98 protein-coding genes are annotated in these 97,929 nt (G+C 69.9%); 49 read left to right on the plus strand and 49 right to left on the minus strand.

Annotation, left to right across the window (positions count from 1 at the left end; all coding sequences use genetic code 11):
- The first annotated feature begins 176 nt into the window (after nucleotides 1-176).
- The 3 genes from ABD346_RS00250 (at nucleotide 177) to ABD346_RS00260 (ending at nucleotide 2,274) form a co-directional block, all read left to right on the plus strand.
- Nucleotides 177-1,229, plus strand: coding sequence for a DUF2599 domain-containing protein (locus tag ABD346_RS00250; RefSeq protein WP_344370388.1), 1,053 nt, complete (start codon nucleotides 177-179; stop codon nucleotides 1,227-1,229).
- 326 nt (nucleotides 1,230-1,555) lie between these two features.
- Entirely contained in the window at nucleotides 1,556-2,071 is a 516-nt protein-coding gene (locus tag ABD346_RS00255; protein ID WP_344370389.1) for a hypothetical protein, read from the plus strand.
- A 17-nt stretch (nucleotides 2,072-2,088) separates the two neighbouring features.
- On the plus strand, nucleotides 2,089-2,274 hold the full coding sequence (locus ABD346_RS00260) for a hypothetical protein (protein ID WP_344370390.1): 186 nt from the start codon (nucleotides 2,089-2,091) through the stop codon (nucleotides 2,272-2,274).
- Between the two features lie 59 nt (nucleotides 2,275-2,333).
- Here the strand turns inward: ABD346_RS00260 and ABD346_RS00265 are convergent, their stop codons facing one another.
- Together ABD346_RS00265 and ABD346_RS00270 are read right to left on the minus strand one after the other, a co-directional pair.
- A complete protein-coding gene (locus tag ABD346_RS00265; RefSeq protein ID WP_344370556.1) occupies nucleotides 2,334-2,999 on the minus strand; it encodes a hypothetical protein in 666 nt (221 codons plus the stop codon).
- Between the two features lie 262 nt (nucleotides 3,000-3,261).
- Complete coding sequence (locus ABD346_RS00270) at nucleotides 3,262-3,495, minus strand: hypothetical protein (RefSeq protein WP_344370391.1); 234 nt, start codon at nucleotides 3,493-3,495, stop codon at nucleotides 3,262-3,264.
- Nucleotides 3,496-4,303: 808 nt separating this feature from the next.
- Between ABD346_RS00270 and ABD346_RS00275 the strand changes: the two genes are divergently transcribed.
- Nucleotides 4,304-5,755, plus strand: a complete 1,452-nt coding sequence (locus ABD346_RS00275) for a helix-turn-helix domain-containing protein (protein ID WP_344370393.1) — start codon at nucleotides 4,304-4,306, stop codon at nucleotides 5,753-5,755.
- 151 nt (nucleotides 5,756-5,906) lie between these two features.
- Here ABD346_RS00275 and ABD346_RS00280 read toward each other — a convergent pair whose 3' ends face one another.
- The 5 genes from ABD346_RS00280 to tpg form a co-directional block, all read right to left on the minus strand.
- On the minus strand, nucleotides 5,907-7,097 hold the full coding sequence (locus ABD346_RS00280) for a hypothetical protein (protein ID WP_344370394.1): 1,191 nt from the start codon (nucleotides 7,095-7,097) through the stop codon (nucleotides 5,907-5,909).
- Between the two features lie 165 nt (nucleotides 7,098-7,262).
- A complete protein-coding gene (locus tag ABD346_RS00285) occupies nucleotides 7,263-8,144 on the minus strand; it encodes an ETEC_3214 domain-containing protein (protein WP_344370396.1) in 882 nt (293 codons plus the stop codon).
- Between the two features lie 63 nt (nucleotides 8,145-8,207).
- On the minus strand, nucleotides 8,208-9,461 hold the full coding sequence (locus ABD346_RS00290; RefSeq protein ID WP_344370398.1) for a hypothetical protein: 1,254 nt from the start codon (nucleotides 9,459-9,461) through the stop codon (nucleotides 8,208-8,210).
- The gene (locus ABD346_RS00295) at nucleotides 9,461-10,711 is read right to left on the minus strand and encodes a hypothetical protein (RefSeq protein ID WP_344370399.1); all 1,251 of its coding nucleotides are present in this window, start codon (nucleotides 10,709-10,711) and stop codon (nucleotides 9,461-9,463) included. Before ABD346_RS00295 ends, ABD346_RS00290 begins: the two co-directional genes overlap by 1 nt.
- A 256-nt stretch (nucleotides 10,712-10,967) precedes the next feature.
- Entirely contained in the window at nucleotides 10,968-11,525 is a 558-nt protein-coding gene (gene tpg, locus ABD346_RS00300; RefSeq protein WP_344370400.1) for a telomere-protecting terminal protein Tpg, read from the minus strand.
- Nucleotides 11,526-11,901: 376 nt separating this feature from the next.
- Here tpg and ABD346_RS00305 point away from each other — a divergent pair, with 376 nt between their 5' ends.
- The gene (locus ABD346_RS00305; RefSeq protein ID WP_344370402.1) at nucleotides 11,902-12,465 is read left to right on the plus strand and encodes a hypothetical protein; all 564 of its coding nucleotides are present in this window, start codon (nucleotides 11,902-11,904) and stop codon (nucleotides 12,463-12,465) included.
- Nucleotides 12,466-12,883: 418 nt separating this feature from the next.
- The gene (locus ABD346_RS00310; protein WP_344370404.1) at nucleotides 12,884-13,207 is read left to right on the plus strand and encodes a hypothetical protein; all 324 of its coding nucleotides are present in this window, start codon (nucleotides 12,884-12,886) and stop codon (nucleotides 13,205-13,207) included.
- Between the two features lie 982 nt (nucleotides 13,208-14,189).
- Here the strand turns inward: ABD346_RS00310 and ABD346_RS00315 are convergent.
- From ABD346_RS00315 to ABD346_RS00330, 4 genes are all read right to left on the minus strand, one after another.
- Nucleotides 14,190-15,101, minus strand: coding sequence for an FAD-dependent oxidoreductase (locus ABD346_RS00315; protein WP_344370405.1), 912 nt, complete (start codon nucleotides 15,099-15,101; stop codon nucleotides 14,190-14,192).
- Nucleotides 15,098-15,637, minus strand: a complete 540-nt coding sequence (locus ABD346_RS00320; protein ID WP_344370407.1) for a cysteine hydrolase family protein — start codon at nucleotides 15,635-15,637, stop codon at nucleotides 15,098-15,100. The genes ABD346_RS00315 and ABD346_RS00320 overlap by 4 nt, the downstream gene beginning before the upstream one ends.
- Nucleotides 15,638-15,684: 47 nt before the next feature.
- Nucleotides 15,685-16,854 carry a helix-turn-helix domain-containing protein gene (locus tag ABD346_RS00325; protein ID WP_344370409.1) on the minus strand — a complete coding sequence of 390 codons (1,170 nt, stop codon included), beginning with the start codon at nucleotides 16,852-16,854 and terminating at the stop codon, nucleotides 15,685-15,687.
- 226 nt (nucleotides 16,855-17,080) lie between these two features.
- Nucleotides 17,081-17,416 (minus strand): GntR family transcriptional regulator, encoded by a 336-nt coding sequence (locus tag ABD346_RS00330; RefSeq protein ID WP_344370411.1) that lies wholly within the window; start codon nucleotides 17,414-17,416, stop codon nucleotides 17,081-17,083.
- A gap of 337 nt (nucleotides 17,417-17,753) precedes the next feature.
- Here ABD346_RS00330 and ABD346_RS00335 point away from each other — a divergent pair, with 337 nt between their 5' ends.
- The 17 genes from ABD346_RS00335 to ABD346_RS00415 all read left to right on the plus strand — a co-directional run bounded on the left by ABD346_RS00335 (nucleotide 17,754) and on the right by ABD346_RS00415 (nucleotide 31,491).
- Nucleotides 17,754-18,362 carry a hypothetical protein gene (locus ABD346_RS00335; protein ID WP_344370413.1) on the plus strand — a complete coding sequence of 203 codons (609 nt, stop codon included), beginning with the start codon at nucleotides 17,754-17,756 and terminating at the stop codon, nucleotides 18,360-18,362.
- Nucleotides 18,363-18,759: 397 nt separating this feature from the next.
- Complete coding sequence (locus tag ABD346_RS00340) at nucleotides 18,760-19,089, plus strand: hypothetical protein (RefSeq protein ID WP_344370414.1); 330 nt, start codon at nucleotides 18,760-18,762, stop codon at nucleotides 19,087-19,089.
- A 197-nt stretch (nucleotides 19,090-19,286) separates the two neighbouring features.
- On the plus strand, nucleotides 19,287-19,478 hold the full coding sequence (locus ABD346_RS00345; RefSeq protein ID WP_344370417.1) for a hypothetical protein: 192 nt from the start codon (nucleotides 19,287-19,289) through the stop codon (nucleotides 19,476-19,478).
- Between the two features lie 155 nt (nucleotides 19,479-19,633).
- Nucleotides 19,634-19,939 carry a WhiB family transcriptional regulator gene (locus ABD346_RS00350; RefSeq protein ID WP_344370421.1) on the plus strand — a complete coding sequence of 102 codons (306 nt, stop codon included), beginning with the start codon at nucleotides 19,634-19,636 and terminating at the stop codon, nucleotides 19,937-19,939.
- A gap of 145 nt (nucleotides 19,940-20,084) precedes the next feature.
- A complete protein-coding gene (locus ABD346_RS00355; protein ID WP_344370422.1) occupies nucleotides 20,085-20,327 on the plus strand; it encodes a DUF5999 family protein in 243 nt (80 codons plus the stop codon).
- 113 nt (nucleotides 20,328-20,440) lie between these two features.
- Complete coding sequence (locus ABD346_RS00360) at nucleotides 20,441-20,656, plus strand: hypothetical protein (RefSeq protein WP_344370424.1); 216 nt, start codon at nucleotides 20,441-20,443, stop codon at nucleotides 20,654-20,656.
- Nucleotides 20,657-20,714: 58 nt separating this feature from the next.
- On the plus strand, nucleotides 20,715-22,889 hold the full coding sequence (locus tag ABD346_RS00365) for a hypothetical protein (RefSeq protein WP_344370425.1): 2,175 nt from the start codon (nucleotides 20,715-20,717) through the stop codon (nucleotides 22,887-22,889).
- A gap of 246 nt (nucleotides 22,890-23,135) precedes the next feature.
- A complete protein-coding gene (locus tag ABD346_RS00370; protein ID WP_344370427.1) occupies nucleotides 23,136-23,606 on the plus strand; it encodes a hypothetical protein in 471 nt (156 codons plus the stop codon).
- Nucleotides 23,606-23,809, plus strand: a complete 204-nt coding sequence (locus tag ABD346_RS00375) for a hypothetical protein (RefSeq protein WP_344370428.1) — start codon at nucleotides 23,606-23,608, stop codon at nucleotides 23,807-23,809. The genes ABD346_RS00370 and ABD346_RS00375 overlap by 1 nt, the downstream gene beginning before the upstream one ends.
- Nucleotides 23,810-23,939: 130 nt before the next feature.
- Nucleotides 23,940-25,922: a hypothetical protein gene (locus ABD346_RS00380; protein WP_344370429.1), complete on the plus strand. Its 1,983-nt coding sequence runs from the start codon at nucleotides 23,940-23,942 to the stop codon at nucleotides 25,920-25,922.
- Between the two features lie 2 nt (nucleotides 25,923-25,924).
- Nucleotides 25,925-26,452 carry a hypothetical protein gene (locus ABD346_RS00385; protein ID WP_344370431.1) on the plus strand — a complete coding sequence of 176 codons (528 nt, stop codon included), beginning with the start codon at nucleotides 25,925-25,927 and terminating at the stop codon, nucleotides 26,450-26,452.
- 81 nt (nucleotides 26,453-26,533) lie between these two features.
- Nucleotides 26,534-27,397, plus strand: a complete 864-nt coding sequence (locus tag ABD346_RS00390) for a hypothetical protein (RefSeq protein ID WP_344370433.1) — start codon at nucleotides 26,534-26,536, stop codon at nucleotides 27,395-27,397.
- On the plus strand, nucleotides 27,394-28,836 hold the full coding sequence (locus ABD346_RS00395) for a DNA/RNA helicase domain-containing protein (RefSeq protein WP_344370434.1): 1,443 nt from the start codon (nucleotides 27,394-27,396) through the stop codon (nucleotides 28,834-28,836). Before ABD346_RS00390 ends, ABD346_RS00395 begins: the two co-directional genes overlap by 4 nt.
- Nucleotides 28,837-28,901: 65 nt before the next feature.
- Entirely contained in the window at nucleotides 28,902-29,417 is a 516-nt protein-coding gene (locus ABD346_RS00400) for a hypothetical protein (protein ID WP_344370436.1), read from the plus strand.
- Between the two features lie 344 nt (nucleotides 29,418-29,761).
- Entirely contained in the window at nucleotides 29,762-30,004 is a 243-nt protein-coding gene (locus ABD346_RS00405; RefSeq protein WP_344370437.1) for a hypothetical protein, read from the plus strand.
- A gap of 129 nt (nucleotides 30,005-30,133) precedes the next feature.
- Nucleotides 30,134-31,072 (plus strand): DUF6919 domain-containing protein, encoded by a 939-nt coding sequence (locus tag ABD346_RS00410; protein WP_344370440.1) that lies wholly within the window; start codon nucleotides 30,134-30,136, stop codon nucleotides 31,070-31,072.
- Between the two features lie 89 nt (nucleotides 31,073-31,161).
- Nucleotides 31,162-31,491, plus strand: coding sequence for a hypothetical protein (locus tag ABD346_RS00415; protein ID WP_344370441.1), 330 nt, complete (start codon nucleotides 31,162-31,164; stop codon nucleotides 31,489-31,491).
- A 488-nt stretch (nucleotides 31,492-31,979) separates the two neighbouring features.
- On the opposite strand, the gene ABD346_RS38565 is transcribed toward ABD346_RS00415, so the two are convergent.
- Complete coding sequence (locus tag ABD346_RS38565; protein ID WP_381225474.1) at nucleotides 31,980-32,747, minus strand: SAVMC3_10250 family protein; 768 nt, start codon at nucleotides 32,745-32,747, stop codon at nucleotides 31,980-31,982.
- A gap of 368 nt (nucleotides 32,748-33,115) precedes the next feature.
- On the opposite strand from ABD346_RS38565, the gene ABD346_RS00420 reads away from it, so the two are divergent.
- The 11 genes from ABD346_RS00420 (at nucleotide 33,116) to ABD346_RS00470 (ending at nucleotide 41,564) form a co-directional block, all read left to right on the plus strand.
- Nucleotides 33,116-34,114, plus strand: coding sequence for an AAA family ATPase (locus ABD346_RS00420; RefSeq protein ID WP_344370443.1), 999 nt, complete (start codon nucleotides 33,116-33,118; stop codon nucleotides 34,112-34,114).
- 83 nt (nucleotides 34,115-34,197) lie between these two features.
- Nucleotides 34,198-35,040, plus strand: coding sequence for a hypothetical protein (locus ABD346_RS00425; protein ID WP_344370444.1), 843 nt, complete (start codon nucleotides 34,198-34,200; stop codon nucleotides 35,038-35,040).
- A 110-nt stretch (nucleotides 35,041-35,150) separates the two neighbouring features.
- Nucleotides 35,151-35,291: a hypothetical protein gene (locus tag ABD346_RS00430; RefSeq protein WP_344370446.1), complete on the plus strand. Its 141-nt coding sequence runs from the start codon at nucleotides 35,151-35,153 to the stop codon at nucleotides 35,289-35,291.
- 35 nt (nucleotides 35,292-35,326) lie between these two features.
- Complete coding sequence (locus ABD346_RS00435; protein ID WP_344370448.1) at nucleotides 35,327-35,500, plus strand: hypothetical protein; 174 nt, start codon at nucleotides 35,327-35,329, stop codon at nucleotides 35,498-35,500.
- A 186-nt stretch (nucleotides 35,501-35,686) separates the two neighbouring features.
- Nucleotides 35,687-36,058, plus strand: coding sequence for a hypothetical protein (locus ABD346_RS00440; RefSeq protein WP_344370450.1), 372 nt, complete (start codon nucleotides 35,687-35,689; stop codon nucleotides 36,056-36,058).
- Nucleotides 36,055-36,600 carry a WhiB family transcriptional regulator gene (locus ABD346_RS00445; RefSeq protein ID WP_344370452.1) on the plus strand — a complete coding sequence of 182 codons (546 nt, stop codon included), beginning with the start codon at nucleotides 36,055-36,057 and terminating at the stop codon, nucleotides 36,598-36,600. Before ABD346_RS00440 ends, ABD346_RS00445 begins: the two co-directional genes overlap by 4 nt.
- Before the next feature lie 245 nt (nucleotides 36,601-36,845).
- On the plus strand, nucleotides 36,846-37,571 hold the full coding sequence (locus tag ABD346_RS00450; RefSeq protein ID WP_344370454.1) for a hypothetical protein: 726 nt from the start codon (nucleotides 36,846-36,848) through the stop codon (nucleotides 37,569-37,571).
- Between the two features lie 27 nt (nucleotides 37,572-37,598).
- Nucleotides 37,599-37,862 (plus strand): hypothetical protein, encoded by a 264-nt coding sequence (locus tag ABD346_RS00455; RefSeq protein WP_344370456.1) that lies wholly within the window; start codon nucleotides 37,599-37,601, stop codon nucleotides 37,860-37,862.
- On the plus strand, nucleotides 37,859-39,115 hold the full coding sequence (locus tag ABD346_RS00460; RefSeq protein ID WP_344370458.1) for an N-6 DNA methylase: 1,257 nt from the start codon (nucleotides 37,859-37,861) through the stop codon (nucleotides 39,113-39,115). Before ABD346_RS00455 ends, ABD346_RS00460 begins: the two co-directional genes overlap by 4 nt.
- A gap of 506 nt (nucleotides 39,116-39,621) precedes the next feature.
- Nucleotides 39,622-40,572: a hypothetical protein gene (locus tag ABD346_RS00465; RefSeq protein ID WP_344370461.1), complete on the plus strand. Its 951-nt coding sequence runs from the start codon at nucleotides 39,622-39,624 to the stop codon at nucleotides 40,570-40,572.
- On the plus strand, nucleotides 40,572-41,564 hold the full coding sequence (locus ABD346_RS00470; protein ID WP_344370463.1) for a restriction endonuclease: 993 nt from the start codon (nucleotides 40,572-40,574) through the stop codon (nucleotides 41,562-41,564). The genes ABD346_RS00465 and ABD346_RS00470 overlap by 1 nt, the downstream gene beginning before the upstream one ends.
- A gap of 831 nt (nucleotides 41,565-42,395) precedes the next feature.
- Here the strand turns inward: ABD346_RS00470 and ABD346_RS00475 are convergent.
- On the minus strand, nucleotides 42,396-43,592 hold the full coding sequence (locus ABD346_RS00475) for a ParB/RepB/Spo0J family partition protein (protein WP_344370464.1): 1,197 nt from the start codon (nucleotides 43,590-43,592) through the stop codon (nucleotides 42,396-42,398).
- Nucleotides 43,589-44,746, minus strand: coding sequence for a ParA family protein (locus tag ABD346_RS00480; protein ID WP_344370466.1), 1,158 nt, complete (start codon nucleotides 44,744-44,746; stop codon nucleotides 43,589-43,591). Before ABD346_RS00480 ends, ABD346_RS00475 begins: the two co-directional genes overlap by 4 nt.
- A gap of 213 nt (nucleotides 44,747-44,959) precedes the next feature.
- On the opposite strand from ABD346_RS00480, the gene ABD346_RS00485 reads away from it, so the two are divergent.
- A complete protein-coding gene (locus ABD346_RS00485) occupies nucleotides 44,960-46,708 on the plus strand; it encodes a DUF2637 domain-containing protein (protein ID WP_344370468.1) in 1,749 nt (582 codons plus the stop codon).
- Between the two features lie 219 nt (nucleotides 46,709-46,927).
- Complete coding sequence (locus ABD346_RS00490; RefSeq protein ID WP_344370469.1) at nucleotides 46,928-47,383, plus strand: hypothetical protein; 456 nt, start codon at nucleotides 46,928-46,930, stop codon at nucleotides 47,381-47,383.
- Nucleotides 47,384-47,647: 264 nt separating this feature from the next.
- On the opposite strand, the gene ABD346_RS00495 is transcribed toward ABD346_RS00490, so the two are convergent.
- From ABD346_RS00495 to ABD346_RS00555, 13 genes are all read right to left on the minus strand, one after another.
- Nucleotides 47,648-48,379: a prepilin peptidase gene (locus tag ABD346_RS00495; protein WP_344370559.1), complete on the minus strand. Its 732-nt coding sequence runs from the start codon at nucleotides 48,377-48,379 to the stop codon at nucleotides 47,648-47,650.
- Nucleotides 48,380-48,604: 225 nt separating this feature from the next.
- Complete coding sequence (locus tag ABD346_RS00500; RefSeq protein ID WP_344370471.1) at nucleotides 48,605-51,973, minus strand: LysM peptidoglycan-binding domain-containing protein; 3,369 nt, start codon at nucleotides 51,971-51,973, stop codon at nucleotides 48,605-48,607.
- Nucleotides 51,974-51,984: 11 nt separating this feature from the next.
- The gene (locus tag ABD346_RS00505; RefSeq protein ID WP_344370474.1) at nucleotides 51,985-52,434 is read right to left on the minus strand and encodes a hypothetical protein; all 450 of its coding nucleotides are present in this window, start codon (nucleotides 52,432-52,434) and stop codon (nucleotides 51,985-51,987) included.
- Complete coding sequence (locus ABD346_RS00510) at nucleotides 52,431-52,877, minus strand: TadE/TadG family type IV pilus assembly protein (protein ID WP_344370475.1); 447 nt, start codon at nucleotides 52,875-52,877, stop codon at nucleotides 52,431-52,433. The genes ABD346_RS00505 and ABD346_RS00510 overlap by 4 nt, the downstream gene beginning before the upstream one ends.
- Nucleotides 52,877-53,284, minus strand: a complete 408-nt coding sequence (locus ABD346_RS00515; protein ID WP_344370479.1) for a pilus assembly protein — start codon at nucleotides 53,282-53,284, stop codon at nucleotides 52,877-52,879. The genes ABD346_RS00510 and ABD346_RS00515 overlap by 1 nt, the downstream gene beginning before the upstream one ends.
- The gene (locus ABD346_RS00520) at nucleotides 53,281-53,523 is read right to left on the minus strand and encodes a hypothetical protein (RefSeq protein WP_344370480.1); all 243 of its coding nucleotides are present in this window, start codon (nucleotides 53,521-53,523) and stop codon (nucleotides 53,281-53,283) included. Before ABD346_RS00520 ends, ABD346_RS00515 begins: the two co-directional genes overlap by 4 nt.
- Before the next feature lie 50 nt (nucleotides 53,524-53,573).
- Nucleotides 53,574-54,458 carry a hypothetical protein gene (locus ABD346_RS00525; RefSeq protein WP_344370482.1) on the minus strand — a complete coding sequence of 295 codons (885 nt, stop codon included), beginning with the start codon at nucleotides 54,456-54,458 and terminating at the stop codon, nucleotides 53,574-53,576.
- Nucleotides 54,455-55,366: a type II secretion system F family protein gene (locus ABD346_RS00530; RefSeq protein WP_344370483.1), complete on the minus strand. Its 912-nt coding sequence runs from the start codon at nucleotides 55,364-55,366 to the stop codon at nucleotides 54,455-54,457. Before ABD346_RS00530 ends, ABD346_RS00525 begins: the two co-directional genes overlap by 4 nt.
- Nucleotides 55,363-56,844: a TadA family conjugal transfer-associated ATPase gene (locus ABD346_RS00535; RefSeq protein WP_344370485.1), complete on the minus strand. Its 1,482-nt coding sequence runs from the start codon at nucleotides 56,842-56,844 to the stop codon at nucleotides 55,363-55,365. Before ABD346_RS00535 ends, ABD346_RS00530 begins: the two co-directional genes overlap by 4 nt.
- Nucleotides 56,834-57,679, minus strand: coding sequence for a CpaE/TadZ family protein (locus tag ABD346_RS00540; protein ID WP_344370486.1), 846 nt, complete (start codon nucleotides 57,677-57,679; stop codon nucleotides 56,834-56,836). Before ABD346_RS00540 ends, ABD346_RS00535 begins: the two co-directional genes overlap by 11 nt.
- Nucleotides 57,679-58,386, minus strand: a complete 708-nt coding sequence (locus ABD346_RS00545; protein WP_344370488.1) for an SAF domain-containing protein — start codon at nucleotides 58,384-58,386, stop codon at nucleotides 57,679-57,681. Before ABD346_RS00545 ends, ABD346_RS00540 begins: the two co-directional genes overlap by 1 nt.
- Before the next feature lie 25 nt (nucleotides 58,387-58,411).
- Nucleotides 58,412-59,287, minus strand: coding sequence for an ATP/GTP-binding protein (locus ABD346_RS00550; RefSeq protein ID WP_344370490.1), 876 nt, complete (start codon nucleotides 59,285-59,287; stop codon nucleotides 58,412-58,414).
- The gene (locus ABD346_RS00555; RefSeq protein ID WP_344370491.1) at nucleotides 59,281-59,820 is read right to left on the minus strand and encodes a hypothetical protein; all 540 of its coding nucleotides are present in this window, start codon (nucleotides 59,818-59,820) and stop codon (nucleotides 59,281-59,283) included. The genes ABD346_RS00550 and ABD346_RS00555 overlap by 7 nt, the downstream gene beginning before the upstream one ends.
- Nucleotides 59,821-60,324: 504 nt before the next feature.
- On the opposite strand from ABD346_RS00555, the gene ABD346_RS00560 reads away from it, so the two are divergent.
- Nucleotides 60,325-61,602: a serine/threonine-protein kinase gene (locus ABD346_RS00560; RefSeq protein ID WP_344370493.1), complete on the plus strand. Its 1,278-nt coding sequence runs from the start codon at nucleotides 60,325-60,327 to the stop codon at nucleotides 61,600-61,602.
- 53 nt (nucleotides 61,603-61,655) lie between these two features.
- On the opposite strand, the gene ABD346_RS00565 is transcribed toward ABD346_RS00560, so the two are convergent.
- From ABD346_RS00565 to ABD346_RS00615, 11 genes are all read right to left on the minus strand, one after another.
- Nucleotides 61,656-62,534: a replication-relaxation family protein gene (locus ABD346_RS00565; RefSeq protein ID WP_344370560.1), complete on the minus strand. Its 879-nt coding sequence runs from the start codon at nucleotides 62,532-62,534 to the stop codon at nucleotides 61,656-61,658.
- 44 nt (nucleotides 62,535-62,578) lie between these two features.
- Complete coding sequence (locus tag ABD346_RS00570; protein WP_344370494.1) at nucleotides 62,579-65,209, minus strand: ATP/GTP-binding protein; 2,631 nt, start codon at nucleotides 65,207-65,209, stop codon at nucleotides 62,579-62,581.
- A complete protein-coding gene (locus tag ABD346_RS00575) occupies nucleotides 65,185-65,460 on the minus strand; it encodes a hypothetical protein (protein WP_344370496.1) in 276 nt (91 codons plus the stop codon). Before ABD346_RS00575 ends, ABD346_RS00570 begins: the two co-directional genes overlap by 25 nt.
- 398 nt (nucleotides 65,461-65,858) lie before the next feature.
- On the minus strand, nucleotides 65,859-67,028 hold the full coding sequence (locus ABD346_RS00580; protein ID WP_344370499.1) for a C40 family peptidase: 1,170 nt from the start codon (nucleotides 67,026-67,028) through the stop codon (nucleotides 65,859-65,861).
- A complete protein-coding gene (locus ABD346_RS00585) occupies nucleotides 67,025-69,673 on the minus strand; it encodes a hypothetical protein (RefSeq protein WP_344370501.1) in 2,649 nt (882 codons plus the stop codon). The genes ABD346_RS00580 and ABD346_RS00585 overlap by 4 nt, the downstream gene beginning before the upstream one ends.
- Nucleotides 69,673-70,032, minus strand: coding sequence for a hypothetical protein (locus tag ABD346_RS00590; protein ID WP_344370502.1), 360 nt, complete (start codon nucleotides 70,030-70,032; stop codon nucleotides 69,673-69,675). Before ABD346_RS00590 ends, ABD346_RS00585 begins: the two co-directional genes overlap by 1 nt.
- A complete protein-coding gene (locus ABD346_RS00595) occupies nucleotides 70,029-72,710 on the minus strand; it encodes an ATP-binding protein (RefSeq protein ID WP_344370504.1) in 2,682 nt (893 codons plus the stop codon). Before ABD346_RS00595 ends, ABD346_RS00590 begins: the two co-directional genes overlap by 4 nt.
- Nucleotides 72,707-73,321, minus strand: coding sequence for a hypothetical protein (locus tag ABD346_RS00600; protein ID WP_344370507.1), 615 nt, complete (start codon nucleotides 73,319-73,321; stop codon nucleotides 72,707-72,709). The genes ABD346_RS00595 and ABD346_RS00600 overlap by 4 nt, the downstream gene beginning before the upstream one ends.
- Nucleotides 73,318-73,644: a hypothetical protein gene (locus ABD346_RS00605; RefSeq protein WP_344370509.1), complete on the minus strand. Its 327-nt coding sequence runs from the start codon at nucleotides 73,642-73,644 to the stop codon at nucleotides 73,318-73,320. The genes ABD346_RS00600 and ABD346_RS00605 overlap by 4 nt, the downstream gene beginning before the upstream one ends.
- 2 nt (nucleotides 73,645-73,646) lie before the next feature.
- The gene (locus tag ABD346_RS00610; RefSeq protein WP_344370510.1) at nucleotides 73,647-74,579 is read right to left on the minus strand and encodes a conjugal transfer protein; all 933 of its coding nucleotides are present in this window, start codon (nucleotides 74,577-74,579) and stop codon (nucleotides 73,647-73,649) included.
- Between the two features lie 485 nt (nucleotides 74,580-75,064).
- Complete coding sequence (locus tag ABD346_RS00615) at nucleotides 75,065-75,928, minus strand: protein-L-isoaspartate O-methyltransferase family protein (RefSeq protein WP_344370513.1); 864 nt, start codon at nucleotides 75,926-75,928, stop codon at nucleotides 75,065-75,067.
- 460 nt (nucleotides 75,929-76,388) lie between these two features.
- Here ABD346_RS00615 and ABD346_RS00620 point away from each other — a divergent pair, with 460 nt between their 5' ends.
- The 3 genes from ABD346_RS00620 to ABD346_RS00630 are packed head-to-tail and all read left to right on the plus strand — an operon-like array spanning nucleotide 76,389 to nucleotide 79,543.
- Nucleotides 76,389-77,474, plus strand: coding sequence for a hypothetical protein (locus ABD346_RS00620; RefSeq protein WP_344370515.1), 1,086 nt, complete (start codon nucleotides 76,389-76,391; stop codon nucleotides 77,472-77,474).
- Between the two features lie 45 nt (nucleotides 77,475-77,519).
- Nucleotides 77,520-78,578, plus strand: a complete 1,059-nt coding sequence (locus ABD346_RS00625) for a hypothetical protein (RefSeq protein WP_344370516.1) — start codon at nucleotides 77,520-77,522, stop codon at nucleotides 78,576-78,578.
- Nucleotides 78,575-79,543 (plus strand): hypothetical protein, encoded by a 969-nt coding sequence (locus tag ABD346_RS00630; protein ID WP_344370518.1) that lies wholly within the window; start codon nucleotides 78,575-78,577, stop codon nucleotides 79,541-79,543. The genes ABD346_RS00625 and ABD346_RS00630 overlap by 4 nt, the downstream gene beginning before the upstream one ends.
- Nucleotides 79,544-79,868: 325 nt before the next feature.
- On the opposite strand, the gene ABD346_RS00635 is transcribed toward ABD346_RS00630, so the two are convergent.
- The 4 genes from ABD346_RS00635 to ABD346_RS00650 form a co-directional block, all read right to left on the minus strand.
- The gene (locus tag ABD346_RS00635) at nucleotides 79,869-80,081 is read right to left on the minus strand and encodes a hypothetical protein (protein ID WP_344370521.1); all 213 of its coding nucleotides are present in this window, start codon (nucleotides 80,079-80,081) and stop codon (nucleotides 79,869-79,871) included.
- A complete protein-coding gene (locus ABD346_RS00640; RefSeq protein ID WP_344370524.1) occupies nucleotides 80,078-80,770 on the minus strand; it encodes a hypothetical protein in 693 nt (230 codons plus the stop codon). Before ABD346_RS00640 ends, ABD346_RS00635 begins: the two co-directional genes overlap by 4 nt.
- Nucleotides 80,707-81,372 (minus strand): hypothetical protein, encoded by a 666-nt coding sequence (locus ABD346_RS00645; protein WP_344370525.1) that lies wholly within the window; start codon nucleotides 81,370-81,372, stop codon nucleotides 80,707-80,709. The genes ABD346_RS00640 and ABD346_RS00645 overlap by 64 nt, the downstream gene beginning before the upstream one ends.
- Before the next feature lie 93 nt (nucleotides 81,373-81,465).
- Entirely contained in the window at nucleotides 81,466-84,156 is a 2,691-nt protein-coding gene (locus ABD346_RS00650; protein WP_344370527.1) for an ATP/GTP-binding protein, read from the minus strand.
- A gap of 152 nt (nucleotides 84,157-84,308) precedes the next feature.
- Between ABD346_RS00650 and ABD346_RS00655 the strand changes: the two genes are divergently transcribed.
- Nucleotides 84,309-84,554 carry a hypothetical protein gene (locus ABD346_RS00655; RefSeq protein ID WP_344370530.1) on the plus strand — a complete coding sequence of 82 codons (246 nt, stop codon included), beginning with the start codon at nucleotides 84,309-84,311 and terminating at the stop codon, nucleotides 84,552-84,554.
- Here ABD346_RS00655 and ABD346_RS00660 read toward each other — a convergent pair.
- Nucleotides 84,518-86,377: a zeta toxin family protein gene (locus ABD346_RS00660; RefSeq protein ID WP_344370531.1), complete on the minus strand. Its 1,860-nt coding sequence runs from the start codon at nucleotides 86,375-86,377 to the stop codon at nucleotides 84,518-84,520. The two genes, ABD346_RS00655 and ABD346_RS00660, sit on opposite strands and share 37 nt — an antisense overlap.
- A 286-nt stretch (nucleotides 86,378-86,663) precedes the next feature.
- Between ABD346_RS00660 and ABD346_RS00665 the strand changes: the two genes are divergently transcribed.
- Both ABD346_RS00665 and ABD346_RS00670 read left to right on the plus strand, forming a co-directional pair.
- Nucleotides 86,664-87,080 carry a DUF4357 domain-containing protein gene (locus ABD346_RS00665; RefSeq protein WP_344370532.1) on the plus strand — a complete coding sequence of 139 codons (417 nt, stop codon included), beginning with the start codon at nucleotides 86,664-86,666 and terminating at the stop codon, nucleotides 87,078-87,080.
- A gap of 99 nt (nucleotides 87,081-87,179) precedes the next feature.
- Nucleotides 87,180-87,749 carry a Uma2 family endonuclease gene (locus ABD346_RS00670; protein ID WP_344370534.1) on the plus strand — a complete coding sequence of 190 codons (570 nt, stop codon included), beginning with the start codon at nucleotides 87,180-87,182 and terminating at the stop codon, nucleotides 87,747-87,749.
- A gap of 159 nt (nucleotides 87,750-87,908) precedes the next feature.
- Here the strand turns inward: ABD346_RS00670 and ABD346_RS00675 are convergent, their stop codons facing one another.
- Nucleotides 87,909-88,679, minus strand: coding sequence for a GntR family transcriptional regulator (locus ABD346_RS00675; RefSeq protein ID WP_344370535.1), 771 nt, complete (start codon nucleotides 88,677-88,679; stop codon nucleotides 87,909-87,911).
- 174 nt (nucleotides 88,680-88,853) lie between these two features.
- Between ABD346_RS00675 and ABD346_RS00680 the strand changes: the two genes are divergently transcribed.
- The 3 genes from ABD346_RS00680 (at nucleotide 88,854) to ABD346_RS00690 (ending at nucleotide 90,147) form a co-directional block, all read left to right on the plus strand.
- Nucleotides 88,854-89,069 (plus strand): hypothetical protein, encoded by a 216-nt coding sequence (locus ABD346_RS00680; protein WP_344370537.1) that lies wholly within the window; start codon nucleotides 88,854-88,856, stop codon nucleotides 89,067-89,069.
- Nucleotides 89,066-89,479, plus strand: coding sequence for a DUF6415 family natural product biosynthesis protein (locus tag ABD346_RS00685; RefSeq protein WP_344370539.1), 414 nt, complete (start codon nucleotides 89,066-89,068; stop codon nucleotides 89,477-89,479). Before ABD346_RS00680 ends, ABD346_RS00685 begins: the two co-directional genes overlap by 4 nt.
- A 278-nt stretch (nucleotides 89,480-89,757) precedes the next feature.
- Nucleotides 89,758-90,147, plus strand: a complete 390-nt coding sequence (locus ABD346_RS00690; RefSeq protein ID WP_344370540.1) for a hypothetical protein — start codon at nucleotides 89,758-89,760, stop codon at nucleotides 90,145-90,147.
- A gap of 158 nt (nucleotides 90,148-90,305) precedes the next feature.
- Here ABD346_RS00690 and ABD346_RS00695 read toward each other — a convergent pair whose 3' ends face one another.
- Both ABD346_RS00695 and ABD346_RS00700 read right to left on the minus strand, forming a co-directional pair.
- Nucleotides 90,306-90,866, minus strand: a complete 561-nt coding sequence (locus ABD346_RS00695; RefSeq protein ID WP_344370542.1) for a hypothetical protein — start codon at nucleotides 90,864-90,866, stop codon at nucleotides 90,306-90,308.
- A gap of 300 nt (nucleotides 90,867-91,166) precedes the next feature.
- The gene (locus ABD346_RS00700) at nucleotides 91,167-92,477 is read right to left on the minus strand and encodes a helix-turn-helix domain-containing protein (protein WP_344370544.1); all 1,311 of its coding nucleotides are present in this window, start codon (nucleotides 92,475-92,477) and stop codon (nucleotides 91,167-91,169) included.
- A 194-nt stretch (nucleotides 92,478-92,671) separates the two neighbouring features.
- Between ABD346_RS00700 and ABD346_RS00705 the strand changes: the two genes are divergently transcribed.
- Nucleotides 92,672-93,730: an NAD-dependent epimerase/dehydratase family protein gene (locus ABD346_RS00705; protein WP_344370545.1), complete on the plus strand. Its 1,059-nt coding sequence runs from the start codon at nucleotides 92,672-92,674 to the stop codon at nucleotides 93,728-93,730.
- A 5-nt stretch (nucleotides 93,731-93,735) separates the two neighbouring features.
- Here ABD346_RS00705 and ABD346_RS00710 read toward each other — a convergent pair whose 3' ends face one another.
- Entirely contained in the window at nucleotides 93,736-94,608 is an 873-nt protein-coding gene (locus ABD346_RS00710; protein WP_344370546.1) for a glycosyltransferase family 2 protein, read from the minus strand.
- A gap of 20 nt (nucleotides 94,609-94,628) precedes the next feature.
- Here ABD346_RS00710 and ABD346_RS00715 point away from each other — a divergent pair, with 20 nt between their 5' ends.
- Nucleotides 94,629-95,390, plus strand: a complete 762-nt coding sequence (locus ABD346_RS00715) for a hypothetical protein (RefSeq protein WP_344370548.1) — start codon at nucleotides 94,629-94,631, stop codon at nucleotides 95,388-95,390.
- Between the two features lie 11 nt (nucleotides 95,391-95,401).
- Nucleotides 95,402-96,745, plus strand: a complete 1,344-nt coding sequence (locus ABD346_RS00720; protein WP_344370550.1) for a hypothetical protein — start codon at nucleotides 95,402-95,404, stop codon at nucleotides 96,743-96,745.
- Between the two features lie 46 nt (nucleotides 96,746-96,791).
- On the opposite strand, the gene ABD346_RS00725 is transcribed toward ABD346_RS00720, so the two are convergent.
- On the minus strand, nucleotides 96,792-96,917 hold the full coding sequence (locus ABD346_RS00725; RefSeq protein WP_344370551.1) for a hypothetical protein: 126 nt from the start codon (nucleotides 96,915-96,917) through the stop codon (nucleotides 96,792-96,794).
- A gap of 57 nt (nucleotides 96,918-96,974) precedes the next feature.
- The gene (locus ABD346_RS00730) at nucleotides 96,975-97,628 is read right to left on the minus strand and encodes a DUF7691 family protein (RefSeq protein ID WP_344370553.1); all 654 of its coding nucleotides are present in this window, start codon (nucleotides 97,626-97,628) and stop codon (nucleotides 96,975-96,977) included.
- Nucleotides 97,629-97,929: the final 301 nt, after the last annotated feature.

Raw genomic sequence — 97,929 nt, forward strand, 5'->3', positions numbered from 1 at the left:
TTCCCGGCTCCCTCCTCCACGCCCTGCGGGACCCCGGACCCCGCCACCGGCGTACCCCCGCTTCCGTGTCGCCCAGTCGACGGAGCCTGGTTCTCCTACGACGCCCGGTTCACCGCGGCGGAGTTCTCCAGCGGCGCCTGGTTCGACGAAGCCCAGTCCCGGAAATACTGTTTGTCATGGACAAACCAAAGGCTTCGCGGCTCCTCGCCGCACTCGCCGCATGTGCGGCCGGCGCCTCCCTGCTGGTGGGCGTCCAGGCCACTCCCGCGTCCGCAGAAACCTTCTGCGGTACCCACTCGGTCGATGGCGCCATCTGGACCGAGTACACCCAGACACCCGGTGTGCAGCAGGCCCTCGGCTGTCCCACCAGCGATGAACTCGGCCTTCCCGACGGGGTCGGCCGCCGCCAGGTCTTCGACAACGGCTCGATCTACTGGAGCCCGAGCACCGGCGCGCACGCCGTGTGGGGCCTCATCGGCCAGGAATGGGGGCAGCACGGCTGGGAGGGCGGCTACATGGGCTACCCGCTCACCGACGAGCTGAGGAACCCCGATGACATTGGCGTCCGCCAGCAGTTCCAGAACGCCACGGTCTACTTCTCCCCCAGCACTGGAGCGCACGCGGTGCACGGCAACATCGGCTGGTGGTGGGGACAGTACGGGTACGAAGGGGGACAGTACGGCTACCCCACGAGCGACGAGTACAACGCCGGACACGTCGGCGGCAACGTCGATGACAACAACGGCATCCGCCAGGACTTCCAGTCCGGCAAGTACCTTCTGTGGAGCGGTGGCCAGGCCGACGCCTTCGAGGCCTGCCAGAGTGCGTGCATCGGCTACGGCGGCATCACCAACACGAAGTGGGTGAACAAGACCGAGGTCTACATCAACTGGACCGACAGCCGCTTCACGTCCGTCCACGTCACCCCGACAGCCGCCGCGTTCAAGACCGTCACAGGGACCGATGACGCCGCCAGCGACCTCAATGACGACTGGAGGCAGGTGTGGTCCAACACCCGCATGTTCCCCGGCGCCACGCCGACCGAGCAGAATTCGACCTTCCAACAGCTGATGTGCCACGCGGAGTTCTCCTACCCCAACCCCAGCGGTGGCCACTTCGGCGGTCCGACCTGGGATCTGGAAACCTGGCGCCCACAGCTCACCGGGGACAGTGACACGATCCTCAAGAAGATGCTCGCCTCCAAGTGCAACTGGGACACGGACTCCTAGCACTCGCCTCCCCGAGCCCCTCGTCAGCCTCCGGGCCGGCGAGGGGCTTCTTGTGGATCCCAGGATCGCGGCGTGCTGCCGTCCTCTGCTGCCACGAACCCGTCCGCCTCACCGTCGAGGCCATCGCCCAGTACCCCGAAGGTCCCAGGACGGCGGTACGTGACTGGCCCACCGCATAAGGGCGAGCGGTGGGCGCTTTCAGGCCATTCACCGGTTGTGGGGTGGTTGAGGGACTTTGGTCCCTGGAGAGTCAAGATCAAGTAAATGGATCATCAAGTGACCCGGCGCTGATGCGTCGTCACTGAACCGACCCATTGGGGGGACTTGTGTCCGTCATCGACTCGCGCACCTTCAAGACCGCCTGCGCCGGCCTGGTCGCCGCAGCACTGCTCGCGACCGTCGCGCCCGCGGCGAACGCCGCCGAACACACCACGACCGGCGAGCCGGGCGCCAGCGGTGAAGGCTTCGCCGTCAACCTGGCCGAGTGGGGCTACACCTATGACGAGGCCGTCGAGGCGTTCAAGGACTCCGACGTCGTCCAGGTCGTGTGGGGCGAGCTGCCGCCCGCGGGTGACGGGCGGATCCAGAAGCGCGGGGTGAGCTTCGGCTGGTACGTCTACGTCACGCTCAGCCAGAGCCAGGCCCGCGCCATCCTGTTCGGCAGCGCGGCCACGGCCGCGGGCATCATCGGGGTCATCACCGGCGGCATCGGCGGAGCGGTCGCCGCGGGCGTCTACTCCTACATAGCCAGCCTCGGCAGCGACAGCCTGAATAAGTGCAAGAAGGTCGAGATCCGCTTCACCTACGCGGGCAGGCTCGCCGGAGGGAAGTGCATCAAGTGAACCAAGGAGCCAACGGCATGAGGACTCGCCCGGCGGTCATCGGCATGCTGACCGCCATCATCGTCTTCTTCCTCGGCATGCTCATCCACGCCCAACTCCGCTCCGGCAGCGGTGAGCTGGGGACGTCGCTGCTCACCTTCGCTGCGGTCGCCGTTCCCGGTGGACTGCTCGCCTGGTGGCTCGCGGGACGCCCCCGCCGCTGAACCGTGCCGGGCCCGGCCACCATCGACCGGGCCCGGTGGCCTCGGCAGGCGCCGGTCTCCTACTTGACGCCGAGTTTGGCCAGTGCAGTGGTCCAGTCGGTGGTGATGGCTTCCTGCGCGGCGGCGAGCGTGATCTTCCCGGAGCAGATCGCCGCGTGGCCCTTCGCTTCGACGAGGTCCTTCGGGTTGTTGGGGCCGGCGCCGGACTTGTGGTCGGGGCTCGGCGGCTCGACCCACAGGTTTCGGGCGTCATCAGGGTCTCCGCCCCAGCTCAGGGGCAGATAGTGGTCGTACTCGGCGTCGTTCATCGGTCCTGTGTAGTCGTACGACTTGGCGTTAGCCGTCTTCTCGGCCCCTGTGATCGAGGCGGGCGGGCGGATCTTCGACGTGTAGCCAGGCACGCAGATCGTCGACTTCAGGTTCGCCTGCGTCACCTTGGGGTTGAGCGCGCCGGGGGTGCACTTCGGGTCCGGCAGCGGCTGCTTGTCGCTCGTGAAGCGGTAGTGGCAGGCGCCCGGCGCGGGCTGAGCCTGCACCGTGTACTTCGCCTGCGGGCCCGGCCCGGACTGCAAGGCCGCCGGAGCACCCCCCGCCGGCGCGGTCCCGGACGTACTCGCACCCGGCGAACCAGGATGCTTCCCGCCCTCGGCAGACTTGCCGCCCGAGCAGCCCACCACCGAAACGGCCACCACCAGCGAGACAGCAGCAACAGCGATACGCCTCATGGACATGACGAACCCCCTGCAGGACGGCGACCGAGAGAGAACCTACCGCCCCAGCCCAACTGCCAGGCGGCCGGGGAGAACAGTCCCCCCGATCGAAGGACTCCGCGGCCCGATGCCTCTGGAGGTGTCGCACACCGTGGCGACCACGGCCGGCGCGGATGCGCCCGGCTTCGCGGCGTCCGCCTCGATCACCACCACGTGCGCTTGATACCCCGGGGCGTGGTCGCACTCCACACCCGACTGAGGATCGGCGGCGTCGAGGTCAGCGCTCACCGCCGACAGCCGCATCGAGGGAGTCGAGCGCGAGCTCCTGGAGGTCGTCGAACTCGGGAGTGCGGGACCGCTGCCAGGCCGCGAGGCGGTCAGCGGCGTCGCGTACAGCCTGGCCCCGGAGAGCCTTCGCGGTGTAGGCGGAGACATTTCCGCCCGCCTCCATCCGGACCGCGGCAAGGATGTCGGCAGGCAGGGCCACCGCGATGTGCTCAGTTGCGGACATGCTCATGAAAATACCGAGCTGCACCAGGTGGCGACCGGTTAAAACGGTGCGTTCGACCGAGGTGGTGCCGATGCGATGATCTCGCGGGAAGGGTGCGGACTATCATCCCGGCGCACTCTTCCGGTGGTGAGAGCCTTATGCCGTAGTGCGGGGTGGTCGGGTGAGCCGGTGCAGGGTTCGGCACGGTATGTCTTCCTCCACGCCGATGCGTGGCCGAGCCAGCCCCCAGATCAGAGCGGCCGCAGCCGGCACGGGTGGCTGGGTTTCACATCAGCGCGACGCGGTGCTCGGCGACCTGCGTGACGACTTGGTCGCGCACGGCGAGGGTGGACGCCAAGGCCCCCGCATTGCAGTGGCAGGCCGAACTCCTCGTATCAGGCGTCACATTGGATGCGCGACAGCCCTGCTTCATCCGCCTGGCGGGAGGTCGTCCCCACACCTCGTCCACCACCTGGAGCGCTTGCCTCCTCCTGGGTCGACGGCTCCCGTGGGGCGGGAAAGCCTCTGTCGCCCCTGCGCCCGCCGCGCCAGGCTGGGGCGCGTGATCCAGTTGCCGCGCCTGGCCGGGCCGTATCCGTGACCTCCCGCGCGACGAGCGCGGGTATGGCATCCACGCCGGAGTCCCCTGGAAGCAGAGCGAGCCGGAGCTCGCCGGCCAGGACATGCGCCGCTGCGTCAGCCCTCTTCTTCAGCCAGTGCTTGCGCTATCTGCGGACTGCCCGTAGCCGAGGGCGACCGTTCCGCCAACTAGGTATGCCGAAGTGGTATGTTGAGTTGGCGAGTTGGTATGTCTAGGGAGGAGTTCACGATGGCACGGTTCCCTGATCCCGACGTTGCAGTGACAGCACGCGATCTGTTGAAGCAGGCACGCGGAGGCCTGAGCCAAGCAGAGCTCGGCGGACGCGCGGGGCTGACGCAGGCAGCCCTGAGCCGCTACCTGGGCGGACAGCGTGAGCCCACGTTCACCGAGCTGCAGAGGATCATCGGAGGCACCGACTACCGGCTCCACGTGAGCCTGCGCCCCGAGAAGCACGAAGAGGACGCCGTCTCGTCCCTGATGCGGCAGAACTCAACGACCTATCGGGCCCGTGATCTGGCGCTGATCAAGCGTCTTCCCCGCGCGCTGAACCCGGACAGCGGACGCCTGCCCGCCTCCGAGCCAGAAGGGCCACGCGTCGACGAGGCGCTGCTGTTCCTGTACGAACTGAACGACTTGCGGAGTGCTGCCCGGACCCCTTGGGACCGGCTTCAGAAGAACTGGGACCGCTACCGCAGCCAACGCGACCGGGACCTGGTCCACAACATCGGAGCGGTAGGCGACGGAGTCGGCCAGGCAGCCGCGATCATGGCCCGCTATATCGACGGGCACGCCCCGCTCAAGCAGGCGAAGCAACGCCGCCGCAAGACTGATGAGGACCTCCCGCGGTTCGAACGGCTGGTGTGGGCACACATCGTGTGCTGCCTTCGCGCGGAAGCCGCGATCTGCCGCCAACGAGCGGCCTGGATGCACCAGGCGATGACCGCCGCCGCCGACCGCCGCCGAGCCCAGGACGACCTGGAACGCGCCGAGTGGACCGCACGCGACTGCGACAGAGCCAAGGACTGGGAGGCCGTCGCCGCAGCCAAGGCGCAGCTGGAACGGGCGGAGAAAGCATGCGCCGCATGCTGCCAGTACGCAGCCGCTCGCGATGTCGGCACGGCCGGAGAGGGCTGCCTCGCCGTCGACCTGGAACAGTTCGCACAACGGGCACAGCTGCTCTACGAGCAGCTGGCCGCTGAACCGGCCTTCGCCGCCTGGCGCACCGAGCACGCTCCGGCAGACCCGCTGTACGACTGCTGGCTCGACGGGCCGCTTCGTGACGCCTTCACCCCGCCCGAACAGTTCCCCGATCCCCAGAAGTTCGCCGACATGCAGTTCCTGCTGGGCCGGGCGTGGCAGGACCGACTGGCAGAAGAAGCATGGAAGGAGCGGGTGGAACAGGGAGGGGCTATGGCGCTCTTCAGTACCACCGAAGCGCGTGTCGTCGACCAGTTCCAACAGCACTGGGACATCGCGCTGATCGCTCCAGACCCGGGAATCAACGCCCGCGCTCGGCGCGAGGACGACGTACTCGTGGCAGCAGTCCAGGCCGGCGAAAGCGGTCCGGGGACGGTCTACCTGCTGGCCGAGAACGCACGCGGCTTTGAGGCGGCCGAAGCGATCGCCGCAGCGCCCAAGACACTGCCCTCGATCGCGGCAGCACTGCTGCACAGGATGTGACCTTCCTCCCGCGGGCAGTCATGCGCGGCCCATGCCTGCCCCAAGGGCTCCCGGAGCCGACGGCCTGACGGAGAGACACCACACTAAGCGCTGGGACGTCCGCGGCCCCCGGGCCTCGGACGGTGCCGGCCGGGCCGTTTCGTCCCGGGGTTCAGTCGCCCGCTTCCCCCTGAGGGTTCATCCAGTCGGGGCCAGGTACGTCGTCCGTGCGTTGCCCGATCGTCAGTATCTCGATGATGTCGGCGAAGCGGGCGTCGTCCAGCTGCTGAAGGTGCACGGGCATGCCCGACCCGGGGAGCAGCACCGGGTCGTCAGCACTCTGGCAGTTGAGGGTCCAGGAGCCGGTCGGCATCGGCAGCGTGGGAGGGCTGACCGTGACCACGGAGGCGGTGGCCAGCGGCCAGGCGGCGAGTGTGTCCACGAGCTGGGCGGTGGCGCTGTGCGGGGTGGGGCTGAGGACGACGTAGCTGCACCAGTTGGACCCGTCGTCGTGAGGCCGCGCGGCGCGCGGGCTGTCGGCTTCAAGGATGTGCAGGAGGGAGCGCAAGTCCGCGCCGCGGCTGCGTAGTTCGGCAACGGCCACATCGGCGGTGGTGACGTGGATGTCGTCCAGCACGGTGGTGAGTTCCGCGCAGGCCTGCCCGACGAGCGCGACGGGCAGGTACAGGGTGAACAAGGCTGCGGCCAGTTCGGTGGCGATGGCCTGGGCAAGACGGCGGGCGCAGTCCAGGTCCCCGGTGAGATTGAGGACGCCAACCTGTTCCAGGTCGATGAGGACGGTGCGGCCCTGCTGGTCCCAGCCCACCGAGACCAGGGCGGGGTATGGGGAGCACGGCGGGTCGAGCCTGTCGCCGGGACGCAGAGCCGGGCTGTCGGCCCAGCACACCCAGACGTGCGGCCGGCTGGGGTCGGTCGTGAAGGGGGCGACAGGCGGCCGCGGACCGGGCAGGTGCAGTTCGACGTACTGCTCCGTGAGTACTACTGCGTCGAGGTCGGGCAGCGGTCCCCCCTCGGCTTCCAACGTGACGATAAGTACGGCAAAAGTACGGTTCATCAGCTGGATTGCGCGCGGGAACTGGGTGCCTCGCAGGGACCGTTCGGTGGCGTGGGCGCTGCTGGCGGGATCGGGCATGGCAATCATGCGTCCGTGTCGGCGGCGGCGCTGCTGGATGGTGCGCAGCCGGTCCAGTTTGCGCAGCACGGCCGACGACAGGACGCCCGTGGTCGGGCAGTGCTTCCACGGTTCGCTCAGCGCGTCGATTTCCCAGTCCTCAAGTGCGTCGAGTCCGTCGTCGGCGAGGCCATCGCCGTCCCAGGTATGGCCGGTGATGTCGTTGTTCATCTGCCCCCTCCTCGCGAACGCACGCCCATGGCCGGGTTGTACGCGCTGTGTTGACCGGTCGCCCCGCCCGGGCTGATCTTCACGCAGCCTAGCCCCGCACGTTCTGGCAGCGTCAGGAACGGGACAGTGGTGCAGTCCCTCGACCGGCCGGGCTCCGTGGAGAGGTCATGTCTCGGGCTGACCATCGAGCGCGCCGGCATGGTCCAGCGCCTTCTGGCCGCGCCGGTAGTTCCATTCCCACATCCACGCCGACAAGCGGTCACGGGTGCGACCGAAGCGCCGGTCGACGAAGAGATAGGGCGGCTGGGTGAGCCGCACAGTGTCCATGGCAGGGCCGAACTCGAAGACGTTGAAGAGCTCCGCGGGGTCGAGCCCCACACCTGGCCCTTCAACGACCACGGTGTTGATCGTGGCCTGCCTGCGGTACTGGGCCAGGCGCTCGGGCCCGGAGTCGCCGCTCACACCGGTGGGAGCAAGAGCGCTGTGTCCGTTGTCGTTGACGCCGATGTACCAGGTCCGGTATCCGCCGGGATTCCCGAAGTAGTAGGACTCCCAGTACACGTAGCGCCGTGCGCCGACCTGGGCGTGAGTCTGGAGCGGTTGTGCCTGCCGCTTGTGCATGGCGGACAGCCGGTCTCTGCCGAGCCGGATGCGGTACCGGTAGAGCACCACGCGAGGGCGGAACCAGCGGCTGGTCGTGGTGAGCGAGTACAGCGCGACGCTGCCGTCACGGTCGCACCAGGTGACGAGGTAGCCCATCCGGTGCAGCGGCCATGTCCGCACAGTCAAGGGGACCTTCGAGCCTACACAGTCTTTGAACTCCCGGGTGCGTTCCCAGGTCGGTTCGCCGAAGAGCGACGTGACGTAGGCGTGACGCACACCGGGAGCGATCTTGCGGAGCCGGTTGAGCAGGTGCCGGCGGCGACCGACGCTCCAACGCCAGCCCGCCGTCAGGGACTTCATGAGGGCCCAGGTCACCGCCAGGGTGGCCGGCAGCGTCCACAGGTTCAGCGTGTGGCTGTACCAGGGCTCAGCGACTCCATTCATCCGATAAGGATCACCCAGCCGACTCTTCCAGAGAAAGTCCGAGCAGCTTTTGCCGGTACGACGCTACTCGGCGGGGCGCGCTTCGTGCGCGAGCTTGGGGGTGGCGCGCTCAGCCTGTACGGCGGACCGGTCGGGGATGGTTGGCGCGGCCCGGCGGAAGTCCAGGTCGTCGAATTCTCCGATTGCGTCGGCGAGCTGGTCGCCGACGATGTCGCGCAGCACCTTGATGGCCGTCACCAAGAGGTATCTGTGTTCAGGGGTGAACAGATGGTCGAAGGCGGCCTCGGTGTATGCGTGGTCGCCGCAGCGTGCGTCGAAGCAAGCCAGTTCGGTGGTCTGGACGAGGTCCCGCGCGATCGCGGGGTTTGCTCTCAGCTTGTTCACGAGGTCGATGTAGCGGTCAAGCCACTCGGGTGGTTCGGCGACGATGGATTTGAGGCTGGCTACGGCTATGTCCTGCCGGGTGGCGCCGACCTTGGTGTACCTGTCATGGATACGCCGGACTTGGTGTTGGACCAGTTCGTCTGCCTGGCTGAGGATTGCCAGGATCTGACTGTTGTCGGGATCGCCGAGGGTGACTGCGCGGGCGACCCGTTCCCTAAGGTCGCTGGCGGGTACGACATCCAGGCGGGAGGCGTCGCGGATCGCGGCTAGCAGCAGCGCGATCAGGGCGTGGCTGGCCAGGATCTGTGAGGTCGGATTCGGGACGACGCCCTGGCGTGTGGCGGAGTTCAGCGCGACCAGCGCGTTAAGACATTCGGGCGAGTCGGCCAGCAGGCTGTCGGCACGCAGAAACGCCACCAGTCCACCGGGGATGTGTTTGAGGCCCTTGAGCTGGGTGTCAGTGCGACGTTCCGCCTGTTCGCAGCCCATGCCCTGGATGTGGGCGAATCGTTCGGGTACCCAGGCGTGGCCCTCTTCCCTGGCGGCGAGGGTCTGCATGTCCATGATCTGCAGATCCAGCGCCTGGGCGATGGCCCTGCCCCGGCGGGTGATGGTTTGGCGAACGAGGACCGCTCGTTGGGTGCCGGTCAGGCGCTGCAGCCCGGAGAGCCACAACAGCCGGTCCGGCTCGCCTGACTGTCCCTTGGTGGTCTTGCATTCCAAAACCGACAGGCTCGTGCGCAGCCGGCCGTCGATGTCGATGGCAAGCACGTCAAGGTCGGTCAGGATGTCGCGCCCCCGGTCGGCGGCTACCCGCAACGGGACCCGCAGGCGAGCTAGGGCGCCCTCAGCGAACTCGAGGCGTCCCACCCGCCGCTCCAGGTCCGCGCCTGGGTCTTCGGGACGGGTGCGGTTCGACTGGGCGGCCGCCACTAGAAGTTCCTCCGGGCCGTCGTGTCGCGCAGTGCTGACACGAACCGCCGCGAGTCGGCGTCGTCCAATACGACCGCGGTGGCGACCTGGGCACGCTCGCGTTCCAGGTGGTTGTACGAGCGTTGCTCGCCGATCCCGGCAAACGTCGTGTTCTCTCCGCCAGCGGTGTTCCCGCGTGCGTCGAGGATCGCGAGCGCTTGCTCCGCGACCTCGGCCTGCAGCAGGCGCATCCGAGCATGGCGGCCGTCGCCTACGACTTCGATGGTTCCAGCGGTTTCGAGCATCGCGTAGTCCTCCGCGATGCGCTCGTGGTTGCCGGCTTCGCCGTCGCGGATGAGGACGTGCAGGAACGCGCCTGGGCTAGTGAGCTTCCAGGATGCGAACGTCGATGCGTAGATCATGCTGCCGACGAGCTGCCGGATGTGGCCGGATGGGTCGCGGGGGTCGGTACCGAACGGGTCTCGATGCAGGTGTGGTGTAAAGAGGAGTTTCTTGTCGCTGGTGGCGACGACCTGGGACCGCTCGACCAACCCGGCACTGACGGCGAAGTCGATCCACCGTTGTTCGGTGCTTTTGACGTGCTCCTCCGGAATGCCGGGCGAGGCCATGACCTCCTCGATCAGCGCACCGACCTCTCGCTGCACGCGCGCGTCCTCAGTGCGCAGAGCGGCCGTCACCACCTCGGCGTCACCGACCCAGATGTTCGGATTGAAGACCACCGCGCGGCCGTCCTCACTCTGCACCTCGCGCACAAGGTTGACGGTGATCAAGCAGCCCAACGCCCGCTCGGCAGACTCATCCCCGTGCCCAGAGCCTGCCTGCAGAGCCGCATGGCGCTCCAGCGGCTGGATTGAGGTCGCCCGCATGATCTTCAGCGCGGCGTGCTGCGTCGGTGTGACAAGCAGAATGCCCAGCAGTCGATCCGTGGCATCCAACAGTTCGACATTCGGCGGAACGAATGCCGCCACACTGACCAGCCCCCCGTCGGGGCGCCGGTCGCACTGAACCCAGCCCAACTGTTCCATCGTAGGTAGCACAAACCGGTCAAGTTCCAAGGGGCCGATCTTGGCTTCGATACCGATGGCCCGTACTCGCTCGACCGAGGAAACTTGGGCGTTACGCAGCCGCCAGGCCATCTCGTAGACCTGCCCGGCAAACCGCAACGTCTCCAGTTCAGCGTGCACAGGCGACACCGAGTAAGCGGTCAAGTGCCGAGAAAATCCCAGGATGAGCTGAGCATCGCTGATCAAGAATCCCCCTGGACGTGATCCGTGAAGGCTGAGCCCACGAGCCTAGCGGATAGCAACGTCCGCGCTCATATAAACCGACTACGGCTTCCGTCTGGCCCTGGGCGACGGCGGTCACAGCCCCAACCACGATGGCGTCCTGTGGGCCCTCCTCTGCGACGGACGACGCTACAACCTCTCACCACCCAACGAGCTCGCGGCTTGACAGACAGAATTGGGAATCAGTCATGTGAAGAGGCCAAACTCCTCCCGCCTGGCATCACTTCAAGTCCAGTTCGACGTAGTCGACGTCGGTGAAATCCACGGCCAGGCCCTGGGCGCGGCGGCCGTGGTCTTTGAAGTAGGTCTCCTGGATGCCTTCGGCGGCGATGTCCTGGAGCTGTTGTTCGCTGGCGCCGATAGCCTGGGCGGTGAGGAGCTGGGCGGCGTAGGTGGCGGGCAGGTGCTGGGTGATGCGCCGGATGCGTCCGTCGTCGGTGGAGCCTGCGGCCGCGGTGAACCCGAACCGGGCCCGCGTCTCTATGACAATCCCGCCCGAAGTGGCGGCCTGCTTCTGCGCCCTGACCCGCACCCGGGGCTGCCACCGACGCCGCACTTCACCGGCGAGGCGCTCGGCGAGCTCGGCCCGCGGCTTCTTCAGCTGACCCTTCACATACCGCTCCACGGTGCGCTGCGAGATCCCGAGCAGCCGCGCGGCCGCCCAAGTGCTCTTGGTCTGCTGGACCAGGTACTTCATCCGCGCCTGCGCCGTCTTCGGGATCGGCCGCGTGAACACTGCGGCGGCCGCCCGCTCCAGGCTGTCGCTGAACATCCCCATCGCCTGCCCCCTGCTTTCTGTCGTTCATCGTCGTCGTGCGTGTTGCGCGGCTCGCCGGACCGTTCGCGGCCTCGTAGCTGTGCGACCGGCTGGCCTGCTGCGCCACCAGCCCGCGCCAGTCGACCCGCTGTACCGGCTGTAGAACCGTCGTCGGAGCCGCGCCGGTATCGGCCGGGCTGGGGCCCGGTGCGGTCTGGTCCTGCCAGCACGTGTCGCACCGGCCCTCGATCACAATCCGCACCTCGCGCGGAATGACCTGGCGGCAGCTGCAGCAAATCCGCTCACCGCGCGGACGCGGCACCCCCGGCAACTCTGGCGCGGGAGTGCAGGTCGGCGCGCAGCTGGGGCAGCTTCCGGACGCATCGAGGCGCTGGCTGTGTTCGGGGCACAGGCCCTGCTCGCTACGGCGGTCTCGCTGGCGGGCGGCGAACGTGTCGGCGGTGACGTCGGCGCACACGTCGCAGCGATGGCCAGTCGACCACATGGTGCCGGCCTCGCAGTCGAAGTGCCCGCAGCCCCAGCGTGGGAGGGCGATGCCGAGAAGCCACCGGCCCGGGTCACGGATCTCGTCGGGCATGACCTGGGCGAAGCGGGCGGTCAGGCGGTGGCGCAACCGGTCCGGCTCCATCCCGGCCTGAAGCTGGCGGCCGACCTCGCGGGCGATCTGGCGGACCACGAACGGGTTGTTCACCCGCGCCAGCAGCCAGTTCACCGGTTCGAGGACCGCGTAGACCTGCGGGCTCATCGACAACGCAGGTCCCGTGTACGACGGCCGCACCGATCCCCTGCCGCTGGGGCGCTTTGCGTGCTTCGGGTTCGGGGAGACGGGTTTGCTGTTCTCACCCGCGCGCAGCGCGAGACCACCCCGGCCATTCATCTGCGCACGCGTGGCAGCCGGGTTTTCCACAGCTACTACCCGTACCTCGCCTACGGCGGATGACAAAAGCGCTCGCTCGTCATCAGGTGAGTCAGTCCTAGGTGATTCCCTATTCGCGAGGGATCCCTCACCAGCCGACAGACCCGATCCCTCACCAACCAATGAACTCGCCGGAGCGTTGTCCACCGGCCCCTGCGAGCACGATTGCACCGCCTCGGACGTCCCCGACACAGCGTCCGGGACCGGCCGGACGAGCTCCTCCATGGGGACCGGAGCGAAGTCGTGCGCGATGAACTGGTGACGGCCCCGAAGCCCCGCACGCCGCTGCACCGTCACCCAGCGCGCCGCCTCCAGCTCGTCGACGACCGCTCCGGCCGCCGCCACCGTGATCGGCTGGCCGGCCCTTGGACCCGAGTGGTGTCGCAGATGGCCCGCCAACTCCCCCTCGGTCAGCGCGATACCCCTGCGCTGCGTGTACGTGATGACCGCGAACGCACGCAGCTGGCGGGGCGTAAGGTCCTCCGCGGCCGCCACCGGCAGCCACACGAACCCTTCGGCCCGCCGTACCGGACGGGTGCGCCGCACCGCCGACAGGCCCCGGCCCCCCGGCAGCGTGCGCCGTATCGACCTCAACTCGACCACCCCGTCCGGCGCCGGACAGGACAACAGCGACAGACCGCGCTCCGCCGAGGCCTTCGACAGTCCGAGGTACGCGGCGATCGTGGCTGCCTTCGCCTCACAGCCCTCCGGACGCGCCGCGAGAGCCTTCACCTTCACGTACACCGAAAGCGCGACATCCGCGTAGAACGGCGACGACACCAACCGCATCGGTACCTTCACCCGCTGCGTACGCACTCGAGCCCCTGCATGCGCAGGGACCCCCGACGGCTCGCTGGCCTCACCTGTCGAACGCGGGGACGGGATGACCACCGCGGCGGTCGACGCGGTGGTCATCACCGCACCCCCCGACGGTGCCCGGCAACGCGGCAAGCCCTCGACGGACCAATGTCACAGATGGGGCTTTTCGGATGGGCGATGTGTGTCACGTAGGGCGAGGTGGACGGGCAAATCTGGCCCAACCGGGCGTATGTGCGCTGGAAAAGGGCGCAACTGTGCTGCACAATGGCTCCTGTCGTGGAGGCATCGCCAAAACGGCACGACGAAACCCCCTAGCGGTGCTTCGTGGTTCGGGGAGAACCAAGTACGAGCGTCTGACCGGCTGCTAACCGGAAGGACGACCCCTTCGGGAGGGCTGCTAACCCACCCGGTGTCAGAAGGGGGACGCTCAGCCGAGGTGCGCTAACACTTCGGAGACTGGGCGTCCCGGCGGCTGGGCCCAATACAGGCGGCCGCCTCAGTCAGCTACTCCGTCGCAACCTCCACAGGAGAGATGTGCCTGCGCTGCCCTCCAGCGCAGAAGCCCAGACGGACCGGTCGGCACGCTGCCGGAGTCGAGGAAAAGACGGAGTCACGGAAACGCGGGCACCCCGACGGAGCGACGCTCACACGTCGCTGCCACGGCGGGGTGGTGTGTGTCCACGTGCGGGTACGGGTACCCTGCATCGTGCGTCCGCCTTTCTGGTTCAAAGGTCGTGCGCCGGGCCGGGAGTTTCTCCCGGTCGAGAGCCCCCTGCGGACTTGCCTAAGGTCCCGGGGGCTTTTTCTTGTCCTGCAACGGATCAAGTCCGAGGCCACCCTACTCCCCTGACGCCTCATAGAGTGACTGCGGGTGACACCGTGTCGGGCCTATGGTTGACACCGCGTCACCCTCCCCCGGATCTCCCCGGTCAAGCCTGTTGAAGGGCTGTGGCGTAGTAGTAGGCGAGTACCGCCTCGGCTCCCGAGCCCTGGGCGGTCGCGATTCGTTGGTACCGGCTTGACCTCAAGTCTCCGGCGATTCGGACCCGTTGATGTTGCAGCTCGGGCGGGCAGTACCCGTCCGCACCCATGGTGAGCCCTTCCAGAGCGGTGGGCTTGTTGCCGAGGTTGTTCAGTACCGCTGCGGCCACGTAGGTCTTACGTTCCCCCCGCCGATCCTTCACATCAATCGACCAGCCACCTCCGAAGTCCGGCTGGGACAGGGCAGCGTGGGAGACGGGCATCAGGTGGACGCCGGGGTTTCCAGCGATCTCGGCGACCTTGTAGTCATCTGCCGGGGGATACAGGATGTGCAGCTTCACGGATGTCTCGGAGTGCGCGCGCAGCCAGGTTCCAAGCGGCCTGTCGCCGCCGAGCACATAGGCCGGCGCAGAGAGGTCTTTCGGATTCGTTCGCCACAACAGAGGAGCAGGGGCCTCGGGCGGGGCGCTGACCCAGCCAGCATCTGACGGTGTCAACGCGGCTACACCGGTGGCGACCACGATTGCCTGCGCCGTGAGGATCCGTCCGTCAGTAAGGGCAACTTCAGCTCGATCGTCGTGACCGTTCACTGCTACGGCGCGAGCTTGCACCACGGAGCACCGGTTTGTCTGCTGCAGACGTAGGAGATCGGACGCCAGTGCCTCGGCCAACTGCGGTCCGGTCGACCAGCCGCCGGACACGTTCTCCAAGGCCTTGACGGCGTGAAGCTTGCCGCCCACAAGGCCGGGCTCCACAACCACAGTTCGCAGGCCGAGGCTGGCAGCCATCACGGCGGCTGCCACGCCGGCAGGGCCAGCTCCGACCACCACAAGGTCTGTCTCAAACGGTGGTGCACTCATGCGTGCGCTCCCTGGGCTCCATTGAGGTGGGACAGAGCGGCCTCGCTGGTGATGAGCTGAGCCGCGCCGATGTTCCGGGCCGCCAGCAGCAATGCCGCGTCGTGATACCGGTTTCCCCCGGTGGAGGCGCAGGCGTCGGTGACGATCCACGGCCGGTAGCCTGTCCGGTAGGCCTCCACTGCGGAGTCGTACACGCATGCGTCCGTGTCGATGCCGCAGAGCACCAGGTCGGTCCAACCGGCATCCCGGATGAGTCGTGCTCCGTTGAGTGTGAAGATCGATGCCTGTGGCTTGTCGATGACCGCGGCGGCATCCGGGATGTATGGGGTGAGGTCGTCCACGAGAGCCTGTTCCTCGGGTGTCCGCAGCTTCGTCCAGCCGGTGATCGTCTCGTACGGGGAGCCCGGCTCGTTGTGGAATCGGGTCAGCACTACGGGAGCCCCGGCTGTCTGCCAGCCCTCCACGAGTCGTGCGACCGCGGGCAGGATGCCGCGGGTGTGCTGGTTGACGAATCCCTGCTGCACGTCGATGACCATCAATGCTGTCGATCGAGGGTCCACCCAGTCCGCCTTCCACATGGCCGTCACGGATTGCTGTCACGCAGTGCGTCCTGAGCGGCACGCAACCGGTCAGGAAGTTCACTGGTCGCCAGGATCGCCTCGCGCATCACGCGGTGCTGGGCGGTCTCGGTCGGACGGGCGGTCGTGAGGCGGAAGTACGCACTGCGCAGGAAGCGCCAGCCGTAGTCCGGCGGCATCACGGGATCTTGGCCGTCCTCGATCATGTGCAGAACGTGGGACGAAAGGGCCCAGAGAGCTTGCACATCAAGCTCCAGGTCCACGATCTGGCTCATGGTCAGGGCGCGTTCGTCTGCCTGCGGGTGATAGGCCACCCCTGACCAGCTGGCGAGCCCTCGGGAGACCCCTCCGCCGAAAGTCACTACCTCGGGCTGCTCCCAGCCGCTGCTGAACTTGTCCTCTTCTACGCCGGGCCCCAGCGGTACGACGTGCGCAGGGTCCTGGCGGTTGACGAGCACGGATGGCGTAGTGAGCAGCTGCAGAGCGGTGCCTAGGCTGGCCCCTGACCACGAGTTGTCACGAAGTTCGTAGACGGAGAGTACGTATTGCGGGACGGGCGACGGTTCTACGGGACCCTCCCCGGCCGTGTGCTGGTCCAGCAGGCTTGTCAGCCGCTCGCCCGCCCAGGCTGGCTCCCGCAGGTAGGTGCGGTAGCGCCACTGTGCCAGTGCGGTGAGGGATTCGACCCGCTGGTGCTCTTCGATGTGGACCACGGCAACGCCGCACGCATAGATGTGGGCGGCTGCCGATTGAGCAGAGCAGTGCCGGACCGGCAAGACCGTTTGCTGCAGGCCGCCAGGCCCTGTTGGCCGTTGCTCGCCGGCACCATAGAGCGGCGCGCTCTGCTCACCCAGGTAGACCGGTAAGAACTTGTGCGATACGACGACGCACGGAGCCGGACGAGCGACACCGCTCGCCGCCGCAGGCGCCGACACTCCCCGAAGCGCGGACAGTCGAATTCGGAACGCCTCCTGCTCCTCCGGGCTGCACTGGCTCAGTGCCGTGTCCAGGATCTGTGCCATCTGCGGACGACAGACGCTGCTCTTGTTCTTCTGCCAGTGCGAGACCGTCCGGGGGCTGATGCCAAGGTTGTCCGCGAATTCGCGCACCGACACACGCATTACTGACCGCAACAGCAGTGCCTCCTTGCCCGTCCACTGCTCAACTGCGATCACTACACACCCCCTCGACACTCACTTGCCAGGCGGGAACGGCCCTATTTCCACGCTGCGTCCACACCACGTCCACGCCGGGACATCTCGCTCCGTCCCTGGTGCGCGGAAGCTAGGTGACGTTGACCCGAATCCAGGAATCCGCTTGGAGAGCGCCATGCTGAACGCTCCACCATTGCAAGGCAGGGCCCCATCGCCTGGTGTCGCTCGAAGGCGGCGGGCCAGTTCATCAGCCGCTCGTCTGACTCTGCTCGATGCGCTCCAGACGCGCAGCCAGATCTGCTACCTGCTCCTCCAGCCGCTTGATGGCCTGGGTGTTCGGGTCGGCGACTTCATCAGCGGCCGACTCGCGGATGAAACTCCCGCGGCCCTGGTGGGAGTAGATGATGCCGCCCTTGCGGAGCTCAGCCAGGGCGCGCTGCACGGTGCCAGGAGCGACCGCGTATCGGGCTGCCAACTCCCGTGTGCTGGGCAGCTTGTCGGATCCCTTCAGGCGGCCGAGCCGGATCTGATCGCGCACGTCTTGCGCGATCCGCTGGTAGGGCTGCATGGACTCGTCCGTCATGGGCCACATCGTAGGGCCACCTCACTCGAATAAATAGGTTCCCCAACTTGGTTGACACAGTTAGGACTGTATCAGCTAACCTATCCATGTCGGCAAGGTTGATGTCGGCGGAACTTGCACCACCGCAGTAGTCGTCCGCCTCTCGGGGCGGCCGGGGTCCTCGGGCAACCGAGAACGAGAGCTCCATCAAACTCCCCCGGGCCTAACCGCACGACGACCGCGTGCACGACGCAGCGCTGTGCGCTGTCCGTCCTGCGGGACGCCGGCCTCGTGCCGCGCGGCCCGCCGGGCGGAGAGCACAGCGAGCCCTTGTCACTCCGCCCGTGAGGAGTACCTCATGTCCGCTCCGAACCCCGACGGCACCGCCCGCTCCCGCAGGAGCCGCACCCGCTCCCGGAACACCAGCGGCCGCCCAGCCCTCGCCGTCTCCACCCTCCGGCCGCACCAGTACGACCTGCGTCCGTCCTGCGCCTCGCTGATCTGCCCCGACTGCTCCACCTGGGTGCCGATCACTGGCATCCAGCACAGGCAGAGCAAGCTGGTCCCGCACGACACCGGCGTCGCCCGGAAGGACAAGGCGGCCCGCTGCCAGGGCAGTAACCGCCGGATCAGCGTCGACGTCAAGTTCGAGAATTGGCAGGAGTGCCTGGAGGACGGCGTCGCGGAGACCGCTTACCGCCGCCCGACCACCGTGCTCCGTAAGCCGAAGGTCGCTCCCGCCCCCGCCGTCAGCCACATCGCCGCGCAGAAGCAGACGACGCCGACGGATGACGAGCCCGGCAACGGCCGGCCCCTGTGGCTGCTGCGCGAGATGAAGTGGGCGTCGACCGAATCGGCGGTCCGCGACACCGACACCCGCCGCACACAACTGCCCGCCGGCGATGCGCCGCTGGACGCGCCGACGGTCCCGCTCAGGACACAGCGCCCCGAGCGCCGCGCGAGCTGACCAGCTCTGCACGAACGGCCCCGGCCACTCACTCCATGAGAGGGGCGGCCGGGGCCGAGGCTGCTCGTACGAGTAGTCGGAACAACGACAGCACCGGCCACCAGAAAGGACACGCGCGATGACCGACGAGACCGAGCTGGACGCGATGCACGCGGCGTATGAGGCGATGGACCAGGCCGAGTACGAGGAGTTCATGGCCGAGCTGGACGCCCGCGACGCCGAACGGGACTGAGACCGTACGAACTACCACGGCCCCGGCCACCCCGCGGACCAGCGGAGTGGCCGGGGCCGTGGCTGCTCGCAGCCAGTCACAGAAACGCAGCAGCCCCAGGGGGCCATCCCTGGGGCCGTTTCTTACGCCACCGGACCTGAATGAGAGGCCCAGATGTCCGCCAGCATGACACAACCGCCCCCCGCGCCACCGGCCGCCGTACCTGACCCGACCATCCTCGACGCGCTCCGGCGCGTCATTGACACGCAGATCGGTCCGCGCCACAAGGGCGCGGTCTACCAGAACATCGACGGGGCCTTCGAGGTCCTGGCCGTGGTCCGGGACCCGGCAAAGGCCCGCGCCTTGCTCAATCGCCGCTGCTCGCAGTGGGCGCTGGGCGTTCGCGATGTCCTGCGCGCGGACGGACAGCCGTTCGTGGTCGGCTCGGTGTGGACCGACTCCGACCGCCTCGTCCGCGAGGGCAAGGCGCTCGCTGGCACGGGGGTGACCCGATGACCACTCGCCTGACTGACGAAGAGCGGGCCGAGCTGTCGAAAAGGGTGGCTGAGGCGAACCGGCGTAGCGAATCGCGGCCGCGATGAGCGCGCCGTTGCCGATCCGGCCCACTCCGCACGAGCGGGACGGCCGCGACGGCACCACCACCACGAGTACCGCGCGGCCGCACCCCGCCAGGATGAACGGTGGTGAGCGCCATGACGAAGGTTCTTGACGGCTCGTACGCCCGCTATCTGCGCGCGCTGCAGACCGTCACCAGCCACAAGTCCCGCTGTAGCGGATGCCGAACCGGCCAGCGGTGCGTGACCGGCGCGCAACTGGAAGCCCAGGCCATCCGGAACCACGGCATCTACCACAGGGAACTGCAGCGTCTGAAGTGCTGCCACTGAGTGGGCATTGCCCCGTCGTCCCCGTGCCTGTCCGTGCGGGGTCGGCGGAGAGTGCCGCACATTCACGCACCCGACCACCGAGCCGCAGACGTGCGATCAGCCCCAGGGGTTCGCACCACTGGGGCTGTCTCGTACGGACCCATTGGGAGGTCCTGATGTACCAGTCCATCGTCAGTGCGCGGCGCCAACGCGCCCCCTACTACGGCGCCGTTTCGCCCGCCATCGTGGAACGGCCTCGCCCGGCTTGCGCTGGTGAGGATCCCGAGCTGTTCTTTGCGCACGGTGCGTCGTCGCCGCGGATCGCGCGGGCCCAGGCGATCTGCCGCCGTTGCCCGCTGCTGGTGAGCTGCCACCAAGGCGCGCTGGAGCGGGACGAGGAGTACGGCGTGTGGGGCGGCCTCACCGAGGACGAACGCCGAAGCCTCAAGCGCGGTGCGCGCCGGTCGGCGCGGGCCGCCTGACCGGGCTCCCGCCTCACGGCGCACGGTCAACTCGCTGCCCGCCCGCATGACGCTCCCTGCCCGGCTGCCCGCCCACGGGCCGCCGGATATTCGCATGCCTCAGCCCGGGAACGACCCGGGCCTCGCCCCCCGGCAGGAGATCCCTATGGACCGCAGTACCCCGCTCGACAACGGCACCACCCGGCAGCCGGACTCGCAGTGCCCGCACACGCCGACGTGCCCGACTGCCTTCAGCGCGGACCGCGAGGCCGCGCACAGCGTCGCCAGCCACTCGGAGCAGGGCTGGAACCTGCTGTGCAACGGCGTCCTGCTCTTCGAGGACACCGGCGAGCTGCTCCCCGATGGCCAGGTCATCGCCCCGCACAGGCCCGTTGCACCCCTGGCCTGACGGCTGCCCGATCCGCCTGCACCGACCGCCGAATCCTGGCGTCCGGGTCGGGCGGTGACAGGGAGCCGGACAGTCCGACGGCCCAATTCACGCCCTCAGAAGAGGAGATCAGCATGCCGCTCCCAGCATGGCTCACCAGCCAGATCACCACTGCCCAGGCCGAAACCGCCGGCGACGGTACGGCGTGGTCCGCGTACGCCACCACCGATGACGGCCTCGTCCAGATCGCTGGTGCTCACGACCGCGACCACGCTCAGCGCTGGCTCGACGAGTCCGGGCGCACCGGTCTCGTCGCGCCCAGCCGACGAGCTCCCGCCCCGCGCACCTGATCGAAAACCCGTGAATGCCGCCCCGCCCTGGGGTGGCACCCACCTGGAAGGAGGCGGCGTGGCCGCCGCACGAACCCGTAAGAGGCCCACCGCCCGGAAGAAGCCGACAGCGACCCACACGACTTCGCAGCCCGCCGCCTCCCCCAGTACTCCCGCTACCCCCACTCCCTCGGCCCTGGCGGAGACGGCGGACACGGGAGCGAAGGTGCTGGCCCGCGTTGCGGATGCCCGGGACCGGGCTGCCGACATCATCGACAGCGCGCGTGAGCAGGCCAACGCCTCCCAGACGGAAGCCGAGACGACCGCCGCGCGCACCGTCACCGACGCCCACGCGCAGATCGCTGTGCTGCTGACCGATGCGCAGGCCCGCGCCGTGGGCATCACCGCCGACGCCGACCAGGAGGCCACCGCTCAGCGCGAGGCGGCCAAGAACGAGCTGGAGGCGGCGCGCGGCGCAGCCAACCGGCTCCTGGCCGACGCACACGAGCGTGCCGAGACCCTGGTAGCCGAGGCCCGCGCGCAGGTCGCTGATCTGACGGAGCTGGCCGCAGCCGACCGCGCGGCCACAGCCACCGCGGTTGCCGAGCTTCGGCGTCTGGCCGAAGCCGACCTCTGCGAGATCAGCAAGCTGGTCGATGAGCGCCGTACCAAAGCCAGCGCGATCCTCTCCCGCGCCCAGGAGCAGGCCGACGCCCTGGTGTCCGCGGCGCAGAGGGAGGTCGAGCAGGCCCGGGAGCGGGTCGGCCAGCTCACGGCGACGGCGGCCAAGCATTACGACGCACGCCGCCAGGAGGCGGAGCAGTTGTACGCGGACGCGGTCACAGCCGGCGCCGCCCGGCGTCGCGACGCCGACCGGCACGTCGCCGCTGCACACACTGAGGCGGAACAGGCCCGCACGGACCTGCGCGAGAAACTGCGCGAGCTCACCGACCAGTTCGGCGCGGAGGCTGCCACCCGGCGCAAGGCTCTGACCGACGAACTCGCCGGGCTCCAGGCAGCCTGTGACCAACAGCGCGAGCGGCTGCGGAGCGAGGCCAAGACCGTCGCGGCGCAGTTGCGGGAGGCCGCCCAGAAGGAGGCCGACCGCGTCACGACGGAGGCGGAGAAGAAGGCCCGCGGCATCACCGAGCGGGCGCAGGCCGACGAAGCCCGTGCCCGTCGGCTGCTGGATGAGGCCCGCGAGGCGAAGCGGGCCAACTCCCGCTGGCGCGGCTGGCACCACAAGATCAGCCGCACGGCATGGAAGACGGCCCCCTGGATCGCGCTCGCCGCCGGCGTCGGGCTCGCCGCCTCCGGCGAGTACGAGCTGGCCCGCCTGGTCGGCATCCACCCCTACGTCGCCCCGCTGCTGCCCGTCAGCATCGACATTTACTGCGTCACCGCGTTCCGCACCCAGCGGGACATTGCACAGGCGCTGCTGCTGATGGCGTCGGCGAACGTGGTCTTCCACCTCTCAGAGCAGGCGCACCTGGTGCCCGCGGGGCAGTCCGCTCCGTGGTGGCTGACGACGTTCGTCGTGCTGATCTTCGTGGCCGTCATCTGGCGCGTCCACTCGCTCATGCACGACGACGCCAGTACGGATGGACACGGCGGTACGGACACGGCGACCGGTACGCAGCGCCGTACCAGTACGGCCGCTCGTACAGACGCCTCGGCTGGAACCCAGCACGCCCGTACCAGCCCGTCCGGTACGGACCTGTACGGCACGGCAGTTGGTACACAGCGCGCCGGTACGCTCCACGGCGCGGCTGGTACAGACCCTGCATACGGCACCCCGTACGAAGGCGCGACGGCGGCGGCGAATGCGGGCGTGACCGGGGCGTACAGCGACCGTACAAGCGGCGTACAGGCCGCCCCGCACGCCGCACCGTGTACTGGTACGGAGCAGTCGGGCCGCACGCAGACGGCAACCATCGCGCGCGACTCGCGTACTAGTACAAGCACCGCGCACCCCGCTCTGGTCGGCGGGGCGGCAACGTCCCGTACCAGTACAGCAGGTGCCCCCTCGCGTACCGCCCCGACGGCTGCCGACGGGCGTACCGGTACAGCCATGCCCGCTCGTACGGACGAGGAACTGCTCCCCGCCGTACGGGTTCTGCCGCGCGAGGACGACGGCTTCGTCAACGTCAGCCGCGTCCGGACCGAACTCAGCGTCAACCAGCCCCGCGCGATCCGGCTGTTGGCGCAGGCAGGCCTGCTGCGTCCCGAGGACGCGGACAAGTACCTGACCTGACCGGCCGTCCGCGCCGATGACCTGGTCCATGCCCGCACGGTCCACGACCACAACCCCGGCTGCTGGTCCAGGACCGTGCGCCTCAGCCGCGTAAGCGGCTCTGACCTGCGTGAACCGCTGTTTCGGCGGTTTCCACCGGCCCCCGGGACGGCGCCACGTCCCGGGGGCCGCGGTGAAGGCACCGAAGCCGTCCACAACCCCCGCTCCCGATCCGGACCGCACCACCTGCAGAGGAGTACAACCCTGATGAGCGACGAGAAGAAGCCGCGCAAGGGCGTTTGGACGCCCGATGTGCTTGCCCAAGGCCCCGAGAAGCGCCGCGTGTTCATCGAGCAGCGCCGGCAGTACCTCGCCCCGTTGCTCGCCGAGACCAAGGCTCTGCTCGCTGAGATCGAGGCCGATCTGAACGAGGTCGACAAGCTGCCCGGTGACCTGCCGTTCCAGGCGAAGCTGCGGGTTCAGCACACGATCCGGCCGCTGGCGAAGGTCGTTTCCGACCTTGAAGATGTGATCGTTCAGCTCACCACGTACAGCGCGCGGTACCGCCGCTCGTATGAGGAACTGCCCGAGAAGCGGGCCGAGAAGGAAGCCAACCGGCAGCATCTCAAGGAGCTGAAGGCCGGCCGCGGGCAGCAGCAGATCGAGCCGCCCCAGCCGAAAGCGGAATCCCGCGAGGACCCGAACCCGTTCTTCGCGCACCTCAACAAGGGCGCGTGATGCCGGGCAAGGACCCTGCGCGGTCGAAGCGCCTGACCGCCGAGCTGTGGGCGCCCCGGATCAACGGGGCGACCAGCCCGCGCGAGCGCGTCGTCGTCCTGGTCGACATGGCCCGGGCCCACCTCGCCGAGGACGATCCGATGTGGTCCTCGCTCGCCGATCAGCTCGGGAAGTACATCGAGGCGGCGACGTCCCTGCGGTAACTGTCCGCGTTCAAAAATCAACGCTCAATCCAGGAAACCGGCATGCCGCCTGGCCTCCACACGCGCGCGTGACGCGCGCGGGTACGCGAGGCCCAGACGCTACGTCAAGTAGTTGTGAAGAGAGGACCCGATGACCGACGACGATCGGGGCGGCGACGTCATCACGCTCCCCGTGCTCAACCTGTCGCCCCCCGGCGGCGATGCCCCCGACGACGGTGTTCCACCGCCCCCGGAAGCGGGCGACCTTGCTCCGCCGCCCGACTTCTTCCTGCCGTTCCCGACCCCCGGCGACGGCGACGATGAGGACACGACCGACCCGGACGACATCGCCCCGCAGATGATCGCCAGCGCATCAAGCGGAACCGGAACACCGGCCCGCGCGACGGCCTCGATGGCGATGGTCACGATGGCGGCGATCGCCGTCGCGGCGCTGCGCGGCACGTGGTCGGCGGCGAACTATCTGCGCGCGCGGCGCGAGCACCATGACGCGGTCGCCGACAAGGCGCGCGAGGCGGCCGACAAGCAGAAGGTGGCCAACGCGGCCAAGAAGGCCGGTGTGCAGTCCTCGGCCGAGTTCGGGCGCGGCGCTGCGGGCAAAGGTGGCGGCCGCGGAGGGGCGTCCGGCGGGTCCGGCGGAGGGTCGGGCCGGGGCGCCTTCGGCCAGCAGAAACCGGCATCGAAGGGCGGTGGCCGGGGCAGTTCGGCGAACGGTTCGCCCGGGGCAGGTGGCCGTGGTGCAGGACCGAAGGGCGCACCTGCCGGTGGCCGCAAGGGTGCCGATGGCGCGATTACCTCGGGGTCGGGCAAGAGCCCGAAGGGGGCGTCCGGCGGTACCGGATCGCCGGGGTCGGGCAAAGGCTCGGCGAGCGGGGCGCAGAAGTCCCCCGGGACGCTGGGCAAGTTGGCGACCGGCCGGCAGCAGCGCAAGAACGATCAGGCGAAGGCCGACCGGCAGGCTGCGGCCGACCACCGCAAGGCCGACCTCGCTGACCGTGCGGCAGCCCGGAAGGAAGCGGCCGCCGTGGCGGCCGACCGGCGCAAGCGCAAGGCCGAGAAACGCAAAGCCAAGCGCGAGCGGGAAAAGGCGGGCGGCGGCGACCCGAAGAATCCGAAGAAGACCGGGTCCGGCAAGGACGACCCGAAGAAGGACGACGGCTCGAAGGCGAAGGACCCGAAGAAGGACGAGCCGGAGACCGACAAGGGCAAGCCCGGCGAGAAGGTCGACCTCACGAAGACGCCGAAGTCGAAGCCGAAGGCTGGTGACGGCAGCGAAGCGAAGAAGGGCGACGGCGAGAAGGTCGACCTCACCAAGAAACCGAGATCGGCGTCCGGTGGCCCGAAGGACGGGGCGCGGAAGGAGCCGAAGGCCCCGCGGAAGAAGAGGCTCCGCGGCTGGCGGCGGAAGCGGAAGGGGAACGCGACGGGACCGAAACCGCCCCGCGGCCGACGGAGCAGGAAGGGCCGCGGCCCGAGCGATACCGGGGCGATGCCCGGCGGCGATGGGGAGTGGCTCAAGCCTCCGCCCGGCTGGGATGTCGCGTACTCGGTGACCATCGAGCGCGAGCCGGCCCGTCCGCAGCGCCGTCAGCCAGCCGGTATCACCACGGGCCAAAAGGGCCTGCCCGCCGGCACGTCCGGCCCGGTCACGCCGACCCGGTCCGTACCGAAGGAGAGCCCGATCGTCATGGGGACAGCACTAGCGGTCGGCGAGGTTGGCGACACGCAGTTCGTCGACGCCGACCTGACCGTGTACGACCTGATCGAGTCCGATGAAGAGATGGGCGAGCAGATCCTTCTGGGCGTTGATCACATGAAACTCGTCGCCAGCAAGTGCGAGGGCCTGGCCTCCGGGCTTGAATCCCTCTACGCGACGTGCCTGAAGAAGAAGGTCCCCGGTGTCCTGACGCAATGGTGCATCCGCCTGATGGAGCGCGCCGGCAGCGTGCAAGACAAGGCCGAGGCACTCGAAGTGTCCCTGCCGCGCGCATCCGAAGCGATCCTCACCGCGCGGGACACGGCGGTCGAGGCCGACAAGCTGCGCGCCGACCGGGTGAAGGAACACGGTCACGTTGCACCGGCCGAGCGTGAATACCACGACCGAAGCGGGGCCTGATCATGAGTACGGAAGTTGAGCCCACCTCCGTACAGACCGGTGCCGAGGTCGCCGCGTCGGGTGCACCGGACTTGCCGGCCCCCGGCGAGGGTCTGGACGCGCCGGACTCGGGCGGTGATCTGCCGGTCCTGCACGGCGGTCGGATCGTCGACGTCATCGCCGATGCCCTCACGTTCACCCTCGTCATCGCGCGCCTTGCGCTCGCGGCGACGGCGATGCGGCTGCTCTCCCAGGCGGTGAAGGGCGCCTACGCGTATGTCGAGGACTGCGCGCAGACCGTCGACGGCCTGGCCGACGTCGCCGCGGCCCTGGCCGTCGACGACTCGGTCACCTCGGCGCACCATGACGCGGCCGCCGTGATGCGTGAATCCCTTGAGCTCGCTGACGCACTGTCTGCTGAGGCGGCAGAGATGTCGACCGAGTTCGACAACGCCGCCCGGGACCACGAATCGGACTACGGCGACGTGAACGAGGCGATGCAGACCGGCCCGTACGACGTCGCCGAGCGCGAGTACTACAGCAACCGCTGACCCCCAATTCCGCCCCGCAAGGCGCCGCCCCGCTCGTCAGCGGGGCGGCGCCTTCCGCATACCTGAAGGGAGCGCCCAGCGATGTCGCTGCGCACGTACATCGAAACCGCCGCCCGCCGCGGCGGACCGGCCGTGAGCAGCGGCGTCGGGCGGCTTGCCACGCTCGTCGGCACCGGCGCCATGACGGCGGGACTGTTCACCGACACCGGCACCGCGTGGGCGATCCTTGCTTCGGCTGCGGCCGGCCTGGGTGGGGCGTTCTTGTCGCCGCGTCTGCAGCTCGCGCACCCGATGAAGAAGCCGATCACGTTCACGGTCTACCTGGCGCCGCACACCGTGCTCGTGGCCACGCTCGTCACCGAGCTTGCCTGGGGTGCACCCGGGGGCCGGGTGGTCGAGGGCGGCGTTGCTGTGCTGTGGACGGCCGGGGTGTGGTGGCTGCGTCCTGCGAAGCTCGCCAAGCGTGTCGCGAAGTGGCCCGAGCCGGTGGTCGAGACCGACGACACCGAGGCCACCAACGGTGGTGCGGGCGCTGAGGTCGAGGTCGCCGTGGAGATTCCCGACGACCCGGACGGCCGGTGGTGGGCCCTGAACGCGGCGAGGAAGGGCGGGGTCGCCGAGGGCACGCGCGTGATCGGTGTGCGGGCGATCGAGGACCGGCGCCGCGTCGCGGTGGCGCTCGCCGCGGCCGAGAAGGGCGAGCCCGTCCCCGACATCAAGATCAAACGCCTGTCGGCGCTGATGAACGTGCCCGAAGCCCTGCTTGAGGTGCAGGCAATTCCCGGGCACGGCGCGGGTGTCGCGATGCTGCTGATCGGCCCGAAGCCCGAAGCTGAGGCCGCTGTTGACGAGGACGTATGGGCCGAGATCGGCCGGTCCGCGCTGCCCGGCGTGACGCTCGTCGAGGTCAACGAGTACGACCTGTCCAAGGACTTCACCTCGTGACGTCGCCTGCGAACCTCGCGAAGCAGCACGTCGAGGGTAAACAGCAGGTGATGCGCGAGTACATGCTCCGCACCCGGCCGGGCGGCGTGAAGGGCGCCGACCACGACGCGCTGTGCGACCTGCTGGAGATCGACGACCCCAGCCGTGTGATCTTCGAGCAGGGGCGCGGCCGGCAGGCGGTCGTCCGGGTCTTCCCCGTGAACCCGCTCGCCAAGATGCGCGCGCTCACCCTCGAAGACCTCGAACTGGACGAGAACGGCTGTATCCGCATCGGCTCGTACTACGACGGCGAGCCGCTGCGGATGCGGGTGCACGACCCCGAAACCGGCAACGCCCAGCGCATCATCATCTTCGGCACGACCGGGGCGGGTAAGAGCCGTGCCCTTCAAGCGTTCCTGGCGGCGTGCAAGCGCAACGGGATCGTCGTACACCTCGCCGACCTCAAGGGCGGGCAGTCCGTCCCCGAGGCAACGGGCAACGTCGCCACCCATGTCCGGACGCTGAAAGAGGCGATGGGCCTGCTGCGGGCCGCCGTCGCCAAGGCCGAGAACCGGTTCAACCGGTACGCCGACATGGGCCGCTCCGGGTTCCTGATCAACAATCCGGACCCGCTCGAATACGTTGTTATCGACGAGGCGAACCGCCTGCTGGAGAAGGGCAGTCCGTTCCGGGCCGAGGCGGCCCGGCTGATCAAGGAGATCGGGCGCACCGGGCGCAGTGTCGGCATCGGCATCGTGCTCGCGGCGCAGGCCGGACACCTCGACGAGCTCGGTGGCAGCGACACCTTGCGCGCGATGCTGAAGGAAGGTGAGGTCATCCTCCTCAGGTGGAGCTCGCAGATGATGGCCTCGCTCGTCGGTGACGGACTGCTGCCCGCCGGGGAGAACCTGCAGCCGATCCCGAAGATCCTCGGCCGGGCCCGCCGCATCCAGCGCTGGGGCGAACCGGCCGACCGGAGCAAGGAAAAACCGAACAGCCAGGGCATGTGCTACCACCTGACGTCGGCGCGGCCGTCGAGCATGGCCCGGTTCTTCCTCGTCGGCTCGCTCGCCCCGCACGACGGGTACGACCCGGTGATCCGGCAGCTCTACGGCAGCGCGCCGCCGCCGGGCGAGCCCCTGACGCTGATCTTCCCGCCGCCCAAAGACGACAAGGGCGGCCAGAAGACCGCCGACGACGGTGACGACGCCGGATACGGAGCGGGCGACGAGGACGACTCCGAATCGCTGCCGGCGATGCCGCGCACCCTGAAGGACCGGGTCCTCGCGGCACTTGAATCCGGCCCGCTGTCCGAGGCCGACCTTCTCGCCGCCCTCGACGAAGACGGCGGCAAGGACGCGAAACGCGGTTCCGTCCGCACCACGATCAGCACCCTGCGCGGCGAAGACAAGATCGCCCCGAAGGATGCATCCGGCCTGATCAGCCTCACCCTCATGTGATCTACGGGCGCCCCGAGACCGACCGCGGGGCGCCCCTGGATGCCTGTCCTGGAGGAAGACCCGACATGACGCACGCCCCCCACCGCGAAACCGCGCCGCTCTCGCCGTCGCAGCAAGCGACCTCCGAGGCCCTGATCGAGGCGGCCCTGAAGATCCCCGCCATCCGCACCCCGCCGACGTTCTACAAGGACGACACGTCGCCGCACCCCACCGGAGCCCAGCCCGTACCGCAGCCCGACAGCCGACGCGTCCCGCAGTGGGCCACCGGTGTGGCCGTAGCAGGAGCGGGAATCGGCGTGATGTCGATCGGCGTCGGCCTCGGCGGGAAACTCTTCTTCGAGAACATCACCATCGAGGGCGTCATCGCCGTCGGGCTCATCGTCGCCGCCCCGCTGCTGCTCATCTCGGCTGCCGGTATTGCCCTGTCCAAGGTGGGAAAGGCCGCGCCGCGGGAGGTCACGAACAACTTCAACGGCCCGGTGAGCATCAAGAGCGACCACCGCACGGTGGTAGAGAACCGGCCCTTCAGCTTCCAGCGCACGACCCTCGAAGGGGCCGACGAGCAGGAGCACACCTGCTGATCGACGCCCCCTCGGCTGCGCCGACCTCACCGAGCGGCCCGCACACGGCCGGAGGCCTCGCCGGCGTCTCCACCGCGCTCTCGCTGAAAGCGACCACCGGCCTACCCACCCGCCATATCGGCTCCTTGCCCTCAACGCACAGTCCCGGATGACCCGGACCAAGTGAGCCCACCCGAGCTGCACAGACCCCTCCCCCAGCCCAGCGAGCCCCCGGGTGCCATCCGCACCAGCGCGCTGCCTCCGGCCGCTCCGCCCGGCCCTCGGCCACCCGTCACGGCGGGCGAGGACCGGCCAGACCGACCAGCCCGTCTCACCACGCACTTCGACCCTGAAGGAACTCAGCCATGCCCACAGACGCCAAGCCCCAGCCCCCGCAGCCGGTACACGGCTACTTCGTCCCCCTCCCCCCCCCGCCCGCCCCGTCCCAGCCCAAACTGCCGTTACCGCTGCGCCGTCTCCTACTGATCGCCGGAGTGCTCCTCGCCATCGTGCTCGCCTCCCGCACCAGCACGGACGGCACGGCCACCACGCCGCCCCCGACCACCACGACGACGTCCAACGCGCCCGCCGCCACCCCCGTGCCGTAACCAGCCGACACAGCAGAGACGTTCACCCGCAGCCGCGCCCCGCCCACACACATCTCACGCCGGCGCGGCGCGGCGCTGCCCACCACCTTCGGTGCTGTCCCCGCCCCCTGCCCTGAAAGGGATCTCTTCATGTACCTGCCGTGGATGAGCCGTACCGACCGAAGGCGCTGGCGCACTGCCAGCAGCCTCACCGATCTCGGGCAGCTCGCTGCCTCCTGGTGGGAGGGCACCGTGCGCGGCGTGCCCGGCCATCGCGCGGGCTTCCGCCCATCGCCCGACCTGGCCGAGCAGGTCCCGGTGCTGGCCGCCGTCAACCGGGCCGGATTCCTCGTCCTGGCGGCGCAAGCCGGGGTCGTGGACGGGACCGTGCAGGCGCGGGCCGCAGTGCAAGGGTTCGCCCGCGACCCGGCCCTGATCCGCCGCCTCGTCGACGCCGCGGAGAACGCCGACCTCACAGTCGTCCTCAACAACCTGCTGGACGCCGGTGGCGTCCCCAGCGAGGGCGTCACTGTCACTGTGGGGGACCCGCGGGGCGACGTCGCCTTCGGGCAGGCACTCGGTGTGGCCGACCTGGAGGCCGCATGGCGCGGCTACCCCGCCGCCAAGGCCGCCGTCGCACCCACGCTACAAATCACCCTCGCTGCACCGCAGTTCGGCCCCCACACGCTGGTGTGGGACGTGCTCGCGGCCGCGGTCCCCCCTGCGCCCGTCCCGGCGCCCACCGTCGTGTGCCGGGAGTGCGGCTGCACCGCGATCGAGTGGCAGATCTGCGGCGACGGCTGCACCGGCGTCACCGACCAGGCCGACGGACGCTGCGCGGCGTGCATCGACCCCAGCGTGATCATCGACTGGTCGAAGGAAGGCGTGGAGATCGAGTGCGCCAACTGCGGTGCCCCGCACTTCTCCGCGAGGAAGTACTGCTCCACCGGCTGCGAGATCGCCGACGCCTACGACGAGGACCAGGACGTGAGCGGCGAGTCGGCGGCGCCAGGCCCCGGCGGAGACCTGCCTGACGACCCGTGGGCCAGCGCCCCAACCTCGGCTCACTCACGAGACCTGCCGTTCTGACGGCCTTCCGTTCCGCCCCGGCTCTTCGGCGCCGGGACGGCGCGATGGTCCTCAACCGGTCCCTCAACCACAGCGAAGGAGCGCCTCCCATGGCGACTACCGAACAGCAGGCCCGCACGCTCTTCCGCGCCTCGGTCGGCCCCCGCGAAGTCGGCAAGGTCTACCTGTGCGGCTACTGGGGCGAGACATACACCGTCCTCGGTATCCAGTACGGCACCGAGGCCGCGCGCGCAGCGATCGGCTGGGACAGCGGCTGGTCAATCACCGTCGTCGGCGACGACGAGATCGTCCGCACCCACTGCACCAGTTGGGACCCGCGCCGCGACAAAGCCTGCCCGGACCTCTGCCCGTGCCTGCACGCGTACGCCGAGCACGACGGCACGGCCTGCCCGCACTGCGACTGCCCCCGGTTCGCGTAACTGCGCACCACCGCCCCCGGCGGGCCCAGCGCCGCCTACCCACACATTGTCCTGGAGGACCACCTGCTCATCCTCCACCCGCGCCGCCGGATCGCCCGGCCCCGCCCGCAGCGCCCCGGGCCCCGCTACCCGCACCGCCCCGACCGGATCCCCGGGGCCTGGAACAGTGATGCCGGGCCGCCGTAAGCGGGCCCGCCGTGAGGTCGCACGCGTTCCGCGCGGTGACGCGTTTCTCCCAGCTAACTAACTGGATTTTGACCGTGGCGCTGTCCCCGAAGGGCTGGCCACGCGGCGTTCTCTGCAGGACATGGGCCTCAGCCCGGGCGGCAACCGGGTATCCGTCGCGAATCTGCTCCCAGAGATGGCTGCCAGGCTGGTCCGCCTCGCGGTACGGCTGGTGCGCGGTTTTGAGGGCAACTGGGTGTCGCCCAGGGGATACGGCAGCGCTTGGTCCCGGGCGGGTCCGGGGCCGGCCCGGGTTCCTCTGCTTACTGTCGGCCGGGCGGCGCTCCGTATTCGACGTACAGCGGACTGGCCACGATCACGGTTCCTGGCGTGACCCCCGAAGTTCCTGGCGTGGCCCCCGAACGTGACCAGTCTGGTGTAGTACGAAAGGTGATCTTCGCGTGCCCGCTCATCCGGCTGGCCATCTCCGCAGGCATGCACCGGTCGAGATACCAGTGGAGGCGGTCCATAGCCAAGGACAAATAACCCGAAGTAGGTGGGGCATTGCCGCCTCTCGCACTTCGCAGAAATTCGGTCATCCCGATCGCAGTGGAGGATCCCTGCCAGAGCGGGCGTGCGGAATCCCTTTCAGCGGGAAGGGCACCGATGAGGTGTTCCGGGGCGCCGTGGAGCAGCAAGCGAGGGCGAGAGTGGTCCCTGAGCTGGTGTGGTTCCCAGAACAACAGCATCGACTCAGTCATGAGGTCTGCGCTACGGGTCCTTGGATCCAGTGGCCCCTGCTTTCCCACGCAGTAGTTCAGGGGCACGTCGAACCTCACCCACTCGCCGGGTTCAGGCTGTCCCTCGAAGTACCAAAGAGGCCGCGGACGTGAGGCGTTGATGTGGTTGAGGACTCGGGCCAGCTCCGGGCGCCCAAGTGCTGCCTGGTCCGTCATCGAGAGCTGGATTTCTCCCATACCCATCGGGGCTTTGGCATTCACCTGGTTGACCCGCGCCAACCATCGCCGCCGTTTCTCCACTTCTTGGAATTGGCCGAGCTTGCGTTGGGATAAATAGATCAATTCACGCATGCACAAAGGATCGTGGCTGTCACCCGCCGGCAGCAAGAGCCGGGCACCGACTGCTTCCGTGTCTCGGCCGCGATCGCCCGACTCGCTCTCCAGCAGAGCCGGACGAACGCACTGCTGACATCTGTGCCTAGGAGCTCGCCCAGACCCTGCGGGCGTTCTGCCACGGGGACCACCGCAGGACGACGTCCTCGCAGGGATCGAGCAGTGCTCACCATCGCCTCCGACGGGTATCCGGCCGGGGGCGAAAGCACATCACGGGGCGCCCGCAGCATCGGCAAGAGGCCGTGGCCTTCGTTGCCGACTCCGCCGGGATGCGCATGCACCTGGCCACCTCCACCCTCCACCCTCCACCCGCAAGGAGAACGCCCATGAAGACGACCTTCACCGGCACGACGCAGTCGCTCGACACGACCACCCCCGACCCGGCGCTCATTGTGATGATCGGGGCATCAGGCAGCGGGAAGACCACCCTCGCGAGTACCTGGCCCGCCACGCAGGTCCTGGAGCTCGACGCCTTCAGGGCGATGGTCTCGGACGATGCCGGCGACCAGTCGGCCACCCCGGCGGCGGTTTCTCTCCTCCACACTGCACTGGCGGCCCGCCTCGCCCGCAGGCTCACCACGGTCATCAGCGCGACGAACACCGAGGCCCACGTCCGTAAGGGCCTGCTGGACATCGCGCGCGCCCACGGCGTGCCCACCGTCGCGCTGCTCGTGTCCACCCCGGCCGACGTGTGCGTCAAGCGGCAGGCCGATCGCGACCCGGCCCGCGCTGTGCCCGAGGACGTCATACGCCGCCAGCACACCGACGCCGTCAACGCATTCCCGCAGCTGCGCGGCGAGGGCTTCGACCACGTAGTGTTCGCCGACACCATCCACCGCCTGGAGCCGCTGCTGCAGCGCGCCAGCGACACCCGGCGCCGCGAGATGGGCTGGGACGGCGGCGACGGTCTGGGCGATCTGCTCCTGGTCCGCCGCGTCTTCGGCGCGGACGTGCTGCCGCTGTGGCGGTGGCGCGACAACTCGCCGCTCGCCGACGGCGACCGCGTCGGCGAGATCCGCATCGGGCCGGACCGCCTGGTGCTCGCCCTGCGCACCGACGTCGACGGCGAGGGCGAGCGGGGCTTCGACCTGCTCGTGGGCTGCCCGTACGACGACGACTGCGACGCCCCGGCGTGGCAGGCCGTCCACTCGGTCACCGACCTGCTGACCGCGCACACCAGCGACCGGCCGCACCCGGACACCGTCTGCACCGTCCACGGCGGCCCCGACGACGTTGACCAGGAGGCCGACGACCACGACCAGGACGACGACCCCGAGGGCCGCGCTGACCTGGAAGCGCAGTACGCGGACGCGGCCCGCGCGTGAGTCGCGCCGACGCCTGCCGAACAACCAGAACCCGCCGTGCCCCGATCACCCGCCCGCTGTTGACCCAGGAAGGACGCCCACGCATGAGCATCACGATCACGAACACGTACGGCACCGCGCACACCGTCAGCGAGACCAACCCCGCCCACGTCACAGGCTGCGACCGCTACCGGCTGCCTCTCGTCGCCACCATCGCCCCCGCCACCCCCGGCTACGAGGACATGGTCGAGATGCTGAAGGACAACGGCCACGACACCCGCGAGGGGTACGGGCTGATCTTCCTGGAGTCCGAGGAGTTCAGTGCAACCTACTTCGGGCCGATCGAGCAGATCGAGAAGTACCAGCGCGAGAACGTCGACGGCACGGCGACCTTCGACGCCTCGCAGGGCGTCATGTACGCACACTGGCCCCACGGCAAGGGCTGGGACGACCTCCTCCCCCGCGTCTTCTGGAACAGGAAGGCGCACGGCGCGATCGCGGACGGCGTCGGCCTCGTCACCGCCTTCGCGCACACCGAGATCCCGGGTGCCGAGGTCATCGTCTACGAGTTCGAAGGCACCTGGCGCCCCGGCGGCACGCCGGAGCAGATGGTCACCTACCACTGCACCGCCTGCCACATGGACACGTTCCACGACTGCGGGCACGTGCACGAGAACACCGGTCCCGACCGCCGCCGCTGGGCCGCCCGCCAGGCCCGCCAGCACATCATCAGCGCCGCCCGGAACGGCGTCGGAGACAGGAACAGCGACTGCCGCCCCAACAACGGCGAGATGCTGCGCGCCGTGAACGCGGCCGCCCGCGACATGTGGGGCACCACGGGCAACGCCCTGCCGGACACCGACGACGCGTACTGCGCCACCAAGGGCCCCTGCTCGATCATCCGCGAACTCCGTGCCGGAGTCCGCCCGCCCGTCTACCGCGCCTGACCGCCCGGCCCGCACACTCCGACCCCCGCTTCACCCACCCACCACTTGAGAGCCCCACCTGCACAGGGCCGCCCCGGTCGACTGGCCACCGGGGCGGCGCGCTCTTGTCCGTGGGGCTGAGCAGCTTCGGCGGGACTGAACAGAAGAACCTGACAGGGAAGTGCGCGGAGCGCTGGAACATCGCGCACCCCGGCGAGCTCCGCTTCGTCTCCGATGCGCGCAAGTGCGGCACGCGCGACGACCACGCCTGAACCCCCCTCCCCCGCACCTCCACTTGGAGGCCCCCGTGCACAACACCCAGCCCGACGGCGACCACACCCTCGCCTACCCCGAGCCTCCCGCCTCGCCGCTCTGGCACCGGCATGGCGCGAAGGCCCGGCCGCTCACCCGCGAGCAGCAGCGGCGCAACTGCGAGCTCTTGCTGCGCGCCCAGCACCAACCCCGCACCCCCCGCACGTAGGGCGGCCACCGCGTTCGCCGACCGGCACGCGGCCCTCGCAGCCGAAGCGCCGGCCCGGCCGCGCGCCGACAACTACGCCCGAGCACACAGCAGAACGCCCCGGGGCGGCCGTTCCGTCACCGGCCAGGTAGCCAGTGGGACACCCCGAGGCCCCTCCACCCTGTCATCCCTCAGGAGCCCCTCACCATGCCCATTCCGGTCCTTCCCCTCGACCTCCTCATCGGCGCCGAGCGCGCCGGGCAGTTCCTAGGCGCACGGATCCGCGATGTCCTCGCGAACGACCTCCTGCCCGAGCCCGTCGCCTACCGCCTCGTCTGCGAAGGAGCGCTCGCCGCAGACCCGTTCCTCCTCGCCGACCCGGGCCAGACCTGGACGCTGCGCCCGGACCGCACCGGCCCCGCCCCCGGCCGGCTGTTCATCGTGCGCCGGGACACCACCGAGCTGACCGCCGAGGACGAGCACGGCCAGCGCCACCGGATCCCGCTGTGCGCACTCGCCGACTACCAGCTCGACCAGTGGTGCTGGACACGATCCGACAGCACGGAGGCAACCTCGTGAGCAGCACCGGCACTCCCCCAACGGCCAACTCATTGACCGCAGCCAACATGGCGCATATCCCCTTCCCCCGCACCGATACCGTCACCGCGTGCCGCAGTGAGCCCGAGCTATTCGCCTGGGAAGCCGGTACCCCCGATACCTCCCGGGCAGCCAAGGACCGAAGGCTGCAGCAAGCGCGGAAATCCTGCACAAGCTGCCCGATCGCCCGGGGCTGTCTGCTCTGGGCCCTGGCGAACCCCTCGCTCACCTCGACCGGCATCTGGGCTGCCACCACACCCCGCGAGCGCACCACCCTGCGGCGGCGTCTGGCGGCCCGCCTCGGTGAGCAGTGGCCGACCCTCGTCGCCACCCGCGACCGTGAACGCCGGCAACGGCTGGATGCGGCCTGCTACAACCCGCCCAGCGTTCGGACCGGAGCCCTGGTGCGACTGGACCGTGAGCACAACGGACCGCGGCCCATCTGGAGCCGCCTCCTGCCACCCGGCCGGCAGGCCCACAACCGCGAGCGCCTCACCGCAGGCCTGGTAACCACCGTCGCCTAGCCATTGCGGCCACCGGCACGCAGCACGCATCCACCCGCCCCTGATCCGCTCACCCCCTCCACGGCGGCCGCCCTCGCGAGGCCGGCCGTGACTGCCCAGCCTGCGGCGGCCGCCGACCCCGCCAGGCACCGCGAAGTCCCTGCCACGGAGCACGCCTGGACCGGCCCGGGGCGGCCGCCGGCCACGAGCCCGGCCGCCCCGGATGCCCCGCAATCTCCCCCCTCGGACCCCACTGGAGAACCCCCATGACCACGACCACCCCCACCGCCCTGCACCAGATGCGCGCACGGCTGTTGTCCGCCGCCTACGGCAACACCGACTGGCGCTACCAGCTCTGCGCCTCCTGGGCCGACCAAGCACTCGCCGCACTGGCCCGGTACAGCACCGCCGACGCCGAACGCCTCGCCGCCGGCTTCCTGCAACCCGCACACCTCAGCATCGAGAGGACGGAGGAGCAGGCCCTCACCGAAGCAGCCGCCGCCGGTATCGACACCGACGGCTGGGAAGAGCGACGGGAACGGATCCGCTCCTACGCCCGCCAGGCCTACAGCCTCCCCCTGGACAGGACACCCGCCGGCGAAGCACAGCGCCTGTGGGCGTCCCTCAACGGCCACTACCCCGCCCTCGCCGCCGCTCTCGCCGAGTACCTGGCCGCGCTGCCGCCGACCTGGCGCCAGGACCTGTTCCAGACGGACGACATCACCCGCATCCCGGCCGACCCGCCGCACGTCGGCGAAGACCCGGGCCCCGAGACCGCCCCGTGGAACACGGACGGAGAGGACTGCGCAGCCTGCAGCGAAGCCCAGGACTTCTGCCGCTACCACGCCGGATTCCTCGCAGGCGAACAGCACATCCGCGGCCTGCTGGCGACCCTCGCCGCCGATGACATCGCCTTGGACCAGCTCCGCGAACGCCAGGTCGACATCGCGTATCGGCACGCGGAAATCGGACGCAGCCGACATCCCTGCTGAACCCCTGTCCCCGGAGGCTGAGCACTGATGGCGCGCATCGTCATCACCATCGAGCCGCGGCACCCGGACAACACCCGTTGCGAGCACGCCGTCAAACCGACCGGGAAACCCCGCGACCCGCACGTCGGCTGCCCCGGCCGGACCCAGTACGCCGTCATCTGCTCCCAGCACGGGCAGGTCGGCGGCCCGCACCACGTCAAGGTCCTCGCCGAACCCGCGGCCGCCCAGCACCGGCAGGAGCACCGCGCCGCCCACGCCGGGACCCGCCCAACTGCATCGGATTCCGCGTGAGTATCCCGGCCGCCGACCTGGCGGCGATCACTGCGGAAGCCCCCGGCAGCGACGGCCATCGCCAGGTCATGCGGCTGGCCGTCAATGCGGTGGCCGCGGCCCGTGGACTGCCTGCGCCCTGGACCGTCGATCTGCCCCACGACTCGGCGCGGCACATCACCAAACGGCTCGCCGACCTCAACGGACTCCCCCACTGGGGCGCCCACGAACTGGGCGGCCTGCGTGAACAGTTACTGCCTGGCGAGGACCGCAGAGAATCCGGCGCCTGGTACACCCCGCCCGACGCCGCACGCCCTCTCGCCCGCGCCGCGCTGAGCGAAATCACCGACCTCAACCTGGATGACGACCCGGCTGGCGTCCTCGCCGTGACGGTGCTCGATCCGGCGTGCGGCGGCGGCGTGTTCCTCATCGAGGCCGCCCGGCTCCTGGCCACCGCCTACGTGGCCCTGCTCTACGGCACCAACCGCCCCGCCCGGCTCACCATCCAAGCCGTCAAAGCCGACGTGATGCGCTCCTGCATCCACGGCATCGACACCGACCCCGTCGACGTCGACCTCACCAAGTCGGCCCTCTGGCTGGAGTCCGGCGGCGTCACACCGATCACTTGGCTCGACGACAACGTGTTCGTCGGGAATGCCCTCCACGGAGACTGTCCCCCTGCGTTGGCCGGCCGCCTCAATGCCCCCACTCCCCTGGCCATCCTTGGCAACCCGCCGTACAAGGACAAGGCGAAAGGGCGGGCCCCGTGGATCGAAGGCCGACGCCCCGGCCCCCGACAGACCCGTAGACACGATGAACTCTGGCGGCCGAGCCTCGACGACTTCCGCCTCCCCGGGCAGGGCCGCACCGAGTACGTACTGTCCAACCTCTATGTCTTCTTCTGGCGCTGGGCTCTGTGGCGGGCCTTCGAGACCCGCCTCCACGCAGCCAGCATTGCCTTCCTCACCCCGAGCGCCTGGCTCACCAGCCCCGCCTTCGGCGGTATGCGCGGAGCCATGCGACGCGCCGCCGACCAGGGACTCATCATCGACCTGACCCCCGAGGGCAACCAGCCCCCAGGACCCACCCGGATCTTCCCCGGCGTCTCCCGCCCCCTGTGCGCGGCCCTGCTCAGTCGCAGGGCCGGCCCGCAGCCGGACGCCATCGCCACCGTCCACCACGCCACCGTGCATGGGACTTACGAGGAGAAGGTCCGACAGCTCGAACGACTCCTCAGCCCCCCAACCTCACCGGCCGACCACGGCGCTCCTTGAGCCTGTCTGCATCGACCTTCCTCTGCTGGCTTTCGGCAACGCCGCGATCCTCAGCGCGGCTACCCCCCCGGCGGTGGCACCCGAGAACCGTGCCCCTACCGGAAGGTCGGGCACGGGACTCTGGCACTCCTCCTTCAACCCCCTGAGGCGCGACCCGCGTTAGCGTGCTGACCGCCGTCGGCTCGCTTACACGGGTCGATCGCAGTCTCGGACACCTTGACGGCATCGACATCGTCTGGGTCGGACAGCCCCCGCCTGGACTGAAACACATGAGCCCCTGTTCCACCGGTAGACGGAGGAGCAGGGGCTCTTCTGTTTTCTGCGAAGGAGGTTGGCACGGGGACACGGCGGCGACTGATCGGCTCCATCTGTCGTGCTGTTGCGGCCTGTTCGTCGTGGGCGTTGGAGGTCGGCTTCCCTACGGGCTGGTCCTGGTGGCGTCCGGGGCGAGCCATCCACATCCCGTGATCCTCTTGACTGTCAGATGGGCTGTGTAACCTCACGCAGTGATTATTGACCGGAATGCGAGCGTCACCCCAACTCGATTCGAAAGTCCTTGGTTGCGTCGTACGCTCGGCAAACGGATAGGGCGTGCCAGCCGCGATGACATGTTGCGTGCCCTTCTGTGGGTGAGCGAAGTCCGGATGGCCGGAGACGTTGCAGCGGCCTGGCGCGAGTTCCACCGCGAGATCGATCGGGAGTACAACGAGGCCGAACGGCGTCGGGAGAGGCTGTCCTGGCAGCGCAGTGACCAAGTGGCCATCGGCTGCCACAAAATTGCCAAGGAGTTGGCTGACAAGTTGTGGGGCGAGCGCAGCGAGGCTGAACACGCGCTTGTTCAATGCAAGGCTATCGTTGAGGAGTTCAGCGCACGGCTTGGCCTGAGCATTAACGACGAACAGAGTGGGTCTCAAGACTGGCGTGCTGCCCTGGATGTCCTGAGTGGCCAGCTCGTGCCAGCGAAGCAGCGACTCGCAAAGCTGCTGTCGAAGGATCAGCGGAAGCTCTACCGGCTGGCGGAGTTGGAGAGGCGCAAGCGTCAAGTTGCCAGCACGCCAGTCACGACTATCGAGCAGCTCGACGCGATGGAGCAGCACGAGTTCGATGATGCGGTGCGGCGGGCTTTCGAAAGTGACGGCTTCCACGCGGCGTCGCTCAATCCCCGGATTCTTGAGATCTCCCGTGATGGCGTGACGGGTCTCGTCTTCTGCGATCACGTCCGCTTCCCGGCGCCGGACGCGCAGACTGACGTCCGCACGATTGTTACAGCGCAGCGGTTGGCCAGCGAGCGCGATGACGACTCCATAGTGGTGATCAGCAATCTGGCATACATCTCCAGATCCGCGAACCGGCACTGTGCAGACTCCTCCCCCGCCATCGAGCTGGTGCAGCGCCCCGAGCTACAGCAGTGGATCGAGTGGGGCGTTCCTCTGCGTAATCGGTCGGGGCTCATCTGATGCACATCAACTGGGCAACCGCCGTGCCCTTCCCCGGCTACGCCAGCTCCTACCTCCAGGAGACTCTGCGGCAGCGGGTATCCGAGGCCACGGATGATGACCTATTGGCGGCCTACCTCCACTGGCTTGAGGGGCGGATAGCGCATGAGTTCGGCCTTGCTGCGAAGGACTTCGAGGCGAGGATTCGGACTGAGCAGGAGCACCTGGCTGTTCTGCTCCCGACAACGCGTGGCCCTTTCGCTATGGACTTTCAGCGGGCACATCAAGCTCTCCGTTCCATCCTCGATGCGGAGAGTCGCGTTGCTGGGACCTCCATGCAGCAAGCGCAGGATGTCTGGAGGCATCTTCGCGAGCAGACGGGCCACGACGTCACTGCCCGCTACAAGGATGGAGTCGTTCCGGCATTCTCCGGTCTGGAGAGCATCGGGTCGCTCAAGCAGCAGGTGGACCAGTCCGAGCTGAGGGTTGTGGACGCTATGGCTCGGTACCGCGACGAGATGCACAGCCTGGCTCTGCGCGAACAAGAAATGGACCGCTTCCTGGCCTCGGACGACAGCCTCGCCTTGGACGACATCCACGCCATGACCCCCAGCGCGTTCGAGCAGGCTGTGGCAGCTTTGGCGAGACGCGATGGCTATGACGTCATCCGGGATGGCGGAGGAGCCCGTGACCTGGGAGCCGACGTGATCGCTGTGACCCCCGATCGGCTTCGTGTGGTGTTCCAGTGCAAGCACCGTCAGGCTGGTCTTGGCAAGGTTGGATCCCCCGACATACAGACGCTTAACGGGACTGCCCGTCCGGAGCACAAGGCCGACATCGTCGTCGCTGTGACCAATGGGACGTTCACGAAGCCGGCGTCCGATTTCGCGCAATCGCACAGCATCCACTTGCTCTGCCAAGCGCGCCTCAAGCGTTGGGCCACCTGGGGCGAACCTCTGCTTGCTGTTCTCGACGTCGCCAAGACCAGAGCCCAAGACCCGATGGCAGCTTAAACTGCACCCGCCGCTCGACGGACCACTTCCGTAAACGGCCCCCTCAGCTGTCAGCCGAACCGTTGACCGCGGTCAACGGTTCGGCTGACAGCTGAGGGGGCCGTGAGATGTCCTCGGGCTGGGGTGACTTTTGACCGCGATCAAAAGTCACCCGGCCTCGTCACTGCCTCTGGGGCAGACCGTCCCGACGCGGTCCCGTCTAAGCGGAGTCTGACCGGTCTCAGTTTGATTGGCCTCGACGGGGCTGGTTCAAGGGTGAGGGAGCCATGGGAGTCGCTCTGCCGGGCCCTCGGAGCCGGTGGCTGTCAACGGCCCGCAGGGCGGACGCGGCCTCCAGCAGGGACCAGCGGTCGATCTCTACCACCCGCTGCCCTTTCGGATGCCACCCGCGGGCCGATGCCGCGTCGAGAAGGGCTCGGACGGCTCCGGGTGCGTGCAGGTACAGGGATGCACCCCCCCGCACGCACCCCACGCCTCCAGAGCCAGAGGAGCCCCGCCCGCGCCCGGGACCTACCGGCACGGGCCCTCGGTGAACACGATACGCAGTGGACCGCCAGCGCCAGCTGGCTGCGGGTACAGCGTGAGGGTCTCGCAGCATGACAAGCCGCTGTCCGCCACGCTGTGGCTGTGGAGCGCCCACAGATAAGTGCTTCCGTCGGCAATCATGGCAATCAGCCGACGGGGCTTCTTCGGATGTCGGGGCACGGAGCCGAGAGTGCGCGGCCTGATCCACAAGCCCGAGCGATGCCGAGACCCCGATGAGACGGGGCAGTTGTGGACACAGCAACAGGGGCTCCCCTACATCTGGGAAGCCCCTGTTCGTTCCGTGGATCAGAGGTGGGTGCGAAGCGCCTCCACCAGCGCTACGAGTTCGTCAGAAGTTAGGGCTTGGGCCAGACGTCGTGCTTGCTCGACCGCGGTCTCCCCCAGATAGTTCCGTAGGTCTGGGGAGGGCTGCGGGTCCGCTGCCCCCTCGGTTTTGGCTGGGACGGGTGGTGCCAGGGGCTCAATACTTTTGACCGCGGTCAACGGTTCGGCTGGCGAGTGGCTGGAGGCGTCTGGGGAGACCTCTGGGACACCCTGACTCTTGACCGCGGTCAAAGGTTCTTGCCCCCCACCCGCTGAACGGCTCCGGCTCGAAGGCTGCGAGCTGGCGGTCTGTTGTGAGGGGAGAGCCCCTGGTGCACCCTTGACCGCGGTCAACGGTTCACCAGGGGAGGTGCCAGCTGCACCCTGGGCAACAGCCCGCAGTATCGACTTTTCCTCTGCCTTGCGCTGAGCCTTCGTCTCCTTGTCCTCGGCCAGCAGCGCCAGAAGACCAGCAGCATCCAGGCCGGGCGAATCCTTGAGCCGGCGGCCGAGCCAGACACCGTCGCGCCCTGACAAGCCGTTGCTGCTCAGCATCGTCTGGATCTCGGAGGGAAGCTCAAGGAGAAGAAGCTGGTTTGTGATCCACCCAGCCGACTTGCCGAGCTGCTCGGCCGCGCGCGACTGGGATCCAAACTCACGGGTCTCTGCGCATACGGAGACGAGTTGGTGCACGCCATTGGCCCGCTCGATGGGGTCGAAGTCCGTGCGATCCAGATTCTCCTTGAGGAGGTGGTTCAGGAATGTCTCGCGAGACTCGGCGAACTCGTCACGCACGACGAAGTCGAGCGCCTCAAGATCGACGTGCACAGCGCTACGGAAGCGACGCTCACCGTTGCAGAGAACATACTCGGCGCTGCCAATGTGCGCCTCGTGCTCGGGCCACAGCGCGAGATAGGCAGTCCTGGTCACGACGACACATGCGGCGAGCTGCGCCTTGCGCAGTTCCTCGCCGAACTGTGCCTTCTGTTCGTCCGTGCCGAAGTTCCGCCGAGGGTTGAGGGGAGTGGGGGAGACCTGATCGAGGCTCAGACGCACCAGCTCATAGGCGGGAATGGTGCCCTCGGTGATGGCCTTCGCCCGGCCTCGGGCGCTGCGACGACCAGCCGGCGGAGCCGCTGCGAAGGAACTCCCCGATCCCAGCAGAGATGCCTTGCTCATTCTGAAAGCCTCCTGGCCAGCTCGCGCATGGCATCAGCCTGCTTCGATTCGGGTGCGTACTCCAGCAGGGGCCGCTTCAGACGAACGGCTTCACGTTGCTCTTTGAGATCAGGCACGACGGACAGGACGGCCGGGTCGCCCACGGCGTGCCAGTTCTCCAGCGAGGAGGTCGCGATGTAACCGCGGCCCGCGTCATAGAGATTGACGACGATGCCCAGTTGGTCCAGGTCGAGCTTGAAGTCGGCGGCCAGGTCATTGATCTGGTTCTGGAGCAGCCGGTAGGCGTCGGCCGAGGAGTCCTCGGCCTGAACGACGGTGAGAACGCCCGAGCAACCAGGGTCCTCACCATCGCGGGTACGGCCGTAGTACAGGGCGTTGTCCATCGTGTAGCCAAGACTGGGCGGGCAGTCGATGAGGATGTAGTCGAAGTCAGACTCGACTTCCTCCAGGGCTGTCTCCAGCGCCGTCTCCCGCACGCGCAGTCCCGGCGCTGTGGCGAGCTTCGCGTCAAGCAGGAATGCGTAGGTGGAGGAGGGGAGAAGGAAGAGCCGACCGGCGAAGGACTCCGTCTCGATGGGCTCGATCAGGTCGCGAAGCTTGAGGATCTTGGCTTCGCCGAGCATCTTCTTGGCGAGACTGGGCTCCTCAAGCCCGATCGGCTCGAAGCCGAACTGGCTTGTGAGATGGCACTGAGGGTCGAAGTCCACCAAGAGGACGCGAGCCCCGCGTTCAGCGAGGGCCTGGCCGAGTCCCGCCGTGACTGCGGTCTTGCCCACGCCTCCCTTCTGGTTGCAGACGACGTACCTGCAACCCCCCTTGCTCTGGGCCCTTTTTGCAGTGGCCGGGTGGGCATCGAGCCAGGCACGGATGGACTGGGCCAGGCTCTGGTTGATCGCGAGACCCTTCTTCTTAGCGGCCTGCTTCAACTCGGCGTACATCCCGGTAGGGATGTACGTGGAGAAGGACCTGGAGCCCGCCATGTCGACGGTGGTGTATTCAGCACCGTCCGACAACCAGTTACCGATGCCGTCGGTCACAGCGTCCTTGATGTCCACGCCGAGCTGGGCCGCGCGGACCTTGAGGTCCCGCCGGAGAGACTCCGGCAGCTTGGCAACTACCTTTTCCCTTTGGCTAGGGTCGTACGGAGCAGTCATGCGGGTACCTTACTCACCTACACTGCATGATCGGGCACGCGACACCCTGCGAGGGCGATCGAGAGACTGAGGAATATTCAGCTCCACCAGCCCCACGCAGATCTGTTGTCACGACAGCAACGCGCGATGCCTCAAAGACGCCTGACACCGACAACCACTAGGTGACAGGCTGATCGAATGGACGCCGATCCTGTGAAACGGGGACAACAGCACGTGGCACCGCTGCAGTTGACACGCACGCACCGCATTCTGATCGGGTTGGTGGTCGCGGGTGCCGTGGTGATCGCCGGGATCGGTTTCGCGGGTTCGTACGCGGCGGTCCGCGAGCTCGCGCTCAAGAAGGGCTTCGGGAACTTCTCCTATGTCTTCCCGGTCGGAGTCGACGCGGGCATCTGTGTGCTGCTCGCCCTCGACCTGCTCCTGACCTGGATGCGCATCCCGTTCCCGCTCCTTCGCCAGACCGCCTGGCTGCTGACGGCCGCCACCATCGCCTTCAACGGCGCGGCCGCCTGGCCGGACCCGCTGGGTGTGGGCATGCACGCGGTCATCCCCGTCCTGTTCGTCGTCGCCGTCGAAGCGGCCCGGCACGCGGTCGGCCGGATCGCCGACATCACCGCCGACAAGCACATGGAAGGCGTCCGCCTCACCCGCTGGCTGCTCTCCCCCGTCCCCACCTTCCTGCTGTGGCGCCGCATGAAGCTGTGGGAGCTGCGCAGCTACGAGCAGGTCATCAAGCTCGAACAGGACCGCCTCGTCTACCGCGCCCGCCTCCAGTCCGTGTACGGCCGCGCCTGGCGCCGCAGGGCCCCCGTCGAATCGCTCATGCCGCTGCGCCTGGCGAAGTTCGGCGTCCCGCTCGCCGAGACCGCCCCGGCCGGCCTCGCAGCCGCAGGCATGGACCCCGTCCTCCTGCCACCCCGGCCGACAGCAACCATTGAACGTACGGAGGTCTATGCGTCTGCAGGGGAGTTGGAGGGAGAGCCCGGCCAACTCCCGGATGCAGGTGATGCGTCTGGATCCGCAGTCGAACACTCCCTCCAGACGGATGGTTCGAGTCCCCTCGAGACGGCGCCCGTGGGGGAGTGGGAGGGCCCGGAGCAGCAGGTGGACTATGCCGACGCCGTCCGTGGATTCACCGCGCGGTTCGGCTACATGCCGGATTCGGGTCAACTCGGCTGGTTCCTCGCCGAGACCTACGGCATCACGGACCCCGCCACCGGCGGCCCGCTTCCCGCCTCCTTGCTGGCTCCCTTCCTGTTGGTGCCGGAACGGGCCCCGGTGGCGGAGGTACCCACAGCACCCGCTGCTGAGGAAGGCGCACCGGCGGCAGGTACGCACCCGTTCTTCGGCAGAACGCTGCACACGCCGGACCCGGTCGACCAGGTCCCGCCTGTCGAACCCGCCGCACCGGCGGGGATGGTGCCTGCTCCGCGCCCCTCTCCCGGATCGGACTCCCAGACTGAAGAGGTGCAGGAGACCGGCAACGAGACCGCTCCCAGCGGACCGTCGCCCAGCCCGGAGGAAGAGCCTGCGGGCGATAGAGAACCGGAGCAGGGGAGGGGCGGCCAGAACAGCAAGGCTGTGGACCAGACGCTGACCGTCGTGGACCGGTACTTCCTTGCCTGGGAGGGCTACATCGCCGAGCACGGGCAGGAGCCCACCGGGCCGCAGCTCTCCCAGCATCTCGCCGCACTGGGCATCTTGAACCGGAACGGGTCACCCGTTGCACCAGCCACGCTGCGCCGCTACCTGCTGGAGTTCCGCATCTACAACGTGTGGGCCGAACAGCGCGAGACCCAGGCCGATCCCGCCGTCCCCGCGGTGCTGGAAGAACTCGCCCGGCGCGGAATCACCGGCCAGTACAACCGGCCCCTGGAAGCCGCGACCGTGCAGGAGTTCATCGCCAACTTCCGCCGCCGCTACCAGGTGTTCTCGCTCGACATGAGCAACTCCACCCCTTGACCCGGCGATCGGGCCACTGCGCACACCGATGCGCATCACGCTGCGGTGCGGCTGCGCACTGCTGCGCGCTGTGTGATCGATGAACTGCGCGCCCGGAGACCGGTGCGCACCCTAGGGTGAAGACAGTCGGTCGGCGGTGTCCCCCGTCATCGCCGACCGGCCCGCAGTCGTGGTGCGCACCGCACCGGCCGGAGCGGGGGACAGGGGAGGGGGAGCGACGTGGTGAGGGCCTGGGTTGTCGATGAGGGCGCACGGCTGACGGCGCTGGAGCTGCCCGCTGATGATGCGGGTGCGCAGTATGCGCAGATCCGCAGCGCGGTGGGCGGGAGCGCAGAGGCCGCCTACTACCATCGTGGCTCGGTGCTGCACGTTCCTGCGACCGGCAGCGTGGACGGGCTCAGCCCGAACCTGGTCGTGTGGGCCTTGGCCTGTGGCTGGCGGAAGATGGAACTGCCCTACCTGCTGTATGGGCCGATTGTGATCACCGGCCCCTACGACGAGGACGGTGCCGCAGTGGGCGAGCTGGCCGACCGGCTCACTGCGCAGGTGCGCACCGTGTGCGACACGGTCCGGGAAACCGTGATCGGCTGGCGCACCCGGAGGCCGGCCTCGAACGAGGCCGCGCTGAGTGAGCTCCTCGCTTACACCCGGCGTGACTTGTCCGCTGTGAGCTGACTGCGCACAACGGGCCGTCCACGCGAAGGGGTGCGCACTGGCGGTGCGCACCCCGAACGCGCTGCGGAGCCGCCGACGATGCGCTGCGCAGCGAGATGGGGCAAGGGCCCCGGGCCTGCGCAGGTGCGTCAAAGTCGCGTCGACCAGCGCTCGGAGTCGCATTCCCCGGAGACGGCTTGACCGGTGGCCGGTTCGAGATGGCGGACGGGACGTCTGCCCGGCTATGTGCCGGCGGGCGGTCAACGTCCGAGCGGTGTGGCACTGTCATCGCGCGATGATTCCCACGATGGTGCCGCAGATCAGGAACGGGCCGTAGGGGATCGCTGACTTCGCTTGGGCTTTGCGTAGCGCTATCAGGCCCAGGCCGACGGCGGCGGCGAGGAGTTGGCCGGCGATGGCGCCGAGGGCGAGTGTGCGCCAGCCGTACCAGCCGAGCATGGCTCCTAGCGCGACGGCGAGTTTCACGTCGCCGAACCCCAGGCTCCTGGGACTGATCAGGAAGAGCACGAAGTAGCCGCCGCCCAGGGCCAGAGCGCCGCTCAGTGCGGTCGGCCAGGATCCGCCGGGGTTCGGGAGGAGAGCTGCGGCGCCGAGGAGGAGCAGCGTTGCGGCCGTGAGGGGGAGGGTCAGGACGTCGGGGAGGCGGTGGACGGTGGCGTCGACCCAGGCGAGCAGCACAAGGATCGGCGTGAGGAGCAGCCAGACAGCCAACTCGAGCCGGGGCTCCGTCATATAGGCCAGAACACCGCACACCAGGACGGTGACCAGAGCAGCGAGTGGAGCAGAGGGCCCGTACCAGCGGCGGGCGCGGGCAGCGGTCTCGTTCTCGGTGGCGCAGTTCTTGCAGTGGGGCAGTCCGAGCCAGGCCGGTGCGGGGTGTCCGGCTGGGCATTGCGCCCGCCAGCTCTCGCCCGCGGGGACGGCCAGTTTGTACACGGCGCGCGGCAGGAGCAGTCCGGCAAGGGCCCCGTAGGCGACGGCGAGGGTCACGAGCATGCGCACCGGCCGGGCCTGCGGGGAGCGCTGACGGCACGGACGCCGCCCCGGTGGGCCGCGGATCCGCGTGAGGCATCAGGGCCTGGGCTCTGGGCGGTTGACCCACTGCGCACCGGCGGCTGCGCACGGCCCGGTCGGGTTGCGCACACGCCTGCGGTGCGGTGCGCACGGTCGCTGGCCTGCGACAGTGCGCACGCCTGCGGCTTACGGATGGTCCCGGCTGTCCTAGAAGCCTTGTGCACGCTGTCCCGCTCCGAGAAGGCTGTCGATGAGGTGTTCGGTCTCGGGGTCCAGCGGGCACCGGTTGTCGCGGCTGATCTGCTGGACGCGGGTGGAGGCGGTGAAGAGGCCGGGACGGTTCCCGGCGGCGTGTTCGATGCGCAGCCAGTCGCGGTAAATGATCTCTGCCGTTTCGTCGACCTCGAGTCCGGTGGCGACGGCCTGGCGGGCGGCGGCGAGGTCGTGGTGGGGGCCGGGGGCCATGCGCCAGGTGGCGACGGTGTGGGCGACGTCGACGATCCGGGTGATCATCGCCTGCTGGTGCGGCAGGGCCCAGGGCAGAGCGTTGGCGCCGAAGGGCTTCCCGCGGACCAGGCCGAGGGCGCGCTCCAGGTCACCTACGCAGGCGGGCCCGCCTGCCAGGGCTCGCTCGGCGAGCTGCTCGAACTTGGTCCAGTCGCATCGGACGTGGGGGGAGAGGTTGTAGGTGTCGTCGCGGGCGGTGCGGCGCGGGACGTAGGGGTTGCCGTGGGGGTCGTCGCCGAAGCCGCGGCGGAGGTCGCCCAGCCGGGAGTCTAGGGTCTTCTTCGACCAGGGGGTGAGCGGGTCCATGTCGACGCAGAGGGTGTCGGCGCGGCGGCCCGGCTTGAAGAACAGCAGGGCGGCGAGCTGGGCTGCCCGGGGGCCGTGGCCGGAGCTGGAGAGTCCGGGGGCGTGTACGGGCCCGAGCACGCTGATCTCGGGGGCGTGCAGATCGTGGGTCTCTGTCGTGTCCCCCTTGTCGCCCTCGTCTTCTGCGGCGGGCGTAGCGCTCACGGTGGAGCGGGCCGGCTCGGATGCTTCGGCCTCGGTGGATGGGGTGGCGGGGGTGTCGGCGGGCTGCGCACTGGAGGCCAGGGGCCTGGCGGGCACGAGGTGGAGGGCGGCCGGGTCGGTGCTGGCGGTCACCAAGGCCGGGAACGCCCCCAGACTCGCGGGGGCAGGGGCCTGCGGACCGGACTGGGCCTTCGGGGCGTCGGAAGCGGGTTCCGGCTCGGCGGGCCCGGGTGGGGTGAGTGTGGTGGCGGGAGGTGTGTCGGGTTCGGCCGGAACGTTCTGCCAGGCACCTTCGGCAGGGATGGATGGTTGGCCGGAGATCCGGAGTTCGGCTGCGATCTGCTGGAAGGCCGCGTCGTCAAGGCGCTGCAGGTGGATCGGCCCGATGGTGTCCAGGTCCTGGAGTTCGGATGAGGAGGCGTCGAGGATCTCGGCGTCGGGGAAGTGGTGGCTGGTCGGGGAGGCAGAGGCGACCAGGGTCACCGGGAGGTCGCCGGCTTTGTCGAGGGCCTCGGCGAGCTGCCAGGCGGTGTCGCTGTCCAGTTCTGCCGCACACAGCAGGAGGTAGGGCAGGGCGGCTTCGTCGGCTTGTTGGTAGGCGGTGAGCATCCAGTCGCCGAGGTCGCGCACGGCGTGGGCGGGCTCGCGCTTGTGTGCGATGCGCGAGGTGGGCAGCAGGTGCGGCAGTTCGTCGCCGAATCCGAGCGTCACGATCTCCACGTGCTCGGCCCAGGGGCTCATGCCGAGTTCCAGCGCGATGGAGGTGCACGCCTCGCGGATGTGCTCGACCGTGCCGTCCAGGAGGACGACGCGCGGGTGGGCCAGGTTGAGGAGCACGATGCTGTCGTCCTCGGTGGCGCCGATGGTGGTCAGGACCGGGTAGGGGGCCGCGACGGATGCGGCCTCGTCCCCGCTGAGCAGCGCCGCGGTGGTGGGCAGCGTCCACCAGCCGTCCGCTCCCTCCACGAAGGGACGTTGAGGGGCGGTGTCCGCTTCGCCGGGCAGGACTTCTATGGCCTGCCGGCTGAGCCGGGCGGCTCGGATCACGGGGAGCGGCTGGTTGTCGGCCTGGGCGTGGTGGGCCAGGGTGCGCAGGGCGAGGTCGAGTTCGTCGACGAGGGTGGGTGCGGCGGCTTCGGACAGCTGGGCTGCGGCTGGCGAGGTTTCCTCGGCGATGGCGATCGTCTCGCCGGGTGCGCGGCGTCGGCGCTGGAGGATGCGGCGCAGGGTTAGGGCGCCGGTGATGGCGGCGGCCAGGAGCGCGAAGGCCCCGGCCACGGTGGTGAGCTGGACGTGCTGGCGTGCGGAGGGGCCGGGCTGCGCAGCCGGAGGAGTTACGGGCGTGGCCGGAGCGGAGGGGACCGTGGAGGGGGCGTTGGAGGGGGTCGAGGTGGGAGGGCGGCTGGCGGAGGGGGTGGCGGGTGCCGGGGTGGAGGGGGCCTGCCGGGCTGGTGTTTCGGTCGGGGCTGCGGGTGTGGCCGAAGGAGCCTGCGGCGGGGGCGTGTCGTGGGGTGGGGCGGGGGCGGGCGCAGCCGGGGCCGGAGCCGGGTTTTCTGTGGTGGGTGGCGGAGTGGTGTGTCCCGGGATTTCGGGTGCGGGCGCGGCGGGTGTGGGGATGTCGAGGGTCCAGCCGACTGCGAGTTCGTCGGGGTCGGTCAGTCGGCCGCCGGTGGGCTGGGGCTTGTCCCGGTTCGCGTCGAAGATTTCCTGGTAGCGGGCGCCGTCGTGGTACTCGCGTTCGGCGATCGTCCAGAGGCTGTCGCCGGGGCGGACGGTGTCGCGGTGCGGCGTGCCCGCCGGGGTGGTGCCCGCGGTCTGGGCGGGGAGGGTGGGGTTGAGGAGCGGCAGGTCGGCGGGGAGCTGGAGGATCCAGCCGGGCTGGATGGGGGAGTTGGTGCGGAAGGTCGTGCCGTCGGCCATGGCTTGGCCCTCGTTCGCGGCGGCGATCTTGGTGTAGAGCTCGCCGTGGCCGGTGAGGTGTTCGGCGATGCTCCACAGGCTCTCGGCGGGACGCATCTCGCGCACCGTGTAGGTGTGTTGGGCCGTGGGCGCCGGGGAGGTGTCGGAGGCCGGTGTGGTGGAGGCTGCCGGTGCGGCGGAGTGAGCGGTGGGTGCGGGGGAGGCCTGGCCGGGGAGTTGGGTGGCGGTGACGGCGTGCGCGGTGGCCGGGGCGGCCAGGGCTGTGCTGGTGGGCAGCAGGACCAGGATGCTGCCCACCAGCGTGGCTGCGGCGCGCTGGCTCAGATGCAGCCCCGGAAGTCGGGGCGCGCTGTGGCCCCGGAGGCGGGCAGGGATCTCCACGAGCAGCGAGATGACGAAGGACAGCCAGCCGGTCCAGCCGACGGCCGCGACGAACAGCAGCGCCACACTGGTGGTGTCGGTGCGGGTGAACAGATGACTCAGTCCGTCCAGGCCACCGGGCAGCAGCGCTGCGGTGGCCTGCCACAGCAGCCAGGGCAGGCCCGCGAGGAGGGCCGCCAGCGCCAGGAGCGCGGCCAGGGCGCGCAGGACGGCGGGCAGCGGGCGCCGACGGCGAGCAGTGGGGCGGGGGAGGGCCATGAGCAGTCCCTTTATCGGTCCGGTTGGGTGATGCCGTGGAGGAGGGTGGCCGAGCTGGTGGCGTGCACCGTGAATGTCTTGGGCCAGAACACGGCGTGGTAGCGGCCGGTGACGGTGACCGTCACGGTGTGCCCGCCGTCGGTGACCTGGACCGTGCCGCTGTCCCCGGTCCTGGCGAGGTAGACGCGCGCGGCGGCGGAGGCGCCGGCGGGGTCGGCGACGAAGGCCTTGCCGGGGATCGCCTGGGCGGGGTCGATGGCCTGCTGGGCGGCGCGCGCCGCCTCCACCGAGAGATCGTCGGCGTGCTGTTTGGCGCGCAGGACCCCGAACGCGTCGACGGTGAGCAGCCCGCAGAGCAGGAGCAGGGGGCCGATGATGAGGGCGACGAAGACCGGGATGGCGCCGCGGTCGTCCCACCGGGGGGCTCCGCCTGGTGCGCGGCGTAGCAGGGCCGGGTTCATCCGCGCCCCCTGAAGGCGTCGACGATCGAGGTGAAGGTGGAGTGGACGGTGCGTACGCCGGGCCCGCCGCCGATGAGGACCAGGTCGCCGATCGGCACGGTGCAGGACACGGTGACCGTCACGGTGGACACCTGCCCGACCGGCACGGCCAGGCCCTCCACCTGGGCCTGGACGCTGGTGTGGCTGCAGACCTGGCCGCTGGAGGCGAGCGCGTCGGCGGCCGCGGCCTTGGCATCGGCGCTGCCGGCGGCGGGAGTTCGCGCCAGCGAGGCGGCGCGTGCGGCGGCCTGGGCGGCGGCGTCCGTCTTCTGCCCGGCCAGCGAGAGGCGGGCGCCGGCGACGAACAAAAGCACGAGCACGATCAGGACCGGCACGATGATGGCGGCCTCGATGGCGACGCTGCCCTCGTCCGCCGGGCGCACCGGCCGGGGTGCGGGGGGCATCAGGGGGCTCCCGCTGTGGTCCACCGCTCGATGGGCCCGGACACGGTGGCCTGGACATGGATCCCCGGTATGCCCGGAATCATCGACAGGGCCTGTGCGTCGACGCGGACCCGCAGCCGCTGGGGCGTGCTGCCGTCGGTGGACACCGTCCGGTCGGTGAGCAGGCTGGAGCCCACCTCGTCGAGCACGCGCTTGGCCTTGGCGGCACCGTCACCGGGGGTGGCCCCGTACAGCCGGCCGGCCGCCACGCCGGCCCGGGCGGAGCTGTAGGCGGCGTTGCGGGCGTACGCCCACATGATCCCCTGCAGCAGCATGAGGATCAGGATGATCACGAAGGGATAGATGATGGCCATCTGGATCGGGTTCGAGCCCCGGTCCTCTCCCCAGGGCGTGCGCGGTGCGTTCACTTGCCGTCGAGGTCCACGTTGTCCACCTTGGTGGACGCCTTCGTGCCGAGCGCGACCAGAGCGGCGACGATGCTGAGAGCGATGCCGATGCCCGCGACCCACAACAGCACGGTCACCACGGGATTGTCGCCGCGCTCACCGCGCTCGCTCATCTCCTCGTACGCCTCGTTGAGGTGTCCGCGCACCTTGCCGGTCAGCAGCGACACGGCGACGCCGGCCTTCAAGTAGGAGTCCTTCACGGCTTGTTCTCCTTACACATATAGGGGGATCGGCGGGCGGGGCCCTGCCGTCAGGACAGCGCGAACAGTTTCAGCACCACGGGGAAGGCGAGCAGGCACAGGACGAGGACACACATCACGGCGCCGGGGATGTGCATCTTCTCGCTGTCGGCGTTCGCCTTGGCCACGGCGGTGGACAGCTGCTCATCGCGGGTGCTCTTGGCGCGGGCCCGGACGGGTGCGTAGATGGAGGCGCCGTCCTTGCCGGACATCTGGGCGAAGTCCGCGACGTCCCGCAGGACGGGGATCTTGAGCTGGGTGCCGAGGTCTTCGAGGACCTGCCAGGGCGAGGTCTTCTCCATCCGGGCGCGCAGCAGGGCTTCTTGCAGGCGCAAAAACGACCAGCTGGTACCGACCCGGGCTGCTTCTTCCAGGGCCTGGTCGACGGCGATGTTGGAGGCCAGGCGCAGGGCGACCAGTTCGAGGTAGACGGTGACGGCGTGGGTGAACTCCTCCCGTGCCCGGGCGGCATCGCGGCGCACCATGAGGTCGGGCACGAACCACAGCACGGCGGCGGCCAGTACGCCGGCCACCGCGGGCACGAACAGGGGCAGCGTGATGCCGAGCAGGATCCAGGCCGCGCTCAGCACGGACGGCAGGACCAGCCCGACGAAGGCGAGCAGCACCTTGTTCAGCAAGAACTGCTCGACCGGCTGGTTCAGCAGATCCAGGTCGGCCCTCGGCAGCGGCGCCGGTACCCGGGCCACCAGCCACGCGCCCACGAGACTGTCCGCACGCTGTTCGGGCCGCGCGGTCCCGGCCGTCGGGGCGGGCGGGCTGAGCCGTTTGAGGGCCGGGCCCAACTTGGGCGGAGCCGGAGCGAGTTCCCGCACCACCAGGGCCAGGCCCGCGCCGATGAGACAGCCGAAGAGCGCCACGACCGCGATTGTTGTCACGGTGCGACCTCCATCCGGGCGGGCGGCTTGACGGGGCTGCGCGGGTCAGGAATCAGGACCCGGGCGGTGCGGCCGCGGCTGGCGTAACTGCGTGACCACACCAGCACGGCGACGAACGCCGCCGAGAGCAGGCCCAGGACCAGCTGGCCGAGCAGCGTCGTAAAGACATTGGTGATCTGGGGGACGGTGAAGCCCAGCGGAACCAGGGCCAGGGTGATGAAGGTGAGCGTGCGCACGACGGTGCGGGACTTCTCCCGCTCCGCCTCGATCTTCTGACGCGCACTCACCTCATCGCGCAGGGACGCGGACATGTCCTGCATCGCCTGCGCCAGACCCGGTCCGGGGTCGGTGACCGACAGCTTCAGTGCAGCACACACCTTGTCCGCGGTCGGGTCATCCAGGGCGCGCCCGAAGTCCTCGACCGCCTCGCCGAGCGGCCATCCGGCATCCACCTTGTCGACCAGCTCCTCGATCTCCCCCTCCAGCGCCTGGGGAGCATGACGGCGGCTGGTCCTCAGCGCCTGCTCGATGGCGACGCCCAGGCGCAGTACTTCCGCCAGGCGCTGTGTCCACTCGGCGAGCGCATCCCGCTTGGCCATCTGCTCCTTGGTCGCCGCCACCGGGGCTGTCAGCCACGGCACGCCCACCACCGCGGCGGCCGCGATCAACGCGACCACGAACACCCCGCTCACCAGCCACACCGCCACCCCGGCCACCAGCGCCGCGCCGAACAGGGCCCGGCGGCGGGCCGCTTTGCGGGCCGCGGGCCCCGACCGGGACCGCTGGCGCCAAGTAGCCAGGAGCCTGGGCCCCTTGGGCGTGGTCGTACCGGCCAGCCCGGCCACCAGGGCGACAAGACCGCCGCCGAGCATGGCCCCGGACAGCGCCCACCACCATCCGGTGATCATGCGCCCACCTCGTGCGGCCAGGCAGAAGGCTGCGCCACCAGGTCCATGCGCAGGCCCGCGGCCTGAAGTCTCTGCCGGTTGCGCACGGACAGCGGGGCATAGGGCACCGCCCGCTGATCCCACTCGCTGGCCGGCCGGTAGATCTCGTTGTAGGTCGGGCGGCCGTCCGGACCCACGGGCTTGACCTCCCAGATGTGAGAGACGAAGCGCCGCTTGACAGGCCCGGATTCATCGACCGACAAGAACACCACGAAGTGCAGACCGTTGGCGATCTGCCGGTAGGCCAGTTCCGGCGTGAAGTTGGACTGCGCCAGCAGGTACAGCTCCGCGATGCGGTCGAAGACCGCCTCGGGCTCGGAGGCGTGGATGGTGCACATGTTGCCGGGCCGGTCCGACGTCATCGCCTGCATCATCGCGGTGATCTCCTCACCGCGGACCTCCCCGACCACCACCCGGGTCAGCGACATGCGCTTCGCGCTCTTCAGCAGGTCCAGCAGCGTGATCTCGCCCGCCGCCCGGCCGTCCACCCGCTCACCGTTGGACGCTCTAGCCTCCATCGGCACCACATGCTGGTGATAGCCGTTCTTGTGGGCCCACAGCTCGAACGTCGTTTCCAACGTGCCGAACCGCTCGCTCGCGGGAATCTCCCGCAACACCGCCCGCAGCATCGACGTCTTGCCCGAGGACTGCTCCCCGGCGAAGATGATGTTGCGCCGCGCCCGGATACAGGCGCGCAGGAAGTCGGCCATCTGCTCATCGAGCGCACCCAGGCTGACCATCTGGGCCAGGTCGGCGTCCTTGAGGCGGTGGCGGCGGATCGCGACGTGCGTGAACTCGCCGGTCACCTCCGGGCCCAGGGCTTGGACCCGGGAGCCGTCCTTGAGGCGCAGCTCGACCTCCGGGCTGAACGTGGAGAAGGTGCGCCCGCTCTGCCCACTGGCCCGGATCAAGTCCCGGACCAGTTCCTGCAGTTCCTCCTCGGAATCGGCGACCGGTGTGACCTGGACCGGTTCCGCGTCGTCGCTGTACTTGAGGAACACCTGGTGCGGGCCCTCGATCCAGATGTCCTCCACCAGGTCGTCGTCCAGGTAGCGCTGCAGCCGCCCGGCCCGGAAACACATGTCGAAGGCGAGTCCGGCCAGCTCCTGCTCCTCGATGGGGGAGTATCCGCCCCCGCGGCCGGTCGCGTCCGCCCAGATTGCCACCTGCTCATTGATCAGGGCGCGGCCACGCTGCTCCTCCGCCTCCCCGGCCAGCGACGGATTGTTCTTTTTCTCCTTCAGGAGCTGATCCACGACGATCCGCTTGATCTCCTGCGCCGCCCTGTAGTCGATCCGCACCTGGGGAACCGCCCCGTGGCCCACCATGCGCGGCAGGGCTGCGCCCGCTGGCACGCCGGGCAGCGCCGCCGGTCCGGTAGGGGCGGCCGGCGGACGCGGGGGATAGGGCACTCCGTTGTAGACCGGTTCAGCGTGCACCGGGGCCTCCCATCATCCGCTGATGCAGGGGCGAGGCGAGGCGGGCGCGCTGGGTGGCCACCCGCTGCCGGATCGGGGTCGAGGCGTCCAGAACGGCCCGCATCAGCTTGCTCTCCCGAAACCGCTTGCCCTCCGCAGCCCCGTCGGACAGCACGGCGGCCTCCTGCGGCCTAAACGGCAGACTCGCCACCACCGGCACCTGCAAGTGCTCCTCCACCTCACGGGCCGCATACGGCCCTTCGGTAATCAGCAGGACCCCCAGGCGCCCGGAGCGCCGGCCCTCGCCGTCCAGGAGCGCAGTGAGCATCCTGGCGCGGGCCGCGGCCATGTGCAGGCTGCGCAAGGTGCTGCGCATCACCAGCAGCACCAGGTCAGCACGCTGGGCCAGGACCCGGGCCGGGCCGAAGGCCCCGTTGCGCCCCAGGTCGAGCAGCACATCATGACCGTGCTCCTCGATCCGGTCGATCCCGACGAACAGATCCGCGATCGCCCCCCATTCCGGTGCGAGGCCGGCAGCCTCCGACGGGCTGGTCAGGCCGGGCAGCAGCATCCGGGTGGGGTCATCACGCCGGTCCTCGTCGGAAATCCGCACGAGCTGGGTCCAGAACGCGTCCTGCAGACTGACACTGCGGCGGGAGGCGGCCAGATTGTGCAGGCCGCGGTCGGCCGTCAGCCTGCTCTGCAACGCCCCCGCCAGCACAGCACCCCCGTCCGGGCAGCACTCGGCCAGCAGCACCCGCCGGCCGTGCTCCACCGGCCACATCCGCAGCAGCCCCAGGGCCGTCGACGTCACCCCGGGCGCCCCCGGCACCCCCACCAGAGCGATCACCGCCATCAGGAACCGGCCCCGCTCGCCGCCTTCACAGCCAGCGCGACCGTCCCGGCCGCGGCCTGAACTGCCAGCCGCGGTCCGTCCGCCGACTTGACCGCTACGTCGATGACTTGCTGGCCCGTACTGTCCTGCTTGCTGCCCACACGGACGATCCGTGCATCCACCGTGGCCGGGCCGCTGTCCTGGCCCGGCTTGCCGCTCTTGCCCGGTGCCGGGGCGCCGCTGTCGCCGGTGAACACGACCTGGACCTGGTCCTCCGGCTTCAGCGGGGAATCCGGCAACTGCCCCGGCTTCAGGTTCAGCCCGACCAGCTGCTCGTCCTGGTGCACCAGCGTGCGGCTGGTGATCTGCCCCGGAGCGAGCAGCGCACCAGGCAGCAGTTCGACAGCGGCGCGCTTGCCGACCACCTGCGCGCGCTGCCCCGTCCCGATCGCCTTGAGCGCGGGATCTAGAGCCACCGACGCCTCCGCGAGGTCCGCGTCCTGGATCACCGTGCCCGCTGCCACGTCCCGGGCCATGACCAGGACCGGGGTGCGCTGGCCGTTCTGCGTCCAGTACCAGTAGTTGCCCACCGCGCCTGCCGCGATCAGTGCCGCGGCCAGGGCGAGCACCCCCGGACGGCGGCGCCTCGCCTGCCATCGCAGGGACGGCGGGCCAGGCTGTGCCGGAATCTGGCCCGCCGCTGAGGCGGGCGCTGCCGTCTTGCTCACGCTGTAACGCCTTTCGCTCTCACACTCAGTTGCCGACGGCCTGGAGTTCCCCGACCCCGACCTGACTCTGGGACTGGCGGACCTCGGTGAACTGACCCGCGTCCACGGCGCCGGCCGTGACCGTCCAGTCGACCTGCCACGTCGACGTGGCCGTCAGCGCGAACTTCTGGCCGGACTGTCCCGCCGACGACTTCGCGAAGGTGTGACCGCACGTCGGCGACGGCTTCATGCCCGACGACGCCTGGTACACGGTGCCGGGGCCGTTGCAGGTTACCGACGTGCCGTCACCGAACTTCCAGGTGATGGAGGCGACCTTGGCGGTCGCCGACACCGTCACCGCGCCCGCGGACGCGGTCGCCGTGTTCGGACCGAACGTGGTGGGGGACTGGTTCACCCACAGCCACATCGGCACCCCGACCGCGTAGGTGCCCGCCGCCTGCGGACTGGCGATGTCCGGTCCGACCAGCTTCATCGAATCGACCGCGCGGTGGGCCAGGACCTCGGGGTCGACCGGAGGCGCCGCAGGGCCGCCGTCCGGGATCCACGACACCCCGATCCGCATCGTGTCCGGGCAGTACACCTGATACACCGCACCCTTGTCGCCGGGCTTGTGCCCGTCCCAGCCCAAGTTGTCCGCCGGGGGCTGCGGGACCAGCTTGGTGTAGGTGCACGGCGGGGGAGTGCTGCTCCCACCGGTCTCGGCGGCGGACGATGCCTGGTGGTTGCTCCCGCCGGAAGCCGACGGGGTGCCGGGGTCCTGGGCGCACGTCGTGACCGCCAGCCACTGCCCCCGGCAGTTGGGGTCATTGCCGATGGGGTCCTCGCCCGCGTGGGCGGCCGTGGTGAGACCTGCGGCTAGCAGCAGCGCGACGGGAGCCGAACTGAGCAGCCTTCTCAGCATGTGTGGCTCCCGTCCGGCACGAACTTGGTGATCATCCATCCGTTCGGCCACTTCTCGGCCGTGGCCGTGGCGATGTACCGCAGTGGCTGAGCGGTCGGATAGGGGATCACCTTGTTGTTGGCCCGGGTGTCGATGGTCTGCGACTTGGACAGATCCATGCAGTCGGTGAGTTGGGCGGTCGGTGTCTTCGCTGTGAGATTGAGCGATGCCACGGCAGGGGTGTGGCCGAGCTCCCCCGTCACCGCCGTGCCAGCCTTCTTCATCCGGGCCAGGTCGATGCGGAACCGGCCCAGAGCATCCAGCGTGGCGTACTTCTCCAGGTCGGTGCCCGCGGCATCGGCCTTGCGGTAGGCCTTCATCTGCTCTACCCACATCGCGTTGTAAGAGGCGAGGACGGCCGCCTTCTCGGCGGCGTCCGGAGACGCGCTCTGCGGCGTCTGGCGCGGCGCGGTCGACGATGTGACAGCCGTGGTGGGGTCCGTGTCCGAACTCTTGCTGGCATTGTTGTCGCTGCAGGCGCTCAGCAGGACCAAGGCGGCGACTGAGGCAGTAGCGGCTCGCCAGCGCATGGCCGTGGTGTGACGGTGACGTCGTGGTGCGAGGATCAACTGGTCCTCCCCGTATGGCGCGTTGGGTCTCGCTTGCCTGGTTCTGGAACGTGAAGCCCGGAACAACCCCTTGGTGTGGAAACACAGTTACGTGTGAGGGGCGTCTTCCGGTTTTGCCGTAGAGAGGCACACTAGCGCCACGCTCAGTGAAGAAGCCATGCTGTTCCGGTAGCTATGCGGCGCAGTTCGGTACGTTTCGGTCGTAACTTCGTCACTGGTCAGTCGGGGTGCAGCCGATCAACGGGGCCGGAAACCCCTGCTCTGGCGCAATGGCAGGGGGTGACTGTCCGTACAGGTGATGGCATATGCGGAATCCAGACGGTTGTCTCAACTGCCACTTCCCTGGCAGGAGTTGCACCGGTAGCGGAGCGGGCGGACAGGGCCCGTGAGACCCTGTCGGGCAGCTACGGGACGCAAGGGGGGTGCGCGATGGAGCCGCTGGATGCGGGAGATCCAGCCAACATTGGCCCGTACACGCTGCAGGGCCGGCTCGGGAGTGGCGGCATGGGCACGGTCTACCTCGCCCGCTCGCGCAGCGGCCGCACCGTCGCCGTGAAGACCGTGCGCCCCGAGCTGACCGGCGACAGCGGCTTCAGGGAACGCTTCCGGCGGGAGGTCGAAGCAGCTCGCAGCATCAGCGGCTTCTACACCGCCTCCGTCGTCGACGCGGACCTGGAGGCCGCGGTGCCGTGGGTGGCGACCGCCTATGTGGAGGCACCCGACCTGACGACCCTGATCGCCGAGGGCGGCCCGCTGCTTGAGTCCGATATACGGGAGGTCGGCGCCAGCCTGGCCGAGGCCCTCACCGCGATCCACCGCGCCAACCTGGTGCACCGGGATCTGAAGCCGTCGAATATCCTGGTCACGCTGGACGGTCCGCGGATCATCGACTTCGGCATCGCTCGGGCACTGAGCGACGGCCCGGCCCTCACCACCCTCGGCGCCGCGATCGGCACCCCCGGCTTCATGTCGCCCGAACAGGCCCAGGGACTCGCTGTCTCGCCGGCCAGTGATGTCTTCTCGCTCGGCGCGGTGCTCTACTACGCGGCCCTGGGCTACGGCCCCTTCGGTCACGGCACGGCGCATGCACTGCTCTACCGCGTCGTCCACGGCCAGCCCGACCTGAGCGGCCTGCCACCAGGGCTGCGCCCGGTGATCCAGCGGTGCCTGGCGAAACAGCCGGACCAGCGACCCTCGCCCGACGACCTGATCACCCTGCTCACCACCGGCGCCACAGCCCGGCCGCCGCTGGCCCCGGCCGCCGCCACGCGCGGGCCGTCGTGGTGGGAACAGACCACAGTGACCGCCCCGCCCGCTCCTTCCGCCCTGCCCCCGATCCCGGCGGCGGACCCGGCGCCGGTGCCCGCCGCGGATGCCGATACCGGTGCGGACGTCGCCTGGTGGTCGACGGGCGGCATGCCCGTGCTGGAGGCGTCCGATCTCGCCGGGCCCGCTTTCCCGGTCGGGCAGCAGGCACTCGATGCGCACCGAGAACGCCGCCGGACTCGCGACCGTGGACGGGCCCCCGGCCCGCGGGTTGACGAGCGGTTGGTCCCAGGGGACGTGGTCGAACACGCGATGTTCGGGATCGGTACGGTGCTGGAAGTCCCCGGCCGCGGCCAGGTGCTGGTCGCGTTCGGGCCCCGCTACGGCGAACGGCGCATCCTGCTGCGGTACGCGCCGATGCAGAAGATCAGCAACCCGTAGGCCGAAGTCTCCGAACGTCGCGGCCAGGAACGGGGCGCAGCTTCGGGACCCGTTCACAGCTCGGTCCAGGAGCGGCGCTCACCCTGCCCGTTGAGCGGGGTCCAGACAGGTCCGGTGGGGCCGTGCTGTTCGAGGTCGTCCAGGACGGCGGCGCCGAGCGGTACCTTCCGGGCGAGCTCGGCGACGGCGGGATGTTCACCGGCCATCGCCTGGAGGTCGTCGATGCGGTGGCCCAGCGTTGTGGGGCCGGCGCCGGTGAGGATGAACAGGATCCGGGGGAAGACGGGGTACCAGCGCTGCCAGGCCGGAGCCGTGTTCCCCTGGGCGGCGCGACGGCCGGGCGGGGCGGGGGTGTAGGTGTGCAGGCGGGCGTAGTCGATGAGCTTGGTGGCCAGGCGTTCGCTGCTGGTGGTGGCCCGGTCGACCTCGACCAGGGCGCGCAGCTTGGTGCGGCTGCCATTCCCTGCGTGCAGGACGTAGTACATCAGCGCGTCGGCGATGACGCGCTCATTGTCCCCGAGCGAGTGGGCGACCTCGGGGGTCCAGTCAAGGTGCCCGTGCTCGTCGCCGCGGTCACGCGCGTCGGTGACGAAGGTGAGATGGGCGCGGACCACGGTCAGGACGTGCGGGGTCTTCATCGAGGCGGCGGAGGCCGAGGTGATCGGGTAGGGAGGCCGTCCGCGGAGCTGGGGCCAGTCGCGGGTGATGCGGGCCCCGTCCGGGGTGAGGAACCAGGCGCGTGTGCGGTTGGACTGGGGGAGCGTGGTGTAGTCGACCAGGCCCTCTTTGTGTAGCCGGGCTAGTGGCTTGGAGATGATCTGCCGGGAGGCCTGGGGGCGTAGCAGATCGTGCAGTTGCCGGTTGGTGGCCATGCGGTGCTGGGCGAGAGTGGCGAGCACCTGGTGGGGGAGTGGTTCGAGGGGGCTGGGCATGAAGGCGGGCACGGGGGACGGTGCGGTGGTGAGCGGCTTGACGGTCACTGGAACTCCTTGGTGGATTTGGCGAGCGTGACGGTGGCGGCGGGCGCGTGCTCAAGGAGGAAGGTCTGGACGCGCTGCTGCTGGGTGGCGGCGCAGGTGGTCAGTTCGGACAGCGGCCGTACCCCTGCGGTCTTGTCGGCGGCCGCTTCCAGGGCCCGGAGTTGGCGGGGCTCGTAGAGGTCGGCGAACACCTCGTCCAGCAAGGGGCCGTGCAGGAGGACGGGGCCCACGCGGCGGCCATCGACCGTGAACTGGGCGTAGTGGTCGTAGCGGTCGAGGTTGGCGACGTGCGTGGCGCTGGGCTGGTCGCCCCATTCCTCGGTGATGGCCGAGACCGCGGCCCTGGAACCCGTGGTGGTCGACAGCGTCGACGCGTTCTGGAGCAGTGACTGCCGTACGGAAGTCGGCAGTCGGGACAGCAGCTGGGTCATGCCGTGGATCTGTACCTTGAATTTCCGCAGGTCTTCGAACATCGCGGCGATTGAGTCGGCTGCGGTGCCGGTCAGGGTGATGAGTTCGTCGAGGTAGACCCGGAACAGGACTCGCAGGGCTTCAGGCAGGTCGGTGCGGGAGCGGCCGGCGCGCAGCAGGTCGCGGGCGAGCAGGGCGACCAGCAGCTTGTCGGTGGGGCCGTTGCCGGCGGTGCACACCCACACGATCATGCGGTGGTCCATGGCGGCGCGGATGTTGTAGATGCCGTGGCCCTGGCCGAGGAAGGCGCGGGTGACCGGGTTCGCGGCGAGGCGGGCGAGCGGGTTGATGAGGATGTTGAACGAGTCGGTCGCGAAGGTGGGGAAGGCGGTCTGCCACCAGGCCATTGACTCCTCGTCCAGGTGGTCGCGGACGGCGGCCAGTGCGCTGGTGCGGAAGCCGGGGTCGGTGAGCAGGGTGCGGACGTGGAAGATGGTGGCCTGGTCGTGGGGGCGCCCGGCTCGGCAGGCCAGTTCGTTGACCGCGGTCAGGACGGTGAGCGCCTCGGTGAAGATGGCAATCGCGCGCGGTGCGCTGGCGTCGTCCCACGCGAAGGCGGTGGCGAACGCGTCGACGGTGTCCTCGACGACCTCGTGCCGGGCGCGCCCGTGGTGCATGCCGATCAGGTTCCAGGAACTGATCAGCGAGTCGGGCCCGGTGGCCTTGAGGTCGATGCGGGCGATGCGGCCCATGAGGTGGTCATGGGCCAGGTAGGGGGCGGCGCGCTGCCAGGAGTCGCGGTGCGGATCGGCGAAGAGGAATCCGCCTCCGGCGTGCGCGTAGCCGACCGCCTGCACGAGGGCGCGTTCGGTCTTGCCGCCGCCCGCCTTGCCCACGCCGACCTCGAAGAGGGTCTCGTCCGTGTGGGTGGCGACCAGCCGGTGTCGTCCGTCCGGGCTCTGGTACCAGCCTTGCAGAAGCAGGGACGGATCGCCGAGCTTGAAGTCGGGCAGCTCGATGGGGAGCAGCGGGAGCAGGCAGTGGACGGTGGGGGGTTTGAGGAGACCGAGCAGCTCGGTCAGCTGTACCCAGTTTGCGGCTGGAGGCTGGCACTGTCCGGTGGTCCAGCGCCGGTCGAACTGCTTCCGGTGGGGGAAGCGGTCGGCTCCCAGCCGCCAGGGCCCGATGCGCCATCCTCTTATGGCGAGCCTGGCTGAGCCGCCGAACACGTCCAGTCCGGCCTGGATGCGGGCGAGATGGGCCTCGGCGCGGCCCTCGGTGTCCGAGGCGCAGCGCACCAGGATCTGCACCCGTACCAGGTGGCTGTCCTCGGCGAGTTTCCCGAGGGCCTTGGCGGGATCCACCCGGACTGCCGGCGGCGTCATGACCATGCGGCTGCCCTGGCGGGCCCGGCGGCCGTCCGGGGTGAGCAATTGGGAGAACTGGAAGAGCCAGGAGTCCTCGAGGCGTTGGTGGTCCCGGTGCATCCAGCGGGTGAGGCGGGTGGCTTCGGTGCGCTCCCTGCGCTGGGCGGTGTCCAGCAGTTGCCACCGGCGGGCCTTGAGTGCGGTTTTGGGGGCGCGCTGCAGGTCGATGCAGATCTCGGCGAGGTCGCCGATCTGGGCGCGCAGGTCAGCGACGGCGTCCACGAGCGGCTGGAGGGGGTCGGGTTCGAGCGGGACGTCGCGGAGTGTGGCGACTGGGTTGCCGCGCAGAAGGAACTCCGCCCGTACTTCGTGACGGCGCTTGCGGTTGTCCAGTGGAGCGGCCTTGGTGACTTTGACGTGTGGGCCGAAGGGCGTGGTGGTGAGCAGTCGTTCGGCGCCGGCCGGGCCCTCCACGCGGTACAGGAACGGGTTGGCGCCGTCCGCGCGCAGCCGGATCCGCACAGCCTTGGAGCGGCGCGGTGCCCACCAGGGCATGGAGGTGGAGGCGCGGGTCAGCTCGATGCCGCGGCGCAGGATCTGCTCGGGGGAGGGGTCGAAGTGCCGGGCGGGGATCAGGTCGAGCGCCATGCGTTCCTGGGAGGCGCGCCCGGCCAGGCGGCGCAGGACCAGCTCGGTGACCACGGCGACGGTTCCCAGGAAGAGGGGGAGCAGCCAGGCATGGTCGGCGATCCACTCGACGCAGGTAACTGACCCGTCGAGCCCGCTCAGGACCGGGCCTGAAGCCTGTGGTGTCGCGGGCGGGTTCAGGACAGGGGCAGGGGCATCCACGCGGTTGCTCCGTTCTGTGCGGGGGTGCGGGTGAACGACAGGTCGGTCAAGCGGCCGTCGGTGTAGGTGCCGCCGCGGTCGGCGCCGGCCCACACCAGATGCACCACCGTCCGGTTGGGGTGGGTGGGGTCGGTGCGGGCGATGGCGGCCTGGATGCGGATGCGGGTAAAGGCCGGCACGATCACCTTCCGTTCGCCGGGCGGGAACAAGGCCGGGAAGGCATCGCGGCCCGCGCCCGTCGCATCGGCCACCAGGAGTCGTCCTCCCGCGGCAACGAGCCGCTCCTCGTCCGGGATTGGCAGGTCTCGGGGCCAGGACCGTTCGAGCAGGCGTTGGATGGCCGGATCGCCGGCCGGGCCGTCGCCGCGAGGCGGGGCCGCCGCGGGCGTGGTGGGGCTTGCGGAGGGGGCCGGCGCGGGGACGGCGGAAGTGGCGGCGGCTGCCCGGGGAGGAGCGACGATGCGCGGCGGAGCCGGGTGCCCGGCGTGTGGTGTGGTCACTGCGGCGGGAGTACGGGCTGCCATCGGACCGGAGATCGCCGGTTGCTGTGAGGGGATAACCAGGACCAGACCGCCGCAGGCAAGCAAGGCGGTGCACAGGGCGAGCGGCCAGACCCGGCGCGGCTCCTGGGGCCGCATGCGTGGTGAGTTCACAGCAGCCGCGCCCCACCGGCGAAGCCCGACATCGCATCGACCGCGTCCATGCGTACCGAGGACCCGGGCTTGGGGGCGTTGATCATCTGCCCGTTCCCCGCGTAGATCCCGACGTGAAAGATCGTCGAGTCCCGGCCCGGCGCGTACGCGAAGAACACCAAGTCGCCCGGCGCCAGCGCACGTTGGCCTCTCTCAGCGGAGATGCGCTGACCGGCGCCGGCCTGGTCGGATGCGGTGCGCGGCAGAGAGATACCAGCCTTGGCGTACGCGTACACCGTCAGTCCCGAGCAGTCGAAGCCTTTGATGCTCGCCCCGGACTTTCCGCTGGGCGAGCAGCAGATGCCGGTGGTGGGGCCGGAGGCATCCCCGCCGCCCCAGGAGTAGGGGACGCCTTTCTGGGACAGGGCCGCGTCCAGCACGGTGCGCGCCGTTCCGGTCACGTGGCTCAGATCGACGCTGGATTTGGTGGCTGCCCGGTACTGGTGGATCCAGCCGAGGACCTCGTCCGCGTAGGTGCCGGAGTGGTTGTACTGCAGGATCGCCGAGCGGAGCTGGGAGGGATCGGTCAGGTCGCGTCCGTTGCCGCAGAGGTAGACGGCCGCGCCGAGCGCGGCGTCGTCCGCGTTGTGCGGGTTCTTGACGCCGTCGCCGTTGGCGTCCCGGCCCGCGCTGTCCTCCCAGGTGGAGGGCAGGAACTGGAAGGGACCGACGGCCCGTTCGCCCTGCGCGGTGCCGTCCCACCGGCCGTGGTCGCTGTCGGCGACCACGCTGGTGTTGCCGCCCACCCCGGAGCCGTTGAGCAGAACGCCGTAGATGCGCGGGGTGATGTCGCCGTTGGCGGCGATGCTGTGCCCGGCGGCGTGGTTGGACTCGATCTTGGCGATCCCGGCGAGTACCGGCCAGTCCAGGCCCCGGCAGCCCGGTACTTCGTGCCCGATGAGGGTGGCGGCCTTCTGGTAGGCCTGCAGCATCCGGGGCGGGATGTCGGCGATGGTGCCGCCTCCTTGGTCGTTGCTGGTGGTGGAGCGCGTGGCGGCGAGCGCGGCCAGCGCGTTGAGGGTCCCGGTCAGCGGGGCGGCGCAGCACACCGCGGTGAACAGCACGAGCGCGAGCACCACGGCCCACTTGGCCCGCCGGCGCGGGCGGGAAAACGAGGGGCGTTTCACGAGCCGTCACCGCCCGGGTCCGGGTCCCCGAAACGGCGGCGGATCTCGTCCTGGACGCGGCGGCGCACCTCGGGCGGATCCCCGGCCCCCAGGCGCTCGATCATCCGGCGCCGCAGCTCCGCCGGATCACGTGCCGGCGGGGGAGTCGGCGCGGCCGGCGAAGCCGCTGGCGTCGGGGGAACGGGCGGAACCCGGGGCATCGGCGGGAACGGCGGCCTGGGGGGCACGACGGGCGGCGGGGGCGTACCTGGTCGCGGGGTGGCCGGACGCAAGGGCCGACTGACCGGTGCCGGTGCCGGTGCCGGTGCCGGGGTAGGAGTGGTGGGGGTGCTGGGCTGCGCGCGCAGCCGTGCGGCACCGCTGCCGGAACCGCTCCAGGCCCGGCCGTCCTCGCGGACGGTGTTGCCCCAGACCCTCACCTGCTGCCGGGTGTCCTGGGCGTACTGCGATCCGTATCCGCGACCGCGCCGGATGTTCTCCCGCAGGCCCCAGCTCGAGCCGTACGCGATCCGCCCGGTGCGGTGCAGGATCCGGTAACCGCGCAGCCGCACAAGCCGGTTGTGGGCCCGGGTCGACAACAAGGTCCGGTCCTGGTGCTGGTCGTGCAGCACGATTCCGGTCTTCCGGTCACCGATGGCGCCGTCCGGATCCCGGTAGCGGTCCGCCGGCCCCCGGCGCCGCGTGCCGCCGCCTGCGCCCAGCTCGCCTTCGGACCCTGCGGGATCGCCGTCGGCGGTGGGCTTACGCCACCGTTCCAGAGCGTGGTCGTCCGGGCGGCGGCCCACCAGCAGACCCCAGGCACCGCGGGCACCGAGCCGAAGACCGGTAGTGGCCAGGGCGAGCGGCGCCAGCCCACGGGAGGCCTCGGCCCCGGCATCGGCCAGCAGCCGGCCGGAGTCGACCGGCATGCCCGTACCGTCCGCCAGCGACGCCAGACTCGCCATCAGCCGGTGGCGGGTGCCGAGTTGACCGTAGCCACCACCGGAGAGGGCCAGGGAACGCAGGCCGCCGAGCCCGAACCCGCCGCCACCGACCGAGTGCACGGCAAGTGCGGCGCCGATCTCGGAGGTGTCTCCGGGCAGGTGCGTACCGCCGACCTTCGCGTAGCGCATCCGGATGGCCAGGCGCTGCCCGAAGCTGCTGATGCCGCGCATCAGGGCCCGGTGGAAGGCCAGGCCGACGACGCCCAGGACGTCCAGGACCAGCAGCCGCTCGGCCGGCAGCTCCGGCCCGTCGGTGAACACCACATCCACGCCGATGCCGTAGAACGGCAGGAACATGCAGCACACGAAGAGGACCGCGACCGACATGATGAAGATGGCGGCCCACTTCCACACCACCTGCCGGTTCGGGCCGGGCAGCATCCCCCACACGAACGAGACGCCGCCGACCGCGGCCGCCCCGGCGTCGGCGGCCTGGGTGCCGAGCAGGACCACTGACGCGGACAGCGGGATCGCGCAGATCAGCAGCGCCGCGACGAACAGCATCAGCGCGCCCGCGGTCCGCCAGCCGGTGGGCTGCGAGGCGTACTGGGCGCAGGCCTTGCCGACCGGCCCGCCCTGGTCCTTGAGGTCTTTGAGGAACGCGGCGAACTGCTGGTCTTCCTCGGTGAGGACCGGCTGGGACGCCTGCAGCAGGGCATCACCGGTGGTGAGCGAGGGCAGCTGGTCAGTATCGGGTCCCTTGACCTGCCCGGTGGCTCCCTGCTCGCAGTACTTGAGGGCCGGTCCCCGGAGCAGATCGCAGGCGTCCTTGTTCTTCTTGGGCTGGTTCTCGGGCTTGTAGCCGCCGGAGACCCATTTGAGGTGGAGGGCGTAGGCCTTCTTGTCCTCGTCCTTGGCCGGGTCCAGGACGCGGCCGTACTCCAGCAGCATGTAGCCCTTGACGACCAGGGCGTTGGTGAGGGAGTCCTGGATGGGGCGGGCAATCTCGGCCGGCGGGAGCGGTTTGGCCCCTTCGGTCTGGAGGCACTTGAGTTCGGCGCGGCCGGCCATGCCTTTGCACGGCCCCTGATCGCTGGCGATCTTCCCGCCCCAGTAGTGGGAGTTGACGGTGTCGCGGGCGACCTCGGCGGCGGCCTGCTCGGTCTGGGCGATCGGGCCGTTCTGGGCGAGGAGGTAGTCGGGGCGGACGAACGCGGACGCAGCGAGGGCGGCGATCACCAGGGTCAGGACGATCTCCCCGAGGCCCTTGCCTGCCTTGCCGCGCACGAACAGGATCAGCCCGAACACGAACGCCCAGGCCAGCATCAGCCCCTTCAGCTTGAGGGTGTCGACGACGGCGTGGTTGTAGGCGTCGGCGGCCTTCTGCGCCGGGTCGGCCAGCATCTTGAGCAGCGGGAACCGCAAGGAGAAACCGATCGCCCAACAGGTGAGGCCGACCACCAGGCGCAGCAGGGTGAACAGGCCCGACATGATGAAGGCGTACGCGTTCGACTTGAAGGAGAAGACGCTGCCGCCCTCGGCCGACAGCTCGTAGCCGTCGATGGGCACGCCCTCGGAGCTGTTGAGGGTGAGCGGGGAGAGCAGGCCGCTGCCGCTGGTGTCCGCGGCGTGCGCGACCTGGGCGTTGACGAGAAGGAACACCATCGTGAGGAACGCCGTGTAGCCGATGGCCCGCAGCCGGCCGCGATCCAGGCACCGCATCAGGGCCTCCGCCGGCCGCTGCAGCGCACCGCGCACACGAGGACCACTCCCACCGCGGGCACCAGCAGCCGCCACGCGTCCGCACCCATGCCGTGCGGCTGCGCAGGGGAGGCGGCCGGCGGGGAGACACAGAAGTCCCGGGCCGGTCCCGCGACCAGCGCGCACGGACCGTCGGGTGCCGTGGAGGGGGCGGGGTTGGGCGGGCTGGCGGCGAACGCCGATCCGATCTGCGGCCACCACACGTCGGGGACGCCCACCATGGCCACGGTGGTGACGACGGCGGCCAGGACGGCGAGGACGGCGAGTGCGCCGACGGTCGAGGATCGGCGCTGGGCGCGGTCCCACGCTCGACTGGTCATCCCACCTGCTCCTCTGCCGCGTCGGTCACCGGTACGTCTGGGGCGGTGGGGGCGGGTTGCTGGCCGGGGGTGGTGGTGATGCCGGCCTGGATGCGGCGCAGGCGGGGGATGGCGACCTTGACGCGGCAGGTGTTCAGACGCGGCGAGGTCAGCAGCATTTCGCCCTTGCGGCTCTTGTCGCGCAGCGGCGACAGGTCGGTGGTGACGATCCGCATGAGCTCGGGATCGGTGCTGTCGAGACCGATGAACTCCAGACCGCGGCGGGCGGTCTTGTGGTCCTGGGTGCGGGACAGGGCGCGGTAGGCGAACAGGCCCCGGTCCGGTCCGAGTTCCTTCTCGTCCTGGGCGCCGGCGAACAGTCCGCCGTTGTGCTTGCGGCCGTCATGGAGGATCTCGCTGATCAGCGCGGTGCCCTCGGCGGAGCCGGTCAGCCACCACAACTCGTCCGCCACGATGGCGCAGAACCGGCTCGGGTCGGCGAATGCGGTCTGCCGGGCCAGCGCCGCGATCAGATACAGCACCGCCCGTCCGATCAGCGCCTCCAGGGGCTGCTGGCGCAGCACCTCGGGGTGGGCGAAGGCTTCCTGGGGCGGCAGCGTGAGCCCGGCCGTGGTGATCACGATGAGGTCCGAGTCCAGGTCCTGCTCCAGGCGGACCGGCGGCAGCTTCGGGTCGAACACCATCTGGGCGAGCGGGTTGGAGGAGACGATCCGCATCAGGTCCACCAAGGTGGCGGCGGCCTCCTGACGCGCTCCCTCACCACTGCCGGCCATCGTCTGCAGTTCGGCCATCACCTGGTGCATGGAGGGGGCGGCGCTCTGGGCGGCCTGTTCGACAGCCCGGTGCAGGACGCCGCCTGCGGCGGTCATCGGGGCGATGCCGAGCTGGAGGGTGAGGTAGCTGAGCGCGTAGTGGGTGCCCTGCGCGGTGCCGGGGAACATGCGCAGCGGGTCGATGGAGATCCCAGCTGCGGCGGCGTCGATGATCTGGCAGCGGCCTAGGGCGGCGGAGCGGGCGAAGGTGGCCCATTCGCGCAGCGGGGTGCGGTCGATGCAGATCGCCCGCCCGCCCCGGTCCACTTCCGACTGGGTGAGCATTTTCAGCAGCGCGCTCTTGCCGCCGCCGGGGTCCCCGGTGACGGCGAAGGACGCGGAGGCATCTGCCTTGGGGGCGTCCGCGATGTTCAGCAGGACCGGCCGGGTGGTGCCGGTGTCCTGGTCGAAGCCGAGCAGCATCCCGTTCGGGTCGCCCGCCTCCGTCACGGTCAGGGCGCCGCTCATCGCCCAGTCGTCGGAGACCTGGTGCTGGACGAACTCGCGGACCGTGTGCGGCCGCACCGTGCCGGGCAGGCCGAGAGTGAAGAGGGCTTCTTGCAGTCCGGCCGGGCGCACCGCTCGGTAGTCGGCTCCGGCCAGCAGCGAGGTAAGCGCCCGGGCGCGGGCGTCGCAGTCGGCCGCACGGGCCGCCCACACACTCAGCACGGTGACCGACTGGACCTCGACCTCGACGGAGGTCCGCGACAGGCGGGCGTCGAGCTCGCCGAGATCGCGGGCGGCGTCCAGCAGGGTGGAGGGCATGCCGGTGGGGCGGGCGTCGTACTGGTCGGCCTGGTCGACGAGTTCGTTCTTCTTGCGCTGCACCTGCGCCTTGGCCTTCTCGGCCGGCACCAGATTCAGGTCGACGCAGTAGTCGACGGGGAACGCCAGCCCCTCCAGCTGCGCGAAGAGATCGCCGGAGTCGGCGCCGATGGCCGGGGGGCACTCGGCCAGCGCCAGGTGCGCCTGGTAGCCGCAGCCGTCCTCCGTCTCCACCTGCAGCCAGCGGCGCAGCAACGGCGAGGACGTCCCGCGGCGCCACCACGGCCCCCGCCGCCCTTTAACGTCGTCCCCGCCCTCGTCTTCGTCATCGCCGTCGTCTTCGCACGGGGCGGTTCCGCCTTCAAGGAGACGGACTTGACCGAGATCGGCATAGCTCGGGGAGCGCAGCGCACCGTCCTGCACCCGGCTGCCGTACAGGGGGCTGGACTCGGCCTCGGCCAGCAAAGGCTCCGCAAGCCCGCGGCGCAGCGCGTGCTGGAGCATCCACACGACCTCGGCCGGGCGGGCCGGACGGAACTCCACCGCCCCCGTGATCTGCGCCTCGACCTGCTCGGCCTGGCGCCGGTAGGCGGCCACCTCGCGGCGGGATACGGGGGCCGGGGACAGGCCGAGCTGGGAGGAGAGATCGGCCCAGACCGCCCCGACGCCGCCCGCCCAGGTGAGCGCGCCCTTCTCGGTGTTCAGCGGCACCGCCAGCCACAGCGTGCGGCGATGCATCTCCTGGCCCTCCAGCAGGTCCAGCGCGGCCTCGACGGTCTGTGCCCAGGGGTGCTGGCCCGCCTGGCGGGCGGCGCTGCCCGCCGTCGGGTCGACGCCGTCCAGCATCCGCAGCGCGACCTCACCCCCATCGACATGAGCGCACAGCCCGTACAGCCGCGGCGCCCCCTCCAGCGAGCGCACCAAGTGCGCGGCCTTGGACAGCAGTTCCTCGCGCACCTGCCGGGGCACATAGGTGCCCTGGACCGTTTCGGTGTGCGCGCCCTGCTCGTCGGGCCCGGGGCGGAGGCGGTAGATCGCCCACACCCCGCCCTGGGCCGACCACAGCAGATGACCGGCGAGATGACGGATCGGCACCCTCACGACAAGCCCCCCTTGGCCTGGTTGGTGTGGCGCGCTGCGGCCTGGGCCATCAGGCGCTGGGCCGGTGAGGCCACCGGCGGGCGTGCCGACTCCGGACGGTGCGCGGCCGACCGCGGCCGCCGCCCAGCCGGCTTCACCCGCGTCTGCGACCGGCGCACCGCCCGCTGGGAGCGGGCCGGGGGATCGCCGGCACGCCGCCTGCGGGAAACGGGCACGGCTTCCAGGTCGCCCAGGCCCTCGATGATGAAGCCGCCGCGCACCGGGTGCGGAGCACGGTCACGTGCCACCCGGCCGCCGATCCGTCCGGCGGCGGGCTGCATCAGCAGGGTCAGCCAGCCGACCGCCGCCGGAAGCGGCGCCCGCCCGGCGAACTTCGGCCGCCGCACCACCCAGATCGCCACCACCCACACCACCAGCGGGAGCGGTCCCATCCAGGTCCACCACGTCACCGTCTCCACCAACAGCAGCCCGCCCACCGCCGCGACCGCGATCTGCGCAGGCGTGTACGGGCCGAGCGGAATCTTGAAATCGGCGACCTTCCCCAGCACCCACGGGTGGCGGCGGGCCGCCGTATAGAAGCGCCCCACGCGGGGAGCAGCGCTCGCGCTCACAATTCGCCCCCCGTCGCAGAGGACGCTGCATCCAGCGGACGCACGGGCACCACCACGGCGGGCGCCGACTTCTTGGTGGGGTTATTGACCTGATCCTTGAAGATCCCCGCGAGATCGTCGCGGGCCTCGTAGATCCCCAGCGCGATCGCCATCAGCAGCAGCGCCCCGATGCCCACCTTGATGGAGAACCGCCGCACCATCTCGACGACGACGATCACGATCAGGGCGGCCTTCAGCCCGCGGGTGCCCCACGTGGTGAACATGTCGATCCACGAGTTGCCGAGGTCATCGAGCTTCCCGGCCAGCACCACCGAGTGCGCCATCCTCACGACCGGCCACCCCCGCCCGCGATCGAAGCAGTGGCGAACGCCGAGACTTCCCACCGGCCGGCCCGCGCGGTGAGCGTCAACTCATAGGCCAGCGGCCACGCCCCGGCCTTGTCCTGAGCCTTGATCTGGACCCGCACCCGAGTCTTGGTGCCGTCCGCCGGAACCGTCTCGGCGGCCGCTGCCTCCTCGATCGCGCTCGCCTGCTCGACCTGGAGGTCGGTGTACGACGTCCCGGACAGCGCCGCGAGCTGAACCCCCGGGGCCAAGTAGCGGTCCACCTGACCGAGACCGGTGAGATAGGTGCGCAGGAACTCGGCGACCGTGGCGGCGAGCACCCCCTTCGCCGGCAGGACCACCCCGTAGACCGACTCCGGGGTCTTCGCCGTCGTGGGGCCGGCCACCTGACCGGGCGCCCCCGTCACCGCGAACGAGCCTCCCGACGCGTCGGCCACGACGGGCACCGCGAAGTAGCGCACCGAGAAGTCGGCATACTGCGCAGCCACCGTCACCGACCACTGCCCGCCCTCGCGGTGCGCACTGCGCACCGCCACTGCACGCTCGAGCACCGACTGCGCACCCGCCGGCTGCGGCAGCGCAACGGACGGCGCCATCGCCTGGGCGAGCCGCGCCTGCGCACTGCTCTCATCCGAGGCGGCACTGCGCAGCCAGGCCGCCAGGTACAGCTCGGCATACCCGGACGGATCGGCGGCCGCCGGTGTGCGCACCGTGCTGCTCGACGGCGCCGGGGCGGCCGCCGTCGGCGCGGCGGGCGACGGCAGGGCCGCCACCGCGAGGGCGAGAGGGCCGCACGCGAGTGCGACCCACACCCCCCAGCGCCCGAGCCGGACCTGACGGGCCATCCGGGCCAGGGCTACCCCCGCGGCCATCGGCGGCTCCTGGCCGCCCGAGGACCGTGTCGCAGCAGACATGTGGAACTCCCAGGTAGAAGCGGTGTGTTGCTACCTGGACGAAACCCGTCACCTCCGACCGATTCGCCGACCGATCTGCCCCCTCCAAGGTCACGAAGCGGCCACAAAACCGTGGAGGGGGCAGTGGAGGGGCCCCTCCACTGCCCCCTCCACGGCGGTCTCCTCGTTCAGCCACCGGCGCGCGACGGGCTCCACCCCGGAGGTCGTGTGGTCCGTCGATGGCTGGCGCCCGAGGAGCCCATCGGCGGTGCGCGCTTCCCGCTCCGTGGGCCGATGCGCACCTGCCCGGGTCCGGCTGGGCCGTTGAGCTGAAGGGACGGCTGCGCACGCGCACGGTGAGGAGAGCCGGTGACCGAGTGCGCAACCTGTCGTCAGGAAGCCGAGCCGGCCTACTGCGCATCCGGCGGTGCGCAGCGCGGTGACGGACCGGTGCCGGCCGACGCGCTTCGCTCACACCGCTACTGCGCACCGCCCGGGTTGGCCGGTCAGCGGGGGGCGAGCCAGATGCGCTGCTCGGCGCCGTCCGTGGAGAGTGTCATTCCGTAGTCGGGGAGCCGGCCCCAGCCGTAGGCCGACCATGGTTCGGGTTCGCGTTGTCCGCGCAGCCGCATGAACGCCACCGCGCCGACGAACCGGCCCGTGGCGCCGCCTTTCCCGTCGGCCACCAGGCGCAGCAGGGCGTCGGTGCCGAACGGCGTGGCGACCGGCACCACCAGGACCCCGCCCGCGGACAGCTGGTTCGGCCACGCGGGAGGGATCCGGTACACGCTGCCGGTCGTGATGATCCCGACATACGGTGCGCCCGCCGTGTGCCCCGCTTCGCCGTCTCCGGTGATGACGTCGGCCTCCCAGCCGCCGTCGGCCAGGACCCGCCGTGCCTGTGCGGCGATCGAGGGGTCGATGTCCATCGTGGTGAGGCGGACCGTCCCGAGCCAAGCCCGCAGCAGAGCCGTCCCGTAGCCGTAGCCGGTGCCGATCTCCAGCACCGCCCCCTCCACCCGGCCGAGCAGGCGCAACATCCACACCACGACCGACGGGCACGACAGCGAGGAGGTAAACACCCCCTTCGCGGGCGCCACTGGCTCCGCTGCCCCGTCGTCGAGCTGAGTGATCAACGCGGTGTCCGGGTCGTACACCCGCCGCGCCCACTCCACCGGCTCCGCCTGCCGGTCCAACACCCGCCACCGTCCCGCAGCGTCGCGCTCGGGCAGCCAGACCCGGGTGGGCACGAACCGTTCCCGGGGCACCGCCTCGAACGCCGCCCGCAAGCCCGGCGCTCCGTCGAACGCGCTGCGGGCGGTGAGCGCCTCGGCGCACGCGTGGCGCAGTACGGGAAAGTCGATGCTCACTGCAACTCCGGTCCGCCCGTGGACGGGGGCGACGGGTCGTCATCGTGGTGCCCGTTCTCCGAGGGATCCTGCGAGGAGGGGGACGAGGGGATCTCTTCGGGGTCTTCGGGCTGCGGTCCGTGGCCGTTGGGATGCGACACCGTGGCACCTCCTTGCTCCACCGCTCATGCTCCTCGCCCGGCTGACGGCGCGGAAGTCACCCGCGCAGCGGGTCCCTCCGGTGCGCAACCCCGGTGGAGGGGCCCCTCCACCGGTCCCTCCATGGTGCGCGGCGTGGAACGTCATCGGATCGTGACGGCTGGTGGGGGCATCCGGTCGGCGTTCCGGTCGGAGGGCGCGGGTGGACTCAAGGCATGGAACATGCGCACGACGCCTCGCCGCTCGCCCCGGACATCACCGCCTCACCGACTGCGGGTTCCGGCACCCGCCGACCTGCCGTGCCGTCGGCTGGAGGCTCTCGATGAGCGGCTACGGGGCGGGGATTCGGCGCGGAACGATGGCCGGGGACCGCTTCACCCAGATCTCCAACGCCCTCTTCCGCGACCCGCGGATCAGCTTCAAGGCCAAGGGCCTGTTCGGACTGATCTCCACCCACCGGGACGGCTGGCGGGTCACCGTGGCCGAGCTCGCCAGGTGCGCCACCGACGGACGGGACGCGGTCAACAGCGGCCTCAAGGAGCTGGAGCAGCACGGTTACTTGACCCGCGACCGTGAGCGGAACGAGGACGGGACGCTCGGCGAAGCCGTCTATGCCATCACCGACATGCCCGCGCATCTGTACGACCTGCTGGGGGATGCGGCCCCGACCGTCCTGGTGCCGCAAACGCGCAGGTCGCAGCCAATGACGGGAAATCCAGCATTGGATAACCCTGTTCTGGCTGATCCGGCACCAAAGAACACCAAGAGAAAGAAGACCAACAAGCAGAACACCAATCCCGTCCATCCGTCCGTCCGTACCGCGCCCGCGCGCGAAAACGACGACACCCCGGCCCCCACCGAGGCGCCCGAGGCGCCGGATCAGATCGAGGCCACCGCGGGCGTCCGGCTGCTGCTCGCCATCGGGATGCAGCACCCGAACCTGCTGCTGACCGGATCGGCGCTCCGTGACCAGGGGCAGATCGCCACCGCCCTTCTGGCGAACGGCTGGAGCGCCGAGCAGCTCGAGCACGTCATCGCCGACCGCCCGCTGCCCCACCCGGTCCGTACGTCGGTTGCCGCGATCATCGCCGCCCGGCTCCGTGCCGCCCAGAGCACCCCGACGCCCCACCTCGCCGGGCTCACCGTCTGCGAGCGGACAGGGGCGGGGGCCGCCGACCGATCTCCGGCCGAGGCCGTCGCCCGCCGCGTGCTCGTCGAATGCGCCGCCTGCGGCAACCCCGGCCCGGCACCGGGAGAAGACCTCTGCCCGGCCTGCCTCAACTGGCCGCCATGCACCACCTGCACCGGACCCACCCCGCGCCGCGCCCACCCCAGCAGTGACGGCCGCTGCACCCCCTGCACCCTCGCCGCTGCCCCGTGGGACCCGGCGGCGCCGAGCGGCACCTGAACCTCCATCACACGCACGCCCCTTTTCGAGCGGACCGAGGAGACCATGACCACCGCACCCCACCACCCCCTGCCGGACCCGGAACTGCGCCCTTTCACCAGCGAGCCCGGCCGCTGGCAGCGCGAACTCCAGCAGACCCAGCCCCGGATCAAGGCTTCGGCCTTCGACGGAGGACCCGGCTACCGACAGGAAGGCCACCGCGGGGAGGAGCTCACCCGGATCGACGAGCGCACCGACTGGGGATGGCTGCGCTGGCCGGCTCCGCTGTCCGAAGAAACACCGGTCGTGCCGCTGCAGGTCGCCGTGCTGTCACCGACGCCGTCCCGTACCGCGCGACTGGCCGGCCGCTGGCTCACCCGGCGACCGCCGCTGCGGATCTACTTCGATGCGCGCTACCGGTTCTGGATCACCAGCACCACCGCGCTCGCCGCCTTCGCCTCGCTGACGCTGGTCGGCGCGGCGATGGCCAACGGACTGCTGCCCGACATCGGCCTGCCGCTGATGCTGCTCATCCCCGCGCTCGCCGAGCACCTGCCCGGGCGCCTTGACGCGCGGGCCCAGGGGCACGCACGCATCATCCGACACGAAACCGGACTGCGGGAGATGCAGGCCTTCATCGTCTGCCACCAGATCATTCAGGCTGCCGACGACCACGAGACGCCCGAACTGGCCCAGGCCGTCGAGCTCGGCCACCACCTGCTGTGGGACATCGCCGGCCTGCTTACCCAGCCCGCTGCATCCTCCGTCCGCGTCCGGCTCCGTACCTGCCAGGACCTGTTCACCCAACTCGCCTGTCAGGCCGTCGAAACCCGAGCCGCGAAGCAGGAGCGGGACCGTCGCATCACCCGCACCGGATCAGGCGAGGGCACAGCCGAGACCACGGAGCCGGCGGTCCAGAGCGCACCGGAACCGGAACTCCTGCCCGATGCACTGATCGAGGAGGCGACCCACGCACTCCACCAGGCCGCGGTCGCGTACCGCGCGGCCGCGGCCCATCTCCAGCAGCTGGACCATCCCGGTTGGAGCCCGCGCCCCACAGCCGCCGGCCCCGGACTCGGTTGCCCCACCGCCCCGTCCGCCCACCCGCGAGGAGCCGACCAGTGACCGAGCCCCAGCAGACCGACGCGTTCCCGGTGCCCGACCGCGTCATCGACCCCGGCCTGCCCCCGCGCCAGCGCGCCCTGATCCAGCGGGCACCCCGCGCCCTGCTGGTCCCGGCCGGCACGGACACGCCTCCCCGCCCCCGGCTGCACTCACCGCTCAGGTCCGCCCTGCCCGTGCTCCTCAAGGGCAGCATCCCCGTCGCCATCGGCGCGATGCTCGTCCACGTCCTGGACCGGGCCAGCGCCCCATCGAGCGGCAGCAGGACCACCCTCGCAGCGCTCGAACAGAAGTGGGCCCACACGGCCGTGCCCTACGTGCGCACCGCAGTGACCGTCACCGCCCTGCTCGTCGCCGTGGTCGCCTTCCTCGCAGCCCTGGACCACGCGATCGACAGCCGACGAAGGGCACTCACCGCCGCGCACGGCCGCTACGTGCTAGCCGACGAACTCACCGACGATGCCTGGCACCTGCTCGCCCGTGCCCACCACGCCCAGCACGCCATCGTGGCGTCCCGGGTACACCGCGAAGATCTGATCGACCGCGACGCCAACGCGTACATGCTCCCCGCACAGCTGTGGGAGATCGCGCTGTCGCTGGCCCTGTACAGCAAACTGTGCCGCCAGGAACCCGACCATCCACAGGGCGCCGCCCTGATCAGCGTGCTGCGGGACCGGCGGCGCGCACTGGACGCCAGTCTGCGCGGGATCACCTGCCGCGTGCGGGCCTTGGAGGACTACGCGCAGCAGACCGCGGAAGCGGACGCACGATACGAGGAACTCCAGCAGATCCACTACCTCAACGACCGGAGCGACCAAGTACTTGATCTTGTGGCGCGTACCGCCGGGGACGAGCACGCAATCGAGGAGGTCCACGGCATCGCCGCGCAGGCCGAGGTCATCACGGGCGCCTTCGACCAGGCGTTGAACGAGGCCCGGGAGGCAGGGCGAGCGGCTCTTCCCCGATGAGCTGGTGGTCGGTTCCGCCACGCACGGTAGGCGAGCCTCCTGCTGGGGCGCAGAGTGACAGACGGTCTCCGTGCCCTTCCGCTTCCGCGTGCCCCTGCAGTTTTCGCCCGGTGGTCCCCAGGTCTGTGGCCGAAGCACGCGGGTTCGCAGGTTCTCCACACGCCGTGCGCAGGAGGACCCGATGGCGTCGTGCGTACGCCACCGGGTGCCGGACGCGCTGCCGTTCTGGGAGGCGTGCGTTTCTGCACGGCCGGGGTCTGAAGGTCCATGTCTTGCGGCCTGCCCTCAAAGTGATCTCCGCGCCTTCGGGGTCCGCGGTCTGCTCTCACCCCGAGGCGATCCCGAGGCCGGTTGTCCGGAGGAATCCGTGGGGCCCGATCGCCACGCGCTTGGCCACAAGGTCCAGGGGATCGGTGAGGTTACGGGCTGCCAGCTCACCGACGATGAGGGCGGCCACCTCGCCGGCGGTGCTCTCGGTCGGGTTCTTGAACTCGGCCTTCCAGCGAGTTCCTGACGCCTCCCAGCCCAGTGTGCTCATCGCCGCAGCCCGTCGACGGAGTCGCCGGTGCGGCTGCCGATGCGGAGCAGGATGCCCTTGGCGGGGTCGTAGGCGAAGGAGAGGCCGCCCTTGATGCCGCTGCTCGCGATCGTGAACGTGGCCTTCTTGCCGGGCTGTTGGATGGGGAGTTGTTCGATCCACACCTTCACCAGGGTCTTCAGCGCCTCCTGGAGGTGTGGCAGGGTCGAAGCCAGTCGGCCTCCCGGCAGGTACTCCGCGGTGTCGCCCGGCCCGAGGTGGATGAGTTGCCAGGTGTAGGGCAGATGCGGGAAGTCGCTCGGCCCGCTGGAACCCCCGAACCCTCCGTGTTCGAACGTGGTGAGTTCCTCGTCTTCGAGTTCCTCGGCCAAGCCGGTCTCGATCCAGATGTTCCGGGTGTCCGCCCGCAGGCGCAGGACCCGCGCCCGGGGGCCCGCGTTCCTCCAGCGGACATCCGGTCCGTTCGGCCCGCCGCCGAGAATCGTCGGCTCGCCGATGACACCGCACACCGCCCGGAAGATCTCGCCGAAGACATCCCGGCGCTGCTCCAACGCCGGGGCCGTGGCAAAGGAGTAGAGCTGCAGGCGGTTGTAGCGGTCGTGATGCCCGGCAGAGCCGATGAGGATCACCTGGCCGTCCGGGTCGGCGGTTTTGATGAGGGCTCGGGCCTGTGTTTCGTCGAATTCCACGGACCAGCCCGGCGTTGTGGCGATCCGCTGTTCGACGCCAGATCGGCCGCACGTTCCCGCGGCGCTGTCGTGCAGCAGGGGTACGAGGGCGGCGACTGCGTTGAGGAAGTCAGGCGGGAGGTGTTCGGTCCGGTGGGCTGGATGGATACCCAGGCGCGGCGTTGGTTGCTCTGCAAGAGCATGGTGCGGGCGTCGGATTGCCAGCGCAGGCCGAAACCGTCGGCGGCTGCCGGCACGGGCGTGGGCTGGCCGATGTCCGAGAGCGCAGCGGCCAGCTCCCGCAGGGCCGCCGTCCGATCTGCCAGAGTGGTCTGGAGGCCGAACTCGACGAGAGGCAGTCGCACTCGCCCGACGTCAGGGCTCTTGGGGGCTCGCTTGTCGAAGAACAGCTCTGGGCCGAGGCCGGCATGCCGCTCGGATGGTTCCAGGCCGACGACAAGAAGGTCGGAGAATTCCCGCCGGATCTTCCAGTCCGGGTGCACGTCTACGAGGCGCTCCACGTCGGCTCGGGTCCAACAGCCGTCGATGCTGTGCAATGTCTGCGCGTGCCGGACAGCGGATATCGGGTCGGTGACCCAACTGACGGTGGTCGAGGTGTTCATGCAGCGGATCATGTCAGTCACCTCGGACATCGCCCGGCTCCCGCAGAGGTCCTCGGCGCCACTCGTTGCCCCCGCGCATCGCGTGAGGGCCCGCTACGACGGCGCGTGCACGTACGCGCGGCGGGCGGCGAGCAGCGTGTGCCACCGCTCGCGGACGGCGGGTTCGCCGTCGAGCCACCGGGTCCGGGAGCCGGGCTCGGGGAGCGGAAGATCGGCCATGAAGTGGGCGATGTCGGTGAAGAAACCGAAGTCACCACCGCCGGTGAGTTCGTGGAGCCGGCCGATGGTGGCGGCCAGCTCGACTGTCGTGCCGCGGACCGCGTGGTGGAGGGCGAGGCCGAGCTCCAGGTACCGGGTGAGGTAGGGGAGCCCGGCGGTGGTGGCCTCGGCCTGCAGGGCGTGCGCCCGGTCGACGATGTCGCGGTCGGTTCCGGCGTCCTTGATCAGGGCGGCGATCTGGGCGAGGAGGGTGTTGGCGCGCTGGTCGAGGCCGTCGAGGAGCTGGTGGGCGAGAGCGAGTTCGTCGTCGGCCCGGACGGGGTCGCTGAAAGAGGTCGCGAGGGCGAGGCGGACCTGTGCCATGGCGCGCTCGCCCGCGGCGTCGTGCTGCTCGGCCTCGGCGCGTGCGGCTTCGAAGGCGGTGATTGCCTCGTCGATGTTGCCGTGCGGCCAGTGGATGTCACCGAGAACGCGGTAGTGGCGGCCTTTCCAGCCCAGGGTGGGGACGGCGGCCAGGGCTGTGGGGAAGTCCCCGCCGATGCGGGCGAGGTTGGCCAGGCCCCGGCGGGCCTGGGGGGCGAACCGGCCGCCGGCGTCGGCGACTTCCTGCATCCCGGTACGGGCGTCGCCGGTGCGGTCGAGGTCCTTGTATGCCTTGGCCCGGTAGTACAGGGCCATCTGGGTGAGTTCGGCGGGCAGCAGGTGGCTGTCGAGGACCGCGGTGAGGCGGTCGATGGTCCGTGACCGGTGCTCGCGCTGGCGGCGGGCGATCGCGGTGAGCAGCTCGGCCAGGGCGTCGGCCGGGGTGTCCAGTCCCGGATCGTTTCCGTCCGGGCCGGGGGGCGGGGCGAGGGGTTCCCAGACCGAGTCGCTGGTGTAGGCGAAGGCGGCGTCGGTGAGCCAGCCCAGGTCGGTGAGCCGGTAGTCACGGGCCAGGCGCAGTGCCTGGCGCAGACACGCGACGAGGAGCATTCGGCTGGGGCCGAGGGATGCGGCGCTCCGCCATTGGTCGCCGAGGGCGGCCAGGGCGCGGGCGGCAGCCTGGTGCCATTCGGCCGGCGCCCAGCGGTCCTCGCTGTGGGTGTCGTCGTGGACGGCGGTGCGGATCGCGGCGTGCAGGTGGTGGGGCCACAGGGCGTATGGGTTGTGGGTGACGAGCGGCCGGTCGACCAGGCGCCGGGCGGGTGCCTGGTGGGTGAAGCCGGCAGCTTGGGTGGCGAGGTCGAGGTTGAAGGCGTCGAGCAGCGAGACGCTGCGCAGGACGTGCCGTTCCTCCGGAGTGAGGTCGGACAGCACCCGGGCCAGGAGGCCGGGAAAGGTGTGGTCGAAGTCGGCGGGGACGGGGGTGCGGCCGGTGCGCCGGATCTCCAGGAAGCGGCTGACGGCGAGGTCGAGGTGGAGAGGAAGTCCGTGGGACCGGGCGGTGATCACTGCGCGGACGTCGGCGCCGATGAGCGGCTGGCCGTCCTTGACCAGGCGGCGGGCGAGGTGGGCGTCGCAGTCCTCGGCGGACAGGTCCCCGATCAGATGCTGCCGGCCTCCTGGAACCGTGGTGCGGGCATGGGCCACCAGCGATGGAGTCGGGGCATCGATGCCCGGCCAGGCGAAAGGTCCGGTCCAGTCGAGCTGGCCGTGCAGCGCGGGGTCGCCCCACTGCAGCCGGTTGCGGCCGCTGATCACGAAGAGGGCATTGGGCAGGAGCCAGACCAGTCGCTGCAGCAGGCGCTCCAGATCGCGGTGGCGGTCGGCGGTGTCCTCCCAGGTGTCCAACAGGACGACCGGGACCACGCTCTTCTTCGCGGGCAGACGGCTGAGGTCCCAGGCCAGAAGGTGCGAATAGTAGGAGAGGGCCTCCAGGTCGGGGGTGGCTTCCAGCAGGGCGGCGGTACGCGAGGCGCCGGCCAGGGCCACCGCGTGCTCGCGGCGCGCACGCAACGCTTTTACCAGGGCCGCGGTGACCTGCCCGGCCGCGGACCCCACCAGGCCGGGCAGCTCCAGCGCGCCGGCGACCTCGCTCACTGCGGACTGCATCTGCTGGGGCAGCATGGCCGAGAACCTGCCCGCCAGGCCGCCGCGCCGTATGTACTCATCCAGCGGCTCGCCGGGATGGGTGTGCTCCCAGTACTGGCGCAACGCCACGTCGAAGGAGGGCAACGCCCGCCCGAGCTCCCCGGCGAGCGCGAGACGGATCGTCAGGATCACCCGCTCGAAGTCCGCGCCGGTCGAGGCGGAACGGGCCAGGTCGATCCGGATCGGCAGCAGCCGGCGCGTCCAGGCCGGGGCGCCCCACTGGGGCGGGCGAGCGTCATCCGTGGTGAGGGCGGCCTCCAGCTTGCGCATCAGCGTCGACTTGCCGACCCCTCCCACCCCGTGGAACACCACCAGGTTGGCGCGCGGCCGTTCCAAGTCCTCGACATCGAAGGCCGGGTCGGCGAGGCGCTGCAGATGCTCCTCGATTGCGGCCGCCACGATCGCCCACTGGTGGCCGCGATTGGTGAACGCCTCGTCGGTGTCGAAGGACGAGGCGTCATTGGAGCTGAACAGCGCGCGCAGGTCGTCGGCCACGGATCCCCCCATAGATGATCATCAGCGGTATCAACCTATGCGCCCTTGTCCGGCGGCGCGGCTCCTTTCGGCAACCCGGTCGGTCGGGGCGCACCGTCTCGGCCAGGGACAATGACGCCTCATCACATTCCCGATACGCGAAGGAACATCCCTTGTCAGAGCACTTGAGCCGCGAGGACACCGAGCAGCTGATCCAGGTGGTGAACACCTGGTACGCGGGACAGATCATGAAGGAACGGCGGGCCGACCGGCCCGACCCCGAGCGCCTCAAGGCGTTGCAGGACGGGCTGGCGGCCTGCGCCGCCGACCGGAAGGCCCTGAACAGCGCCGGCCCGCAGGAAGCGGACGAGATCGCGGCCCGCTACGCGGCCCGCGCCAAGGAGCTGGACGGCCAGTAGCCGGAGCGCGGGTGCGGCAACGGCAGCCGGGCCGGGGTGAGGGTGGAGGCCAGCGGGCGCGGCTGCAGAGGGGCGGGCATCAGAGGCCAGGCCAGCGCGGCGATCTCGATCAGATCCTTCCGGTACTGCGGCAGCACGCTCTGCACGCCCCGCAGGGCGGCGAGGAACTGGGCGGCTTCGGCCGTCGTGTACGGGCGCTGCTGCTCGGCCTCCAGGACGTACCCGCCCCGGGGCGGGCGGACCCAAGCCCCGTCCGGGGTGCGTTCGTTGCGGTACACCGCGGCCAGGTCCCGGCGGATGATCGAGACCGAGGCCACCGTGCCGGGATCGTGCTCGGCCGCGCGGACCACGTCGGCCACGACGGCGAAGGTCTGGTCATGCGCAGCGCCCTCGGTGAACCGGGGAGCCACACCCAGGCGCGCCAGGCTGGCGCACCGGGTCGCGGTGCCCAGCCGACTGTCCGCGGCCCGCACCCCCAGCACCAGCAGCTCCACGAGGTAGCCCGCACGACGGGTGCGCCGCGCGCTGTTGAGGAAGTGGCCGACGCTGTCCGGAGCAATCTCGATCAGCAGATCGCCCCGGCGCTCCCGTACATAGGCCTCGGCCCGCTCCTGCCATCCCCGGTAATCGGCCCTGATCCGGGCCGAGGCAGTGCGCGGCTGCTCGCGCAGGAGCTGCCCGTAGTCCGGGTGCATCGACTTGAAGAGGCCACCCTCGATGCGAGTGGGCCTGCGCAGCCGCAGCGCGCGGTGCAGCACCCGGGCCGCGTAGGACTTGCCGGCGCCCTGCGGGCCCATCACATACAAGGCGACCGGCGCGTCCTGCGGGGTGATGTCGCTCAGGTAATTCGGAACGATCAACTCATCGAAGATCCACGCGTGTTCGTCGGCAGACAGGCGGTGGTAGTCGACCCCGGGCGCCTCGCGCCGCGGCTGCGCGATACGCCGGACAGGTTCGGCGAGCGCGGCCGCGCGCTCCGCATTGCCCCGCACCGCCAGCGCCCAGTCTCGCGGCAGCCTCGGATCGTGGGCACGCCGGTCGGCGTCCGCGAGCTGCTGGCGGAACACGCCGGTCTGCGCCGCGTCCCAGGGACGGGCCCGCTCGGCGAGCAGCGCCTCACGCGCCCCCGCCGGGCGGATCCACTGTCCGCCGTGGCCGAGTTGATTGGTGTAGACGACCTCGGCGCCGCGCCGGACGACGACGACCCGGTCGACGAGACGCTCGGCCTCGATGTCCGCGAGGACGGACGGCAGCGCCGCCGCGCAGGCATCGTGGTTCTCCCACGACACGTACCGGGGGCCCGGTCCCTCGTCGGCGAGCCGCAGATACCGGTCCAACAGCCCCAGCTGGCTGACCGCTTCGGGCACGGCCAGCGCCACGAACTCGATGAGGTACCCGGCCTGGCGGTAGGCGGCCGCCGAGGCTCGCCATGCGGCCGGATCGGGAAGGGCCTCTTCCACCACCACGTCGTACCGAGCCGCCCGGGCATGAGCTTCGACCTCTGCCTGCCACCGATAGGTCTCGCGCCGCACGCACACCCCGGCTGTGCGCACATCCTTCGCCAGGAAGCCGGGGTAGTGCGGATGGACGTCCTTGTATGCGTCCCGGTCCACCCGCACCGCACCCCCGCGCCGTGCAAGGGCCACGCACACCAGGTCCATCACCAAGCTCTTGCCGCTGCCGCCCTGCCCGGCGACGAACACCACCACCGGACGATCCTGCCGGACCGCGCCCCGGGTCCGCTCCGGCAGGATCAGAGTGCCGAGAATCTCCTGGTACTCACCCTCGGCAAGTACCACCGGTGCCGCGGCCCTGTCGCCCATCCAAGCCCCCAACCACTCAGCAAATCTCTAACTCTCAGTAGTTAAGGAGAACTTATATCACTCCCGTGATATTCCCTACCGTGCCCGGCGCCCCGCATCACGAGCCACGGGACGCCAGGCGGCGAGCAAAGGGGAGTTGGTGCGGGCGTGCAGGGATGGCTGCCGGACGCCAACCACTGCTCTACCGCTGGTACACGAAGTAGAGATAAGCTCTCGACGTCTGTGATTCGAAGCAGATACAGAGGACAGGGCCGGTCGCCAGCCCTCGCCGACCCGGGAGCCGCGCATGCCCACACTCAGCATCCACTTCGATCCCGCCGTGCTCGCCCACCTCGTCAAGGCCGGCGGGGACGACACCGTCCACGTCACGCTCTCCCTGGGCGGAGGAGACCGGATTGGCACTCCTGCGGCGCCCGCGGTCCCGCACGGACCGCTCGCCGACCTCATGAAGGCGGGTCTGCTCGCAGAGGGCGCCGTCCTCGCGTTCCACCAGCGACGGGCAGGCCGCCAGGGGCGCGCCGTGGTCACGGGCGACGGCCAGCTCATCGTCGATGGCCAGGCCGCCGTGTTCCCCTCCCCGTCCAAGGCCGCCGAGGCCATCACGGGCAATGTCATCAACGGCTGGACCCTGTGGCAGCTGCCGGACGGCCGTACCCTGGACGACCTGCGACGCGACCTGGCCCAGGGCCGCCACGGCGGCTGAACCGGACACCGCCACCCGGCGGACCGCGCAATTGCCCCAAGACATCAGCCGCCTGGCAGGCCACACTGGTCAGTGCCACGCGATGAGGAGGTGGAAGGAATGAGCGTTGCCAGCTTCACGCACCACAACGGGCCCTGGACCGTCGCCGACGTCCTGGCCCTGCCCGAAGACCGCACCGTGCGCTACGAGCTGCTCGGGGAGTCACTTGTGATGTCCCCCGCTCCCGGCCTGCGCCACCAGCGCGCCAGCTTCCGGCTCCATGTCGCCCTCGACGCCGCAGCCCGGGCCGCTGGGGCTCCGGTCGAGGTGCTTGAAGCCATCAACGTCACGCTGCCCTCCGGGCTGGTCGTGCCGGACATCGTCGTCGCCGACGCGGGCGCTACTGCAGAGGACCAGGTCAGTATCGACGCCGACGCGGTCCAACTGGTCATTGAGCTGGTCTCGCCTGGCAACAAGACGATGGATCGCAAGCTCAAGCCCCTGCTGTACGCCGAAGCCGGCATCCCGCACTACTGGCGCCTGGAATTCGACCCGGCCCCCCGCCTGATCATCGGCGAACTCGACAGCGGCCGGTACACGGAAACCGCCATCGCGCTCCCCGGGACCGTCACCCGGACCGAGGCCCCGTTCCCCTTCGAGATCGACCCCGCCGGCCTCGCCCGGCAATAGCACCGGACGCTGCAGGCCCCACGGGCGGGCACTTCCACCGAGCCCCGGGCCGCGGCCGCCCAGCCGGCTGCCCGGGGTGCGACACCGCGCGCCAGGAGCCGCTGACCGGGGTCCCCAGTTCGCGCAGGCCTCAAAGCCGACGATGCCCGTCGAGCTGAACTACTCGGTGCGGGGCTGGACGCCGTACTCGTAGGCGACTTCCCACCGGACATCGGGGACGACGATGTCGGCGGTTTCCACGGGGCGGCCGTCGGTGTCGTAGTAGGTGCGCTCGATGACCAGGACGAGGTCGCCGAGGCTGATGCCGAGCAGGTTGGCCTGCGCCTGCGTGGCACGGGCGGGCCGGGGAACCTCGACACATTCACCGACGGTGATCCCGATGAACTGCATCCGCTCGACCACCCCCTTGCCCGCCATCGGCCCCATCTCCGGCAGCAGCACAGGCGTATCCCCGGTGATCGCCATGGGCTCCCAGCTGACGGAGGTCTGCACGGGCCGGCCGTCCGCGAGGAACTCGTAGGCGGTGCGCACGCAGAGGTCCCCTGGGGCGATGCCGAGCCGCTGCGCAATCGCGTCCGGAGCAGGAGTACGGGCCTGTGAATGGGCATCCCAACTGCCGCTGATGCCCAGCTCAGCCATACCGGCCTCGAACGGGTCGATCCCACGCCGTTCCCGGTGGCGGGAGCGGACCAGGCGCCGCCGCTCGCGCGGCACCCGCACATAGGTGCCGACGCCCGCCCGGCCCTCAAGAAGCCCTTCGATGATCAGGCGCTCCTGCGCCTTCTGCAGGACATTGGGGCCGACCTTGTAATGGGCGGCGAGCTGGGCACGGGAGGGCAGCTTGTCACCGACGGCCCACTCCCCAGCGGCCAGCCTGCGGCGCAGATCGTCGGCGACCTTCTGATACGGCGGCGGCTCGTCGGGGACCATGCGGGATCTCCGTACTGCTCGGAACGACGGTGGTGGGGCGGGTGCTGACGTCCCGGTTGACAAGCTAATGCATTAGGAACAAACTAATGCATTAGCGCTACGTTACGTGATCAACCGCGTGCGGGGGGACTTGTGAACTCGTCGGCGAGGACCGCGGCCACCGCGCTCGCTTCGATGCTGAAAACCGAACTCGGCACGACACCCCGCACCGACGAGACCCCCGACCTGATCCGCATAGAGGCCGACGTGCCCGACGACCTGAGCGCCACAGCCCACACCCGGCTGCTCGCCACCCTCACCAACGCGGCCGTCCGCTTCGGACACGACCTGACCGGCGACACCAAGAAGTCGGTCTTATGGGTCGAGGTCGACCGGAGGAACGAACCGTGATCCTTTCCGGCCCTCCCGCGAAGGCCCCGCAGCAGCCCTGCGTCATGGCCGGCCACGAGGCCGAAACTCCAGTGCCGCTGGACGCCGCCGAGATCAGCGCGACGATCTCCACCATCCTGGAACCCCGCTCCCGGGTGCCCTCCCGGGAGAGGATCACCCGCTGGCACGAGCGCCTGCGCGAGTATCTGATCCTGCTCACCGCCACCATGGCCGAACGCATCGCCTCCGAGCCTCACGTGGGCACCCCGTATGCAGAACTCGTAGCGCTCGCCCTCCTCTTCATCCGGGACAAAGCCGCGGCCGGCCTGCCCGGTGACCCTGAAGTCGCCTACGGCGCGGTGTGTGACCTCGCCCGCCAGTGCCGCACACTCCTCGGTCTGGTTGCTGACGAACCGGCAGAGCTGCAGTGAGCGCGTACGCGGAGGGGAGCAAGGCAGACACCAGCGCACCCGACGTCGCTGAGCCGCGCGTCATGAGCGGCCACACCGCACATCCGGCACTCACTACCCACGCTGCGCGGCGAACCCGTAGCGGATCCACAAGTGCGACCGACGCTGCCCGTCCGGTCCTGAGCAGGGTCATTCCGCCTGGAGTCCTCGATGGCGATTGCCCCGCGGGCCTCAAGAATCTTGCCACGCCGGAACGGGCAGTCCTGAATCTCTTGGTTGTCGGCGGGACGGACGGCTCCATGGCCAAGGCGCTCGGCGCCGGGACTGACGAAGTGGCGTGGTGCGTCCGTAAGTTGATCAGGCGGGTGGGGCATCAGACCACGCGAGCCGGTCTTGTCGCGCTCGGGCTACGCCACCACCTGGTCGCCCCACCTGAACCCCCGCATCCTGGGCAGCTTCCGGACGATGTGATGGCGCTACTGTGGTCGACGGCCGCCGGACGGACCTTCCAGGTCTTCGCGAAGGAACTGGGTTCCTGGCAGGCGGAGCGGATCCGTGCCGACTTACGGCGCCGACTCTGGGCCAGCCTGCATCCCGAGCAACCGCCGACGGCGCCGCTGACTCCCGGGCACACCGTGTACCTGGCCTGGCGCGCCCTGGCAGCAGAAGCCGGATGGAGCCCGGTTTAACGGGCGGTGTCGGGGTACAGGCCGTGCTCCTCAGCGACGTACAGGGGAACGAGGTCGACTGTTCGGCCGCCATACGGTCGGCGTCGCCAGTGCTGCTCGGGGTCTATGTCAGCACTTCAGGCCGATGATGCCCCACCCGCGCACCGCAGCCTCGGTGACTACCTCCCCCCATTCGGTGACGAGGGCGGCAAACGACGAGAAGTCGTTGATCCACCCCGTGGGCTCGCGACGTGCTGTTCGAAGGGTTCGCGTAGGGACGGCAGGCCGGGCTCGACCTGGGGCCAGAAGTGGTGGAGGGCTGCCACGTCCTCGGGGAGGAGCCACCGCAGGGCCTCTGGGCACCAGTGGTTCTCCCGTCCGGGGACGGCGGGGGTGAAGGGAGGGTCTGCGAACTCCCAGTTGTATTCGCCCCAGAACAACGGAGCACTGAACTCGTCGAGTGCCGTGCGCAGTCCGGGGCGGACGAATCCTCGCATCTTGTCCCAGCGTTCACCGGCCCAGAAGTGCGGCTTGTACGAGGTGAGGGTGTTGCGGAACTCGTAGCGTGCGTACCAGGGGCCATTCTCGGCGTCCGGCCAGGTCCAGCCTTCCGGCCGGTCGGCCTCCCAGTCGTCGTCACTGCCGAACGCAGCGGTCTCCACCAGGTCGGCCTTCAACTCGGCTGGCGCCGCTTCTATGTACGTGCAGTCGATGATCAGGAGTTCCATGCACAGGCCCATGCAGCGAGCGTAGATCAGCTCTTTGCGGCATCCGGCTGCAGGCATGCACTTCAGCCCCACACCCCTTTTGGTTGTCGCGGAGCAGCTGGCCCATCGCGCAGTGACGCCCCTGGGGAGCTTGACGGTTCGTCGTGGCCCGCACCCTGAAGAGCCGGGCGGCTCCACCTTCCCGGCGTGCGCGCGACCACCTGCAGGGTGGGGACGTACCTCGTTGGCTCGCTGGTCGCGTTGGGGAGTACGCCGACAGGCGGCACGACGCAGCCGTCGCCGTCGCTTCGTAGGAGGAGGACGCGTTGTTGATCAGGCCAGTCGGGCGTGGGCGTATTCGCGGAGTTCGACGATGGGGCGCTCGCTGCGTTTGTCCAGGCGTGCGATGAGTGCGGAGACGTGGTCGATGCAGCGTGCGGCTCCGGTGTCGAGTGCGGTGTCGAGTGCGGTGCGGGCATCGGCGGCGGCTGCGGCGGCGTCGTGACGGTGGAGGGCGCCTTCGGCTCGGTAGGTCAGGAAGACGGCTTTGGTGCGGGCACGGCGCGGGTCCAGTTCGACCAGGCCGGTGCCGATGGCGGTGCCGGCGCTGTTGGGGTCGCCGAGGTCGAGCCAGCAGCGTCCGGCGTCTGCGTTGACGTCTGCCACGGACATCCAGGAGACGACCGCGGGGGTCGATTCGGGGCGCATGTGCTCCAGTTCGTTCTGTGCGGAGGCGAGGGCGTGGGTGGTGCCGGAGCGGTCTTTGAGGACCGCGCAGGCACGGGCGCGGCGTACGTCGAGCAGGGAGCGGACGGCGGGTGTGCGGGTGCGGGAGCTGGCGTGTTCCAGGACGCGCAGGGCGTCGGAGGGGCGGGCGAGCCAGGTTGCCTGGTAGGCGAGGTCGGAAAGTGCTACCGCGGCCAGGTCCCGGTCGCCGGCCTGGTGGGCGGCGTGGACGGCGGCTTGCCAGTGTCGTTGGGCATCGGCGTGCCGGTCGGCGTCGAAGCGGAGCCAGCCGGCGCGATGGGCGAGGGCGGCCGTGACGGCGTGCAGGCGTCGTTGCTGGGGGAGGGTGCAGCGGTCTTGCGCGATGAGTTCGATCGCGGTGTGCAGGTGGGCGTCGATGAGCGCGGGGACGGGCGATCCGGGCCCACAGGCCATCGCGTTCAGCTCGCCGGCGCGTTGTTCCAGCCAGTTCAGCAGTTCGGTGTCGATGCCGCGGCCGTCGAGGGCGTGGCAGAGGTGACTGGGCTCGATGCGGGCCCAGTTCGCGGCGAGATCGACTAAGGCGCTGCTGCTGAAGACCAGGAAGGATCGTCGGTCCATGCGGTTGACCTGAACCTCTCTCAGGGCTGCTCGGCTTCCCGACGGGCTGAATGCGGCGGGCTGTTCGAAGACAGGCAGCCAGAGGGGCCACCTGAGCTGGGCGATGACCGTGGCGGGCACGTCCAGGAGGCGGGCGAGAAGAAGCTGGCTGTCGGCATCGGGTGTGGTGCCGTGCTCCCAGCGCCAGATCCGGTTGCGGTCGATGCCGCTGCGCAGCCCAAGAGCCCCGGCCTGGGCACGCAGAAGCCGGGCGAGGTCGTCCATCGACCAGTGACGCTGCCAGCGCAGGTAGGCCAGCGGATGCCGGTCCATTTCCATGCCGCCCCCGGAGTGTCAGCATCGGCTCCTTCTTGTTCCACCATGCCGCACCGCGCAGCGGGCCGCGGGCGGTTGGCCACGCGAGCACACACCGGACACACAGTTTTCCCCTGGGGCGCGTGCGGGTGCGCTGCTGTTCTGGGGGCGTGCCGCACACCGGGCGCGGCCTCGACGCATGAAAGGGGTGGAGCTGCGTGAACACCGCGGACCGCTTTGATGATCTGAAGGACGCGACGGTGATGGTGACGGGCGGGTTCGGCCTGGTCGGTAGCCGCATCGTGCACCGGCTTCGCGCCCTGGGCGCCCGGCCGCTGGCCGTGGGCCGGCTGGACGCCTACGGCTCATCCGTCTACTCCTCCGTCTTCAACATCTCCCCGCGCGACCCGGATGTGATCGTGGGCGACATCACCGATGCCCCGCTGATCGACGACCTGGTCAAAAGCAGCGACTTCGTCATCCACGCCGCCGCCCTGGCCGACGTCGCGGCCTGCACCCGCAACCCCGCGGCCGCCCTCACCGCCAACATCCACGGCACCCAGACCGTGCTGGACGCCGCGGCCCGGCACTCGGCCACGCTCCAGCGACTGGTCTTCGTCTCGTCGGCCAGCGTCTACGGCCTCGGCTCCAGATCAGCAGACCGGCAGGCCCGGTTCAGCGAGAGCGACCCGCTCACGCCGGGCTCGGTCTACGCCAACACCAAGCTGTGGGGCGAGCACCAGAGTGCCCTGGCCCTGAGCGGTGCGGCCGACTCGTACGCGATCGTGCGGTACTTCTCCGTCTACGGCGAGCCGCAGGTGGTGAAGGAGAACAGCCACAGCTGGGTGGTGGCCTGGTTCGCGATGCGGGCCGCGCTCGGCCTGCCCCTGCATCTCAACGGTGGCGGCGCCCAGGTCCGCGACTTCGTGCACGTCGACGACATCGCGGACGCGACCCTGCTTGCCGCCGTCACCGGCGCCGCGCACCGGAGGACGCTCAATGTCGGCACGGGACAGGCCACCTCCATCCGACGCGTCGCGGACCTGGTGCGCCGCCACTACCCCGAGGCACGGCTGATCGAGACGCCCCGGCCGCTGGACGACCCGCTCGGAGGCTGCGCGGACACCACGCGGATGCGCCAACTGCTCGGCTGGGTGCCTCAGGTGTCCGTCGAAGACGGGGTGGACCGCTATGTGCGCTGGCTGGAACAGACCCCCGAGGCAATCCCTGCCTGGCTGCGCACCGCTGCCCAGACCGAGGCCCCGGCCGCGGCATGAAGGAGTCAGATCACGGGCGGCCGGCCGAGGCGGGCCAGTTTCCACACGGTGCGCCAGCGCATCGGCTTGCGCCGCCCGCACTCGGTGCGCCATCCCTCGGCGAACCCGCCGAACCACGCCCGGAGCCCGCCAAGGCTGCGGGTCCGGGCCACCGTCAGCACCACCCACACGCCCAGGTACACCGGAACCAGGGGAGCCGGGAGGTGACGGCGGGCGAGGTAGACCCGGTTGCGCGCGTTGACCTGGTAGAAGAAGGCGTGCCGGGCCGGAGACGTGCGCGGGTGCTGCAACAGGAGCTGAGGCGCGTAGCGGACCCGCCATCCGGCGTCGATCGCCCGCCACGCCATGTCGGTCTCCTCGTGCGCAAAGAAGAAGGCGTCCGGCCAGTCGCCCACCTGGTTGAGCATCTTCTGCGACAGGACGTGCGCGCCGCCCAGGAACCCGGTCACCAACCCGCCGCGCATCGGGTCTGCTGCCCGCAGCCGCGGCACGTGCCGGCGCTGGGTCACTCCGGTCTCGTCCGCGATGCGGAAGCCGACGATGCCCAGCTCGGGTTCCGCCGCATAGAGCGTGTCGATGGTGGCGAAAACGTCGTCGGAAACCAGCAGGCCGTCGTCATCCAGGTCGAGAACCAGGTCCATGTCGCGCAGGTGAGCCAGCGCCACGTTGCGGCCGCCGGTCACCCCAAGGTTCTCCGCGAGACGAACTGTCTCGACCCAGGGCGGCAGTTCCGGCACCTCGCAGCCCTGCGCGACCACCACGGTCCGGGCCGCCGGAAGCGTCTGCCGGTGGACCGAAGCCAGCAGATCCGCCAGCTCCTTGGGCCGCGTGCCCATGGTCAGGATCGCCACACCCAGCTTCACGCCCGCCGCACCCATCTGTCCGTGGAAGGAACACCGTGTCCCCACGAGCCCCGCGGGCCCATGCCAGCCTGCGAGAACTCGCCCAGCAGCGCCGCCTGCCCGCCCACCAGCCCATGGACCACGTGACGCTGGAGTGGATTGTGAGCAACCGGCCGGCGAACTTCGACGCCGCACCCAGCTTCCCACGGCCCGGGCTGATGCTCGTACCGCCGTCTTCCTGGTTCACCCGCCAGGACCTGGCCACCGACTCCAACCACGGCGTGCGCCACAACGCCCGCGTCAGCCTGCTGGCCTCACTCCTGGCCCAGGAGTACCGGCTTGACGCCCACGACACGGCAGCAGCCTGCGCCGCGGGCGCCGTCCACGACTGCCGCCGGCGCAACGACCGCGACGACCCAGGCCACGGACAGCGCGCGGCTACCTTCCTCCTGGCCAACGCCGACGCGGTCACCAACGCCCTCGGCCGCCCACTGCCGCAAGAAGCCCTCCACCGCGCGGCGACCGCCATCGCCCTGCACGACGTGCCGTACGAACAGTTCACCGACCGGCAACAACGCGCCTACCAGGCATCCCCGCTGCTGGTGGACGTGCTCAAGGCGGCCGACTGCCTGGACCGCTACCGCCTGCCGCTCCAGCGCTGGTGGCCCGATACCTCCCGACTACGCCGCCGCCCGCCGCCCTGGGCACCCGCGGCCGCTTGCGCCTTCGTCACCCGCAGCGAGAGAGCCCGCCTCGACGGCACCGCCAACGCCCACGCCCTGCACCACGCACACCAGACACTCACCCGCGGCCTGTAGGAGAACCCACCGTGGACCACGAACTCGACGACGCCCACACCGACCACACCCAAACACCGACCCGCCAGGCACCCTCCGGCCTCGCCGAGACCGAGACCGACTGGCAGCACCGCCTTCTCCACGACACCCCCAACGGCCGGCTCCTGACCGACAACACCATGACCAAGACCCTGACCAGCGGCCGCCCGATCCACCTGATGCACACCACGACCGCACTCGACGCCATCCGCCGCAGCGGCCAGCTCCACGTCTCCTCCGGCTGCCTCGTCGCCGCCCTGTACTGCGCCCCACTGACACCCGAGCCCGCAGGCCTGCGCCCGCACAACCTGGGCGCCTACCTGCTCCAGACCAAACCCCACACCCGGACCCTGACCGTCCAGGTCACCCCCGCCCGCCCCGCCTCGGCCAAAGGCATCGACTACCTTCGCCTGGGCCGCATCCACCTGCGCACCTACCTCCAACACCGCAGCTTCCTCACCGAGCCAGAAGACACCCGGCTGCGGCACACCGCCGAACAACAGATCCGCCGCACCGCCCCGTTCCTCGACCTGCTCCTGGCCAACGCGGCCGGCACCCGCACGCCGCCGGCCGCCTTCCTCGACCAGCTCGCCGCCGCCGTACCCAGCCTGCCGTTCCTGGGCTACCTGTACTTCGAGGTCCTCTCCGAGTACCTGATGCTGCACTCCACCAGCCCCGAGACCAGGAAATGCGCCGCAGCCGGAGAGATGAACAACCGTCTCTACAAGCGGCTGGCCTTCTCGGCGGTGACCGGAATGGACAAGCTGTTCGACCTGTCCCGCTTCCACCCCGACCACACCCGCCTGTGCGAACTCATCGCCCGCATCGAACCCCACCTGGTGTCCAACGTCGCCGTCTACACCCGCGACCGCCTGGTCCATCTGTTCGCGGCCATCGCCCTCGCCCCCCACCAGGACGTAACCGCCTACAGCTTCCGCGAGGGGAGGTTCGACGAACTCACCCTGACCGCACCATCCCTGCTGGGACAGTCGGTCTTCCGCGAAATGCGGATCCTCGACAGGTACCCGCAGCTCTACCTCGCCTTCGAGCAGGCCAAAGCCCTCCCGGCATGGAACTACTGGAACAGCCTCGGAATCGCGACGCCGTTCAACGGCTTCCTCCCCAAAGGAGAGATCGGCGTCAACCCCGCCTACCCCGACGCGGAGATCAAGGTATGGCTCGCCGAGAGCTGCGGGCGCGGCCTGCTCCACCCCACCGAACCACTGGACGTCACCTTCGTTCCACGCCTGGCCGACCTGGGCATGACTGCCATGCGCCGCGACGCCACCGGCAAGGCCGCCGGCCACCCGGCCCCCGCTGGCGCGCCCGCCCAATGAGGGCAACCTGCTTCGACGTCAGGAGACTGGCTCCCGCCCGGGAGCCCTACAGCTCCATGCGGTAGAACACTTTGTCGTTCTTCGGAGCTACGCCGTAGGCCTCGATCTCTCCGAAGATCTCCGAGATCACCTCGACGTCTGCTTCGGTGGCCCGGTCAATCGCTACCGTCATCAGCTATCCCCCTCCCGCGGGTAGCGCCAGCACCTCCCGTAGCACCGGCCCGGCAGGTCAGCCCTTGATGGAGAAGAAGATGGTGTCCTGGGTGTACCAGTCGATGTCCTGGCTGTCCTGCCATTCGTTGTGCTCGAACTCAAGCCGTTCGGCCAGGAGTTGCAGGTCATAGGTGAAGTCGGGGTCTATCTGGTCGAGGACCGCGCGGTAGGCGTCGGCGGCGGGCTTGGCCTTGGACAGTGCCAGCATGCCGATGCCGGGCGAGCCGTCCACGGGACAGGGGATGGGGAAGGGGATCGAGGCGGGCGGTCCGGTGAACAGGTACCCGTGGGGCAGCAGGTGGGCTCTCACGCCCAGGCGGCGCAGCTCGTCGTCCATCAGGCCGAAGAACGTGGACGGCTTGGAGTAGACGCCGAGTTCGGAGGGGTCGGAGGCGTTGGCGTCGATGATGTGCTGCAGCGCGCTGTAGTAGGCATTGCCCGCGCACTCGGCCTCCGAGTCGGCGCGACCGGCGATCAGATGTTCCAACGCGTCGGGGACCGAAAGGCCCCAGTCGATGCCCTCACGGTCCAGGTCGTGCTGGTGCTCGTCCGCGTCGTCGCGCATGTAGCCCAGAAGGCGCTGCTGCTCTGACGTGAGATTCGCGGCTGCCCCCAGGAACGCCACGACGTCTGCCTGGTCGGCGGTGTTGAACGAAATGATGCGGCTCATGATCGGCATGCTGCCAGGCCCCACTGACACCCCGACACGGCAGGATTCATCTGGCGCGAAGATGGTGGCTTGGTCGAAGCGTATGCCAGTCAGCTCGCGCCTCACACCTCACGCCTCGCGTAGCGATCAGGGTGTGGTCGCTGTCCCGCAGCATCAGCCTGATCATGTTGCCCCGGGGATCGTCGCCTGCCGCTTGGAGGCTGGGGTCAGGGCCTTGGGGATCCGCTGCGGTGCTGGCGAGCGCGGAGTGTACGGCGGCGGCCGGGCTCGGGGGTGGGCCCGCCCGGGCCGGCGGGGGCGG

This window comes from Streptomyces mauvecolor, assembly GCF_039532965.1.
Taxonomy (GTDB): domain Bacteria; phylum Actinomycetota; class Actinomycetes; order Streptomycetales; family Streptomycetaceae; genus Streptomyces; species Streptomyces violascens.

Excerpts from the sequence above, each read along its gene's own strand:
- ABD346_RS00455 (WP_344370456.1), top strand. The coding sequence starts at position 37,599 with ATGGCGCGCATCGTCATCACCATCGAGCCGCGGCACCCGGACAACACC.
- ABD346_RS00260 (WP_344370390.1), top strand. The coding sequence starts at position 2,089 with ATGAGGACTCGCCCGGCGGTCATCGGCATGCTGACCGCCATCATCGTC.
- ABD346_RS00670 (WP_344370534.1), top strand. The coding sequence starts at position 87,180 with ATGAGCGTTGCCAGCTTCACGCACCACAACGGGCCCTGGACCGTCGCC.
- ABD346_RS00335 (WP_344370413.1), top strand. The coding sequence starts at position 17,754 with ATGTCCGCTCCGAACCCCGACGGCACCGCCCGCTCCCGCAGGAGCCGC.
- ABD346_RS00315 (WP_344370405.1), bottom strand. The coding sequence starts at position 15,101 with ATGAGTGCACCACCGTTTGAGACAGACCTTGTGGTGGTCGGAGCTGGC.
- ABD346_RS00340 (WP_344370414.1), top strand. The coding sequence starts at position 18,760 with ATGACACAACCGCCCCCCGCGCCACCGGCCGCCGTACCTGACCCGACC.
- ABD346_RS00355 (WP_344370422.1), top strand. The coding sequence starts at position 20,085 with ATGGACCGCAGTACCCCGCTCGACAACGGCACCACCCGGCAGCCGGAC.
- ABD346_RS00645 (WP_344370525.1), bottom strand. The coding sequence starts at position 81,372 with ATGAACACCTCGACCACCGTCAGTTGGGTCACCGACCCGATATCCGCT.
- ABD346_RS00585 (WP_344370501.1), bottom strand. The coding sequence starts at position 69,673 with ATGCGGTGCCTGGATCGCGGCCGGCTGCGGGCCATCGGCTACACGGCG.
- ABD346_RS00400 (WP_344370436.1), top strand. The coding sequence starts at position 28,902 with ATGACGCACGCCCCCCACCGCGAAACCGCGCCGCTCTCGCCGTCGCAG.
- ABD346_RS00320 (WP_344370407.1), bottom strand. The coding sequence starts at position 15,637 with ATGGTCATCGACGTGCAGCAGGGATTCGTCAACCAGCACACCCGCGGC.
- ABD346_RS00660 (WP_344370531.1), bottom strand. The coding sequence starts at position 86,377 with ATGGGCGACAGGGCCGCGGCACCGGTGGTACTTGCCGAGGGTGAGTAC.
- ABD346_RS00540 (WP_344370486.1), bottom strand. The coding sequence starts at position 57,679 with ATGGCGGTGATCGCTCTGGTGGGGGTGCCGGGGGCGCCCGGGGTGACG.
- ABD346_RS00390 (WP_344370433.1), top strand. The coding sequence starts at position 26,534 with ATGTCGCTGCGCACGTACATCGAAACCGCCGCCCGCCGCGGCGGACCG.
- ABD346_RS00665 (WP_344370532.1), top strand. The coding sequence starts at position 86,664 with ATGCCCACACTCAGCATCCACTTCGATCCCGCCGTGCTCGCCCACCTC.
- ABD346_RS00480 (WP_344370466.1), bottom strand. The coding sequence starts at position 44,746 with ATGACTGCTCCGTACGACCCTAGCCAAAGGGAAAAGGTAGTTGCCAAG.
- ABD346_RS00590 (WP_344370502.1), bottom strand. The coding sequence starts at position 70,032 with ATGACCAGTCGAGCGTGGGACCGCGCCCAGCGCCGATCCTCGACCGTC.
- ABD346_RS00250 (WP_344370388.1), top strand. The coding sequence starts at position 177 with ATGGACAAACCAAAGGCTTCGCGGCTCCTCGCCGCACTCGCCGCATGT.
- ABD346_RS00370 (WP_344370427.1), top strand. The coding sequence starts at position 23,136 with ATGAGCGACGAGAAGAAGCCGCGCAAGGGCGTTTGGACGCCCGATGTG.
- ABD346_RS00440 (WP_344370450.1), top strand. The coding sequence starts at position 35,687 with ATGCCCATTCCGGTCCTTCCCCTCGACCTCCTCATCGGCGCCGAGCGC.
- ABD346_RS00280 (WP_344370394.1), bottom strand. The coding sequence starts at position 7,097 with ATGAACAACGACATCACCGGCCATACCTGGGACGGCGATGGCCTCGCC.
- ABD346_RS00605 (WP_344370509.1), bottom strand. The coding sequence starts at position 73,644 with ATGGCGCACTCGGTGGTGCTGGCCGGGAAGCTCGATGACCTCGGCAAC.
- ABD346_RS00635 (WP_344370521.1), bottom strand. The coding sequence starts at position 80,081 with ATGAGCACACTGGGCTGGGAGGCGTCAGGAACTCGCTGGAAGGCCGAG.
- ABD346_RS00625 (WP_344370516.1), top strand. The coding sequence starts at position 77,520 with ATGACCACCGCACCCCACCACCCCCTGCCGGACCCGGAACTGCGCCCT.
- ABD346_RS00425 (WP_344370444.1), top strand. The coding sequence starts at position 34,198 with ATGAGCATCACGATCACGAACACGTACGGCACCGCGCACACCGTCAGC.
- ABD346_RS00270 (WP_344370391.1), bottom strand. The coding sequence starts at position 3,495 with ATGTCCGCAACTGAGCACATCGCGGTGGCCCTGCCTGCCGACATCCTT.
- ABD346_RS00450 (WP_344370454.1), top strand. The coding sequence starts at position 36,846 with ATGACCACGACCACCCCCACCGCCCTGCACCAGATGCGCGCACGGCTG.
- ABD346_RS00505 (WP_344370474.1), bottom strand. The coding sequence starts at position 52,434 with ATGAACCCGGCCCTGCTACGCCGCGCACCAGGCGGAGCCCCCCGGTGG.
- ABD346_RS00405 (WP_344370437.1), top strand. The coding sequence starts at position 29,762 with ATGCCCACAGACGCCAAGCCCCAGCCCCCGCAGCCGGTACACGGCTAC.
- ABD346_RS00500 (WP_344370471.1), bottom strand. The coding sequence starts at position 51,973 with ATGGCCCTCCCCCGCCCCACTGCTCGCCGTCGGCGCCCGCTGCCCGCC.
- ABD346_RS00330 (WP_344370411.1), bottom strand. The coding sequence starts at position 17,416 with ATGACGGACGAGTCCATGCAGCCCTACCAGCGGATCGCGCAAGACGTG.
- ABD346_RS00345 (WP_344370417.1), top strand. The coding sequence starts at position 19,287 with ATGACGAAGGTTCTTGACGGCTCGTACGCCCGCTATCTGCGCGCGCTG.
- ABD346_RS00275 (WP_344370393.1), top strand. The coding sequence starts at position 4,304 with ATGGCACGGTTCCCTGATCCCGACGTTGCAGTGACAGCACGCGATCTG.
- ABD346_RS00510 (WP_344370475.1), bottom strand. The coding sequence starts at position 52,877 with ATGCCCCCCGCACCCCGGCCGGTGCGCCCGGCGGACGAGGGCAGCGTC.
- ABD346_RS00550 (WP_344370490.1), bottom strand. The coding sequence starts at position 59,287 with ATGCTGAGAAGGCTGCTCAGTTCGGCTCCCGTCGCGCTGCTGCTAGCC.
- ABD346_RS00475 (WP_344370464.1), bottom strand. The coding sequence starts at position 43,592 with ATGAGCAAGGCATCTCTGCTGGGATCGGGGAGTTCCTTCGCAGCGGCT.
- ABD346_RS00380 (WP_344370429.1), top strand. The coding sequence starts at position 23,940 with ATGACCGACGACGATCGGGGCGGCGACGTCATCACGCTCCCCGTGCTC.
- ABD346_RS00385 (WP_344370431.1), top strand. The coding sequence starts at position 25,925 with ATGAGTACGGAAGTTGAGCCCACCTCCGTACAGACCGGTGCCGAGGTC.
- ABD346_RS00620 (WP_344370515.1), top strand. The coding sequence starts at position 76,389 with ATGAGCGGCTACGGGGCGGGGATTCGGCGCGGAACGATGGCCGGGGAC.
- ABD346_RS00375 (WP_344370428.1), top strand. The coding sequence starts at position 23,606 with ATGCCGGGCAAGGACCCTGCGCGGTCGAAGCGCCTGACCGCCGAGCTG.
- ABD346_RS00415 (WP_344370441.1), top strand. The coding sequence starts at position 31,162 with ATGGCGACTACCGAACAGCAGGCCCGCACGCTCTTCCGCGCCTCGGTC.
- ABD346_RS00360 (WP_344370424.1), top strand. The coding sequence starts at position 20,441 with ATGCCGCTCCCAGCATGGCTCACCAGCCAGATCACCACTGCCCAGGCC.
- ABD346_RS00675 (WP_344370535.1), bottom strand. The coding sequence starts at position 88,679 with ATGGTCCCCGACGAGCCGCCGCCGTATCAGAAGGTCGCCGACGATCTG.
- ABD346_RS00710 (WP_344370546.1), bottom strand. The coding sequence starts at position 94,608 with ATGGGTGCGGCGGGCGTGAAGCTGGGTGTGGCGATCCTGACCATGGGC.
- ABD346_RS00410 (WP_344370440.1), top strand. The coding sequence starts at position 30,134 with ATGTACCTGCCGTGGATGAGCCGTACCGACCGAAGGCGCTGGCGCACT.
- ABD346_RS00420 (WP_344370443.1), top strand. The coding sequence starts at position 33,116 with ATGAAGACGACCTTCACCGGCACGACGCAGTCGCTCGACACGACCACC.
- ABD346_RS00350 (WP_344370421.1), top strand. The coding sequence starts at position 19,634 with ATGTACCAGTCCATCGTCAGTGCGCGGCGCCAACGCGCCCCCTACTAC.
- ABD346_RS00285 (WP_344370396.1), bottom strand. The coding sequence starts at position 8,144 with ATGAATGGAGTCGCTGAGCCCTGGTACAGCCACACGCTGAACCTGTGG.
- tpg (WP_344370400.1), bottom strand. The coding sequence starts at position 11,525 with ATGGGGATGTTCAGCGACAGCCTGGAGCGGGCGGCCGCCGCAGTGTTC.
- ABD346_RS00530 (WP_344370483.1), bottom strand. The coding sequence starts at position 55,366 with ATGATCACCGGATGGTGGTGGGCGCTGTCCGGGGCCATGCTCGGCGGC.
- ABD346_RS00560 (WP_344370493.1), top strand. The coding sequence starts at position 60,325 with ATGGAGCCGCTGGATGCGGGAGATCCAGCCAACATTGGCCCGTACACG.
- ABD346_RS00565 (WP_344370560.1), bottom strand. The coding sequence starts at position 62,534 with ATGCCCAGCCCCCTCGAACCACTCCCCCACCAGGTGCTCGCCACTCTC.
- ABD346_RS00690 (WP_344370540.1), top strand. The coding sequence starts at position 89,758 with ATGGCCAAGGCGCTCGGCGCCGGGACTGACGAAGTGGCGTGGTGCGTC.
- ABD346_RS00695 (WP_344370542.1), bottom strand. The coding sequence starts at position 90,866 with ATGGGCCTGTGCATGGAACTCCTGATCATCGACTGCACGTACATAGAA.
- ABD346_RS00725 (WP_344370551.1), bottom strand. The coding sequence starts at position 96,917 with ATGACGGTAGCGATTGACCGGGCCACCGAAGCAGACGTCGAGGTGATC.
- ABD346_RS00680 (WP_344370537.1), top strand. The coding sequence starts at position 88,854 with ATGCTGAAAACCGAACTCGGCACGACACCCCGCACCGACGAGACCCCC.
- ABD346_RS00310 (WP_344370404.1), top strand. The coding sequence starts at position 12,884 with ATGACCGCGAACGCACGCAGCTGGCGGGGCGTAAGGTCCTCCGCGGCC.
- ABD346_RS00265 (WP_344370556.1), bottom strand. The coding sequence starts at position 2,999 with ATGAGGCGTATCGCTGTTGCTGCTGTCTCGCTGGTGGTGGCCGTTTCG.
- ABD346_RS00730 (WP_344370553.1), bottom strand. The coding sequence starts at position 97,628 with ATGAGCCGCATCATTTCGTTCAACACCGCCGACCAGGCAGACGTCGTG.
- ABD346_RS38565 (WP_381225474.1), bottom strand. The coding sequence starts at position 32,747 with ATGCGTGAATTGATCTATTTATCCCAACGCAAGCTCGGCCAATTCCAA.
- ABD346_RS00470 (WP_344370463.1), top strand. The coding sequence starts at position 40,572 with ATGCACATCAACTGGGCAACCGCCGTGCCCTTCCCCGGCTACGCCAGC.
- ABD346_RS00700 (WP_344370544.1), bottom strand. The coding sequence starts at position 92,477 with ATGGAAATGGACCGGCATCCGCTGGCCTACCTGCGCTGGCAGCGTCAC.
- ABD346_RS00495 (WP_344370559.1), bottom strand. The coding sequence starts at position 48,379 with ATGCTCGTGACCCTCGCCGTCGCCTACGGGGCCCTTGCCGGACTGCTC.
- ABD346_RS00610 (WP_344370510.1), bottom strand. The coding sequence starts at position 74,579 with ATGTCTGCTGCGACACGGTCCTCGGGCGGCCAGGAGCCGCCGATGGCC.